Genomic DNA, 85700 nt, shown 5'->3' on the forward strand with positions numbered 1-85700 from the left:
AAAACAACATTCAGTCCGCAGACCGTGAAGGTATTGGTTTGGGGAGGGATCCGGGGCGGAGTTTCCATTGCATTAGCCTTATCCATTCCAAAAAATGAGTATAGTACTATTGTTTTAAGTATTACTTATTGTGTGGTTGTGTTTTCAATTATTGTTCAGGGACTTACCATTGGAAAGGTTGCCAACCCGAATAAGATTGCAAAAGAAGATGAGGAGCAGGAAAGTGTGGCATTAGAACAGCCCCATTAACACTATATAATCAATTACAAATGAAGAAATCTATTGTTTTATTAGTTTTTATGATTTCCGGGCTTTATTTTTCTCAAGTTAATATTGAAGAAATAAAAAAGAATGTCACGGAGAATCCTCAAAAATATTATTATGAATATCTTAAAATTTTCAAGACTAATCCCAAAACACTAAGTCAGGATCAACTTAATTATATTTATTATGGAAATAATTATGTTAATTATGGCTATAAAAGAAGTGAATTTAATGATGAATTAAATGAAATTACAAAATTTTCAAACAGGAAAATATCTTCAAAAAAAGTTTCTGACCTTTTAGACAAGGCTAAAATTCTTTATGAAAAAAATCCTTTAAATAAAGAGCTTATTCAGGATCTATCCATATTATACAGTAAGACCGGAAATATTAAAGAAAGTGAATTATACACTTCTCGATATGAGCTTTTGTACGAAACGATAAAAAACAGCGGAACCGGAAAATTGGATAATTCTCCGATAATTGTTACGAGTTTTTCTGATAAGTTTTATGCAGTAGAACATTTTTCAGGCATATTCAGCCGGGGTATTGAGTTCAGTACAAAAGTTTTGCCCGATGGCTCTTGGCTTGATGTTTTTAAAAACGGAACCCATTTATTTTTCGTTAAAACTGTTCATCATAAAGATATGTATAGAGATGACAAATAATATGCTTAAAGAAATCGAAGAAGTATTAGCTTTCCTCTCAATTCCCGAAAAAGCAGCATTTTTTCCAAAATTTTTCAAAACCGGAAAAGGAGAATACGGTGAAGGAGATCTTTTTTTAGGGGTAACCGTTCCGGATCAGAGGTCGGTAGCGAAAGAATATTATGCTAAAATTTCTTTAGAAGATCTAAGCAGGCTCCTTTCATCGAAATACCACGAACATCGTCTGACAGCTTTGTTTATGCTCATTTCAAAGTTTGAAAAGACAAAAGATCAGTCGGTAAAAGACGAAATAGTTGAGTTTTATTTGAATCATTTACAATATGTCAATAACTGGGATCTTGTAGATTCAAGCTGCTACAAGATTTTGGGGAGGTATTCATTTGAAAATCGGAAAGAAGACCTGTTGAGAAAACTTTCCGCTTCTGAAGAAATGTGGCATAAGAGAATCGCCGTGGTGGGAACGATGTTTTATGTAAAAAAAGGGTCCTTTGATTTATTGAAAGAGTTTGTTACTCAGAATCTTAAGCATCCTCATGACCTGATGCATAAAGCAAACGGCTGGCTGCTGAGGGAGATGGGGCAGAAAAATGAGCCGGAGCTCATCAGTTATTTAAACAAATACTACAAAGAAATGCCAAGGACGTGCCTACGATATGCCATTGAAAAGCTGGATGAGGAAATAAGGCAGGAATATCTGAAAGGAAGAATTTAAAAATAAGATTGTATTTTGCTGCCAAAAGTGATGAAAACCGGTCCGGCGGCCTTCCATGTTGAATGAAAATTATATTTTTGTCAGAAATAAAAGTTTGTTGTCAACGTCTTTATAAGACTTTAATGGGCACAGAAAAGAAATAATCTCCAGTAATTGATTATATATTCTATGGAAATAAAAATGAAATTATTTTTTAAAATAAGGGATAAAAAGAATGATCTGCCTTTAATTTTAAGGAGGTAAACTAACTGTATAAGCATGACCAATGATGGATCAACACGAAATTCTTTTAATAAAAACGGTCACCCATTATTTTTTACATTTCATTTTTCCGGTTTTTATTGCTTTAATTTTTTACCGCGAAAATTGGAAAAAGATATATTTAATTCTTCTGGCAACAATGCTGGCAGACCTGGATCATCTGTTTGCCAATCCTGTTTTTGATCCGAACAGGGGCAGTATTGGTTTTCATTTTTTACATTCTTATTATGCAATTGCGGTGTATTTTTTGATGCTTTTCTTTAAAGGAAATATCAGGATTATAGGAATAGGTCTTTTGCTTCATATGCTGACGGATTTCCAGGATTTTTATTTTTGGAAACTTTTCGGCTGAAAAAGCATGGGTACTTAAGGTTTTTAATTAGCAACGCTAAGTTTTAATTAAAATAACATTAATACTTTCTTTTAATATTTCAAAAGTAATAGATTTTTTGTATTTTGTAAACGTTCAATGAAAATAAAGGAACTTTTACATTATACTTATATTTTTCCTGTGCTGGCAATGGGATATTATTTTTCCGGACTTATGGGAACGGGGGTAGTATTTAATGTAATTGCCGGAATTTTACTGACCGGAAGCGTTTTATCTGCCGTGCATCACGCTGAAGTGGTGGCTCACAAGGTAGGAGAGCCCTTCGGGACGATTATTCTGGCGTTGTGTATCACCATTATTGAAGTGGCCTTAATCATCTCACTGATGGTTGCCGGCGGAGATCAGGCGATCACGCTGGCCAGAGATACTGTTTTTGCTGCAGTTATGCTTATTCTCAATGGGATTTTAGGGATTTGTATTTTGGTAGGCGGAGTGAAGTATTACGAATAGTTTTTCGCGAGAACATCGGCTACAACCTATTTGATTTGTATCGTTTCTATTTTAGTGCTTACTTTGGTTCTTCCTAACTTTACTTCAAGCGTCAACGGGCCATTTTATAATCAGGCACAATTGATCTTTGTTTGTATAGCATGCCTGGTGATCTACGGAGTATTTTTAATGGTTCAGACAGTAAGGCACAGAAACTATTTCATCGTTCCGGACGAGCATCCGGATGAACATTATATTCCATCAATATCAAAAACGATCATTAGCTTTGTATACCTTGTGATTTGTCTGGCAATTGTTGTAATGATGGTGAAAGGCCTCTCAGGAACCATTGAAGATATGGTGAGAAGTTTAGGGGCTCCCAAATCATTGGTGGGGGTGATTATTGCTGCAGTGGTGCTTCTGCCGGAAGGTCTTGCTGCAATCAGGGCGGCCCGCCGCAATCAAATTCAGTCGAGTCTTAATCTGGCTTTAGGATCGGCTTTGGCGAGTATTGGGCTTACAATTCCTGCAGTTTCCGTGGTTTGCATTATATATGATATTCCGCTGGTATTAGGCTTGGATAAAAAGGATATTATTCTTCTGTCTTTATCTGTTTTTATCGTAATGCTTTCTTTAAGCCGAGGAAAAACAAATATCCTTTACGGAACGGTCTTGCTGGTCAATCTCGCAGCTTATATTTTTACGGTCATTGTTCCATAAACACAACCATAAACTCAAAGCCTTTGACTTAAAGCTTCCTTGCCGTTTCCATTTTATAAGCCATTAATTTTGCTATATTTTCAGATTTGTAAATAGCCATATCTGCATTTTCGCCTGCAAAGTTTTCTTCAATAGTCATTCTCCAAAGCTCCAGCCAGCGGTTGAAATGTTTTTGTTCCATCGCCTGAATTTCATTAACGGGAAAATGAACGGCCATAGGATTTCCTTTGTAATTCATCTGTCCAAAAAGAATAGTTTCCCAAAACGAATACATTTTCGGCAGGTGCTTGTCCCAGTCAACTTTTGCAATATCATTAAAAAAGAATCCAATCACTTCATCCTTAATGACTTTACTGTAAAATGAGTTGACAAGATGCTCTATATCTTCTCTTGATTCCAACTTTTTCATTCGTCAAAGTTAGCTCAAAATCAATTGAGAAATTCAATCATCGAGTTGATAAATTTCATGAAAACAATATTTTATCTTTGTATATTATTTAAAGGCAAATGGACAAATGGGTTAAAGATCAAATGCAAATTAACTCTTTTTCAATTTTCCAATAATAAGTATTAAAAACAAATGATATAAAAAATGGCAAAAGGATTCAGACAGAAAATTCGTCAGAAAAATACCGAAAACAGCGGTTTTGGGGATAATGCTTCCGGGAGGTTTATCAATAAAGATGGCCTTCCTAATGTAAGAAAAAAAGGGGTTGATATTTTCAAAAGGTTCAGCTGGTATCATACAATGCTTGATTTGTCTACATTTCAGTTTCTTTCATATTTGGTGGTGGCTTATATTATAGTGAATATTTTCTTTGCTCTAATTTATTTTTTAATTGGAGTGGAGCATTTAACAGGTATTGATAAAAGCAACGATGTCAATGAATTTATTGATGTGTTTTTCTTCAGTTCCCAGACCTTTACAACGGTGGGATATGGAAGAATTGCCCCCGTAGGCTTTACGGCGAGTCTGGTGGCAACTTTTGAAGCTTTTCTGGGATTGCTTACCTTTGCCATCGCAACAGGGCTTTTTTATGGAAGATTTTCTAGGCCGAGAGCGTATCTGAAGTTTTCTGATATTATGGTAATTGCTCCGTTTAAGGAAGGTTTAGCTTTGATGTTCAGGTTGGCACCTTATAAAAATAATGCGCTTACTGATGCGGAAGTGATCGTTTCTACGGCAATTCAGGTGGTGGAAAAAAATGTTCCAAAGACTAATTTTTACACTTTAAAAACCCAATTAAGCAAGATTAATTCATTGGCCCTGAATTGGACGATCGTTCATAAAATAGATGAAGATTCACCGTTTTACGGCTTTTCTGAAGAAGATTTTAAAAATACAGATATCGAAATCATTGTACATCTACGTGCCTTCGATGAAGTATTTTCAAATACGGTAGTTCAACGATCTTCGTACGTGTCTAAAGAGATTATCTACGGGGCAAAGTTTATTCCAATGTATTATCCGGACAAAGAAAATCTTTCTACGGTTTTAGATTTAAGTAAAATTAATGATTATCAAAAAGCAGATCTTCCTGTTTTTGAGGAAGAACAAAAATAAATGGATTTAGAGGGGTACAAAAAACAGGCTTTACAAAAACAAAAAGAGCATAAGAAATTTCTAGACGGATTGAAAAAAAAGCCGCCCAAAAATCTCGATTATATTGTCCAGGAAAGCCATGATGAAGTTTTTGAGAAGATAGATTGTCTACACTGTGCCAATTGCTGCAAGACGACCGGGCCGCTTTACACTGAAAAAGATATTGAAAGGATAGCTAAGCATCTTCGCGTAAAACCAGCAGATTTTGAAGCAAAATTTCTTCGTGTGGATGAAGATAATGATAAGGTTCTGCAGAATCTTCCCTGTTTTTTCTTAAACGCAGATAATACATGTTCTATCTATGATGTACGCCCGAAAGCCTGCAGAGAATATCCTCACACAGATCGCAAAAAGATTTACCAGATCAATCATCTGATGATTAAAAACACAGTCATTTGCCCTGCTGCATACGAATTTGTGGAAAAGATTATGAAAAAATTAGGAAAATAAAGTATAATCCAAAATCGTCTTAAATAATTATAAAGTACGTTAAATAAAGCCTTTGCATATACTATTCAATCTAAGTGTGTCGTTTTAAAAACATTAAACAACCATTTAAAATATTAGTGTTATGAAAAAGTTAGTTTTAACAGCAGCGTTTACATTAGTCGGCGTAATCGCAGTATCGGCACAGACGGGTACTCCTCAGAACTCGTCTCAAAATCCTAATAACCAAGCGACTACTCAAGTACAACAGGACACACAGGCAACTTTGGGAATTCAAAACCAAAATACCACAGCAACAGCGGCTGCCGTGGATGTAGCTCCGGCTACTGCAACTGATGCCTCAGCAAGCGTAAGTGCAGATACAAGTCTGGAAGCAACAAAACCGGCAGATGCTACAAAAGAAGAAAAGAAATCTAAAAAGAAAAAGTCAAAGTAAGTATTTAAAAAAAGTAGAAATGAAGATCCTGAGACATAAGGTCTCGGGATTTTTTATCCTTTTACAATGTAATTTGTCTTAAATAGGTACAAATAAAATTAAAAAAAATAATTTTATTTGTTTTTAATGTGAAAATTATACTATCCTAAACACGCCAAAATTCACTAAATATTATTTATTATGAAAAAGTTAATCTTAGCAACAGTATTTGCAGTAACCATGACGGTATCGGCGCAAACAACACCAAAACAAAGAGTAGACACTACCATACCCGACACCACAAGGAATAATGATATACGGAATGATAACATGAACAACAACACTAATAACAGGGATCAGTCAAAAACAACAGACACTACCGGAAATTGGAAGAACAAAAATGCCGTAAAAGGCGAAAAAAATCTAAAAAGAAAAGTAAATAGATAAAATTAAAAAAGTCCTGAAGCACAATGTTTCAGGTTTTTTTTTGATCAATTTCTTTCATCCGGAAGTTCACAATTCTTATAATTAAATCTGAAGGTAAATCTTCATTTATGGGAAACTGCACGGCACCCTTCGAAAATTTGTAGTTATTTTCCTCAAAATCTTTTTCGAAATTCTTTATTCCTTCTGCTCCCGGATATAGTCCGATGTGTTTTTTATATCCTGCAAAATAGATCAGCGGCATATTTTTATATTTAAAAGCGGGCATCTGATAACCGATATATTCTGTAATATTCTTGTGTTGGGACTGGATTAATTTTCTTAATTCTTTCAGCTTTCCTCCTATTTCAGGAAAAAGAAGAATATAGTCATCAATATTTTCAAAAGTATTTTTCATATCTTAAATGTAATAAATTACTTAATATGTGATTTATAAAACCTGTTAGGTTGTGAATAGAATTTTCCAACAAAAGTTCAAATAATTTTAATGAAAACAAAAAAGCGTTGAACAAATCAACGCTTTCTCCTTTCACTTTTTACTTTTATCCCATTTATAATCCCGGGAACAGGTTATAATTAAAAAGGTCGGGAATATTCCCAACCTTCAATTTTTATACTACTCCTTGAGCTAACATTGCTTCTGCAACTTTCACGAATCCAGCGATATTAGCACCTTTTACGTAGTTTACATAGCCATCTTCCTCTTTACCGTAGTCTCTGCATGCTTTATGAATCCCGATCATGATCTCCTTTAATCTTGCATCAACCTCTTCAGAAGTCCAGTTCAGACGGATTGAGTTTTGAGTCATTTCTAATCCGGAAGTGGCAACACCTCCAGCATTAGAAGCTTTACCCGGAGAGAATAATACTTTATTATCAAGGAAATAATTGATTGCATCAAGTGTTGAAGGCATATTTGCGGCCTCAGTTACACAAACGCAACCGTTCCCAACCAATACTTTAGCATCTTCAAGATCAAGCTCATTCTGAGTTGCAGAAGGGATCGCAACATCACATTTCACTTCCCAAGGACGCTTTCCTACATAGAATTCTGCAGAAGGGTATTTTTTAGCATAATCTTCAGCTCTGTTATTACCCGAAGCTCTTAACTCTAATAAATAATCGATTTTTTCTCCATCGATCCCGTCCTTGTCATAAATATATCCGTCTGGTCCGGAAATAGTTACTACTTTTCCACCAAGCTCGTTTACTTTTTTGATAACTCCCCAAGCTACGTTTCCAAAACCTGAAACTGATACTACTTTATCTTTAAATGTTTGCCCAATAGTCTTAAGCATTTGCTCTGCGAAGTAAACTACCCCGTAGCCAGTAGCTTCAGGACGTATTAATGAACCTCCGTAAGCAAGACCTTTTCCTGTAAGAACTCCTGTAAACTCGTTTCTGATCTTCTTGTACTGTCCGAATAAATATCCGATTTCTCTTGCTCCTACACCGATATCTCCTGCAGGAACGTCCGTCTCAGGGCCGATGTGCTTACACATTTCTGTCATGAAAGCCTGGCAGAAACGCATCACTTCCATATCAGATTTTCCTTGTGGATCGAAATCTGAACCTCCTTTACCACCACCCATCGGAAGGGTAGTCAAAGAGTTTTTAAATACCTGCTCGAAAGCTAAAAATTTAAGAACAGAAAGGTTTACTGTAGGGTGAAAACGGATTCCTCCTTTATATGGCCCGATTGCAGAATTCATCTGGATTCTGAAACCTCTATTTACCTGGATTTCTCCTTTATCATCAACCCATGGAACTCTGAAAATGATTATTCTTTCAGCCTCTGCCATTCTTTCAAGAAGCTTCATTCCCGTGTATTCCTTTTTTGTCATAATAAATGGGATTACTGTAACGGCAACTTCTTTTACGGCTTGTAAAAATTCTGGCTCATTAGGGTTTTTGGCCTCAATTTTTGCTATAAACTCTTGTATTTTCTGGTCAATATTATATTGTTCCATATATTAGGGTTGAATATTATTGCCAACAAATTTAATTTTTTTTTCAAAATTCACAACACCTGAATGAATAATTGTTTAAAATTTAATAATATAATGAGTTAATATTATTAAATTGATAATTAATATACATATTTTGATAATAATTAAATTTTATCTCTAAAACAATGCAATATTAAAAAATCATTAAATCTCAAATTGCGGCAAATTGCCTCCCGGAAAATGATTTTACTTTCCCCAAAAGCTCCAATTCCAAAATTATGGACAGAATTTTGTGTGAAGAAAGGTCGGATTTTTCCACAAGATCATCTAAAGAAATTTGAGGATTATCATAAATTGTTTTGAATATTAATCGTTGGTTTTCAGGTAATTGTATATCTATCTCACGGGGTGAAAATAGTTCTTCGGTTTTATGTCTCGGCTGATTAAATCCTAAATAATCCACAAGGTTTTTTATCGTAGAAATAGCCGTTGCTTTATGCTGAAATATCAGATGATTACAGCCCTGGCTCTGCTTATCTGTAATCTTCCCAGGCAACGCAAAAACCTCACGGTTATAGTGATTTGCGAAAGTTATTGTGCTTATTGATCCTCCTCCAAAAGCTGTTTCTGCAACAATGGTGGCAGGAGAAATCCCGGCAACGATTCTGTTTCTCTGGATAAAGTTTTCCCGATCGGGTTTTCTGGAAGAATTGAATTCTGTGAACAAAGCTCCTCCTTCTTCAAGGATTTTCTCTGACAGCTTTTTGTTTTTAGCGGGGTATAAAAGATGAAATCCATGAGCCAAAACGGCAGCTGTAGGTATTTGAAAATGAAGAGATTGCTCGTGAACCTCTTTGTCGATCCCTAAAGCCAGCCCGCTTATTGAAATATAATCGCAGGACTGTGTTTCTTCAAAGAAATCATGGATGAACTGTTTTCCATAGGAGGTCATATTGCGGGTTCCTACAATGCTTAGCTTTTGTCTTGAATCGTCAAAAGTTCCTTTCTCGTAAAGGATTGCAGGCGCATCATCGCATTCGTTCAGTAATTTCGGAAAGTTGGGAAGATGCCTTAAATTAATTTTAATATTATTTTTTTCGCAAAACGAAAGCTCTTTTTCTGCAAATTTCAAATGTTCAGCATTCCCGATATCTGAAATCATTTTTTTGCCGATGCCGTCAAGTTTTTTATATTCTTTTGGGGTCATTTCCCAGGCTTCTTTTGCACTTCCGAATATGCGGACAAGCTTATGGAAATTAATATCACCAATTAAATAACATTCGCGCAGGGCGATGGAGTAGAGATGTTCTTCAGAATACATTTGTGTTGTTTTGACAAATCTAGAGAATTTAATTTTTTTAATGCAAGAATTGCAGGATTTTTAGTTTAAAATTAAAGTATCATTGTATAATTTTTAAATGATTTGAGACAAGATTCCTATGGAATAAAAGACTTTATGTTTTTGAGATTCAGAACTACTTATTTTCCTCTCAACTCATCCAGACACTCCCAGATGTCGTCTTTTTTTTTGTAAGGTAATTCCATAAAATCTTCCGGATGATTTTCTTTGTATTCCTGCCAAAGCTTATCATCTTTTTCATTATAATAATTAGGAAATTCCCAAATGAATTTTTTCTTTTTTTCGCCTACTTTTTTAAATGAGAAGGCAAGAATGCTTCCTACAATTGCACCCGCAAGGTGAGCCTGCCAGGAAATTTTACTGGGTTCCTCAAGATTTGAAAATAATTCTTCAGGCAGCATTCCCCAAACCAAACTTCCGTAATATAAAACAACGAGCAAAGAAATAGTAAGCAGTTTCATATTCCATTTAAAAACCCCGCTGAAAAAGAGGAAAAACGCAAGGACATACACTACACCACTCGCGCCAATAGTACAGGTATACAGATAATCACCGGTCATTATGTCAATCGGAGGAAGAAGCCAGACCAAAAACCCTGTAGCCAGCCAGCCAATGATAAAAACTTTATTGGCAACCAAAGGATAAAACTGATAGAGTAAAAACATCAGAAAAGTAATAGGGATTGAGTTTCCTATAATATGGTCTATATTTCCATGTAAAAGAGGAGAAGTGATGATTCCTAAAAGACCTTCCGGCAATAATGGAATAATCGCCCCAAAGCAACTTTCAAAAAAACCGTGTAACTGCAGGAAATAGCCAAGCCACATGGCGGCAAGCATCAGCAAAGGGTATATAATAGCTTTTTTGGAAATTACATTATTTTTAAACATGAAGATTTTACGTCAAATGGAAAGCCAATGATAAATTTCGGAAAATTTGGCGATGAATTTTTGTAGGTTTTAATTTATTTAAGACAAAAAGTAATGATTTTGATCACCAGCGAAGATAATTATCATTTTCTGTCATTTTGAAACTGTGAAAGAAACTTGTTTTTAATGAATTATATGATAAATCTGGTTAAAATTTTTATTTTCAAAGATCTTTCCTCTTGCTTAAATAGGCAACAATAACCATAGCCCCATTGTAATGGTAACGAAGCGAAACAAAAGATATAGTGGAAAGCAGGAAATTGCTCCTAAAAAGGTTAAATAAGTTTGATATAAAATGTTTCTAAGTTGCCGTTTATTTTAGAAAAATTAAATTTAATATTTTTGTACAGAATTTTGTAAAAGAAAATTTTGAACCCCATGAAGAAGTTTTTGTTAATTCTCCCCCTTTTCTTAGGGATTTTCACCAATGCGCAAGTCGTAATCATCGATACCGGAGCTGTAAAAATAGACACAATCAAACACTGGTCAGTTGTAGGAAAGCAATCTCTAATGTTTAACCAGGCAGCCTTTTCAAACTGGGTTGGCGGTGGAGCTAACAACGTAGGATGGCTTGCGGGGGTAGATTATAATATTACTTACGAAAATGATAAAGATCTTTGGGAAAATATCATCCTTCTGAATTATGGGCAAAATGATACAAAAGGAGTTGGGGTAAGAAAAACCCAGGATGTCATTAATGTTTCTACCAACTATGGAAGGAGGGTATCAAAAAGTTGGTATCTTTCTGTAGGAGCGGGCTTTCAGTCACAGTTTTCCGCAGGTTACGAAGATGGAAATAATCCCGAAGCTAAAAAAATATCCAATTTTATGGCTCCCGGCTACCTAAATTTCGGTATGGGTATCACATACAGACCTAATGATAATATTAATGTCACCTTAAGGCCTACCAACGCGAGATGGACTTTTGTGCTGGATAAGGAGCTCCAAACAGCCGGAATCTACGGTTTAAAAGATGATGGAGATACGTCACTATTGCAATTCGGTTTCCTGGGAACGGCTTATTATAAGATCAAATTAATGGAAAATGTTTCTATGACCAATACAGCCTCCGTTTTCTCTAATTATCTGGATCATCCAGACAGATTCGTTTTAGCCTACGGAATGGTGCTTAATTTAAAGGTTAATAAATTTATTTCTTCAAATATAACGGTTGATGTCTTATATGATCATAACCAGATTCAAAAAACACAGCTGAAGCAGACCTTAGGAATTGGTTTAGCATACACTTTAAATAATGGAGTAAAGCGTTCTGACAGAAAAGACAGTCAATGGTGGTTGAAAAAATAATCATTATTAATTTTAACTAAATATTTATAAATATCAATACGAGTGGGCTTTAGCCCACTTTTTTGATAAATACAGTCAAGATTGGCTTTAGCCAAAATTTAAACACAAATACCACAAATATTTTTCACAAATTTCACAATCCTCTATCATGCTTCTATAAGTGAAACGGCTTTGTGAAGCTTAAAACATTGCTATCATTCCCTGAGTGAAAACGCTCTCGCAAACGAAAAATTGGCAGAATAAACTAAACCAAAACCTCACGGCTTAACGATAAAAAAGAAAATCAAAAAACAAAAGCACCCCAAAATTGGAGAGCTTCATATTTATCAATTATATATTGTTAAAACTCTATATCCACTTCAAGTTTCTCGGCCAAAAGCTTTGAAACTTTTTCTTTTAAAGGCTCAATATCAATGTTTTGCATCGCGTCATTTGCAAATGCATATAAAAGCAATGCCTGAGCTTCTTTTTTAGAGATTCCTCTTGCTCTTAAATAGAACAATGCATCTTCATTCAATTGTCCAACCGTACAACCGTGAGAACACTTCACATCATCTGCAAAAATCTCCAACTGAGGTTTTGTATCGATTTTAGCGCCTTCGCTTAATAAAACATTGTTATTTTGCTGATAAGCATTCGTTTTCTGAGCAATTTTATCTACAAAAACTTTTCCGTTGAAAACTCCATGAGAATTTCCGTTGAAAATACCTTTGTAATTCTGATAACTTTCACAGTTAGGCTGATTGTGGTGAACCGCCGTGTGGTGATCTACCAACTGATCTTTCCCGATAATTGTGATTCCGTTCATGAATGAATTGATATTCGATCCATTTTGAATAAAATCTAAGTTATTTCTTACTAATTTACCTCCGAAAGAGAAAGTATTCACAGTCGTTAAACTGTCTTTTTCCTGTTTTGCGAAAGTATTGTCAATTAAGTAAGAAGTATCATTATCGTTTTGTAATTTATGCCAATCCGCTTTTGCATTCGGATACGTGAAAATTTCTGTCACGGAATTTGTCAGAACATAAGTACTATCAAAATTGTGGTGACTTTCAATAATTTCCACTTTTGCACCTTCTTCTACGATTAATAAATTTCTCGTGTTGTAGAACGTGTTTTCTTCCTGATTCTGAGAAATATAGAAAATATGAATTGGTTTTTCAATCACAACATTTTTAGGAACTTTCAGAAAGAAACCATACTTACAGTAAGCCTGATTCAAATTCGTGAAAGCTGATTGATCTGCAGCAATTGTATTAAAATATTTCTCGAAAACATCTCTGTGCTTCTCATCATTCAAAGCATAATTAAATGAAAGAAACTCAACATTTTCAATCGAAACTTTTGATAATTCTTTATGAAGCTTACCGTTCACGAAAGTGATCCAGTCAAAATTTTCTTCACCCAAATGCAGTTCGTCCAATTGTTCTTTGGTGATATTATGACTTTCCTTCGGGAAAAAGTTGTAACCTTTTTCAGTAATCTCCTTTAGGTTGGTATATTTGTATTCTTCGTCTTTTTTCGTAGGAAAACCAGCTTTTTCGAACCTCTGAAGAGCAGCTTTTCGATCTTCATCCAGAAATCTGTGACGAAGACTTTCCAAAAATTCATTATGGTTTTCTATAATCTGTTCTTTTAATGCCATTACTGGTATATCTGTGGTTTGCACCATTTTTTCTTTTTTTGTTTGGCTGAAATTGTTAAACTAAGAGATTTCTGAATCTCTGAATTTCTTAATCTTTTAATTAATTTAAAAGCCAGTCGTACCCCTTTTCTTCAAGTTCTAAAGCAAGAGATTTGTCACCGGTTTTGATGATTTTTCCGTTTGCCAAAACGTGAACGAAGTCAGGTTGAATATAATTAAGCAATCTCTGATAGTGGGTAATCAAAAGAACTGCATTTCCTTCATTTTTGAAAGCATTTACACCGTCTGCGACGATTCTCAATGCATCAATATCCAATCCTGAATCTGTTTCATCAAGAATAGCCAATTTCGGATCCAGCATCATCATTTGGAAAATTTCATTTCTTTTCTTTTCACCTCCCGAAAAACCTTCGTTCAATGATCTTGAAAGGAAATCTTTTTTAATACCCAATTGCTCAGATTTTTCACGGATTAAAGCCAGCATTTCTTTTGCAGGCATATCTTCCAAGCCGTTTGCTTTTCTGTTTTCGTTCATCGCAGCTTTGATGAAGTTTGTCACAGAAACCCCCGGAATTTCTACAGGATATTGAAAAGAAAGGAAAATCCCTTTGTGTGCTCTTTCTTCAGGAGCATCTTCGATGATATCTTCGCCTCTGAAAATGATTTCTCCATCAGTAATTTCATAATCTTCTTTTCCTGCGATAACAGAAGAAAGAGTAGATTTACCGGCTCCGTTCGGCCCCATGATAGCGTGAACTTCTCCCGGCTTTATTTCAAGATTGATACCTTTTAAAATTTCTGCGCCGTCTTCAATTTTGGCGTGCAAGTTTTTTATATTTAACATACATTCAAATTTATCGCAAGGTCAAACTTTGAGTATATCCTTTGTAACACTAAACCACAATTAACAAAGGCATCAACGCTAGCGAATGAAATATTATTTTTTAATTTTTATTTTAAACATTAAGAATTTAAGTTAATTCTAATGTATAATTTCTTTTTAAGCAAATCAATAAATTGATTTTAATTAAGATATTTAAGGTCTTTGTAATTCTTAATTCCTGAATATTTAAAAGTCATTCAGGAAGTTTTGCAAAATATTCATTTATTAAAGGAACTGTCGATTTTGTGATATTATCCGTGTAAAAATTAATTAAAAGACCTTGAGGCTTTTTCAAAATTTTCATATATGTCATCAATTGAGCCTGATGAACCGGCAATAAACTTTCAACAGTTTTGATCTCTATAACAATTGTTTTATTCACTAATAAATCAACTTTTAACGGAGTTTCAATCTCAATTTTTCCATAATTGATTTTGGTGCTAATTTGTTGATCAACTAAAAATCCCTTTTCTCTTAATTCATATGCTAAACACATTTCATAAACACTTTCCAGCAAGCCAGGCCCTAGTTCTTTGTGAACTCTAATGGCGCATCCTACAATATCATAGGAAAGTTGTGTTACTTGTGCTTTTGTCATCTTAATTTTCTTAAAAAGAATTGATTCATCAATTCCTTAATATTAAACATGTAAGAATTTAAGAGAATAAAAACTTAATTCCTTAATGTTTAAAATATATTAACCCACAGAACCTTCTAATGAAATTTCAAGTAATTTCTGAGCTTCAATAGCAAACTCCATTGGTAATTTATTCAAAACTTCTTTACTGAAACCGTTTACGATCAAAGCGATTGCTCTTTCCGTATCGATTCCTCTTTGGTTGCAGTAGAAAATCTGATCTTCCCCGATTTTTGAAGTCGTAGCCTCGTGCTCCAATTGTGCAGAAGGATCTTTGATTTCAATGTAAGGGAAAGTATGTGCTCCACATTCATTACCCATTAGCAAAGAGTCACACTGAGAGAAGTTTCTCGCTCCTTTTGCAGTCGGCATTACTTTTACCAGACCTCTGTATGAATTCTGAGATTTTCCTGCAGAAATACCTTTAGAAATAATCGTAGATTTCGTATTCTTTCCGATGTGGATCATTTTTGTTCCTGTATCTGCATATTGGTGATTGTTCGTTACAGCGATAGAGTAGAACTCACCGATTGAGTTATCACCTTTTAAGATACAAGACGGATATTTCCAAGTTACAGCAGAGCCTGTTTCGACTTGTGTCCAGGAGATTTTTGCATTTCTTTCGCAAAGTCCTCTTTTCGTTACGAAATTGAAAACTCCACCTTTTCCTTCCTCATTTCCCGGATACCAGTTTTGTACGGTTGAATATTTAATTTCAGCATTATCCATTGCGATCAGCTCAACAACCGCAGCGTGAAGCTGGTTTTCATCTCTCGACGGTGCTGTACAGCCTTCAAGATAAGAAACATAACTTCCTTCGTCTGCAATAACAAGCGTTCTTTCAAACTGACCTGTTCCTGCCTGGTTGATACGGAAATAAGTAGACAATTCCATCGGGCATCTTACACCTTTTGGAATGTAGCAGAAACTTCCGTCAGAAAACACTGCGGAATTCAAAGCTGCATAGAAATTATCCCCTCTGGGAACTACTTTCCCAATATATTTTCTTACTAAATCCGGGTGGTTTTTAATGGCCTCAGAAATGGAGCAGAAAATAATCCCTTTTTCCGCCAATGTATCCTGGAATGTGGTTTTTACTGAAACAGAGTCCATTACAATATCCACCGCTACTCCAGAAAGTCTTTTCTGCTCTTCGATATTGATCCCTAATTTTTCAAAAGTTTTGATTAGTTCAGGATCAACTTCGTCCAGACTGGCCAGCTCAGGCTTTACTTTCGGTGCTGCATAATATCTGATGGCTTGAAAATCCGGTTTTTCATATTTAATGTTTGCCCATTCCGGTTCTACCATTTTCAACCAGATTCTGAAAGATTCCAAGCGCCATTCTGTCATCCATTCAGGCTCTTCTTTTTTAGCAGAAATCGCACGGATAACATCTTCATTTAAACCCGTCGGGAAATCTTCGTAATCTATTTTAGTTTCCCAGCCGAATTCATATTTTTTATTTTCTAGATCGACTCTTAGATCGTCTTCAGTATATTTACTCATTTTATTAGATTTTAGATATTAGATTTTAGATGTTAGTTTTGTCATATGCTGATTTCCAACCTCTAGGCTCTAATTTCTAATTATAAAGAAAAACTCTCACCACAACCACACGTTCTGGATGCGTTTGGATTGTTGAAAACAAATCCTTTTCCGTTTAAACCTCCTGAATATTCAAGAGTCGTTCCCGCTAAATAGAGAATTGATTTTTTATCTACAACAATTTTAATATTATTGTCTTCAAAAATTTGATCTGTGTCTGCTTTTTGGTTATCAAACTTCAAAACATATTCTAAACCAGAGCACCCTCCGCTTTTTACCCCCACTCTTATATAATCTTCAGCAGGGTTGAAGCCTTCCTCCGTCATCAGCAGGATGGCTTTTGCCTTTGCTTGATCTGATACTTTTATCATTGTATTTATTTAGAATGATTTAATAGTGCAAAAATACGAACAATAATTAGGAAATAAAAATCAGCAATTTTATTTTATCGATTTTTATCATTGATGGCTTTAACTTTGCTAATATTTTGAAATCCAAATAATAAATTAAACCGATAATGAAAAAAATTGGCATCATTGCTTTAGGGCTGTTCATGCAGGCTATTTTTGCACAAACCAACCGCTTTGTGTATCAGGTGACCATGAAGCCGGACGCATCAAATAAAAATGATATTAAAACTGAAAACGCCTATTTGGATATTTCCCCGGAAAAATCAGTTTTCTACTCTGAAAACAGGATCAAAAGGGATTCTATCATACAGAATGCTTTTCAGGGAGGCGGCGGAAGAGGAAGCATCAATAGGGAACAGATGGAAGGTTTAAGATCGGTCATCAATTATTCTATCGAAAAAGATAAAAAAAATCAGAAAATATTTTATAAGGACAGGATTGGAAGGGATGTTTATACTTACGAGGAAGACCGCCCGATCGACTGGAAAATTTCTTCTGAAACAATGAAAATCGGGGAATATAAAGTTCAGAAGGCTGAAACGGATTTTGGAGGAAGAAAATGGACGGCTTGGTTTACCACCGATCTTCCTTATCAGGACGGACCGTATAAATTCGGAGGGCTTCCGGGTCTTATTGTAAAAGTGGAAGATGATAAAGGAGAATATTCTTTTGATTTAATGAAAAATTATAAGATTGCTGATTTTCCTACTTTGAATCAATTGGGAAATACAATTAAAGTAAAAAGAGCTGATTTTATAAAACAACAGAAAAAATTCATCGAAGATCCAATGTCTTTCATGACCCAGGGCGGTGGCTTTATGCAAACAAGAGTAGGCCGCGCTGGCGGCGGAGGGATCACTGCTGAAAGAATTGGCAATGGAAACCAAAATCCTGCAGATATGAGAAAAAGAATGGAGGAAAGAGTTAAAGATGAAGCAAAAAGAAATAGTAATCCAATCGAACTGCAATAAAACAAAACCCTGAGGAATTTCTTCAGGGTAAATTTTTTAATAATGTTTTACATTATTTTAAAAGCTGATTAAAAGTATCGCCTTCTCTGATGTCTCCGGTATTATAGCCTTTCATGAACCATTCTTTACGCTGTGCGGAGGATCCATGGGTGAAGCTTTCCTGATTGACATACCCCTGCGATCTTCTTTGGATGTTATCGTCTCCAACAGCTTCGGCAGCTTCTATGGCAGACTGGATATCTCCGGGTTCTAAAATGTGTTTTTCCGAATCTGTTCTTTTAGCCCAGACTCCGGCATAAAAATCTGCCTGGAGTTCCGTTGCTACAGAAACCCTATTCATTTCGGCTTCAGAATATCTTCCGCTTCTTCTCAACTGATCTACTTTTTGCGTTGTTCCTAAAAGAGTTTGTACGTGATGTCCTACTTCATGAGCTAAAACATAAGCTACGGTGAATTCTGTAACCTGAGCTCCAAATCTTTGTTGTAGCTCATTAAAAAAACTCATATCCATATAAACGGATTGATCTGCCGGGCAATAAAAAGGCCCCATTGCAGATTGTGCTGTTCCACACCCTGATTGTGTAGTTTCAGAGAAAAGAATAATTTTTGGAGGAGTGTAAGACATTCCGTTTTCTTTGAAAATCTGATTCCAGGTAATAATGTTCCATTTTCCCATCATGTCAACCATTTCGCCGATTTTCTTATCACTTTCCGTCATTTCTCTCTGTTCCGTTCTTGGTGAGCCAGAATCTGCCCCGGATGAAAGAATTGCGGAGGGATCACCTCCCAGAAAAAATATGATTGCAGCAATAATGATTGTTCCCAATCCGCCCCCTACAACGGCTCCACCGCCTAGTCCGCGTCTGTCTTCCACATTACCGCCTCTGTCGTCAGTCCATTTCATAGTTTGTATTTATTTTATATGTAAATTTAGAAATTTAATGAATACATTCTGTGAAAGGAGAAAATATTTTATAATTAATTATCTATTAAGCTGATTTTTTTTCAACCAGTATGAAGTAGATTGGTAGGCTGAAATAGTTTGATCAACAAGGTTTTTATTTTGGTCTTGAGTTTTTAAATATTTTTCATCATAATAAATATTAAACTCAGATGTTAAGCTGCTTTTTTGTTGGGTTAAAGCATATTGTTTTACTTTTCTCAAAGGTGAAATTACAGTTAAATAATTATCTTTTACAAACCCCAAATCCTGATAGGTTGCAATGTAAGCTTTTGGTTGAAATCCTTTTTCAAAAACATCCTGGCCTAAAAATTTTGACTGATAATTAAAATTTAAAAGTCCGAAAAGAGTAGGCATTACATCAATCTGCGAGATGGTTTCGGAGAATTTTTGCGGCTGAATAAAACCTTCCGAGAAAATCATGGCTGGAATTCTGTATTTATCCATCGGAAGCTCTGTATCTCCAGCACTTGAAGCGCAGTGGTCTGCGATGATTACAAAAACAGTATTTTTATACCAGTCCTGTTTTTTTGCCATTTCGAAGAACTTGCGGAGAGAATAATCGGTATATTTTACGCCACCTTCACGGGATTTTGCATTTCCAGGAATATCAATTCTTCCATCCGGATACGTAAAAGGCCTATGATTGGAAACTGTCATCCAGTGATTGAAAAAAGGTTTTCCGGATTTTGCTTCGATATTCATGGTCTGGATTGCTTTCTTAGCCATATCTTCATCGGCAACGCCCCAAACATTGGCAAAGGTAATTTCTTCGGGCTTGAAATTATTCCTATCAACAATTCCGTAGCCATTTCCGACAAAGAAATCCTGCATATTATCGAAATAGCTATATCCACCGTATAAAAATTTTACATCATAACCTTTTGATTTGAATACACTTCCCGTCGTAAATTTATTTTTATTATTTTCTCTTTTAATAATGCTTTCTCCTGCAGTCGGAGGTATGCAAAGTGTTAATGCTTCCAAACCGCGGACGGTTCTGTTTCCTGTCGCATAAAGATTGGTAAACATTAGAGAACGATCTGCAAGGCTGTCTAAAAATGGTGTTATCTTTTCCTTATTTCCATAATGTTCCAGAAAATCTGCGGATAAACTTTCGATAGAAATCAATACCACATTTTTCTTTAATTCTGACTTGTTGGAAATGATATTTCTCGTTAAGACTGGCTGTGAAAACTGGCTTAAAAATATTTTTTCTGCTTTTTCCTGATTGATTTCGGGGTAAAATTGGAAATAATCCAGTTCGTTGTGGGTAAATGCCCAATAGAATTTCGGAAGTCCATTCGCTTGTATTTCTTGTGCAAAAACGCTTCTTCCTTTAATTTTTGTTGTGAAATTAAGCCCCACAAAACTTATTCCTACCAAAACCAGAAAGCTTCCAAGCAGGATGAATTTTTGTTTCAGATTTGGGAGATTCTGAAGCTCTTTTTTTGTTTTTTTAAAAATGAAGAAAGTGATTGAGCCTGCAACAGCGAAAATAACCAGAAATAAAGGAATTACAGGGTAACTTTCTATAATATTTCCGATCACCTCATTGGTATAAATAAGGTAATCAACAGCAATAAAATTATATCTTAAACCAAATTCATTATAAAAGAAATATTCGCTTACCGCATTGAAAACTATGATTAAAATATATAAAAATATAGTAATGAAGTACAATATATTCCTTATTTTATTTCTCTTTTCAGGCAAGAAAAACATTAATGAAAAGAAAACTACTTTTATCCCAATAAAAGCTAACGCGATTTCTGCTACAGAACCTCCGTATTGTTTAAAAATATTGTTCGGAATCAGAAGAATGTATAAAAATAACAGAAGTAAAGCTCCTAAAATAATCTGTCCATAAGGCTTCTGATATTTTGAGTTTGATAAAAATAAAAAATAGAGCGCAAGAAACGGACATGTTAAAATAAAAACAAAAACATCATTCAGTACCCCGACGAGTAAGATTTTCAACGTTTCAAAAACGCCAAAACTAACGGTAGTAATGGGGTGAAAAAAGAATATCATCCTCACAATTAAAGAAATGATAAGATAAAATCCCGCCAGGTACAGGAAGGGTTTTATTTTTTGAGATAACATGACCTAAATTTTTAATTTATACAAATATAGTTTTTAAACCTATTTGTTTGGGATAAAAAGTTAAAACTTGCCGTTAATTAGAATTTTATAAATATTTAAAATAAAATTAAAATATTCATATTTATAAAAAATGATCTGTATTAACAATCTCTTAAGGTATATTTTATATAAAATCTGGTAAAATTACGAATGTCCAAATCCGATATTTCCTTTTTTCCCGGAAAGATTTTTCCTGAAATCTATCATTCTTAAAGCTGTTACTGCTGCTTCAACTCCTTTATTTCCTAAGTCGCCGCCGCTTCTTGCTATAGACTGTTCTTTGGTATCATCTGTTAATACACAGAAAATGGTAGGAGTATCTGTCATGATGTTGCAGTCTTTTATTCCCTGCGCTACAGCAGAGCAGACATAGTCGAAATGCGGTGTTTCTCCTCTTATCACACATCCGATGGATATTACTGCGTCATATTTACGCTCTTTACAAAGCTGCATGCTTGCATAGTTTAATTCAAAAGCTCCCGGAACAGGAAAAAGTTTAATATTTTCAGATTTTACACCTTCTTTTTGAAGGATTTCCAGCGCTGCATCACGAAGATTGTAGGTTACAAAATCATTCCACTCAGAAAAAACAATGCCGATAGAAAATTCATCGGCATTGGTTATATTAAGTGGCTTGTAATCAGAAAGATTAACTGTTGCCATTGTTTGTTTAGTAATATTTAGTCATTTCAATATAAGAATCAGACATTCCGTTGTCGTAGTCCTGATATTTTTCGTCAATTGTAGCAAAATACTTTTTAGCTTCAGCTTTTTTGTTTAATCCTAAGGCTAAAATACCGGCTTTCCTTGTAAAATAATAAGTAATGTAAGGATTTTCAGTTGCAGAGGCTGCTTTGTCTAATAATTGTAAAGCTTCATCGTTCTTATTAAGGCCAGATTTTGCATCAGCCATTGCTCCGTACTTCATCGCCATCAAAGTTTTATTATCAGATGAAAAACCGTCTAAAAGATCATAAGCCTCCTGGAATTTTCCTTCTTTGAACTTTAGCATACCTGCATTATAAGCGGAAAGCTTACCAATATTCGTTCCGGAATATTCATTATAAGTTCCTAGAAAACCGGGGTTTGCGGCAGATTTCCCTCCCAAAGCTTCTTTATCTTTACCATCAGTAAGGTTTTTTTGTGCAGCAAGGAAGCTTTTTACAGCTTCAGCATTTTTCGGAGTTACAACGAATTGTCTGTAACCGAAGAAACCAAGAACGGCCAAAATAAGAATACCAAAAACAATACCTATCTGTTTTGAATATTTTTCAAGAAATCTTTCTGTGTTTAGAGCTTCTCTGTCAAGATCTTTGAAAAACTCTACTGTTTCTTTACCTTCTTGCTCGTTTGTAAGTTTTGCCATAAATTATTAAAAATTGAAATGCAAATTTAATTGTTTCTGAATGATTTACAAAATACTTTGTGTTTATTATTGATTTTATTTGAAGAATTGAAGTGAATTGTTAATTGTGAGTAAGTGAATTTTCAATTTTCAATTGGAAAAAATGTTTCGACAAGCTCATCATGGCAATGCAAATAATTTACCTTTATATTAATACATATAGTATTAGAGATGCCATGCTGAGCCTGCCGAAGCATCCATATTTTTAGTTAATATTCTAAAATATGATAAACTTCTGCATTGAATTTCTTTAATTTCTCCTCGCCGTTCAAATCTTTCAAACTAATCAGAAAGCTGAATTGTGAGACTGTTGCCCCTTGCTTTTCAACCAATTTTGCAGCGGCCTCTGTAGTTCCTCCTGTTGCGAGAAGATCATCGTGTATCAGAACCCGTTGTCCTTGCTTTATTTGTCCTTCGCGGGTTTCAATTATCGCGCTGCCATATTCTAGATAGTATTTTTCTGAAACCACCGGAGGTGGAAGTTTTCCTGCTTTTCTGATTAAGATAAATGGTACTTCCAGAGCTACCGCAATGGCAATTCCGAAAAGATAGCCTCGGCTTTCGATACCGCAAACTGCATCTACTTTTCCTTTGCTGAAGGTTATTAAGTCTGCGATAACATCTTCATAAAGCTTTGGATCTAAAAAAATAGGGGAAATGTCTTTAAACTGAATTCCCGGAATCGGAAAATCAGGAATATTTTCTATTGTTTCCTCTAATTTTTTTATTAATTCCTGCGATGCCATCTTATGGATTGATTTTGTAACTGGAAATTTTCCAGTCTCCGTTTACATTTTTAAGACCGAAAGTTACTTTCAGGGAAGTTGTTTTTCCATTTTTATCGGTTACATCATAGGTTGCATTTACGCTGGCTATATTGGCATTCGTTGCATTGGCTGTAATGTTTTTTACGCTTACATTTTTCACTGAACCGAATCCTGAGGTAGGGTTGGCAAAAGATTCATAGCTTCCCCAGCTTGGGTTGCTTGATGAGCTGTATGCTGCTTTTAGGTTTTGAGAGCTTACATTATTCAGAAATCCTGATACGACATTTTTAGGGTCTGCGGTAGGCTGTTTTGGTGTGGCTGGTGTTGTTGTAGGTGTTGCATTAGGATCTGCGGATGAAGGTGTTGTTGTTCCTGTATTATTTGGTTCAATTATGGAAGGGTCTTGTTTTACCGCTGTTGAGTCTACTTTTGGTGCAGTAGGGATTTTTAACAATGAAGAGTTTACATCCAGACCGATTTTTGTCATTTTAAAAGTTTTCGTCGTCGTTTTTACCGAAACAGTAATGTCGATCTTATTGTCAAGAACTTTTGCTGCAGGAATTGAAGAAAATTTTAAGTTAAATCCTTTAAAATTATTATCCTGCATCAGGTTTTTTGCGGTAGAAAGCTTTACTCCGTTACTAAAAACTTCAAGAGTTGCTTCAAGGCCGGCTCCTGTAAAGGCTATTGGGTTACCTGCATTGTCCACCAATCTCGGAATAATCTGTATGGCAGTAGGTGCTCCTGAACCATCATCTCCGGTAGGTTTTGTTATAATGCTTAATGAGTTTGCTTTTACGTCATTCGGATCGCTTTCTTTTGCTTTGTCATCTCCGAAGATATTCATCTCTCCTAATGAAGGAGGGGCTGTACTTGCCCATTCGATGCCGTTTTTCTGAGCCACCTGATCTGCCATAGTCATGATTTCAGGAACTTTCTTCCCGTTAATCAGTTGTCCGAGAGCTTTTAGCTCTGCAATATCTCCTTCAGCTTCTACTCCAAAAGTTTTTAGGATATATAGGGCTTCATTAAATTTAATTTGCTTGATGGTAGGAAGACTTGCTGTCATATCGTTAATACTCGACTGTAATGTTTTTGTATTGCTAGCATCTACATGATCCTTCTTACATGCCATGAAGGGCAATAAGCTGAGAATGAGTATAAAAGAAAACTTTTTCATTTTAGTTCGGTTTAGCACAAAAATAATAAAACCTTTAATAATAGAAGGTTTTATTTTTCATTTTGTTGTTCTTTTAAATCAGTTCCGAAGTATGAACTGAAAATATTCTGCATATTCTGAAATTCAGGGTCTTTCCAATATTCTGTAATATAATGGCTTGAATAGGTGTCAAATTTTATTTTCTCTAAATTATTCTCATTACGAAAGCTGATTTCCGTAGGGTAAAAATTTTCATAAACAATAATTGTATTATAATTCGGCTCAGTTTTATGTTTAAGATGAAGGAAAAGTATTTTATTATATTCCAAAAGGTCTTTAATAGTTTTCGGAGAATTTTTCTCATAAGCTATATTCAGGATGCTTTTAAAATCAAAAAACCGGTATCCAAATAATGCAAATTCCTTTTTTTGAAGAGCTTCTCCTGTGATTTCTATTTCATCTTTTCGATCTCCCTTTAACTGTGTGAATTTAGTTTTTTTATTTTCTTTGTAGTCATCTATATTTGCAACATCTTCTATTTCTGGAATTTTTAAGAAGGTATTGTAGTCCCAAGAATCTGTTTTCTTTCTGTCTTCTAAAAGATTTTGCAACCTGAAAACCCTATACTGTTCAATGCGTGAGCTTTTTAGCTTTTTTGTTTTATTATCAAAAATATATGTGACAATCCCATCTGTAAAACTGCTCAATCTGTTATTTACAGTGACATAAGAATTAAAATTACCCTTTACAAAAATATATTTTGAAGGTTTGCTGTTTTTAATTACAACGGTTTCAATATCTTTAACATTATCAATAATTTTAATGACATGCTGATTGAAATCCGCATAAGAAAGTGTGGCCACCGGAAAGTTGTTGTATATCAGCTGGAATTTCTCCTGTTCCGGTTTTAAGGATTGCTTATCAATTTTACCATCAATATCTGAATAAGCCAGAATATTTCCATCTTTTCCAAAAACTGAAACCTTTGGAAGGGGTTTATTAGTTCTTTCGGAAATGAAGGTGATAGTTTGAGCATTGAAAAAGCTTATCAATAAAATGAATAAAAATGAAATTTTTTTTTCCATTACAATTTGTTTTATTTACTTGATTAAAATTAGACCTTAATTGTAAGACGAGCAAAAAGAATAAGGTTGCCTGGAAATTTTTTCCCTGCACAGCACAAAAAAAGACCGATTATTACAATCAGTCTTTTTTGTTTATTTATTGTTACAAGTCCTTAGAAAGGATACTCATAAATTTCAGATTCGTGTAAGAATGGGTTTCCTGTAGGAATAAGCTTAAGTTTGGATAAAGCTGTAAGTACAGTAAACATGAATAATCCAGCTACGAATAATATTGCTCCGGCTACCAACAAGAATACTTCCGGAGTGTTCCAGTATGGCCCTACTGTTCCCGGCATTACCATGTTGAAGTAATCTAGGATATGACCGCAGATAACTACTATCGCCATTGTTGTAACAACTTTATAGTTTCTTTTGATGCTGCTGCTTACTAATACTAATAGTGGTAACAAAAAGTTAACGATAAGCATTGGTAAGAAAGTAGGTGAGTAGTGCTGGAATCTTCCAAAGAAATAGTTTACCTCTTCCGGAACGTTTGCATACCAATAAAGCATGAACTGAGCGAACCATGTATACGTCCAAAGCATACTGGTAGCGAAAAGGAATACTCCCAAATCGTGCAAGTGATTATCATTGAACTGAGGTAAGAAACCATTTTTCTTTAAATAAACACTTAGTAAGATGATTACTGCGATACCACTTGACAGGCAACTAACCATTGAATACCAGATATACATTGTAGAATACCAGTGAGGGTCAATAGACATCAACCAGTCCCAAGCCCAAGCTGCAGAAGCAAATCCGAAGAATGCGATATATCCTACTGCCCATCTGTAAAGCATTTGATACTCAACTTTAGATTTAGTCTCATCCACTTTTTTAGATTGAGCTTTTAATTTCCAAGAGAAGAAAGAAGCACCTAAAACATAGATGAAAGTTCTTATTGCATAGAAAGGTATATTTAAGAATCTTTTCTTTTCAAATAAGATCACGTCGAAATGAGCAGAATTTGGGTCTGTCAAATCAGGATCCATCCAATGGAATAAGTGAGCGTTGTGAGTAATGTTCAGAATCATCAAGATGATCAAGATAGCACCTCCGTAAGGGATGTAAGAAGCAATAGCTTCCATTACTCTTGTAATGATGATCGGCCATCCTGCGTGAGCAGCATGCTGAATACAGTAGAAAAACAGTACAGCACAGCTAACTCCGAAGAAAAATACAGCTACAAAATGTATTGCCGCTAAAGGCTGGTTGTGTACCTGAAGTTCAGCATGCTCTAGGTGAGCTGCATGATCTTGAGGACCTACCATTTCACTTGAATGTGTAGGAGCAGTATGACCAGAAGCATGAACAGCCTCCATCATTTGTTCTATTTTTTCAGTAGAAATTCCTTTGTTCATAAAGAAACCAATACCGAATAAAACTAAACCTACAACAAGAAGGATTATAGAAGTTGATTTTAATTTTGGTGAAAAACTATACATTTCTTTTCTTATTTTTTAGTTTCGGTAGTAGTAGTTTCAGGTTTTGCTTCCGCCGTTGTTGTCGCTGTAGCTGCTGCCGGTGCTGCTGCTCCTTTTTTGAAGGCGCTTATCACATACATTGCTACTCTCCATCTGTCTCCTGCGTTCAATTGTCCCGCATAAGAACCCATTGCGTTTCTACCGTTTGTTAATACATAATGAACAGATCCTACAGTAATTTCTCTGTCTGCATAGTTTGGTACACCAGAGAATGCTCCAGATTGAACAATTGGTCCCTGTCCATCTCCACCTATACCATGACAAGCCGAACACGTTTTTTCGAATAGTAATTTTCCTCTTTCGATATCTTTAGCTGCATTAGCAGAATTCAAAGGAGAAGCAGTTATTGTTTTTGAAGCATTATAACCTGCGTTATACTCATCAACATTTTTCGGAAGTAATCCTTCTTCAAAAACGCCGTCTTTGTTTTGTGGAACTGATCCTTCTACCGGAGAAAGACCTGTTGCAAAATTATTTTTAACAAAAGCAGGGATTTCGTTTTCATGATCTGAGTATGCATCCTGAGCTTTCATCAATGGATCGTAAGCTACAGGGAAGTACATATCAGGAAAATATACTAATGGTACGTTTTCTTTTGGTCCGCAAGAATTAAGTAAAACTGTTGTTAAACCTAAAATTGCTGTAATTCTTAATACATTCTTTTTCATTTTAAGCGTCTTTAACAGTTATTTCTTCAACTCCAGTTTCAATTAGTAACTGTTTTACAGATTCTACATCCTCAGTTACGAATTCCATCATGAATTTATCGTCCGTTGTTCTCGGGTCTGGGTTTTGTGCAGGAGCTCCAGGATACATTTTGTTTCTTACCAAGAAAGTTAATGACATCATGTGAGCAGCACAGAATACCATAAGCTCGAACATTGGTACTACGAATGCAGGCATGTTGTGTCCCCAGTCGAAAGCTGGTTTACCCCCAATGTTTTGAGGCCAGTCGTGATTCATCACATACCAAGTAAGAGTAGCACCGATAGTAACCCCATAACAAGCATAGATGAAAGCGGCATCAGAAATTCTAGTTTTCTTTAAACCTAAAGCTTTGTCTAGCCCGTGAACCGGAAACGGAGTATAAACTTCGTTGATTGCGATTCCTTTATCATTGAATGCTTTAACGCCGTTCATTAAATCGTCGTCGTCAGCATAAAGTCCGTATACAATTTTAGTGGTGCTCATCTCCTTCTTTTGCTTTATAAGTTTCACCTGAGATTTTCAAAATCGATTTTAATTCAGCCTGTGCAATTACAGGGAATGTTCTTGCGTATAATAAGAATAATACAGAGAAGAATCCGATAGTTCCTAAGTATACACCCACATCAATGATCGTTGGCTTAAACATAGTCCAAGATCCTGGTAAGTAATCTCTGGAAAGGTTGATAACGATGATATCAAAACGCTCAAACCACATACCGATATTGATGATCAATGCAACGATAAATGTCCAGATAATGTTCGTTCTAAGTCTCTTGAACCAGAAAGAAGCCGGAACAACAAGGTTACAGATAATTAATGACCAGAAAGCCCACCAATAAGGTCCTGTTGCAGCACCTGGAGATAGATATGTAAAGTCTTCGAATCTGGATCCAGAATACCATCCGATGAAATATTCAGTTGCATAAGCTACAGTAACCATACCACCAGTAAGGATGATTACGATGTTCATAATTTCGATATGATACATTGTAATATATTCTTCCAAGTGACAAACTTTTCTTGCAACTAACAATAGAGTCTGTACCATTGCAAATCCTGAGAAGATCGCACCAGCTACGAAGTAAGGAGGGTAGATTGTAGAGTGCCATCCTTTAATAACCGAAGTTGCGAAGTCAAAAGATACGGTAGTGTGTACTGAGAATACAAGTGGAGTTGCCAAACCTGCAAGAACTAAAGAAAGTTCTTCGAATCTTTGCCAATGTTTTGCTTTACCACCCCAACCGAATGCAAGGAATGTATAAATTTTCTTAGTCCAAGGAGTTTTAGCTCTGTCTCTGATCATTGCAAAGTCAGGGATCAATCCCATGAACCAGAATACTGTTGATACTGAGAAATACGTAGAGATTGCAAATACGTCCCAAAGTAGAGGAGAGTTGAAGTTCCCCCAAAGAGAACCGAATTGGTTTGGTAAAGGGAATACCCAATATCCTACCCAAACTCTACCCATGTGGATTACAGGGAAGATTGCTGCCTGTACAACCGCAAAGATCGTCATCGCCTCTGCAGATCTGTTTACAGACATTCTCCATCTCTGTCTAAATAATAATAATACTGCGGAGATAAGTGTTCCGGCGTGACCGATACCTACCCACCATACGAAGTTGGTGATATCCCAACCCCAGTTAATAGTTCTGTTAAGTCCCCATGCTCCAATACCTGTTCCGATAGTATAAGCGATACAACCGAACCCATATAAGAATAGAACTAAGGCAGCATACAATGAAATCCACCATAATTTACCTGCTCTTTCTTCGATAGGTCGTGCAATATCCTCTGTGATATCGTGATAAGTTTTGTGACCAATAATTAGAGGTTCCCTTATCGGAGCTTCGTAATGTCCTGACATTTTTTACCTATTTATTATTTAAACTTTATTTTTCTACTCTGTTTCTTACTTTAGTGTGATAGAACACATTTGGTTTTGTTCCGATCTCTTCTAGTAAATAATATCTTCTGTTGTCAGCATATTGCTTTCTAACCTCAGATTCTTTGTCATTCATGTCTCCAAACTTGATAGAACCTGTAGAACAAGCTTTAGAACAAGCTGTCTGGAACTCTCCGTCTTTCACGATTCTATTCTCTTTTTTAGCTTCAAGAATAGTAGTCTGAGTCATTTGGATACACATTGAACATTTCTCCATAACCCCTCTCGTTCTTACCACTACGTCTGGGTTTAGAACCATTCTTCCAAGATCGTTATTCATGTTGAAATCGAACTTGTCGTTCAGATTATAAGTAAACCAGTTGAAACGTCTTACTTTGTAAGGACAGTTGTTTGCACAATATCTAGTACCGATACATCTGTTGTAAGCCATGTGGTTTTGACCTTGCTTACCGTGTGAAGTAGCCGCTACAGGACATACAGTTTCACAAGGTGCGTGGTTACAGTGCTGACACATTACCGGCTGGAAGATTACATCTGGATTATCAGCAGGGTGGTTCAATGCACCCCCTTCTTTGTTGAATGCTGTTCCGTATAATTCAGGAACTGCCATTCCTTCTTTTAATCCTTCATATACTTCGACTTTTTGTCTTGAAGAATAGTAACGGTCGATTCTTAACCAGTACATATCTCTCGACATTCTAATCTCGTCTTTACCTACAACAGGAACGTTGTTTTCTGCCTGGCAAGCAATAATACATGCTCCACAACCAGTACAAGAGTTCAGGTCGATTGATAGGTTGAAATGAGGTCCGTCCGTATCATCAAAAGCATCCCAAAGATCAATTTTTCTTGCAGGAAGAGCTCCACTGATCGTATGATATTCCAAAGGCTTATTCCATCCGTTGTGCTCATCATCAAATGCTACGTTTAAGAAATCAGCCAAAGGAACTTCTTTAGCAATTTCGTAACGTCCCATTAATGTATTTTGAAGCTGGATACCCGCAAATTCGTGGTCTTCTCCTGTTTTCTCGATTTTAACATTAGAAACAACTAAGTTAGAACCATCGAATAACGGATAAGCATTTACCCCTGTATCAGCTGTTGCTCCTGAGTTTTTCTTACCATAACCAAGTGCAAGACCTACAGATCCGTCCGCTTGTCCCGGCTGTACAAATACAGGAACATCTTTTATTGTAACTCCGTTTACAGTAAGGTTTACGATAGAACCGTCCAACTGCATTCTCGCGTTAAGATCGTTATCAATACCTAATCTTTCTGCGTCTTTCGGAGACATTGTCAAGTAGTTATCCCAAGACATTCTTGTGATCGGATCAGGTAATTCCTGCAACCAAGGGTTGTTTGCCTGAGTTCCGTCTCCCATTGCTGTCTTAGTATATAATACCAATTCTAGATCTGAAGGTTTGAAACCACTTACTTCAGCAACTGCCTGAGCACCGTTTCCTCCTACATACGATAATGTTGTAGCATTTGAAGAAACATTGATGCCGTTATATAAGGCTTTGTTGAAAGAAGTTCCTCCTAAAATAGAAGAAGCATTCGCTTTTAAATAATCATAGTAGTTATTAGCAGCATTATTTTTACCATTTTTCCAAACCAATAGAGATTCTTCGATCTGTCTTGATTTGTAGATTTTCTGGATCGTAGGCTGCATTAATGAATATACTCCTGTTTGGGGCTCAATATCACCCCAAGACTCCAACCAGTTGGCTACAGGAATTACAGCTTTCGCTGCTTTGTACATTTCATTTTTCTTATCAGCAACTGCGATTACGTAAGGAACTTTTGATAAAGATTTTTTAAAATCTTCACCTTTGTTGTAAGAGTAAATTGGATCTACATTGTTAGCGATCAATACACCAACCTGTCCTCCGTTTACCCATCCAATGAATTCCTCGAATCTTGCTTTATCGAAATCTTTTAGGAAGTTTGCTTTACCAGTGAAAGCTACTGAACCTAATTTTTGGTTAATTAAATGAGCTAAAACCTGAGCACCTTTAGAACCATCTGCGAAAACAACAGCTTTGCTGCCTTTTGCCTGTAATTCTTTAGCAATTTCGTTAGCCATTTTATCTGATGAACCACCACCAACGATTGCATTGTAAACTTCAACCAATGTTTTGTTTACTGCACTTGGCTTTAATCTGATTCTTTCGTCAGCATTAGCTCCTGTTAAAGACATATTGGATTCAACCTGAACGTGTCTCAACATATTTTTTCCCGGAGTTCTTGCCACTGCGTAAGAAGATTCTAGCCCTCCCGCATTGTAGTCTCCTAAGAAATCAGCCTGGAATGCAACCACCAATTCAGTTCCCTTAAGATCATAAACCGGTAATGCTCTTGTTCCGAAAACTTCCTGAGCTGCGTCTAATGCAGCAGCATAAGGATAAGCATCATAAGTTACTAATTCTGCCGTAGGATATTTAGCTTTAAAATCAGCAAATAATTTTTTGAAAGTAGGAGATGCAAAAGAATGTGATAATAATACGATTCTTTTACCTGCAGCTTTGGCTTCTTCCAATCCTTTGATCACAAAACTATCTACTTTATCGAAAGTTTCGTCTTTACCTTCAAGTTTAGGCTGCTTTACTTTATCGTTATCATAAAGAGAAAGGACACTTGCCTGAGCTCTTGCGTTAGTTTTACCTAAATCGCCGGCTGCCGGGTTTGGTTCAATTTTGATAGGTCTTCCTTCTCTTGTCTTTACTAAAACGCTTGCAAAATCGAAACCGTCGAAATAAGTTGAAGCGTAATAGTTCGGAATCCCCGGAATGATGTCATGCGGCTTTACCACATAAGGAATCGTTTTGATTACCGGAGCTTCACAGGCAGCTAATGTTACGGCTGCAGTAGAGAAACCTAATAGTTTTAAGAAATCTCTTCTTGAAGTGGCAGAACCGTTCTTTTCCGCATCTTCAAGGAAATCTTCTACCGGAATTTCTTCCTGGAACTCTTTCTGAGCCAGCTTATTGTTCAAAGCCGGATCTTTAAGTTCATGAATACTTCTGAATTGTATTTTGTTTGAAGCCATTTATACTTCTAATTTTTAGTTATTAATAATGACATTTACCACACTCAAGACCTCCAATAGCATCTACCGTAATCTTACCACCATCTTTAGGGTATTGTTTTTTCAACTTGTCGTGTAGATTTTTGAAGTATTCTTTATTATAACCGTTGTTCATGTCAACTTCTGTAGTTCTGTGACACTCGATACACCATCCCATTGTGAAGTCATTCGCCATTTGTACAACATTCATTGTGTCGATTTTACCGTGACAAGCTTTACAAACAACATCGATTTTGTTGTTAGGATTCTTTTTGTTGAAAGAATTGATAATTGCCTGCTCACCTGCTACTACGTGCTGAGAATGGTTGAAGTATACGAAGTCTGGCATGTTGTGGATTCTTGTCCATTCAACCGGCTCAGTTTTTCCTGTGTATTGTTGTTTTGCAGGATCCCAGCCTGTATGTTTGTATATTTCCTGAATCTGACTGTCATAAAATGCCTTATCTTTCCCAGGCTCCATATAATGTGCTGCGTTGTATTCGGAAATCGTTCTGTGGCAGTTCATACAAACGTTCATAGAAGGGATTTCGGATACTTTTCCGTATTTAGCACTAGAGTGACAAAGCTGACAGTCAATTTTTTGTTCTCCAGCGTGGATTTTGTGAGAGAAATAGATAGGTTGTTCTGGCTTATATCCTTTGTAAACCCCGATCCACATGATCCAGTTCCAAATTCCATAAGTGGCTAACAGTGCAAGGATTGCGATTAATCCTTTACCTACATAGTGATATTTTTGATAGATTTCACTGAAAGATTTTACCCTTGTTTCGTTAAGCCCTGCTAAGTCTTCAGATTGCCCTAATTTTACTAGTTGTCTCAGTTTAATTAAGATCCAGACTAATAAAGCTGCAATGGCTAAAAGTGAAATGATTACTACGTTTGTAGTCGTGTTGTTTGCCGGTGCAGCAGCTGCTGTATCCGTTGCTGTTGCATCTTTTTTTGCATCTGCAGCAGGTTCCGGAGCCGGAGGATTAGTTGTGTAAGCTAAGATGTCGTCGATATCCTTATCTGAAAGATTTGGAAAAAGTTGCATCTCAGTCTTATTGAATTTTGCAAAGATCTCATTGGCGTACTTGTCGCCAGATTCTCTGACTTCTTTGTTGTTTTTGATCCACTTATGAAGCCACGCTGTATCTTTGCCGCCTTCTGTCTTAACTCGTTCTACCACACCTTTTAAAGGAGGTCCTACAACTTGTTTGTCTAGTGCGTGACATGCAGTACAATTCGCTTTGAAAAGTTTCTCACCATTCTTAGGATCGCCGTCTTGCCCGTAAATTGAAGCACTGGTTGATAACAATAAGCCTATTGCGATCAACGTTTGTCTATAATGCTTTCTCCAACTAATCATTTAAATTATCTTATGTTAGTAAAATATTGAACATTCAATCAATTCGGCAAAAATAATATTTTTAACAGGAATTTAACGGTATATCTAAAGGGGAAAATGTCATTTACGTATAATTTGTACTGATTCTAAATAACCATGTTTGGTATAATTTTTTAATTTATATAAATTTGCGGAAACAAGTTTAAATGAGAAATTTGATCAAAATATTTTCGGTAGTATCATTATTGAGCTTTTATAGCATTGGTGCTCAGCAGGTTGTAAAGAAAGATACCCTCTCCGGAACCGAACTCGTAATGACGATGGATTCTAAAGTGAGTAGCGCTTTGGAAAATCTTGAGGAAAAATGCTCCAAAGTGGCTTCCACAAAAGGGCCAAGAGATAGTGATGGGGATTATACTCCTTTCAAACCAACCAAAATTTATGTTCCGAACAGGGAACTTACCAATGCGGAAATCTGTAAAAAAAATCCCAGGATTTTAGGCTATAAAATCCAGATCACTACAGTGAAAAGCAATGATGAAGCGAATGAGGTAAAATCTTATTTCCGAAAAAGATTTCCGAATTTAAAGGTTGAAACAGATGCTTCTTTAAGGCCGAATTATAAAATCCTTGCCGGAAGCTATTTTACAAAACAAAGTGCGGCCTCTGATCTTGCAAAAGTGCGTGAATATTTCAAATCGGCAATTGCCGTACAGTATAGGATTTTCTGTGCAGAAGCGAAATAAAAACAGATTAAAATGTTACAAAAAATCAAAGTCGGGAAATATTTCTCGACTTTTTTATTAATTTGAATTTATATCATATGAGCGGACTTTAGTCCGCTTTAAAATTAAAATGATCAATGTGGCTTTAGCCAAAACTTAAATTCTTTAGTAGTATTGGTTTAAAAACCAGAAAAATTCTGTCATTCTTAAATAATTATTCGTTACGAGGTATGTGAATAATATGCAGAAAATTGCAGTGAAAAAAGATAGCATTTTTGGAGAATCTTTATAAGCACAAAACAGCCAGCCCAAGAGTAGAGGATAGGCAAAAACAAAGTGCCCGCCGTAGATATAAGCCGTGTGAAGACCAAATTTCATTATGCAGTGAATGATGATGTCAACCAAAAATGAAATCATGACCACCTGAACCAGCTTATTCTTAAAATTCGTAAAATAACTCCAACAAACTAAAGCTAACAAAATGATGATAAAAATATAAGAAATCCACGATGAATAGACATCCATTACGATTCCTTTAAATTCAAAACCATCTGCTTTTTTATCCCGGATTATAAAATTTGAAAACAGGATATTTCCTCCAAAGAAATAGGAAAGTATCATATCCCAGATAGGAATAGTTTTTACATTAGAAAATTTTTCGTACTGTTGGCTGGTTTTGTTAAAAATCTGTTTGTATTTAAAATCAATTCTGTTGAGATATAGTAAAATAAAACAAATGATAGTTAAAGCAATTCTAAAAAAAAGATTCCCAAAATTTTTCCAATTTTTAAAAATTCCTTTTTCAAAAGCAACCGGGATAAAAATTTTGGACATATTCGTAATGGTCACCCCGCCGATAGAAATACCCGAAAATGCCAATGCCAGCACCGGAATTTTTTGTTCTTTTTTTAATTTTATTGCAGAGTAATGATGAAATAAAGCCAATAAAAACAAGGTATAAGTGAAATTTTCCGGGGTGAAGGAAAGTAAAAGCGTAGTTGAAAACGATCCGAAAAACAAAACCAGTAAAATACTGATGAGTAACGGAAGCTGAATAATATTTTTTAAGTATTTGAAAACCTGAAGAACGCTTAAGCTTATCGCAAGATTGCTAAACCAGGCTAGTGCAAAACGAAAATTGGCATCCATTTTTCCATCTGAAAAAAATAAAGCTGATTCTCTGATCCAGTTAAAAAAATAATATGAAAATGGGTGCCTTTCAAAACTTCCTCCAGAGAGTACAATTGCCCTGTTGTCAAAGCTGAAGTACGCATCATAAGGTATTCTGTTATCAAAAATTATCTTATAATGGATCGCAATGTAAGAACCCAGACATCCGTAACAAACCAGGAAAACCAAAAAAATCACCAACTCAATACCTGTCGATGGGAAGATTAGCGTAAAGAAATCAATGAATTTTTTTTTGAATTTTGACACGGATTAAGGTTTCTGCAAAAATAAAATAAAAAACCCACCTTTGAGGTGAGTTTAGTGTAAATATATTTTGTAATTATTATTCTTTGATAACTTTTTCGGAAGATGAAGTTCCGTCTGTGAATTCCACCTGCATCAGATATGTTCCTTTTGGAAGCGAAGATATGTTGATTTTACTTCCAGAAGATCTTGAAATAGATTTACCTGTGAGGTCTGTAATGCTTGAAGATTTAATTTTTTTATCTGTTTTAATATTGATTTCTCCTTTTGTAGGATTAGGATAAATATTTATCGATTTTGCTTTTGTTCCAACATCGTTTGTTCCCAATGTAGAAGCCGAAACCAGTACATCATCTATTATGGCCACATCCGCATCATTTCCTACATATCGGAACCTAATCTGAACATTAGCCTGCCCTGCATACGCCGATAAGCCTCTTTGAACAGTAACAATATTATCATTATATAAATCAGTATCCGGGTCGCCATCACCATCATCAATAAATCCTGTTTCTGCATCATCATTCCATAATGTGGTCCAGGTAGTTCCTCCGTTTGTGGAAATCTCGGCAAACAAATCTCCTGCATCATTAACAATCATATAAGAATATCCTAGGACAACCTTAAAACTTAGAACAGGAGATGTTGTTCCAACTAAGCTAAAGGATGGGGTTACTAAATTTGCTGTATTTGGAGATGCTATCCAATTAATTGAAGCAGATTTAAGACCGGATATGGTATACTCAGCCTGTCCCGCGGCATTAAAATTGACAGTAGTAAAATCCCATGCTCTACTCGCATTAGTATTTGTTCTTGTCCATCCTGTAGGAGGAAAAACTGAACCCTCAAAATTTTCTGATAATAAGGTCTGGGCTTGCACTAAAACTAGAGTTGATAATAACCCTAAAGAAAGTAATAGTTTTTTCATATTTTTTTCTAATTTTATATAAAAATATGAAAAAATATGATTTCTTGATTTTGAATTTTGTTAAAAATATAAATTTTATTATGAACTACAAGAGAGCATTGAACATCCCGAAATATCATCATAATTGGAAGGCCTTTTTGCTGAAAATTCTGGATAAATTGTATGGTACGGATTTTCTAATGCGTGCGTTAATCTTTGCAGCATTTCGGTTTTTCCTTCGTTAATTTCTTCGATGCATTGATATAAAAGATAATTTCTTAATATGAATTTCGGGTTTGTCTTGTGCATAAGGTCTAAAGACTGTTTACTTGAAATAATATTTTTTTCTAATCTAGACATGTATTTTTTAATAAAATCTTCTAGTTTGGAAATCTTTTCATCATTTAAAAAAATGTAAGAAACATTTTCAAACTGAACCCTTAAGTCTTTTTGATCATCATATTTTTCAAGTTCATTAAAAAATAAGGTATAGTCAAGCTGGAGTTCCTGCATGAGCCCCTGCCAAGCAGTGAAAAAATGTTCATCACTTTTTAAAAGCTGATCAAACCCGAATTTTTTGCACAGCATTTTATCATGAGACTCCCAGAAATAACTTCCATAATCATTTAAAATATCTTCCAGAAATTTTTCATCCTGAATCAGCGGATGAAGGACATTAGCTAATTGCCAAAGGTTCCATTGAGAAATTTGTCCCTGTTTTCCGAAGGCATATCTCCTTCCGGGAAGATCAGTGGTATTAGGTGTAAAACTTAAATCATATTCATCCATCATTGAGTAGGGGCCGTAATCAATCGTTAAGCCCAAAATCGACATATTATCGGTATTCATTACTCCATGCACAAAACCGACTCTGTACCATTCGACCATTAAATCAGCTGTTCTTTTGGAAACATTTTCGAAAAAATCTTTATATTTCTGAACACCTTCTGAAGTGATTTCCGGATAATAATTTTTGATGGTAAAATCTACAAGATCCTGTAATGTTTTGTACTCTCTTTGGGCAGACATTAATTCAAAATGCCCAAAACGCAAAAAACTTTCTGCGGTTCTGATCACTACAGCACCTTTTTCATCCTGAGGATTCCCGTTATACATTATATCCCTTACTACATCCTCACCAGTGAAGGCTAAACTTAAGGCTCGGGTGGTAGGTACTCCCAAATGAAACATGGCTTCACTCATAAGATATTCACGAACAGAAGACCTCAGCACAGCTCTTCCGTCTGCATGTCTGGAGTAAGGGGTTGCACCTGCACCTTTCCATTGAATTTCGGTTTTTTGTCCGGATTTATTTGTGATCTCCCCGGCGAGGATTGCTCTTCCGTCTCCCAATTGCCCTGCCCAGTTTCCGAATTGATGGCCTGCGTAGGCTGTGGAATAGGCTTTGATATTTTCGGGAAGGTTATTGCCGACTAAGAGATCCAGATCTTTTTCTTCAAATTTTCCAAGCCCAATCTCTTCGGAAAGCTTTTCATTGAAAATAATTAATTGAGGCTGATTAAACCCAGCGGGTTTTATGGTAGCAAATAAAACTTTTGGAGTATTTCTCTGCATCGGGTTGCCGGAAAAATCTCCAGGAAATATTTTTATAAAGGGTTGTTCTATCTTGTCAATATTCATACTTCAAAGGTATTAATTATAAAAGAAAGACCTTCCAAATAATTGAAAGGTCTTGTGTATTTCTAAAAGAGAGGTTATTTATTATTAAAATCTATATCTTCTCCTGTATTCAGATTTTCGTTGATATTTTCTTCTTTTTTACCGGAATTGTTCCTAGGTACTGTTGGTTCTACGCGTTTTGGATTTTTAATTTCATCGATTGTTTGTAAACCTCCATCATCTCCGTAGCCTGATCCAATTCCTTTAAGATCCGAGCATCCGTCTTTCCATCCTGATGGTTTTACAAATTTATCATCAGGTGATATTCCTAGCGTTTTATCTGCCCATACCTTTTTCATAAAGATTGCCCAGATTGGTAATGCCATTTTTGCCCCCTGGCCTTCACCGGTTCCGAAGAAGTGGGTAGCTCTGTCTTCCCATCCAACCCAGGCTCCAGTTGCCAGTTTTGGAGTGATTCCCATAAACCAACCATCCGAGTTGTTCTGGGTAGTACCTGTTTTTCCAGCAATTTCCACATCTTTAGAAATTCCTTTTCTGCCTAATTCCCCGGATGCGGTACCATATTGTGCAACACCTTTCATTAATTCGATCATGGTGTAGGCATAGATTGGGTTCATTACTTCTTTTGGTTCTACATTTACCTCTTTGATAACTCTACCGTTGGCATCTTCAATTCTCCAGATCATTTCAGGCTTATTGTAGTTACCATAGTTAGCAAAAGTACTGTATGCTCCCAACATCTCATAGATAGTAATGTCTGATGAACCTAGAGCAATCGTATTATTTCTCGGAATATCTTCTGTAACTCCAAGATCTCTTGCTGTCTGGATAACGGCATCCACACCAGTCATTTCTATAAGCCTTGCTGCAACAGGGTTTTGAGAGTGTGCTAAAGCATCTTTTAAAGTAAGCATTCCTCCTCTTCCGGGAACATGCCATCCTTTATGATCATAAGTTCCGTTTGAAACGGCAGAACAAGGGGTCATTCCTAATTTCATAATTGCAGTAGCATATACGAAAGGTTTGAAGGTTGAGCCTACCTGCCTTTTTCCTTGTTTAATATGGTCGTATTGGAAGTGCTGCCAGTCGATACCGCCGACCCATGCTTTAATTTCACCCGTTCCCGGAACCATAGACATTAAACCTGCCTGTGCAATTTGTTTGTGATATCTTATAGAATCCCAGGGAGACATTTCTACTTCCTCTTCTCCAGCCCAGGTAAAACGGGATGTCTTAGTAGGCTTTTTGAATTCCAACATAATAGAATCTTCAGAAACTCCAGCCCTTTTCAATTGTTTGTAACGGCCGGTTCTCTTCATGGCCTGAACCATTACGCTATTAATTTGTTTATCGGTTAAGTAATAGAAGGGTCTGTTTTTTCTGCCTCTTTGCTCGGCATCAAATCTTTTTTGCAGATCTGTCAAGTGTTCTCTTATTGCTTCTTCTGCATATTTCTGCATTTTGGAATCAAGAGTGACATATATTTTTAAACCGTCCTTGTAAAGGTTTAATTTTTTACCGTTTTCTTTTTCGTAATCTTTAAGATAATTATCGATTTCCTTTTTTAGATAGAACTTATAATATGCAGAATAATCATCATTAATATTCTTAATTGGGTGATAATCCAAAGTAATAGGTGTTTCTGCAGCTTTATCAAAAGTAGCCTGATCAATGTATCCTGTCTTAAGCATTTGATCCAACACAACGTTCCTTCTTGCTTTTGCTTTTTCAGGGTTTCTCATTGGATTATTCTTTACCGGATTTTCCAGCATTGCAACAAACATTGCCGCTTCAGGTAGGGTAAGCTCAGAAGTTTTTTTGTTAAAATAAACCCTTGAGGCCATTTCAATACCGTTAGCATTATATAAGAAGTCAAATTTGTTGAAATATAAAGTAACTATCTCTTCTTTCGTATATCTTTTTTCAAGACTTACGGCTACGACCCATTCTTTTAGTTTTTGAAATGCTCTCTGTAATTTATTTTGAGATGCTCCTCCTGTGAAAAGTAATTTTGCAAGCTGCTGAGTGATTGTAGAACCACCCCCTCGTCCTCCTCCGTAAACAACTGCTCTGGCAACGGATTGTAAATCGATCCCAGAATGCTCTTTAAAGCGTTCATCTTCTTTAGCCTGCAAAGCGTAAACAAGATAAGGAGGAAGGTCTTTATAGATAACCGGCTGTGTTTTTTCTTTTTCAAACTTACCTAATAGGACGCCGTCTGAAGAGTAGATTTCAGAGGCGACATAAATATCCGGATTTTCAAGCTCTTTCACATCAGGCATTTCTCCAAGAAAACCTTGAGAAACAGCAAAGAAAAGCCCTGAAATTCCTAAGATAATAGCAATAAGACCAATCCAGATGAAACTTATCCATTTTTTCCAAGCGGTATTTTTCTTTTTGGGAGGAAGAGGAAAAGTTTTCCCTTTATTTCCTGTGTTTTGTTTGTTTTCTTCCATTTATGATTACGGTTTAGCCGTTTCAATTTTTACTCCAATGTCCTCAATTCCCGGAAGGTTGTCGTTTCTCATCGCCTGTTTTACACCGATTTCGTATTTACCTTTTGCCAGAAATCTATAGTTCAGCTTATACTGAAATAAAGTTTCCTTCGTGTCACCAAATCCTGTACCAAGCCATTCACCGTTGGGTTTTGCCAGTACGTAGTTTAACGTATCCGTTTGCTTTTTCTTACTTTGAAGGTTGGTAAAACTTACAATAAACCTTATATTACTATAAGGATATTCATTGTTATTTCTTACAACAAATATAATATTTTTAGGATTTTGCGAATCTGAAATTTCAAGATTAAATTTTTGTTCACTTTTCTTATTCCATTTATTATCAACGGAATTCATGATAACTTCTCCTTCTGAAGAAGAGTTGCAGCTTAAGAAAAGGATAAGACTAAATAATCCTAAAATTTTACGCATTGTTGTCTTTTTTTGGAGGAAATTTTTTTTTGAATTTTTTCTTGTTCGGGATAGGTTTTTTTTCAGCGGCAGGACCTGTTGCAGCGTCTACTTTTTCCAGCTGGGGCTTTTGAGGCTTTTGCTGCCTGTCCTGTTTCTGAGGTATTTCATTTTTTTCGGAATGGTCTTGTCTTTCAGGCCTGTTGTAGTTTTTCTTCTGGCCTTGCTGATTTTGATTGTTATTAGACCTGTTTTGATTTTTATTCTTGTTATTTCCTCTGTTTTTCTTCTCGAAACGGTCTACATTATTTTCTTGAATAAGGTCAATACTTGTAAACGGAGCATCCGGCTGTTTCAGATCTTCAAGGGGAAGGGTTTTTTCGCCGCGTTTGTTTTTTGAGATTAATTTTTTAACCAGATCAATATCAAAATCGTACCATGCGATAGAATTTTCTACATAGGCAAACCACATTTTCTTTTTGAAAACGTCGATTTTAATGCAGAAGGCTTTTCCTTTTTCCGTATCTAATGTTGTTGAAGAAGAAGGGAAATGGCTTAATGTATCAAGATAACTGTCTAATTCATAATTAAGACAACATTTAAGCTTACCGCACTGTCCTGCCAGCTTTTGAGGGTTGATGCTCAATTGCTGATATCTTGCGACATTGGTATTTACAGACCTGAAATCTGTCAGCCATGTCGAACAGCATAGTTCTCTTCCACAAGACCCGATTCCACCTACTTTTGCGGCTTCCTGTCTGAAACCAATTTGTTTCATATCGATTTTTGTACGGAAAGCACCAGCATAATCTTTAATTAACTGCCGGAAATCTATACGGTTATCTGCGGTATAATAAAACGTAACTTTTGAAGCATCTCCCTGATATTCTACATCTGTGATCTTCATCTCAAGACCCAGCCTGTGAGCTATTTTTCGAGCTTCTATCTTTACGCCGTCTTCTTTTTTTCTTGCTTCCTGCCATACTTCCAGATCTTTCTGGTTGGCTTGTCTGTATATTTTAAGGGCAGATTCTTCAGAAAATTTTTTCTTTTTCATCTGAATTTTTACCAATTCTCCGGTGAGACTTACCACACCTACATCGTGTCCGGGACTTGATTCTACAGTGACTACACTACCTATGTGTAATGGAATATTATTTATATTCTTATAAAACGATTTTCTGTCATTTTTAAATCTAACTTCTACATAATCACACCTGTTCGGTGTGGGGTTGTTGATGTTAGAAAGCCAGTCAAAAACACTTAATTTATAACTATTACCACAGGTATTTACATTTTCACAGCCATTCGCGGTCTTCTTTGGTCCGCAGGAATGTGTAGAATCGCCGGATGTTTTACATCCACAACTCATATATTATATATTTAATCTTGCAAATTTATGATTTTTATCTTTAAGTGGTCTAAAATAATCAAATAATAAGAAATTGAGATGTTTAAGGTTAAACAAATTTTAATATTTAATCATTTAAACTTCTTAAAGACTTAATAGACATTATTTTAAGGTTTTTTCTTGGGCAAATGTTATTTCAAACATAGTTTTCTTTGTTTATATTGTTTAAAAATTTATGATTTATTAACAGGTATAACCAAAATAATTTTATATTTGATACTATAATAATAGTCTATGAAAAAAATTTTAGTATCAACTGCATTATTGACAGGGGTTTTATCTTACGCAGGAGGCTTCAGAGTATCTCTCCAAGGGGTGAAACAATTGGCAATGGCTCACACGAGTGCACATGCTGAAGATGCAAGTGTGGCTTTCTTTAACCCTGCAGGTATGTCATTTATTCCTTCGAAACTAAGCGTCGTTGCAGGAGGATTTGGAGCAAGTAACAAAATTACTTTTCAAAATTTGAATACTTTACAGAGTACAGAAACTGATAATCCGGTGGGAACTCCTATTTATGCAGCCATTGCTTACAAAGCGACAGATAAATTGTCGGTAGGATTCAGCTTTTCAACACCTTTCGGAAGTACTATTGAATGGCCAAACGATTGGGAAGGAAAAGAAATGGTTCAAAAACTTGAGCTGAAAAGCTACTATTTCCAGCCTATGGTTTCCTATAAATTTAATGACTGGTTTGCTTTTGGGGCAAGCTATATCTATGCAAGAGGAAAAGTAAACTGGGACAAAGCTATTACTCAATTCGGAGGGCAGCTTAATCTTGATAGCAAGGCGAGCGGGCATGGTTACGGCTTCGGTTTTTATTTCAGACCTGACCCAAAACTGGATGTGAGTATCGCTTACCGTTCTCCTATTGATATGAAAGCTAAAGACGGAAAAGCTACCTTCCAGTTCCCTTCAGCCTCTATTTATCCTTTGTTGGGGCTAGATACAAGCGGGAAAGACGGTTTTTCCGCAACTTTACCTTTGGTTGAAGAATATACAATCGGTTTAACGTATAAAATAACTCCAAAATGGTTGGTTTCAGCTGACTTCAACTATCACGGATGGGAAAGGTACAGTAAGCTGACCCTTGATTTTGCTAATGCTCCTGTTGGAAATCAACCATCAGATCCTACAATTTCTGTTTCTCCTAAAAATTTCAGAAACTCCAAAACATTCAGATTGGGAACTCAATATGCTTTCTCTAATATGATCTACGGACGTTTAGGGGCTTATTATGATGAATCCCCATATTCTGATGAAAACTTTATTCCTGAGACCCCTTCATTCAATACATACGTCGTAACCGGCGGGGTTGGATTTAAATTAAAACAATTCGGAGTGGACGTTGCAGGAGGATATGCAATGCCTCAGGCCAGAGATGTGAAGAATGCAGGGCTTGGTTTCTATGGGCAGGCTAAGGCAACAGCATTCTATCTAGGTTTAGGATTATCTTATAACCCTTTTTAATTGACAGACTATGAAAAAAATTATAATTTCTACATTCGCTATTTCCGCACTACTTTTTACCACGAGCTGCGAGGATGATTTTGATACAGATGTGAAAGATATTGTCGTGACTTCAGGGGAAGCGAACTTTTCCAAATATGTTGCGTTAGGAAATTCTCTTACTTCAGGGTATAGAGACGGTGCTTTATATTCTGACGGACAAAATGAATCTTATCCTTCAATGATTGCTAATCAAATGAAGCTTGCAGGAGGTGGAGATTTTAAGCAACCTTTAATGCCGAACAATATCGGAGGGTTCAACAATCTTCCTGGTTTTGCTGGAAAACTTACTCTCCAAGTGGTTAATGGATCATTAACTCCCGTTCCAAGCACGCCGGGAGGTGCTTTGGATAATGTGTCCGCAGGAAGGCCTTATCAGAATATGGGTGTGCCGGGAGCAAAATCTTATCATTTGGTAGCTCCAGGATATGGAAACATGGCTGGGCTTGCAACAGGAACTGCGAATCCTTATTTTGTAAGGTTTGCTTCATCCGCAACTACTTCTGTTCTGGCTGATGCAATGTCTCAGACTCCTACATTTTTCTCTCTTTGGATAGGTAGCAATGATGTATTATTATATGCAACAAGCGGAGGAACAAACTCTACAACTGTAGGGGGCGTTACAACTTATACGGCAGCAACAGTTCAAACAGGAAATACAAACCCAGCAACCTATAAATCAAATGATATTTCTGATCCAAATGTTGTAGCAGGTTCTGTAAAAGCTGTTTTAGATGGACTTAAAAGTGTAGGGACAACCAAAGGTGTTATTGCAAACGTACCATATGTTACTTCAATTCCTTACTTTACAACGGTTCCTTATAATCCTCTTACTCCTGCGGCATTGGGAGCAAATCTTACAACACTTAATCAAAGTTTATACGGGCCTTTGAAGCAGGCACTTACTGCTTTTGGAGCTGGAGACAGAATTAATCTGCTTTCTGCAACCTCTAATAATCCTGTTTTAATTAAAGACGAATCTCTTACAAATCTTTCAGCACAGCTTACTGCTGCATTGACACCTTCTTTAGGATTGCCTACAGCTACAGCTTTCGGACAGATTTTCGGACAGGCAAGACAGGCTACCTCGGAGGATTATATCCTTCTTACGTCAAGCTCGGTGATTGCGAGTACGGCTCCGGGAGCACCTGTTCCAGTGAATGTTTACGGAATTTCTTATCCGTTACAAAATCAGCATGTCTTAACAAAAACCGAAGCAGCTTATGTAAAAACTGCTATCGATGCTTACAACGGCTCGATAAAAACACTTGCAGATACATACGGGCTGGCTTTTGTGGATGCTAATGCTAAAATGGTTGAGCTGAACAGTACATCAGGGATCACTTTTGACGGTGTAAAATACACTGCTAAGTTCGTAAGCGGTGGTGCTTTCTCTCTTGATGGGGTTCACCTTACCGGAAGAGGCTACGCTATTGTTGCTAATGAATTTATTAAAGCAATTAATATGAAATATAAGTCTACACTTCCACAGGTAGACGCCAATAAATATTCCGGGGTAAAATTCCCTTAATATTTAGATAAATAAAAACTTACAGGCCACAAGACTAATTCTTGTGGTTTTTTTTTAAATTTGCACAATCTTTAAAAAGTTAAAATGGCCGATCAATTAAGTTATCTATTTTGTACAAGGACGAGTAAGGACTTGGCAGAGAAAATTGCCCAGTATTATGGGAAAGAATTAGGAAAAATCAACTTTCAGGAGTTCAGCGATGGCGAATTTGAGCCAGTTCTTGATGAGTCTGTAAGGGGAGGAAGAGTTTTCCTGATTGGATCTACATTCCCTCCGGCAGACAATCTTTTAGAGCTTCTGTTAATGATTGATGCTGCGAAAAGAGCTTCTGCTAAAAGCATTACAGTAGTACTTCCTTATTTCGGGCTTGCAAGACAAGACAGAAAAGACAAGCCAAGAGCACCAATCGGTGCCAAATTGGTTGCCAATCTTTTAACGGCAGCGGGAGCGACAAGAATCATGACCATGGACCTTCATGCAGACCAGATTCAGGGATTCTTTGAAATCCCGGTAGACCATTTGTATGCTTCTTCCATCTTCGTTGATTATATCAGAAATCTTAATCTGGACAATCTTACCATTGCCTCTCCGGACATGGGAGGTGCAAAAAGAGCAAAAAACTATGCAGGACATCTTGGTGCAGAAGTTGTAATTGCCTATAAAGAAAGAAAAAAAGCAAACGTAGTAGAAGAAATGTTCCTTATTGGAGATGTAGAAGGTAAAAACGTTATCCTTATTGATGACATGATTGATACGGCAGGGACTCTTTGCAAAGCTGCAGATATCTTAATGGAAAAAGGAGCTATGACGGTAAGAGCAATGGCAACCCACGGGGTGCTTTCAGGGAAGGCTTATGAGAATATTGAAAACTCAAAATTATTGGAAGTTATTGTAACTGACTCAATCCCTGTAAAAAATAATTTGTCATCTAAAATAAAAGTGCTATCTTGCGCCCCATTATTTGCAGACGTTATGAAGATGGTTCACGAGCATCAGTCAATTAGTAGCAAGTTTGTTATTTAATTGATATTCAAAAGTTTGCGGGTTTAATTTGAAACAAAATTTTAAATTTTTATAAATGAAATCTATTACAATTCAAGGTACAAAAAGAGAAAGCGTGGGCAAAAAGTCTACAAAAGCTTTACGTGATGCTGAATTAGTTCCTTGTGTTGTTTACGGAGGTGGCGAACCATTGAACTTCTCTGCAGAAGAGAAAGCATTCAAAGGGTTGGTATACACTCCTGAAGCACACACGGTATCTATTGAGGTTGAGGGTCAAACAATTCCGGCTGTTCTTCAGGATATTCAGTTTCACCCGATTACAGACAAAATTCTTCACGTTGATTTCTATCAGTTAGCTGACGATAAGCCAGTTATCATGGAAGTTCCTGTAAGAATCACTGGTCGTTCTAAAGGGGTTGTTGCTGGTGGTGTTTTACGTCAGTCTTTCAGAAAATTGAAAGTAAAAGCTATCCCGGCTAATTTACCAGACGAGATCGTTGTAGATGTTACTCCATTAAGAATCGGTAACAAACTTTACATTGGTGCTATCAAAACTGAAGGATATTCTTTTATGCACCCTGACAACGCAGTAGTAGTTGCTGTTAAGATGTCTAGAAATGCAATGAAAGGGGGTGCAGCAGCTCAGGATGATGAGGATGAAGAAGAAGTTGCAACTGAAGGAACAGCTCCTGAAGCAGCAGAAACTGCAGCAGAATAAGAATTACGTATTTAAAAATACCGAAACCTGTCAATTTTTGGCAGGTTTTTTCTGTTTAAAAATAGAAAAAGAATTAAAATCTTCGTGATCGTTTATAAATAAAACGGCTTTGTGAGGCTAAAAACATAAAGTAATCAAAAAAACTTCGTGATCATTGTGTTCAAATTTTTTTAAATTATAAAAGGTTTCGACAAACTCAACCTGACACCGTCAAATCATACATTTAGTATTAGATTTGTCAGTCTGAGCCTGTCGAAGACTGCATTAAAATTATCCATTCCTAACGATCTTTTAACATCAAACGCATAAAAGTATATTTCACATCGAATCTTTCTATCAACCAACAACAATCAACTCTCGATCACAATCCGAAAAAAAGCTGTAAATTTGAAGAGTTCTAAATAAGAACGTTTAATTTTAAAATTTAATAAATGTTTGACATTCAGGAAATAAGAAGTCAGTTTACTATATTAGGCAGGGAAGTGAACGGTAAACCATTGGTTTACTTAGACAATGCAGCGACATCTCAAAAGCCGGACTCTGTTTTAGAAGTTTGGAATAATTATTATACAGATTTAAATGCTAATGTTCACAGGGGAATCCATACCCTGAGCCAATTGGCAACTGAAGAAATGGAGCTTTCAAGGATAAAAATCCAGAAATTCATTAATGCAAAACATGATTTTGAAGTAATTTTTACAAAAGGAACAACGGAAGGACTGAATCTCATATCTTATATTTTAACACAAAAATTAAAAAAAGACGATGAGATCATTATTTCTTATCTTGAGCACCATTCAAATATCGTTCCCTGGCAGCTGCTTTGTGAGCGAACCGGGGCTAAATTAAAAGTAATTCCAATCGATGAAAACGGGATTCTCCAGCTTGATATATTCGATCAATTATTAAGCGAAAAGACAAAGGTTGTTTCTGTAAATCAGGTCTCCAACGCATTGGGAATTGTAAACCCCATTGAAGAGATCATTTTAAAAACCAGGAAGAATTCTGGTGCTTATATTGTAATAGATGGCGCCCAGTCTGCCCCGCATTTTACGATTGATGTTCAGAAAATGGACTGTGATTTCTTCGTATTCTCCGGTCATAAGATGTATGCCCCAATGGGAACCGGGGTTTTATATGGAAAGCACGCTGTCCTTGAAGATTTACCTCCTTTTCATGGGGGTGGGGAGATGATTGCAACCTGCTCTTTTGACGGGACAACTTACGCAGGATTACCTTTCAAATATGAAGCAGGAACACCAAATGTAGGAGGAAATATCGCTTTGGGATCGGCTATTGATTTTATTCAAAAAATAGGACAGGAAAATATTCAGCATCATGAGAACGCTTTACTGGAATATGCTCAGAAAAAGCTTTTAGAGCTTGAGGGGATTAAGATTTATGGTGAAAAAGCCAACAGAACGGGTGTTGTTTCTTTCAACCTTAAGGAAATCGGGATTGCTTCGGATGTTGGCATGATACTCGATAAATTAGGCGTTGCCGTAAGAACCGGACATCACTGTACACAACCAATCATGGAGTTTTTCCATATTGCAGGAACGGTGAGAGCAAGTTTTGCGATTTACAATACTTTTGAAGAAATTGATGTTTTGGTGGAGGGCGTGAAAAAAGCACAACGTATGTTGAGTTAAAAGATTTAAAATAAATAAATTATAAATCACCTCTGAAAACTCGGAGGTGATTTTTATTTGAAACTTTATCCTACATTCTGCACTCTTTATTTATGAGATTCTACGTATTGGAAGAACTTGATCAAATTTTAACTTAAAAAAGATCTGAAAAGCATGCTTCTATTTCCAATCGGTTATAGAGATACTAATAACGACTGGTTGGTAAACCTTACCAATGTAAGAACGTTAAAAGAAGATTTCGTTACAGAAGAAATCATCTAATTATTTTACTTATAGAAAACACCCCTCAGGAATTGAAAAGGTGTTTTAATTATCGTAACTAAACCTTTAGAGTCTCAATAGTATAAAAATTAAAAGGTCGGTTTCCAATCAACAACCGCCCTGATAAACGCTTCCGCATTTTCAATAGGAATATTTGGCAAAATTCCGTGTCCTAAATTCGCGATATATCTATCCTTTCCAAAACGGTTGATCATTTCTGTTACCATTTTTTTTATCGCTTCAGGGGTCGAATGCAGTCTTGCAGGATCAAAATTCCCTTGAAGGGTCATGGTATGATTAGTCAATGTTCTTGCGAACTCCGGAGTGATCGTCCAGTCAACACCTAAAGCTGAAATCGGAGACTGTATCATATCTTCCAAAGCAAACCAGCATCCTTTTCCAAAAACAACGACATGAGTAAGCGGACTTAATGCTTCAACAATCTGATTGATGTATTTCAATGAAAACTCCTTATAATCCTCAGGAGAAAGCATTCCCCCCCAAGAATCAAATACCTGAACTGCAGAAACACCTTTTTCAACTTTTCTCTTCAAATAAGCAATGGTAGTATCTGTAATTTTTTGAAGTAGCAAATGAGCTGCTTCAGGCTGTTTGAAGCAGAACGATTTAGCAATATCAAAAGCTTTGCTTCCTTTTCCTTCTACACAGTAGCAAAGGATCGTCCAAGGAGAACCCGCAAATCCGATTAACGGAATTTCTTTGTCTAATTTTTGCAATGTTAATTCAATGGCATCAAAAACATATCCCAATGTGTCATTCACGTCAGGAACTACAACATTCTGAACCTGTTTCAGCGTTCTAATAGGGGTGTCCAGCCATGGTCCGACAGATTCTTTCATCTTAAAATCAATGCCCATCGCCTGTGGAACTACCAGAATATCAGAGAATAAAATAGCAGCATCCAAGGGAAATCTCCTGATAGGCTGTATTGTGATTTCAGAGGCTAGCTCAGGAGTCTGGCATCTTGTGAAAAAATCATATTTGTCACGAAGAGCAATAAATTCCGGCAGATATCTTCCGGCTTGTCTCATCATCCAAACGGGCGGTCTTTCAACGGTTTCTCCGCGAAGAGCTTTCAAATATAGGTCGTTCTTAATCATAATAAATAGAGGGCTTGTCAAGAAAATATGACAATTAAAATTTTAAATTTTGGTTACAATTTTCTTTTAATTAAGTCTAGAATAGAAATTAGATTATTTCCTTCTGAAGTAAAAATAGAATTTGAAGTATATTTTTTCAATTCGTTGGAAGTTGTTTTTCCTATAGAAAAAAGTATCATCCTATCAAAAGAATTTTGTTTTGCAAAACTACGAACTCCACTCGGACTAAAAAATACAGCAGCATGATATTTTTCAGTTATTAAAGGATTGAGTTCTTCCGTATGATAAGCTATAACTTTTTTATAATTAATGTTTTGCAGGGGTAGGTTTTGGTCAAGAACGTCTAATGCTATATTTCCGCAGAAATGTAGGAAATTTTCATGCTGGCAATGTCTGGTAATAAATTTGGAAAGTGTCTCCGCATTTCTCAAAATTTTAAAGGTTCCGAAACCGTGCTTTCTTAATTCGCGTTTTGTTTTTTCTCCGACACAATAGATTTTATTAAAATTTTTTGCCGTGAAATCTTCGTTCGGTTTAAAACCATTTTTAAAAAAAGAAGAAACACCATTCACGCTGGTAAAAATCAGGGAATAATTTTTAAGATCAAATGGCTTTACTTTTATAGAAGTTATATTAATTACCTCAACACAATCAGTCAAAATATTCTCCCCTAATTCTCTGGATATTATAGAACGGTCTATATTTTTAGTAAATAAGATTTTCATGTTTTGAGGCTAGAAACTGGATAAAGTTTTTTTAAATCTGATTTTTAATTTCAGCCATCAATTCTTTTCCACCGTTTTCCAGGACTGCTTTTGCAAATTTCTTTCCGTAATTTTCTTCATCATTATAAATGAAGTTTTCGTCTGTAGCAATGCAGTTTTTGCCATCCAATGAACAAAGTGCCGCCTTGAAGCGGATCTGATTATCAAAAAGCTCCGCAAAAGCTCCGATTGGTGCAGTACAGCCTCCCTCAAGGGTATTCAGAAAGTTTCTTTCTATTTCTACGCAGATCTGGGTTTTTTTATGATTGATCTGTTTTACGATATTGTTGATTTCTTCCTTTTCAGAATGTCCGGCAATGGTTATTACACCTTGTGACGCAGCGGGGATTAAAAATGGCAGCATCTCGTATTCAATGTCCATTTTCATTCTTTTAATTCCGGCTAAAGATAATATAGTGGCATCAAAATCTCCTTCTTCCAATTTCTGAAGACGGGTCTGAATATTTCCACGAATGTCTGAAAATTCGGCATTAGGGAAGTTTTTTAGCCAGAAAGCTCTTCGTCTTAAGCTGCTTGTGGCCAATTTAAGCTCATGGAATTCCTTATTTCTCGCAGATTCTTTTCTGATCAGGACATCCTGAGGGAAATCTCTCTCCAGATGAGCTATCAGTTCTATTTTTTCAGGAAGAACTGTAGGAACGTCTTTCAATGAATGTACGGCAATATCAATCTGATCATTGAGCAAAGCAATGTCCAGATCTCTGGTAAAAATACCTGTAATTCCTAAAGAATAAAGCGGCTGATTAAGATTCTTGTCGCCGGAAGATATGATAGGAACAATTTCCGTAAGATAATTATTGTTTTGAAGATGCCTAGCAACTTCTCTCGCTTGCCAAAGTGCAAGTGCGGAATTTCTGGTTCCGATTCTAATGCTTTTCATTGAATTCGTTGTTTGGTTGTTCAACTAATATTTCGTGCATTAATTTACTAATTTCTTCGGCTTTTAACGGATTATCTATTATATATTTTGCAAAACGGTTGGTAATTTTCTGAATCATTTTATCGGAAAGTTCCATGTCCGTGATGTTTATGTATTTATTTTTTTTGTAAAAATTATGCATTTCGTTGCGTTCCATATTCTTCAGAACCGCTTTGAAATGATGGATATTTGGGGCAAGTTTTCGTTTTTTTTCCCACTCAAGAAAGTCTCTTGTCAATTCCTTGATAATTTTTTCTGCTTTTGGTATTTCTTTTTCTCTCTGCTGAATGGTCTCCTGGATTTGTTTTGAAAGCTCATCAATATCAACTAACGTCACATTTTCGTTTTCCAGGATATTTTTATCAACGTTATTCGGAATTGAAAGATCAATTACCAGAGTTTCCTTTCCGTTCGGGAAATGAGATTTGTTGACAATCGGGTGTTTTGCTCCTGTAGCTACGATAAGGATGTCCGTACTTTTCAGCTCGTGGTCAAAATCAGCGTAATTGATATGAGGAATATTATATTTCTCCGAAATTTTTGCAGCTGTTTCCTGAGTCCGGTTGGCAATTTTAATTTTAGGCTGATAAACATGCTTTACAAGATTCTCAACCGTATTTTGCCCAATTTCTCCAACGCCAAGCAAAAGAATATTTTTTTCAGTGATTCTCTTTTGATTGTTTAAAATATAATGAACCGCAGCATAAGAAACCGAAGCTGCTCCATTGGAAATTCCTGTTTCGTTTTTAATTCTTTTTGAAATCTGAATGGCGGAATTAATGGCCCTTTCCAGATAAGGATTAGAATTTTGTCTCTCTTTCTTAAAACGGTTGTAAGCTTTTTTGATTTGGCCAATGATTTCAAAATCACCGATGATCTGGCTTTCCAAACCTGCAGCTACTCTGAACAGATGGGTTAACGCTTCTTCTTTAGTGAGAATATTGGCAAACTGTAAAAAATCCATCAGATTGACCCCGATTGTTTTGCAATATTCTTCGGCGACCAAAAGATAATTGGGAGATGTGGTGTAGATCTCGGTTCTGTTACAGGTAGAAACTACAAACGCGTCTCCCAGGTCTTCTTCATGAATTCGGGTGACAAAATTTTTAATATTTTCATCAAAAAATGCAAACTTTCCTCTTGTCTCAACATCAGCCTTTTCGAAGCTGACAGAAAGTACGGCAAAATTCGACGTTTGATGTATGTTTGAATACTGTAACATAAGCTATGCAAATTTACATTTTTTTAGTTAATCGTTTTCTGATATTGTATATGATAATTATCGTAAAAAACTATTTTGAGTTGGTTCTAAATAAAGAGAGCGAGTTTAGTTTTAAAATTTTGGGTTAAATGTTTTGGATCTGTTGTCTTTGGTGAAAGTTGATAAAATTGTTGTATTTGCGATATTAAAATACAATTTATTATTTAAATTTTTAATATTTATCAATTAATAGAGAATTATTGTTTAGCTGTATCAAAGCTTTTGGCTTTTTGCATCCCGCTTCACGATTGAGCTTATCTTAATTCTAATTGAGATCAATTTTCGTAAATATCTAAAGTAAAAGTTAATAAGGGCTTTAAAATTTTAATAAAATTTTAACCAAATTATATGCTTGAGGAATTTCTTTGGTCGTCTTAAATTTATATCTTTGTAAATCTTTAAAAAATCAGAAGGAAAATATGAGTTTATTCGATATGTTTACGCAAGAGATTGCGATAGACCTTGGTACTGCCAACACCCTTATCATCCATAATAATAAAATTGTTATTGATCAGCCGTCAATTGTTGCAATTGAGCGTTCTACAGGGAGACCAATTGCCGTCGGTGAGCAGGCGAAACATATGCAGGGTAAAACTCACGAGGATATTAAAACAATTCGTCCTTTGAAGGATGGGGTAATTGCTGACTTCCACGCTTCTGAACACATGATCAAAGAATTTATCAAGAAAATTCCGGGAATTAAAGGTAAATTCATTCAGCCTGCGTTAAAAATCGTGATCTGTATTCCTTCCGGTATTACTGAAGTTGAAAAAAGAGCGGTAAGAGATTCTGCTCAGAAAGTAAATGCTAAAGAAGTTCGTTTGATTTACGAGCCAATGGCTGCCGCTATCGGGGTTGGAATTGATGTACAAAAACCTGAAGGCAACATGATCATCGATATAGGAGGTGGTACTACAGAAATTGCCGTAGTTGCTTTGGGAGGTATAGTTTGTGATAAATCTGTGAAAATTGCAGGGGATGTATTTACAAACGACATCGCTTATTACCTGAGAACTCACCACAACCTTTACATTGGTGAAAGAACTGCTGAGAGAATCAAAATTGAAGTTGGTTCTGCTGTGGAAGATCTTGATGTTGATATTGAAGATATACCGGTACAAGGTAGAGACCTTATCACGGGTAAGCCGAAAGAAATTATGGTTGGGTATAAAGAGATTGCAAGAGCTTTGGACAAATCTATCATCAGAATTGAAGATGCAGTAATGGAAACCCTTTCTCTTACTCCTCCGGAATTAGCTGCCGATATTTACAAAACAGGTATTTATCTTGCAGGTGGAGGGGCTTTATTGAGAGGTCTTGCCGACAGATTACACAAAAAAACTGGCCTTCCTGTATTTGTTGCAGAAGACCCGTTGAGGGCTGTAGTTCGCGGAACAGGTATTGCGCTTAAGAATATGGATAAATTCAATTTCTTAATTAAATAATTCTATAACCTTTTACGAACACATCTGAATGGGATTTTTGCTGAGATTATTTTCGAAGAACGCGCTTTTTGTCTTCTTTATATTTCTGCAAATTATTGCTCTGGTTCTGATATTCTCTAAAAATGCCATGCAAAGATCCTGGATCGCAGGCCAGTCGGCCGCACTTAATTCATGGGTTTCGGGTTATATTGATGAAGGGGTGTCTTATCTAAAATTAAAGCAGATCAATGAAGATCTTGTGGCTCAGAATAAAGCTTTGATGGTAGAACTCTACGGAAAACAAGGAGCGGCGAATCCTCAATTCAGAAAAGTTCATGATACTTTGGGGGGGGGGCAGATCTATACTTTTGTTGATGGTGAGATCGTTTTTAATAGTATCAATAGAAGAAACAACTATTTTACGATAAATAGGGGTAGAAGAGACGGCGTTTTTCCTCAGATGGGAGTAATGGCACCAAAAGGTATTGCAGGAATAGTAATCAATTCTACAGATAGTTACGCGTTGGTTCAATCAATTTTAAGTGTTAATAAAATCAGGATTAATGCATCTTTAAAAAATTCCGGTTATTTCGGAACATTGACATGGGGTGGTGATAACTCCAGGGTAATGCACTTGGCCGATATTCCTAAGTATGTTGCTTTAAAAGTAGGAGATACCATTGTAACAGATGGTAAGTCTGCGATATTCCCGAAGGGGGTAATGATTGGTACAATAGCGGGTTATTCCGTGGATAATAAAACAGGATTTTGGGATATTTCAGTTGAATTAAGTGAAAAAATGGGAGCTTTGAACAAAGTTTACGTCGTAAAAAATCTTAAAAAAGCTGAGGTGCAAAAAATTCAGGATACAATGCAAGCTGTAATAAAAAAGGAAAATGATTAGCAGGACTTTATTTACGGACATCTTAATCATGATTTTTCTGGTTGCATTACAAATTTTTGTATTGAACAGGATTACCTTTTTCGGGAAATATACCCCAGTGCTGTATCCTGTGTTTGTCATGTTTTATCCTTTTTTCAGAAATAAATTTCAGTTTTTGGCTTTAAGTTTTCTGATCGGATTGTCGGTAGACGCGTTCCTCTATTCATGGGGAATCAATGCATTTGCAACGACTTTGATTGCTTATTTCAGAACCTTGATTTTCAGAACATCTACAGATACTTCCACAGACTTTTTCTCTTTCCAGTCTCTGCAATGGGGACAATTTTTACTGTTTTTATTCTCCAGTATCTTTTTACATCAGCTTTTAGTACAATATATAGAGTTCTTTAAGTTTAGTAGGTTTTTTGAAATATTATTTAATGTATTGGTAACTAGTGTAATTTCGTTTATATTTATAGTTATTTACGCATTAATATTTAAAATCAAACAAAAAGTTTGAATACACGATACTTTAAAATCTTTTCCGTCCTTGTCACAATTGCCTTGATTTTCGTGGCAAGACTGGCTTATTTGCAGTTATTTACAGACCGTTATGCTTTAAATGCGGCCAATACTTCCATTAAAATTGAATACGTTATTCCGCAGAGAGGAGTAATTTTTGACAGAAATGGAAAAATCATGGTAGGAAACCAACCCGCCTATGAAATATCATTCACACAAGCTTTAATGAAACCCGATTTTGATACCATTGGTTTTTGTAATTTAATGAAAATCCCAAAAACTGATTTTATTAATAAGATAAAGACAATCAAAAAAGAAAAATATTATTCCAAACTGAATCCCATGACCTTCATGAAAGACCTTAGCAGGGAAGATATTGCAAGGGTTCAAGAAATTATATTTAAATATCCCGCTTTCAGTATTGTACAAAGACCTCAGAGACAATATGAAGTCTCTACTTCCGGAAACCTTCTAGGATATACAAGTGAAGTAAATGAAAGGGAAATTAAAAAAGATTCAATCTATTATCTACCGGGAGATTTCATCGGAAAATCAGGGGTTGAGAAATCTTATGAAAAAGAGCTTCGAGGTGTAAAAGGAATGAAATATATCCAGAAAGACATCAAGCTTCGAAATATTGGTTCTTATAAAAATGGAACATTGGATAAAGATGTAATCACGGGAAAGGATATTACATTAACGATCGACTATGACTTACAAAGAATGGCCGAAGAAATGCTCGTTAACAAGCACGGAGCAATTGTTGCCATTGACCCAAATAATGGTGAAGTTCTGGTAGCTGCAACCGGACCAGATATTGACCCAAATCTTTTCACAGGCCCTAATAAGTCTAAAAACCTGTATGCTCTTTCAAAAGATACAATTTATGAAAATAAGCCGACGTTTGACAGGTCGCTTCAGGCAGCTTATCCTCCGGGGTCAACTTTCAAGTTATTAACAGCTTTATCTGCACTGCAGATGGGCGTAATGGATGAAAAAACTATTTTTCCTTGTGGAGGAGGGTTTTATTATAGAGGACTGAGAATTAAAGGACATGGCGGGGCAGATCCACTGATTCCGGCCATCCAGGTTTCCAGTAACTGCTATTTTTCGTATGCTTATTTAGCAATTTTAAATAAATATCCGGGAAATCCTTCAAAAGGTGTAGATGAATGGAAAAAAATCATGAGTAGCTTCGGTGTAGGCGAATTTTTAAATAATGACTTTGCGGTTGGAGCTAAAGGCAGAATCCCTTCCGGAGAGTTCTACGAAAAAAGAATGGCTACAATTCTTAAGGCAAGCGGTTCCACCAAAGATCCTAAAAACTGGGATCCTCTGGCTACCGGAGCCGTTTTCAACGGAATGGGGCAGGGCGATGTATTGGTAACACCTCTTCAATTGGCCAACTATGTTGCAGCTATTGCAAACAAAGGCTGGTATTATACTCCACACATCGTAAAATCCATTGACGGAAAACCGAATCCTGATCCAAAATTTAAAAAGAAACACCAGACTTTAGTTGATAAAAAACATTTTGAACCTGTATTAAAAGGAATGGAAGCCGTAGTTTTAAGAGGTACGGCGCACGGTTTGAAATCAAATGACTTTACTCAATTAGCGAAAACAGGTACAGCACAGGTTCCGCAAGGAAAAGATAATTCTATTTTTGTGTTAATTGCTCCGGCAGATAAACCTAAGATTGTTGTGGCGGCCGTAATGGAGCACGCGGGATTCGGAGCTACATGGGCCGGGCCTGCGGCAACGGTAATTGCAGAAAAATATATTACTGGAGATTTAAAGCGTGAGAATCTTTACAAAAAAATGACATCAGCCAGCTTTATGCCGGAATATAAAAGGCAATGGGTTGTCGATTTGAAACGTAAAGGATTGTACAAAGATCCAGCTTTGGATTCCGTAAAACAAAAAAAAATTCAGGATAGTCTTAATTTTATTAAAGAACAAAAAGTAAAGCTGCAGAAACAGATAGACCTCGAAACAAAGAATAAAAATACAAAACCTGCTAAGCCATGAAATGGACAGAAGGAATAGATAAATTAGGTCTTGGACTGTATTTCCTGCTTTGCGTTTTTGCTATAGCAAACATCTACAGTGTGGATCAGAAATTAGGAGAAAAGCAATTGATTTTCTTCTGTATTTCTTTGTTTGTAGGATTGGTCATTTTTGTGGGGCGAAGCAAGTTCTTCGAGAATATGGCGGGTATTATTTATATCGGAGGTGTATTGCTTCTGATTGGGCTTTTTCCTTTTGGTAAAGAAATCCTCGGGCAGAAAAACTGGTACAAATTCGGAAGCTTTACCATGCAGCCGGTGGAATTTGCAAAGATCGGAACTGCTTTGATGCTGGCCAATTACGTTTCGGGACCTGAATTTAATTTAAGCAACAGAAAATCGCTTTTAACAACATTAGCTATTGTCGGAATTCCGGCAGTGGTTGTCCTTGCTATTCCGGATGTAGGCTCCATGTTGGTTTTCATAGCGTTTTTTATTGCATTATACCGTGAGGGACTAAGTGGAATTCTTTTCGGTATCGGATTCCTTTTTGCCGGCGTTTTCCTAATTTCTCTGGCGATAAATCCAATTTATGTGTCTGGAACCATTATCCTGATTATCGGCGGCTGGATTGCCCTGAATTATTATAAAATGTCTTGGAATGTCATTTCAATTTCGGGAATTGTAGGCTCGATTATACTTTTGTGCGGATTGGCTTTTGGTTCGCCATATATTTTAACCAAACTACCGAAGCACCAAAGAGAACGGATTGAGGTGTTATATAAAGGTGAGAAAGCTTTTAGAGATACTTCCGGTTATAATTTACTTTATTCAAAAACGGCAATCGGTTCTGGCGGTCTTTTAGGAAAGGGTTATCGTGAAGGATCGGTGACTCAGGGGAAATTTGTTCCAGAGCAGGAAACCGATTATATTTTCTGTACGGTAGGCGAAGAATGGGGCTTTGCAGGAAGTGCAATTCTCATTCTTTGTTATATGATTTATATCGGGAGGGTTTACTATCTCGCGGAACAGCAGAAATCTACTTTTAATCGTGTTTTCGGATATTGCTTTGCTTCCATTCTGTTAATGCACTTTACGATCAATTTAGGAATGGTTATGGGGCTTTTTCCTACGGTTGGGATTCCATTGCCTTACTTCAGTTATGGGGGGAGTTCATTGCTTGCCTTTTCGATCATGACTTTTATTTTCTTTAAATTAAATTATTCGGATAAGAATAGTTTGGTATAGAAAGTTGGAAGTTGGGGAGTGGAAGTTTATATTATTCTACTTTAGTTTATATCTAAATAAATCTACGTAATCTGCAAAATCAGCGAGAGATATACTTTTAATTTAAATCATAAAGTCTTATGAAAGAATCATATATTCTAGATCAAACTTTCGAAAATGCAGACTTTTCCCAAATTCAAAAAGGCGAATACGAAAACTGTACCTTCACAAATTGCAATTTTGAATATTCAGATCTTTCCGGATATAATTTTAATGATTGTGAATTTATCGGTTGTAATCTGAGCATGGCAAAACTGTTTTCGACGGCATTCCGAGATGTGAATTTTAAGGAATGTAAAATGCTTGGATTGCAGTTTAATGATTGTAATGAATTCGGATTGTCATTTAAGCTTGAAGGCTGCGCTTTGAATAATTCTATTTTTTATAAGACTTCAATGAAGAAAACTATTTTTAAAAATTCAAGATTAATAGAAGCTGATTTCACAGAATGCGACTTATCTAATGCTGTCTTCACTAGCTGTGATCTTTCCGGAGCTGTTTTCGATAATACAAACCTTGAAAAAACAGATTTCAGGACTTCTTTCAACTATTCAATAGCCCCTTCAAAAAACCGGCTTAGAAAGGCTAAATTTTCGCTTTCAGAAGTCTACGGTCTTCTCCATACTTTCGATATTGAGATTGATAAGAATGGATGAATTTGAGACTGGGAGGTTTTAACCGATCTTGGCTGATGTTCCCAAAATCAGCACTTCAAAATGCAAACAATAAAAAAACCATCAAAAATCTTGATGGTTTCATTATTTAAATCTATTATTAAAATTAAAAATTTGTTCCGTTGGATATACTTGTAGAAGCAAAATTATTGTAAGTCTCTCCGTTTTCGTTAATCATTCTTTTTCCGAACCTGTATTTAGGACCCCAGTAAGAGTCATTAAGCGAAGAAATCATTACTCCTCTTGAAGTTGCTGCGTGAATAAACTTCACCTCACCATCTTCTGTTACACTTTCTACAATACCAACGTGAGAAATTCTTCTTCCATGAGAAAAGAAAATCAAATCTCCTTTCTTAAGGTTATCTTTTTCAATTCTTTCACCTTCCTGAGCCTGAGACGCTGCTACTCTTGGTAAACTAAGGCCTGCCGCTGCCCCAAAAACTGAAAGAACAAAAGCTGAACAGTCGATACCGTTTCTTGTCATCCCCCCATATCTGTAAGGTGTTCCAAGATAAGTTTCTGCTTCTGTAAGGATATTGTCAATGGTTTTATTATATCTGATTGCTTTTGCAACCTCAGAATTTTTGATTGTATTTTTTGCGTTGGCAATAGAAGCTGCTTTTTCAGCAAGGAATGAATTGATCAGCTGCTGCTTATCTATCTCCATTTTCTTTGTATCTATAGAAGCTAGTTTGGCATCTGTTTTGTATCCTTTAATGTAAGTTGCTGGTTTTGAAACTACATAGTTTGTAACGCATGATTGTAACGACATTGTAGATACGAAAGCAACTAAATAAAACAAAACTCTTTTCTTCATATATATTTGATTATCCGTGTTAAAAAAAGGAATACTTATTTTCAAAAGCACTACAAAAATATGTATTCCAAATAAAAGGGCTTTGATTATGATTATTATCAGGTTCTGTTTTTAACACATTTTAACATATTGTTTAAGTATGTTAAAAAAAAACAAACCGCAACGGCCTATTTTTGGTGAGTGTGCGGTTTTTTTTATTAAGATTTTTTAACAAAATACTTCGATTTTCTTCTATAAATGAGAGTTTCAGATTTGAGCTCTAATTTTTTCAAACTGTTAATAAATCAAAAAAACTCCCCGGAAATACCGAAGAGTTTCACTAATATGGAACTTTACAACTGTTATTTTGTAAACAGCATTTCTCTGTATTTTGTCATTGGCCAAAGCTCATCATCTACCATCATCTCAAGATCATCCGAAGCTTCCCTGATGGAATCAAATAATGGTTTAACCTTATTACAGTAATCTTCTGCCTGCTTCTGGCTATCAGAAACCGCTTTTGCTGCTTCTCTGGCTTTAATTAGGTCTTCAACACCTAATTTGATCTTAGATACATTTTCAGAGATGCTTGCAATTAAGCTCATCTGTTCTTTTGCTAAAGATTTGAATTCTTTATCTCCGAAAATTTCTTTAAGACCTTTTACGTTTTCGATCAGTCTGTTTTGATAGTTTAAAGCTGAAGGAATGATGTGGTTTCTTGCAATATCACTTAACACTCTTGCTTCAATATCGATCACAGTAGAATATTTTTCTAATTTGATTTCATTTCTAGCCTCAACTTCTCTGTGTGTGAAAATTCCCATTTCTTCGTAAAGAGCCAAGAATTTTTTATCCATTTCTTGTTTAAGAGCTTCAGGAGTAGTTTTCAAGTTGTTCAAACTTCTCTTTTTGGCTTCTTTTGCCCAATCATCAGAATATCCATCACCTTCAAACATGATATTTTTACACTGCTTGATGTACTCTCTCAATACGTTGAAGATTGCTTCGTCTTTTTTAAGACCAGTTTCAATTAATGCATCAACTTCTTTTTTGAAATCGTTTAATTGTTTAGCGGCGATGGTATTCATTACCGTCATCGATTCTGCGCAGTTTGCTGAGGAGCCTACTGCTCTGATCTCGAATTTATTTCCAGTAAATGCAAATGGAGAAGTTCTGTTTCTGTCGGTATTATCCAACAAGATTTCAGGAATTTTTCCAACAACATTCAATTTTAATTCAGTTTTTTCTTCAGGAGAAAGTTTTCCGTTGGTTACTTTTTCAAGTTCTTCCAACACGCTGAACAATTGGCTTCCAATGAATACAGAAATAATTGCTGGTGGAGCTTCGTTTGCACCCAATCTGTGGTCATTGCTTGCAGATGCGATACTTGCTCTTAAAAGATCAGCGTATTCGTGAACTGCTTTAATTGTATTAACGAAGAACGTTAAGAACTGTAAGTTTTTCTTAGGATTTTTTCCCGGGCTTAAAAGGTTTTCACCGGTATCAGTTGCCAAAGACCAGTTGTTATGCTTTCCACTTCCGTTTACTCCTGCGAATGGTTTTTCGTGGAATAAAATATGGAAGTGATGTCTGTGAGCGATTCTTGCCATAATGTCCATCAACAAAGAGTTGTGGTCTACAGCAACGTTTACTTCTTCAAACATTGGAGCCAGCTCGAATTGGTTTGGTGCAACCTCGTTGTGTCTTGTCGTTACAGGAATACCTAATTTCATACATTCGATTTCCAACTCTTTCATGAAGTTCATTACCCTTGTAGGAATTGAACCGAAATAATGGTCATCCAATTGCTGTCCTTTTGCAGGAGAATGTCCTAGCAAAGTTTTCCCAGTTAATACAAGGTCTGGACGAGATTGATATAATGCTGAATCTACCAAGAAATATTCTTGCTCCCAACCTAAAGTAGGAGTTACTTTCGTTACGTTTTTGTCGAAATACTGCATTACGTTGGTTGCAGCTTCGTCTACCGCGTTCAATGCTCTTAAAAGAGGCGCTTTATAATCTAAAGTTTCTCCGGTATAAGAGATGAAAATGGAAGGAATACAAAGTGTAGTTCCCATAATAAATGCCGGAGATGTAGGATCCCAGGCTGTATAACCTCTCGCTTCGAAAGTGTTTCTGATACCTCCATTCGGGAAAGAAGATGCATCTGGCTCCTGCTGAATCAATAAGTTTCCGCTGAATCTTTCAATTGCTCTTCCTCCTTCTATCGGAGTGAAGAATGAATCATGCTTTTCTGCAGTACTTCCTGTTAATGGCTGAAACCAGTGAGTGTAGTGAGTTACCCCTTTGCTCATTGCCCAGTCTTTCATTGCTACCGCTACTTGGTCTGCAATGTGTCTTTGGATTTTAGTTCCTTTTTTCATTGCATCCAAAATAGATTGGAATGCTTCTTTTGTTAAATATTCTCTCATTGTTTCTTCTGAGAAAACATTCTGACAGAATAATTCTGACAATTTTACAGGAACTTCAACGGAATTATCTCTTCTAAAGTCCTTGAATGGTAAAGTTTCTAACGCTTTGAATCTTAAAGTTGACATATTAGATTAATTTTTACTAGACAAATTTACAAAAAAAATGAATTGAAAAATTTTTTACCCCAAAAATTTAAGGGGTGTTTTGAAATTTAACTAGATTATTAACGTTGATTTGAATTTTGATAGGGGTGAAATGGGTTTCAATACTTAATTTTGAATTTTTCGTTAATTAAAAACGATTCTCTGAAAAAATATACTATATAATTAGGATAGAATTTATGAAATTAGAACGGATGTACTCTAATTTTCTTCCACTGTTATTCTGAACAAAGTGAAGAATCTCTTAATTACAATAATTCCATACAGTGTCATTCCGGTAGGAATCTAAATATAGTATTAGGAAGAATACGGAAAGATTCGAGCCTGGATGCTTTCAGCACGACAAACTTTGTGGAAATGCGTTTTAAGATTGCTTCTTTACTTCGTTCAGCGCAATAATATTAATGAATGTAAAGATTATGTTAAATTGCTTATTAAAAATAAATTGAGCGGAGATTTTGTATATTTGTGTGAAATTTATTTTATGACAAATTCTAGAGCAAGAGAAACAACGGAAGCAATTGAAAGATTGTATATTTCTATGAGACACCTCTTTTACAGAGGTTTTTTTAAACCCAGCGGTGTTTCAGGAGAGAGCATAAGAAGTTTGTTAAAAACCATTAATCCTGAGATTTACGGAAGCATGAATATTCCGAGCAAACTGGAGCTGGATGGTTTGATGTATGTGTTGGACAGGCTTCCGGAGGGAATTGAAGAATGCGCTTTTATTCATCTGACATCGGATGAGGGGTTTGATAAAGGAAGTTTCGAACCTATTGTTCCTAAAAAGAGAAGAAGAAATTGTTACAGAATCGACGAACACCAAATGAATATTGAAGTTCTTTTGGGTCGTTCAGAGATTTATGATATTCTTACACACCTTACATTTTTATTTATAGAAGCAGACAAAGTGAGAAATCTGGCTTTCATCCAAGATGAAAACTGGAAACCGACACGTGCTTTTAAAATTATCGAAGAGGTGGTAAAAGGCGAAAAGAAATTCAGCAGAAAGGAAAAAGAGGTAGCTTTAATTCATTTGTCTTCATTAATAGGAAGAACTTTTGAAGAAACATTAAATGCTTACAATACTTTCGGAGACGACAATAATCCGGATCGTTTATTTAAAATCATCTACAACTTAGGAAAAGTAAGTCTGGAAGATGCAAAACAGACGAGAGAAAGAGAAATTCATTTCAGTTCTATCTTAAAGGAAAGAGTCGGACACCATTATTTTGGAGAAAAATGGGCGAATAAAGTGAAAGATGTTTTATTTGAAAACAATCTTCACATGCGTCCTTTACACATTATTTCTGCAAATATGCACTCAGTGAAAAATATGCTGTATGCAAATGATGCTTTAAAGAAAAAAGATAACAACGAAGTAGATTACAAACTGTACGGAGAAATTTCTGATAAAAAAGAACTTCGTGATAAAGTTTCTAAATATGCATTGGAAGAAGGTTTAATTTATATTAATGACAAGAGCGGAAGTAATATTGATGTTCAGATCATTGATTTAAGCAAAACCAATCTTAAAAATACCCCCTTCCACAGTATTAAGTTTGGCGGAGATGATGTAATTATGGTTTTCGATTACGCTTTCGGTGAACAGGCTTATGAGGTAATGGACGAATTATTAAGACCTTACGAACATAAAGGAGAAGTTTACATGATGAAAGTAAAATCTGTTTCCATTATGGGTAAAGCGGGAATTTTGGCAGGTGGAAAAGGTGATATTATGATCCCGACTTCGCATATTTTTGAAGGAACGGCAGATAATTACCCTTTTGAAAATGCTTTAAAAATGGCAGATTTCCACGACGATGAATTAAAGGCTTTCGAAGGTCCGATGATTACGGTTTTAGGAACATCGCTTCAAAACAGAGATATCCTTTCTTATTTTATGAATACTTCTTGGAAAGCTATTGGTCTTGAAATGGAAGGGGCTCATTACCAAAAAGCAATTCAGGTGGCGTCTAAAATCAGACATCATATTTCACCGGATCTGTTTGTGATGTATGCGTATTATGCTTCGGATAATCCTTTGGAAACGGGAAGTACACTTTCTTCAGGCGGTTTAGGTTTAACAGGTGTAAAACCAACGTATCTTATTACTTTAAGAATCTTAGAAAAGATTTTACAAAGCGGAAAGAAAGAAGTTTCTGCTAAAAAATAAATTGATTATTTCAATTAATAATTTAATCCTTCAAGGTTTCAAAACTTTGAAGGATTTTTGTTTGTGTTTAAGAAAACTTATCTTTAAGAAAATTAAAAGAAAATGAACACAACATCACAATTAGCCAAAAGATTTCGGGAAGTTATGTTGGATGGTTTATGGATTGCGAATACCAATTTTAAAGATCAGCTTAAAGATGTGACTTGGGAGCAGGCAACCACAAAAGTTGGTTCTTTAAACACCATTGCCATGCTTACTTTTCATATTGATTATTATATTGTTGGATTAATTAATGTTTTTGAAGGAGGTGAATTAGAAATCAGAGATCAATATAGTTTTGATCTTACTCTGATTGAATCTCAGAAGCAGTGGGAGAGTCTTTTAGGTAAACTTTGGAATGATTCTGAAAATTTCGCAAAAATACTAGAACAAATGTCTGATTCTAAAATGAATGATGTTTTTGTCGATGAAAAGTACGGAACATATTTAAGGAATATCGATGGCATGATTGAACATGCATATTATCATTTAGGACAAATTACTTTGATTAAAAAATTTTTGGTATAAACAACAAATTAGACTAATTTTTTTCACGAATCATACGAATTTATTTATGTTTAAATTGTGTAAAGATTTGTGATATTCGTGCTAAATTTTAATCTCTCGCAGATTGAGCAAATCTCGCAGATGTTTGAGTAAAATAAATTCTGCGTAATCTGCAAAATCAATGAGAGAAATTTAATAATCAAATAGGTTAATCTAACCCAAAACTTCAATAATAACTCCACATTTGAGGTTCTTATTTAAATTACATACCTTTAGAAAAAATAAAAAAGGTCAAATGAAAAAATCGACAGCAATCCTGTTTGCGTTTATCATTTCTCAGTTTCAGGCTCAGCAAGGGGCTTATTATCAGCAGAGTGCGAAGTACAAGATGGACATAGATGTAAACGCTGAAAAATTTACTTACGAAGGAAAACAAACATTAGAATACACCAATAATTCACCCGACGAGCTTAATGTTGTTTATTTCCATTTGTATTGGAATGCCTTTAAGCCCAATTCCATGATGGATCAAAGAGTGGCTTCTAAAGGAAAAAATGGAGATTCAAGATTGCAGAAAGACGGCGTTTCAAGATTAGCTTCCATTCCGAAAGATCAGGAAGGCGCACAAAATATTCACTGGATCAGACAGAACGGAAAAGATTTAAAGTTTGAAGTTCAGGAAACAATCATGAAAGTGTATCTGGCAGAACCGATTAAGCCCAATTCCACGGCAATTTTCACAATGGATTGGGATGCTGTAATTCCTCAACAAATCAGAAGAAGCGGAAGAAATAACAAAGAAGGTGTTGATATGACAATGACGCAATGGTATCCGAAAATCGCAGAATATGACTACGACGGATGGGCAACTTTCGATTATATCGGAAGAGAATTTCATGAGCCGTTTTCAGATTTTGATGTGACCATTAAAATCAACAAAGACTATGTAGTAGGAGCAGGAGGAATTCTTGAAAACTCGACAGAAGTAAAAGGCTACGATACAAATGCAAAAATCAAGGCTGATAAAAATAAATCAATATGGCGATGGACGGCGAAAAATATGCTTGATTTTGCCTGGAGTGCAGATAAAGATTATGTTGTGAAAAGCTTTGATGTTCCGCAAGGCCCGAAAGTTTTCATGGTATATCAAAATAATGATAAAACAAAGGTTTGGGAGCAGGCTCAGCCATACATAACGAAATATTTCCAGCTGATGAACTCTCATTTCGGAAAATATATCTATCCGACTTACGCATTCATTCAAGGTGGAGATGGTGGAATGGAATACGGGATGTGTACGATGATTTTAGGTGAAGCAAAAGACATTAAAGACTTGATGGGCTTAATGGCTCACGAAGGAGCACACTCCTGGTATCAGCAGATGCTGGCGACAAACGAATCGATGCGCCCGTGGATGGATGAAGGGTTTACAAGCTATGCAGAATCATATGTCATGTCTCAATTGTTTCCAAAAGATCTTCCCAATCCGTTTATGGAAAAGCTAAATGCATACAGAGATTTCATTAAAAAAGGAATCGAAGAACCTGCAGTCTGGCTGGGCGATCACCATGATAATGGAACTTCCTATACTTATGCTTCTTATGTGAAAGGAGAGCTGTATTTGGTACAGCTGGGGTATATCATGGGCGAGCAGAATTTAGCCGAAACATTAAAGCAGTATTATGATCAATGGGCAATGAAACATCCGTCTGATAGAGATTTCCTGCATATCGCACAGAAAGTTTCGGGAATGGATCTGAAATGGTTCCAGAATTATTGGATCAATACCACAAAAACCATCAATTACGGAATCAAAGAAGTAAAATACGATGCAAAATCCACAACCATCACATTAGTAAATAATGGAGGAGTTCCGATGCCGATTGATTTTAGTGTGATGACCACGGATAAGAAAATCGTAACCTACCAGATTCCTTTAAATATGACGCATACATGGAAAGAAAAAGATGCCTACGGAGAGTTTAAAACAATGCCTTACTGGCCTTGGACACAGAAGGAATACATGATTACGATTCCTTATACAAAATCACAATTGTCCGTTCTGGGAATTGATTTCAGCCAGAGAATTGCTGATGTGAATATGGAAGATAATTTTGTTGAAGTGAAATAATTATACTTGAATAGTGAAATAAAATCCCGCAGATAAACTACGGGATTTTTTATCAGGTTATTTATTTAAAACCCGGCTATCAGTTGGGAACAAACCTTGTGTTCGTCGCGTCAAAATTTAATTTTTAATAAGAAACTAATTCGCAATTCTTCTTAAAATCCTTAATTTTAATCCCTAAAACTAAATAGGCTTAATATGTTAATAAAAAGCTCTATTCGAAAAACAAATAAATGAATTCAATTGTAATAAACATAGGAAACAGCAATATCAGATTCGGGCTTTTTGATGATGACAATTGTGATATTTCGTGGATAATCAATACGAAACCTTACAGAACGGCGGACGAATTGTATGTCCAGATGCTTATGCTGTACCAGACTTATAAGGTTGAACCTAAAGAAATCAACAAAGTAATTATCGGATCAGTTGTTCCCCAGCTTACCAAAGTAATGAGCTCCGCAATCAAGAAAATCCATGGGATACTTCCTGTCATTGTTGATAGAAACACTCCTTCCGGAGTACAGGCAAAGTCTAAGCAGATGGGAACGGATATCTATGCAAATCTCGTTGCTGCCCATAATATGTATCCGGACAGAAAAAAAATTGTGCTTGATTTTGGTACCGCTCTTACAGCAAGCTGTGTTGCTGAAAACGGGGAAACATTGGGGGTAATTATTGCTCCAGGGATTGTAACAGCTTTAAATTCATTGATCAGTCAAACCGCACAGCTTCCGGAAATCGAGCTGAAAAAACCCAAAACGGTTTTAGGCCTGGATACGGTAACCTGTATGCAAAGCGGTATGGTATACGGATTTCTTGGTATGGTGGAAGGATTTATTGACAGAATTAATAATGAGGTGAATGATGGCTGTTTTGTAGTTGCCACCGGGGGAGTTTCTCATGTGTATAAGCCTTTAACGGACAAAATCCATGTCATGGACAGGCTTCATACCCTGAAAGGACTTTATTTTTTGGGAAAAGATATCTGAAAAATTTATTTAATTAAAAGCTAAAGTTTGTCATAGAAATCGGAATGACAAACTGAAAAAGAAGCAAATATCTTGATATGTCTATATTCTATTGTAAAAAATGAATATTAACGTTTAGACTTAAAAAATTCCTTAACAATTGAAGAACATTCGTTTTCCATAATGCCGGTAACGATTTCTGTTTTGGGATGAAGGGAAAGTTTTTTATTGATAAAGCCTCTCTGCTCGTCTCTGGCACCAATAACCACTTTCGAAATCTGCGCCCAGGAAAGTGCTCCTGAACACATTACACAGGGTTCTAAAGTTACATACAAGGTGCAGTCTTTTAAATATTTTCCTCCCAAAAAATTAGCTGCAGAAGTAATTGCCTGCATTTCCGCATGAGCGGTAACGTCATTCAACGTTTCGGTGAGGTTGTGGGCTCTTGCAATAACACGGTTGTTTGAAACTACTACACATCCTATGGGAACCTCCTCTTTTTCTAGTGCAGTTTCGGCTTCACTTAGAGCCATTTTCATGAAATATTCGTCGGTAAACATTTATTCAAAATTCATGGTTAGGGGCAGCGTGTAACGATATCTTACTGCATTCCCTTTAAAAATGGCGGGGGAAAATTTTTCTGAAATGGAATATAATGCAATTTCTGCCTGTCTGTTGAATGTAAAATTGTCTCCCAATGCATGAACATTGCTGATGGAACCATCTTTTTCCACGATAAAAGCCACATCTGTTTTTACAGTTTTTGTTTCAGAATATACCCCGTCTGTATAAAAAATATTGGTAACTTCTTGTCTGAGGGCATTCAGACCACCGGGATAGTCGGCGGATTTATCTGTTACCGGTACAAAATCGGATATATTTCCTGATTTCAGTGCCTTGCTGTGAATGTTATTAAGGTCTTCAAGATTTTTTATTTTTACCAAAGCCCCGATAAGGGCTACGTTTTCTATGCTGTCCATCTTTTTCATGAAAAACATAAAATCATTCTTTACAGCATCTTTGGAAAGAAGGTCCTTTTCTGCCAGGTACTTTTTCTGGAACTCATTATTAAGCAAAACTCTGTGGTGATTATAATAATTCTTTACATTCTTAAACTCTTCCTGCTGAGAAAAACAGAGGAAAGAAATAAGAAAAAAAAGTAAAAGAAATAGCGATCTCAATATGATATATTTATGTAAATGTAATCAAAAAATCTTAAACTATTCAGTTTTCAGATAATTGTTCAGCGACTCCTGGAGATGGGTCCGGATTTCTTCAACTAACCCTTTTGGTTCCAATACCTGAACTTCTTTTCCGTACGAAAGGATCTCCTGCATGAAGTCGTAAGTGGGATGTAGGAAAAATTCGAAAAATATCTCGTCCGGCGTTTCTTTTGCTTCTTTCTGGGACTGATGAAGCGGAAAGCTTTTAATATACTCTCCCTGATGGCGGCTGCATTTCAACACAATTTTCTGAGGATGCTGCTCGGCAAGATTCATAACCCCGAAGGCATTTTTAAAATGCTCCCTGAAATTGTATTTGTATTTTTCTCTAAACTGTTTGTCGTTTACATCGAGATAATTAATCCTGTCTAATCCGAATGATTTTAAAATTTTATCTTTCGTGTCAATAGCGATGAGGTACCATCTGCCTTTGGATTCTTTCAAGGCTAAAGGATGAACTTTTCGGGAAGTCATCAGCTTGTTTTTGTAATTGTAATGCTCGAAAGAGATAATTCTTTTGTTCCTGATAGCGAAGAAAAGATCGTAGAAATGTTCTACTCCGGTAGGTTTTCTGCTTTCAAAAAAGATAAAGTCTGAAAAATTGGGATGAAGGTTAAGCGCATTGCTTACCTGGAAAGATTCGAGTAATTTCTGATTGTATTCATCTACTTCCATAATGGGGCGGCTTTCGATATAATACCGGTTATCACCTTTCTTTTTATTGTGAATGGAAAGATTAAAAAGGTCAGAAATCTCACGGATATCCCTCTGCAAGGTACGAATGGAATAGCTGGTGATCCCTGCATCCTGAAATTCGAAAGAGTTGAGTAGATAGTCCTCCAGCTGCGAATAGGTAGCCGGAGAACTTTCTAATCTTTTTATAATTAAGGCATATCTTGTCAGGTAAAAATCTTTTTTCATTACTAAAGTTTCTACTGCAAATATATGGGCTTAATGCGACAAACAGTGTCGTGTTTTATTTTTGTGAATAAGTTTATTAAAGGGGGATTAATAAGTTATTGTACGAATATCATTTGTTTTCACTATTTCTCCTTCTTTAAGGAAAATTTTAACTTTACCTGCATAATCCGAATTCGTTTCCAAATAAAAATAGCCACTTTCAATTTCTACTAAAAGGCTATTTATTTTTACATTTTCATTAGATAATGGCCACTTCCATTTAATAAATCTTTTCTTCAATGATCTCGTTGCCGGAATCATCTTTGAAAAAATTTTCAATGTCATTGAGATAGTTTTCGTAGTCCATCTCGGCATTTTCGATGTCGCTCCAGTCAATAATATAAAGGTCTTCATCGAACATAATATCTGAATTGTGATTTGGTGTTTCCATGTTTTTTGTAATTGATTTGGTGGTAAAATTTGAATAGAGTTCAGGCTGTTCAACATTTTATCAATGATGAAATTCAAGGTTGTTTTTTTAAGTTTTAATTATTGTTTTGTGCTTGGCTTTTATTCCAAAGATAGAAGTGGGAAACGACAAAACTTGACGTGTATGAGAATTTTCTTTAATTTTAAAATATAATTAAAAAAACTTATATCTGTCGATTATAAGTTGAAAAGCTTATATTTTATTTTTAATTAATTTCTGAACAATTTGATTTAAGATTTCTCTGTTATCATCAATATAACTCAATCCTGCCTGTATCAGATTTTCAATATTTGCTCTTCTTACGTTGTCCATCGCGGGTGAAGCGTTCTTCAACGAAGGATTTAGTCGATAATAATTCTTCTGGTTTCTCAATCCCAATGTCTGGAACATCTGGCAAAGCTGATAATTCACTATTTCCGCATTAGCAGACATTAAAATATCTACAATGGGACTTACCCAGCCAATTTTTCCAGCTTTTTGCAGCTTTCGGAAAGGATAAGGCTTTGATTCAATTCCTGTTCCGATGGAAACAACGATCATGTCGTTCACATTCGGATGGTTGGCCTTTTGGTGATTCTTAAAAACCTCTGCAAAAGGAATTTTTCTGGCTTCGGCATAAGCGCAAAGGGCCGGATTATTGGCAAACATTCCGCCGTCAATAAGGCTAAAAATCTGTCCGTATTCCGATTTGATCTGCACCGGACTAAAGTACGTCGGCGCTGCAGAAGTTGCCCTGCAGACATCTTTTACATAGAAATTGTCTGTGCTTAAACTTGCTTTCCATGAGTTGAAAATTTTCGCTCTTCTGTTTTCAATATCATAGCTTGTTATTAAACATGGTTTTATTAATTCTTTTAATTCTAAATTTCCAAAAAAATCATTCAAATTTTTTTCAAGCTCATCCTGGGAGATTTTTTCATTGATCAATCCGAACGGATTTACCAAACGTTCCCAAAAAGAAACTTGGAATATGTCGCCACCTTTTTCAGCGTACAATTCTAGCCCTTTCTGGATAGAATATTTTGCCTTCCGGTGTTCATTGGGACATAGAATAATAGATGCAATAAGACCGCCTGTGCTGCTTCCCGCAACAAGGTCGAAATAATCCCCAAGCTTTGCGCCCGGATGATCATAAACTTGCAGTTGTTCTTCTATGTAGCGCAGAATAATGCAGGTGATAATTCCCCTGATTCCGCCCCCGTCTAAAGAAAGAATGGATGTCTTTTTCATGTGATTTTACTTTATCTTAAGAAAATTACCAGACAACTTTAGACAACTAAAAACCAATAGATTTCCGAAAAAAGACTATTGGTTATAGCTTTTATGAGAGCTGCTTTTGGTGATTTCCTGTAAAGCAAAGATAGGCCGGGGAAGCGACAGAAGTTGGCGTATAAAAAATAAATTCAAATAAGTGAGAATTAAAGTATCGCATAGTTTTCCTTGTCTCGAGGCATCTTAGAGAGTATTCTCCAGCTTACCTTTCGTGATTCTTCCGATGGTATAAAGTTTTTCCTGCTCTTCAAAGCTTTGCAGCCCTGCGTAATTCTTATTTTTGCTTTTCCGGTGAGTGCTTCGTCGTATGCTTTAATAATCTGCTTTATCTCTTCTCTTACGGAAGGATGTAGTTTCTCGATTCTTTGTAATGTTACTTTATCCATATTAATATTTTTAGTGTTTTGGAAAGCGAAGTTATAGTAGCAATACGACAAAACTTGACGTAATATTTAGTAATTTAATATATTGATAATAAGGTGATTAATTGTAGTGTTAAAATTCAAATTAAACATAATAATCTACTTTAAAAGTTATAATTTTGTGTATTGAATATTCAATTTTTCGTCATGTATGCTTTAGTGGATTGTAACAATTTTTTCGTTTCCTGTGAACGTACGCTGGATCCGGAACTCAAGAGCAGGCCCGTTGTGGTACTTTCCAATAACGACGGATGTGTTGTGTCCAGAAGTAAAGAAGCGAAGGATTTGGGAATCCCAATGGCAGCTCCCGCTTTTAAATATAAAGAGATATTTAAGAAATATGATGTAAAATGTTTTTCTGCAAAATTTGAATTATATAACCATAAAAGCCAACAAGTTATAGATATTTCAACGGCTTATGTTGATAAAGACTATGAAGTATATTCAATTGATGAGTTATTCCTTGATTTTAAAACTTTTAAATACATCAATATTTATGAGTATTGTACTAAAATTAAAGATGAAATTTTGGAAAAAGAAAATATTCCTGTAAGTATCGGCATCGCTCCAACAAAAACACTTTGTAAAGTAGCTAATAGGATTGTAAAGGATTTCCCTGAAAAGTTCAATGGTGTGTATATTTTAGACACTCCCGAAAAAATTGAAAAAGCATTAAAATGGCTGAATATCGGGGATGTTTGGGGAATCGGAAGACGTTTAGCTGTAAAAATGGACGAAAATGGGGTTTATAAAGCTTGGGATCTTTTACAAAAACCTGAAATGTGGGTTCGCAAGATCATGGGGATTCACGGGGTAAGAATGGTTAATGAACTGAAAGGAATCCGTCAGCTAGAGTTGGATGCTCCGTCACCGAAAAAGTCCATTGCTGTTACCAGGAGCTTTATGGAGATGCTAACTAAAAAAGAAGATGTCCGCGAACGTGTCGAAACCTTCGGAATGTATTGTTCCGAAAGGCTAAGAAGGCAAAATACCTGCTGCAAAATGGTCACTGTTTTTGTACAGACCAACCGTTTCCGAAAGGATTTGCCGGAATATAGAAATGCAGTCACGAAAATTCTTCCCAACCCCACCAATTCATCAATTTTAATAGGCCGTGTGGTCAATGAACTTTTTGATCAAATCTTTAAAGAAGGCTTTCATTACAAAAAAGCCGGAGTCATCGTTAATGACTTTGTTCCGGAAGATCAGCGGTTGATTAATCTTTTTGAGGAAGATATTCAAAATCTGCATTTACCGGTTATGAAAGCGATGGATGCAATGAATAAAAAGTTTGGAAAAGACAAAGTCCGCCTCGGAAGCATGAGCGGAGAAAATACTTTTGGACGAAAACGATTATCCCCCGAATACGAAGCTTTTCTAAAAAAGAATACGCTTAAGGAAGCGAATTTCAGATTCCACTAAAATTTTAGTTTAAAACTATGGAAGCTGATATCTTTATGTATCTGTACTTCGGTATTATTGAAATGCTTTTACCGTTTCATTTACCAAAAATTTCACCTGATCTGGTCTTCCTCTGTCATTTTTAGGCAAATTATTATAGCTTCCGGTCCTTACAATGACCATATTATGTTCAGGAATCATGATGATGTATTGACCCTGAAGTCCTAAAAAATAATAATGTTTGATAGGATTATCATTATTGATCCAGAACCCCATTCCGTAAACTTCATCAGATTTTTCTGTAGGAGTCCGCATTTGATTAATAAAATCGAGATTTAGAATTTGTTTGTCTCCAACCTTCCCATTATCCAGAAAAAATTGTCCTAATTTGGCAAAATCCCTCGCATTGGAGTGGATACAGCAGTATGTTTTTTCCATTCCGCTTTCATCGGTGCTCCATTCTGCGTTTTGTTCCATACCCAGTGGGATCCAAAATTTTTCGGATAAATAGCTTGCAAGAGACTGATTGATTGCTTTTTTTACCGCAAAACCTAAAAGCTGTGTGGAACCACTTTGATATTCAAAGTTTTCCCCTGGGTTTTGTTTAAATTTGCTTGAAAAAGTAGCTTTAATAAGACTTTTTCCATAATATGCTTGGGCATTCGGCAAAAAAGGGTTTCTGTAATCTTCATCCCAGTTCAGGCCAGATTCCATTTGTGACAAATTTTTTAAAGTCAAGTTTCTGGCAAACTCTTTATTTTTAAACTCTTCAAAATAATCAGAGAATTTATCATCAATATTTTTAATTTTTCCCTCTTCCAGAGCTTTTCCGAAAAGCATTACAGTAATAGCTTTTGCCATAGAAAAAGAATTGGTTTTAGAAAGCTGATGGTAGCCCTTCCAATATTGCTCATGTATCAGTTTGCTATCTTTTACCACAATAAAAGATGCGGTATTGGAACGGGATAAATCTTCAACTATATTTTCCGGTAATTCTTTTTTGTTGTAGTCTGAAGCTTCCTCCCAAGGCTTTGGAGCTTCCGTATGGATGATATTGCTGGCGAAGAACTTTCCGTCATCAATATTAGCACTGACCTTTCCTTTTAAATAGGTTTTTGAAATCCCGTTAAAAAGATAACCATATCCTAAGACGTAGATTAGGACGATAGCAATGATGAGAATAATAATGAAAGTTTGTAAAATAATCAGCCACATAAGTTTTGGGAATAGTTTAAAACAAATCTATTCAAAAAAAGAATACAAAAAAAGCCCTGATTTCTCAAGGCTTTCTGCTTATATTTTAGAGAGTAAATTTCTGAAATTTGTCTTCTCATCGATAATTCTTCTCAATTCAGAAACCGGAACTCTTTCTTGTTCCATTGTGTCTCTATCTCTGATGGTCACCGTATGATCAGTAAGAGATTCATGATCGATTGTGATACAGTAAGGTGTACCGATCGCGTCCTGCCTTCTGTAACGTTTTCCGATGGCATCTTTCTCTTCGTAGAACAAGTTGAAATCGTACTTCAAATCGTTGAAAATTTCTTCTGCGTATTCTGCCAAACCGTCTTTCTTCATTAATGGAAGAATCGCAGCCTTAATTGGCGCTAAAGCCGGTGGTAAAGATAAAACTGTTCTTTCTGAACCGTCCTCCAACGTTTCGTCTTTTAAGCAATGAGCGAAAAGAGATAGGAATAATCTGTCTAAACCTACAGAAGTTTCAACTACGTAAGGGACATAATTTTCATTTCTTTCCGGATCGAAGAACTGAAGCTTTCTTCCTGAATGCTTTTCGTGAGCCTTTAAATCGAAATCTGTTCTTGAATGAATACCTTCCAGTTCTTTGAAGCCGAATGGGAAATTAAATTCAATATCAGCCGCAGCATTTGCATAATGCGCCAATTTCTCATGATCATGGAATCTGTAATTTTCATCACCTAAGCCTAAAGCTAAATGCCAGTTCAGACGTTTTTGCTTCCATTTCTCGTAGAATTCGAGCTCTGTTCCCGGAGCAACGAAAAACTGCATTTCCATTTGTTCAAATTCACGCATTCTGAAGATAAACTGTCTCGCAACAATTTCATTCCTAAATGCTTTTCCAATCTGTGCAATACCAAAAGGAAGTCTGTGACGAGAAGTTTTCTGAACATTCAAAAAGTTAACAAAAATACCCTGAGCTGTTTCCGGTCTTAAATAAAGATCCATCGCAGAATCTGCAGAAGCACCTAATTTAGTCCCGAACATCAGGTTGAATTGTCTTACTTCCGTCCAGTTTTTAGAACCAGTATCGGGATCAGCAATTTCCAATTCTTCAATTAGGGCTTTTACATCAGCAAGGTCTTCATTTTCCAGAGATTTTGCCAGTCTTGAAAGGATTTGTTCTCTTTTTGCTCTGTATTCTAAAATTTTAGGATTTGTCTCTTCAAATTGTGCTTTATCGAAAGATTCACCGAATCTTTTTGCTGCTTTTTCGATTTCTTTATTCTCTTTTTCTTCAATTTTAAGGCAGTAATCTTCCACTAAAACGTCTGCTCTGAAACGTTTTTTAGAATCTTTATTGTCAATCAATGGATCGTTGAAAGCGTCTACGTGACCCGATGCCTTCCAAGTTGTTGGGTGCATCAAAATTGCTGAATCAATGCCGACAATATTTTCATTAAGCTGTACCATCGCTTTCCACCAATATTGTTTGATATTATTTTTTAGTTCAGCCCCATTCTGTCCATAATCATAAACAGCGGATAAACCATCGTAGATCTCACTAGAAGGGAAAATAAAACCATATTCTTTAGCGTGAGAAATCACTTTCTTGAAAACATCTTCTTGTTTTGCCATAATTTTTTAACGTCTGAAGTGCAAAAATAGTGAAAAAGCGGGAAGTGAGAAGTGGGAATACGGAAGTTTTTATATTCGTGTAGATTAGGAGCCGGGAACCTGCTGTTCACCGTATCTTTTTTGTAACGGGCTCCACTGTGTTCCGTCCGCCCCAAAAAAGGATGCCGTTTCCATCAGGGCTATTAAAAAAAGTCGTTTTTAATTAGGGAGAAATTCCTGAAAGCAAACCTCATAGGTTTCAAAAACCTATGAGGTTTAGACATTTCATTAAATGTTCAATATTTGTAAAAAATCTATCGGAAATTTCTACTTTTGCCCTATGTTAGAAATTCTTTATCGTGACGAACATCTTATTGCCATTAACAAACCCAGCGGATTATTAGTTCACAAATCCTTTTATTCAGGAGAAGCAGATACTTATGCGATTCAGGAATTGAGAAAGCAGATCGGGCAAAAAGTTTATCCGGTACATCGCTTGGATCGAAAAACTTCTGGCGTTTTGCTTTTCACTTTAGATAAAGAAACACTGAGAAAGATGAGCACTCAATTTGAAGAAAAAATGGTTGAAAAGAAATACATCGCTATTCTTCGTGGCTGGGCAAAGGAAGAAGAAACGATTGATTATGATTTAATCAATGAAAATGAGGTTAAGCAAAATGCAATTACCTATTATCGCCGTTTGCAGACTTCGGAAATCGATTTACCTTTTTTAAAACATCAGACTTCGAGATATTGTTTGGTAGAAGCCATTCCTGAAACGGGAAGATTTCATCAATTGAGAAAACATTTTAAACATATTTTACATCCTATTTTAGGTTGTAGAAAACACGGTTGCAACAAACAGAATAAATTGTGGCTTCAGACATTTGGAATCAACAAAATGACGCTTCACGCCCATCAATTGATTTTTAATCATCCTATTTTAAAGAAAAGAATTACGGTAAATGCCACTATAGATGATGAATTCAAAAGAATAGGGGATATTTTGAAATTAGATTTGAGTATGTATTCTTAAATCTTTCTGATTTACTTATCATAGACTCAAGCTATTTCAATATTTTCCATAAAATATCATACATTACAAAACATTAATTTTAAAAAGAGTATTTTTGTAAAACTTTTTTTCAATGTACAAATCGCTCATTCGTCCGATTCTTTTTAAATTCGATCCTGAAGAAGTGCATCACTTTACTTTTTCAATGCTAAAGAATTTTGGATTTCTTACCAAATTATTTTTCCCAAAACCAATTGAAGACAAACGTCTGGAAAGAGAACTTTTCGGATTGAAATTTAAAAATCCTGTAGGATTGGCTGCCGGTTTTGATAAAAATGCGATTTTATTTAACGAATTAGGAGACTTAGGATTCGGATTTGTGGAAATTGGAACGGTAACTCCGAGAGCGCAAGCAGGAAATCCTAAAAAAAGATTATTCAGACTGATTGAAGATGGTGGAATCATTAACAGAATGGGGTTCAATAATGAAGGCCTTCAAGCAGCTATTGAAAAACTGAAAGGAAACAAGGGAAAAATCATCATCGGTGGAAACATCGGGAAAAATACTGACACAGCGCCGGAAAATTACACTCAGGATTATTTGGATTGTTTTGAAGGACTGCATCCTTACGTAGATTATTTTGTGCTGAATGTGAGCTGTCCAAACGTCGGAAGCCACGCAAAACTGGAAGATGTTGAGTATCTTCGAGAATTAATTACAGAAGTTAAAAAAATCAACCAATCAAAATCTGTACAAAAACCAATTTTGTTGAAAATTGCTCCAGATTTGAATAACAATCAATTAGATGAAATTATCGAACTGATTGCAGAAACAAAAATCGACGGAATCGTAGTTTCAAATACATCTGTGAATAGAGAAGGATTGAAAACTTCCCCTGAAATTTTAGCAGAAATCGGAAACGGTGGTTTAAGTGGAAAACCAATTCGTGAGAGAAGTACAAAAATGATCAAATATCTTTCGGATAAAAGCAACAGAGCTTTCCCAATCATTGGAGTTGGTGGAATTCACACGGCAAAAGATGCGTTGGAAAAGTTGGATGCGGGAGCAACCTTGGTTCAGTTGTACACAGGATTCATTTATGAAGGCCCGAAATTAATTAATGATATCAATAAAGAGGTTTTAAAAAGAGAAAGTCGTTTACCAAAATAATTTTCAAGAAATCAATATTAATATATGGTTGCCTCATAACTACTCCCTTTCCTAGGATCTCGTGTTGACAACTTTTGTCATTCATGGGATTCTCAGAACATCATTTTACATTTTGAGACAGGCTCTTTTTATTGCGAGATTTTGAAAGCTTGTCATTTCGACGAAAGGAGAAGTCTAAATTCGTTATTAAGAGATTCTTCATTACTCTTCGTTTCATTCAAAATGACAGTAAATTGTTTAAAAAGAGACATTTTTTAAAGAAAAAAATGAGAAATGGTATAAATAATCAATCCTACCAACCCACCGACCAAAGTTCCGTTGACCCGGATGAATTGAAGGTCTTTTCCTACCTCCAGCTCCAGTTTTTCGCTTAATTCTTTTCCCTGCCAATTTCCAACCGTCGAACTGATGAGGTTTCCGAACTGATGGGTGTTTTTCAGAATATATTTGTAAGCCGTAACACGAACCCAATGATCGATTTTATTTTGAAGATTTTCGTCGGTTTTCAGATTTTGAGAAAATTCATTCAGATTTTTAGACAAATAATTTTTTAAAGAAGATTCGTCTTCTTGAAGTTCTTTCGTCAAAGTATTTTTAATGGAAATCCAGATGTCGTTGGAATATTCATTGAGTTTGTCATTCTTCAAAAGGTCATTTTTGATGTTTTTAAATTCATCTTCCCATTTCGGATCTTGTTTTAATTCATTGGAAAAATCATAAATCTTTTTGGTTACTAAATTTCTGATTTCATGGTTAGGATCTTCTTCAATTTCTTTGAAAAAATCTGAAAGTCCGGTCGCAATTTTATCGGCAATTTTATTATCAACAAAAGCCGGAATAAAGGTGTAGCTTCCCTTTTTTACACGATCTTTTATCATTTCTTCGTTTTCAAGAATATAACTTTTAATCTGTGAAGAAAGGTTTGTAATAATTCTCTGATGATCGTTTTTGTCTAAAAGATAATTGATTCCGTTTCCAAGAATAGCGTTCAATTTAATATTATCCGTCATTTCCGAAACTTTTTTACTGATGAAATGGCTCACTTCCGAATCATCGAGTTTATTTAAAATATCTAAAACAATATCCGAAAGATTTTTAAGCAAGGCTTCTTGATTTTTCTCCTTTCCAAGCCATTCTCCGACGAAATTTGAAATCTTTAATTTTTGAATATAGGGACGGATATTTTGAGGTGAGAGGAAATTATTCACAACAAAACTTCCCAGATTATCGCCTAAACTTTGCTTACTGCTTTCAATCAAATTCGTGTGCGGGATAGGCAAACCAAGAGGGTGACGAAAAAGGGCTGTCACCGCAAACCAATCCGCCAAAGCTCCTACCATCGCCGCTTCGGAAAAAGCACGAACGTAGCCCAACCAATGAGAATCATTTGTCTTTTGTAAAATTGTAGTTGCCACAAAAACCACTGCCATCAGAAGAAATAATCCGGTGGCGAATGCTTTGTATTTTCTCAGCTGTTTTCTTTTTGCTTCATCATTCATATTCTCAAATTTAGTAAATTTGATTATGAGATTTATCTTATTAAAGCTCTAATCTATAAGACGGTATGTTATTTAAAAAATTTTAAATTAAAGGAATTAAACTTAAAAACAATAAAGCTGTAAAAACTTTTTCGTTTTAATTTAAATATTTAAAATAATTCTATGGAAAACCAAGCAAAAAATAATCCATACTATTCTCGAACAGATACTACGAAACTTAATATTTACAATGATGAATAGAAAAAAATTCTCGCTCAGGATTTGTACTTGATTTCAAGAGAAGCCGTAGCTGAAAGAGCTTTTACAGGGGAGTATAATGAATTTGATGAAGTTGGCGAATATTATTGTACCGTTTGTGGAAATCATTTGTTCCGTTCCACATCAAAATTTTCCAGCAGCTGTGGTTGGCCAAGTTTCTTTGAGGCTGATAAAGAAGGAATTTACTATAAAAGAGATTTAACATACGGAATGGATCGGATAGAGGTTCTCTGCAAAACGCACCTGGGACACGTTTTCTATGATGGTCCAAAACCCACAGGAATGCGTTATTGCATGAATTCAATAAGCCTTGAGTTTGTCCCGGATTCAGAAAAATGATTCTTTAATTCACTAAATCAGAAAGTTAAAGTTTCTTAAATTGAGTTAAACTTAAATGCAAAATTCAGTATAAAAAAATTATGTTTTATACATTTGCTGACTGAATTGGATTTAACATAATATTGAATGAAAGGATTTTATAGCTTAGTAGGTATTGTTTACATGGTAACTACTTCATTCTATCTGTCTCCGAAAAAGGCAATTACAAAGAATGAAATCAGTACAAAAAAGATTGAAAGATTAGCGAACGTCAAGTCTGAAAAAGGGACAGCCAATGGATCTGCGGCCGAAGCATTGTACAAATCTATTACATTTGAAGAAGGGCATGAACTTAACGAAGAAGTTTTCTTTAAAGCCTTAACAGGTTTTGAAAATTTGAAGAAAGCTGGTTTGCTTAACGAAAATGCTCATTTATTGACTATATGCGATTTTTCAATGTCTTCAAACACAAAGAGACTTTGGGTTATTGACACCGAAGAAAAGAAAGTATTATTCAATTCTTTGGTTGCCCACGGAAAAAATACGGGTGAAGAATTTGCAACGAACTTTTCAAATACTGAAAGTTCACTTCAAAGCAGCTTGGGTTTTTACATTACCGATGCAACATACAACGGAGACAATGGCTATTCTCTGAGATTGTTGGGAATGGATAAAGGCTTTAATGATGCGGCATACAAAAGAGCAATTGTAATGCACGGTGCAGATTATGTAAGTGAAGAATTTGCTGCAATGCACAAAAGGATCGGAAGAAGCTGGGGCTGCCCTGCGGTTCCAAGAGATCTTACGCAACCGATCATTAATACAATAAAAGGAAGAAATTGCCTTTTTATTTATTATCCTGATCAGAATTACCTTTCCAAATCGGAATGGTTGAAAGCATAAAAACAAAAGCAGTCAAAAAAATGACTGCTTTTTTTATTTGTATTAATTTAATAATTTATTTTTTTCTCTCGCAGAATTTAGCAGATGTTTGCGTATAAAAATAAATCTGCCAAATCTGTGAGGGTATCTTTAAGAAAACTTCTTAAAAATCAAAGTCGCATTATGTCCTCCGAATCCAAAGGCATTACTCAAAGCAAAATTGATATTCTTTTCTTTAGCTTCTCCAAAAACAATATTAATATCTTTCGGAATATTCGCATCAATGTTATGAAGATTAATCGTCGGTGGAATGATTCCATTTTCAATGGCTTTAATTGAAAGAATAGCTTCCGCTGCTCCGGCTGCCCCCAACAAATGACCTGTCATTGATTTTGTAGCACTGATATCAAGGTTTTTACTTCCTTTAAATAATTTATTAATACCATTCAATTCAACTAAATCTCCCATTGGAGTAGAAGTTGCGTGAGGATTAATATAATCAATATCATCAACGTTAATTTCTGCCTCTTTCAATGCCAATTGCATCGCTTTGATTGCGCCAACTCCGTCAGGATGAGGTGCTGTCATGTGATAGGCATCAGCAGTCATTGCAGCTCCGACTAATTCTGCATAGATTTTTGCACCTCTCGCTTTTGCGTGTTCGTATTCTTCCAAAATCAAAGCTCCTGCACCTTCACCCATTACAAAACCGTCTCTGTCTGCATCGTAAGGACGACTTGCGGTTGCAAAGTCATCATTTCTTGTAGACATGGCTTTCATAATTGAGAAACCACCGATTGAAGCCGGAGAAATTGCCGCTTCAGAACCACCGCTCACAATCACTTTTGCTTTTCCTAAACGGATATAATTGAACGCATCCATCAATGCTGTATTTCCCGTTGCACAAGCTGAAATTGTAGTATAATTGATTCCCTGAAGTCCAAATTTCATAGAAATCATACCCGAAGCCATGTTGGCAATAAATTTGGGAACGAAAAATGGGTTGAATCTCGGTGTTCCGTCTCCGGCTGCGAAATTCATTACTTCGCTTTCAAAAGTCCACATTCCGCCTTGTCCGGTTCCCCAGATTACGCCGGTGTCGAACGGATCCATATTTTCCAATTCCAATCCGGAATCTTTCAATGCTTCCGCTGTGGAATACATTGCATATTGTGAAAAAAGATCACTTCTTTTGATTTCATTGTGCGTTAAATGAACTTTTGGATCAAAATTTTTAACCTCACAAGCAAAATGTACTTTAAATTTTTCTGTATCGAAATGCGTGATTGTATTGGCTCCGCTTACTCCATTGATGCTGTTTTTCCAGAATTCTTCAACATTATTTCCCAAAGGCGTCACTGCGCCAAGACCAGTAATAACAACTCTTTTCATTTAATTATTGATTTTGAATAAATTAGAGGTTCCTCGTGCAATTAGGCGTGTTTTGTTTGCATTCCATATTTCGCACTGCGCGTTTACAAATTGCTTCCCTCTTTTGATGATTTTAGTTTCAGCTACAATATTATCATTTTCTTTTGCAGTTGAAAAATAATCGATGGTATTATTTACGGTTACGATGAATGTTTTTTCATTTAAAGAAAACATGGTTGCTCCAATCACATCGTCAAAAATCGCTGCAGTAACTCCACCATGAAGATTTCCCATTGGGTTCAGCCATTCAGGTCTTACCGTATATTGAAATTCCAACTGTCCTTCTTCTACAGATAAAATAATGGGATTCAGCCATTTCATAAATGGGGAAGGTGACGCTGTAAATTCTTTTCCGATAAATTGTTTTAATTGTGCTAATCTATCCATATTTTCAATTTTATTTTTTTAAAATCATCGTTACCCCTTGTCCACGAGCGGCACAGATGGAAATAAATCCTTTTCCGCTTCCTTTTTCGTTTAAAATTTTCGCTAAAGTTCCTATGATTCTTCCTCCAGTTGCTGCAAAAGGGTGGGCTACTGCAAGACTTCCGCCTTTTACATTTAGTTTATTTCGATCGACTTTTCCTAATGCTTTTTCCAGCCCGAATTTTTTGGCCAAATCATCATTTTCCCAGATTTTTAATGTAGAAGTTGTTTAAACTTTTAATTTTTTGATTAATCTTAAAGAAAATGCTAAAAAATGCAGATTCTTCCAAGTAATATCCAACGTTTCAAATCTT

76 protein-coding genes and 3 pseudogenes (1 of these 79 running past the window's edge) are annotated in these 85700 nt (G+C 35.8%); 32 read left to right on the plus strand and 47 right to left on the minus strand.

Annotated features, from left to right (window positions below; all coding sequences use genetic code 11):
* The 5 genes and pseudogenes from BW926_RS04435 to BW926_RS04455 all read left to right on the plus strand — a co-directional run.
* On the plus strand, nt 1–249 hold the 3' portion of the coding sequence (locus BW926_RS04435) for a cation:proton antiporter (protein ID WP_076444570.1). It extends 1038 nt beyond the left edge of the window; only the last 249 of its 1287 coding nucleotides appear in the window; its start codon lies off the left edge, out of view; it ends in the stop codon at nt 247–249.
* A 20-nt stretch (nt 250–269) separates the two neighbouring features.
* The gene (locus BW926_RS04440) at nt 270–932 is read left to right on the plus strand and encodes a DUF4919 domain-containing protein (protein ID WP_076444572.1); all 663 of its coding nucleotides are present in this window, start codon (nt 270–272) and stop codon (nt 930–932) included.
* Between the two features lies 1 nt (nt 933).
* Nucleotides 934–1644, plus strand: coding sequence for a DNA alkylation repair protein (locus BW926_RS04445; protein ID WP_410493242.1), 711 nt, complete (start codon nt 934–936; stop codon nt 1642–1644).
* A 265-nt stretch (nt 1645–1909) separates the two neighbouring features.
* Nucleotides 1910–2257: a DUF6122 family protein gene (locus BW926_RS04450; RefSeq protein ID WP_410493243.1), complete on the plus strand. Its 348-nt coding sequence runs from the start codon at nt 1910–1912 to the stop codon at nt 2255–2257.
* A gap of 117 nt (nt 2258–2374) precedes the next feature.
* Nucleotides 2375–3445, plus strand: a pseudogene (locus BW926_RS04455) (calcium:proton antiporter).
* 28 nt (nt 3446–3473) lie between these two features.
* Here BW926_RS04455 and BW926_RS04460 read toward each other — a convergent pair.
* On the minus strand, nt 3474–3854 hold the full coding sequence (locus tag BW926_RS04460; RefSeq protein WP_076444578.1) for a group III truncated hemoglobin: 381 nt from the start codon (nt 3852–3854) through the stop codon (nt 3474–3476).
* 183 nt (nt 3855–4037) lie between these two features.
* On the opposite strand from BW926_RS04460, the gene BW926_RS04465 reads away from it, so the two are divergent.
* The 4 genes from BW926_RS04465 to BW926_RS04480 all read left to right on the plus strand — a co-directional run bounded on the left by BW926_RS04465 (nt 4038) and on the right by BW926_RS04480 (nt 6357).
* Nucleotides 4038–5009 carry an ion channel gene (locus BW926_RS04465; RefSeq protein WP_076444580.1) on the plus strand — a complete coding sequence of 324 codons (972 nt, stop codon included), beginning with the start codon at nt 4038–4040 and terminating at the stop codon, nt 5007–5009.
* Complete coding sequence (locus BW926_RS04470; RefSeq protein WP_076444582.1) at nt 5010–5498, plus strand: YkgJ family cysteine cluster protein; 489 nt, start codon at nt 5010–5012, stop codon at nt 5496–5498.
* A 121-nt stretch (nt 5499–5619) separates the two neighbouring features.
* Complete coding sequence (locus tag BW926_RS04475) at nt 5620–5931, plus strand: hypothetical protein (protein WP_076444584.1); 312 nt, start codon at nt 5620–5622, stop codon at nt 5929–5931.
* A 180-nt stretch (nt 5932–6111) separates the two neighbouring features.
* The gene (locus BW926_RS04480) at nt 6112–6357 is read left to right on the plus strand and encodes a hypothetical protein (protein ID WP_143756499.1); all 246 of its coding nucleotides are present in this window, start codon (nt 6112–6114) and stop codon (nt 6355–6357) included.
* A 28-nt stretch (nt 6358–6385) separates the two neighbouring features.
* Here BW926_RS04480 and BW926_RS04485 read toward each other — a convergent pair whose 3' ends face one another.
* From BW926_RS04485 to BW926_RS04500, 4 genes are all read right to left on the minus strand, one after another.
* The gene (locus BW926_RS04485; protein ID WP_076444588.1) at nt 6386–6751 is read right to left on the minus strand and encodes an iron chaperone; all 366 of its coding nucleotides are present in this window, start codon (nt 6749–6751) and stop codon (nt 6386–6388) included.
* Nucleotides 6752–6965: 214 nt separating this feature from the next.
* The gene (gdhA, locus tag BW926_RS04490) at nt 6966–8324 is read right to left on the minus strand and encodes an NADP-specific glutamate dehydrogenase (RefSeq protein WP_076444590.1); all 1359 of its coding nucleotides are present in this window, start codon (nt 8322–8324) and stop codon (nt 6966–6968) included.
* A gap of 190 nt (nt 8325–8514) precedes the next feature.
* On the minus strand, nt 8515–9624 hold the full coding sequence (dprA, locus tag BW926_RS04495; RefSeq protein ID WP_076444592.1) for a DNA-processing protein DprA: 1110 nt from the start codon (nt 9622–9624) through the stop codon (nt 8515–8517).
* Between the two features lie 158 nt (nt 9625–9782).
* Nucleotides 9783–10553, minus strand: coding sequence for a rhomboid family intramembrane serine protease (locus BW926_RS04500; protein WP_076444594.1), 771 nt, complete (start codon nt 10551–10553; stop codon nt 9783–9785).
* 417 nt (nt 10554–10970) lie between these two features.
* Here BW926_RS04500 and BW926_RS04505 point away from each other — a divergent pair, with 417 nt between their 5' ends.
* Complete coding sequence (locus BW926_RS04505) at nt 10971–11900, plus strand: DUF3078 domain-containing protein (RefSeq protein ID WP_076444596.1); 930 nt, start codon at nt 10971–10973, stop codon at nt 11898–11900.
* 340 nt (nt 11901–12240) lie between these two features.
* On the opposite strand, the gene sufD is transcribed toward BW926_RS04505, so the two are convergent.
* The 5 genes from sufD to BW926_RS04530 all read right to left on the minus strand — a co-directional run bounded on the left by sufD (nt 12241) and on the right by BW926_RS04530 (nt 16987).
* A complete protein-coding gene (gene sufD / locus BW926_RS04510; protein ID WP_076444718.1) occupies nt 12241–13548 on the minus strand; it encodes a Fe-S cluster assembly protein SufD in 1308 nt (435 codons plus the stop codon).
* 100 nt (nt 13549–13648) lie between these two features.
* A complete protein-coding gene (gene sufC / locus BW926_RS04515) occupies nt 13649–14392 on the minus strand; it encodes a Fe-S cluster assembly ATPase SufC (RefSeq protein WP_076444597.1) in 744 nt (247 codons plus the stop codon).
* A gap of 232 nt (nt 14393–14624) precedes the next feature.
* Nucleotides 14625–15029 (minus strand): GxxExxY protein, encoded by a 405-nt coding sequence (locus BW926_RS04520; protein ID WP_083672258.1) that lies wholly within the window; start codon nt 15027–15029, stop codon nt 14625–14627.
* A gap of 99 nt (nt 15030–15128) precedes the next feature.
* Nucleotides 15129–16577: a Fe-S cluster assembly protein SufB gene (sufB, locus tag BW926_RS04525; RefSeq protein ID WP_076444601.1), complete on the minus strand. Its 1449-nt coding sequence runs from the start codon at nt 16575–16577 to the stop codon at nt 15129–15131.
* A gap of 80 nt (nt 16578–16657) precedes the next feature.
* A complete protein-coding gene (locus BW926_RS04530; protein WP_076444603.1) occupies nt 16658–16987 on the minus strand; it encodes a HesB/IscA family protein in 330 nt (109 codons plus the stop codon).
* Nucleotides 16988–17133: 146 nt separating this feature from the next.
* Here BW926_RS04530 and BW926_RS04535 point away from each other — a divergent pair, with 146 nt between their 5' ends.
* Nucleotides 17134–17997 carry a GLPGLI family protein gene (locus tag BW926_RS04535; RefSeq protein ID WP_076444605.1) on the plus strand — a complete coding sequence of 288 codons (864 nt, stop codon included), beginning with the start codon at nt 17134–17136 and terminating at the stop codon, nt 17995–17997.
* Between the two features lie 52 nt (nt 17998–18049).
* On the opposite strand, the gene BW926_RS04540 is transcribed toward BW926_RS04535, so the two are convergent.
* From BW926_RS04540 to BW926_RS04600, 13 genes are all read right to left on the minus strand, one after another.
* A complete protein-coding gene (locus BW926_RS04540) occupies nt 18050–18901 on the minus strand; it encodes a KPN_02809 family neutral zinc metallopeptidase (protein WP_076444607.1) in 852 nt (283 codons plus the stop codon).
* Nucleotides 18902–18979: 78 nt separating this feature from the next.
* Nucleotides 18980–21064, minus strand: coding sequence for an LTA synthase family protein (locus BW926_RS04545; RefSeq protein WP_076444609.1), 2085 nt, complete (start codon nt 21062–21064; stop codon nt 18980–18982).
* A gap of 183 nt (nt 21065–21247) precedes the next feature.
* Nucleotides 21248–21766, minus strand: coding sequence for a 6,7-dimethyl-8-ribityllumazine synthase (gene ribH / locus BW926_RS04550; RefSeq protein WP_076444611.1), 519 nt, complete (start codon nt 21764–21766; stop codon nt 21248–21250).
* 7 nt (nt 21767–21773) lie between these two features.
* Nucleotides 21774–22469 (minus strand): YfgM family protein, encoded by a 696-nt coding sequence (locus BW926_RS04555; RefSeq protein ID WP_076444613.1) that lies wholly within the window; start codon nt 22467–22469, stop codon nt 21774–21776.
* 248 nt (nt 22470–22717) lie between these two features.
* Complete coding sequence (locus tag BW926_RS04560) at nt 22718–23254, minus strand: adenine phosphoribosyltransferase (RefSeq protein ID WP_076444615.1); 537 nt, start codon at nt 23252–23254, stop codon at nt 22718–22720.
* A gap of 1 nt (nt 23255) precedes the next feature.
* Nucleotides 23256–24455 carry an NTF2-like N-terminal transpeptidase gene (locus BW926_RS04565; RefSeq protein ID WP_076444617.1) on the minus strand — a complete coding sequence of 400 codons (1200 nt, stop codon included), beginning with the start codon at nt 24453–24455 and terminating at the stop codon, nt 23256–23258.
* Between the two features lie 50 nt (nt 24456–24505).
* Nucleotides 24506–25519, minus strand: coding sequence for a hypothetical protein (locus BW926_RS04570; protein ID WP_076444619.1), 1014 nt, complete (start codon nt 25517–25519; stop codon nt 24506–24508).
* Between the two features lie 152 nt (nt 25520–25671).
* A complete protein-coding gene (locus tag BW926_RS04575) occupies nt 25672–27003 on the minus strand; it encodes a quinol:cytochrome C oxidoreductase (protein ID WP_076444621.1) in 1332 nt (443 codons plus the stop codon).
* A gap of 8 nt (nt 27004–27011) precedes the next feature.
* Complete coding sequence (locus BW926_RS04580) at nt 27012–27710, minus strand: c-type cytochrome (protein WP_076444623.1); 699 nt, start codon at nt 27708–27710, stop codon at nt 27012–27014.
* A gap of 1 nt (nt 27711) precedes the next feature.
* Nucleotides 27712–28233: a DUF3341 domain-containing protein gene (locus BW926_RS04585; RefSeq protein WP_027371993.1), complete on the minus strand. Its 522-nt coding sequence runs from the start codon at nt 28231–28233 to the stop codon at nt 27712–27714.
* Nucleotides 28220–29617 (minus strand): NrfD/PsrC family molybdoenzyme membrane anchor subunit, encoded by a 1398-nt coding sequence (gene nrfD, locus BW926_RS04590; protein WP_076444625.1) that lies wholly within the window; start codon nt 29615–29617, stop codon nt 28220–28222. The genes BW926_RS04585 and nrfD overlap by 14 nt, the downstream gene beginning before the upstream one ends.
* A gap of 25 nt (nt 29618–29642) precedes the next feature.
* The gene (locus BW926_RS04595) at nt 29643–32705 is read right to left on the minus strand and encodes a TAT-variant-translocated molybdopterin oxidoreductase (protein WP_076444627.1); all 3063 of its coding nucleotides are present in this window, start codon (nt 32703–32705) and stop codon (nt 29643–29645) included.
* A gap of 22 nt (nt 32706–32727) precedes the next feature.
* Nucleotides 32728–34092, minus strand: coding sequence for a c-type cytochrome (locus BW926_RS04600; protein WP_076444629.1), 1365 nt, complete (start codon nt 34090–34092; stop codon nt 32728–32730).
* Nucleotides 34093–34277: 185 nt separating this feature from the next.
* On the opposite strand from BW926_RS04600, the gene BW926_RS04605 reads away from it, so the two are divergent.
* Entirely contained in the window at nt 34278–34817 is a 540-nt protein-coding gene (locus BW926_RS04605; RefSeq protein WP_076444631.1) for a sporulation protein, read from the plus strand.
* Between the two features lie 144 nt (nt 34818–34961).
* On the opposite strand, the gene BW926_RS04610 is transcribed toward BW926_RS04605, so the two are convergent.
* The 6 genes from BW926_RS04610 to BW926_RS04635 all read right to left on the minus strand — a co-directional run bounded on the left by BW926_RS04610 (nt 34962) and on the right by BW926_RS04635 (nt 43056).
* Nucleotides 34962–36233, minus strand: a complete 1272-nt coding sequence (locus BW926_RS04610; RefSeq protein WP_083672259.1) for a DUF6080 domain-containing protein — start codon at nt 36231–36233, stop codon at nt 34962–34964.
* 76 nt (nt 36234–36309) lie between these two features.
* On the minus strand, nt 36310–37158 hold the full coding sequence (locus tag BW926_RS04615) for a T9SS-dependent choice-of-anchor J family protein (protein ID WP_076444633.1): 849 nt from the start codon (nt 37156–37158) through the stop codon (nt 36310–36312).
* A gap of 78 nt (nt 37159–37236) precedes the next feature.
* Nucleotides 37237–38778 (minus strand): protein adenylyltransferase SelO, encoded by a 1542-nt coding sequence (locus tag BW926_RS04620; protein ID WP_076444635.1) that lies wholly within the window; start codon nt 38776–38778, stop codon nt 37237–37239.
* Nucleotides 38779–38852: 74 nt separating this feature from the next.
* Nucleotides 38853–41234 (minus strand): transglycosylase domain-containing protein, encoded by a 2382-nt coding sequence (locus tag BW926_RS04625; protein ID WP_076444637.1) that lies wholly within the window; start codon nt 41232–41234, stop codon nt 38853–38855.
* A 6-nt stretch (nt 41235–41240) separates the two neighbouring features.
* Nucleotides 41241–41705, minus strand: a complete 465-nt coding sequence (locus BW926_RS04630; RefSeq protein WP_076444639.1) for a gliding motility lipoprotein GldH — start codon at nt 41703–41705, stop codon at nt 41241–41243.
* A complete protein-coding gene (locus BW926_RS04635; RefSeq protein ID WP_076444641.1) occupies nt 41698–43056 on the minus strand; it encodes a PSP1 domain-containing protein in 1359 nt (452 codons plus the stop codon). Before BW926_RS04635 ends, BW926_RS04630 begins: the two co-directional genes overlap by 8 nt.
* Before the next feature lie 273 nt (nt 43057–43329).
* On the opposite strand from BW926_RS04635, the gene BW926_RS04640 reads away from it, so the two are divergent.
* From BW926_RS04640 to BW926_RS04660, 5 genes are all read left to right on the plus strand, one after another.
* Nucleotides 43330–44565: an OmpP1/FadL family transporter gene (locus tag BW926_RS04640; protein WP_076444643.1), complete on the plus strand. Its 1236-nt coding sequence runs from the start codon at nt 43330–43332 to the stop codon at nt 44563–44565.
* Nucleotides 44566–44575: 10 nt separating this feature from the next.
* The gene (locus BW926_RS04645; protein WP_076444645.1) at nt 44576–46135 is read left to right on the plus strand and encodes an SGNH/GDSL hydrolase family protein; all 1560 of its coding nucleotides are present in this window, start codon (nt 44576–44578) and stop codon (nt 46133–46135) included.
* 84 nt (nt 46136–46219) lie between these two features.
* The gene (locus tag BW926_RS04650) at nt 46220–47158 is read left to right on the plus strand and encodes a ribose-phosphate pyrophosphokinase (RefSeq protein WP_076444647.1); all 939 of its coding nucleotides are present in this window, start codon (nt 46220–46222) and stop codon (nt 47156–47158) included.
* 55 nt (nt 47159–47213) lie between these two features.
* Nucleotides 47214–47855, plus strand: coding sequence for a 50S ribosomal protein L25/general stress protein Ctc (locus BW926_RS04655; protein WP_076444649.1), 642 nt, complete (start codon nt 47214–47216; stop codon nt 47853–47855).
* A 431-nt stretch (nt 47856–48286) separates the two neighbouring features.
* Nucleotides 48287–49507, plus strand: coding sequence for an aminotransferase class V-fold PLP-dependent enzyme (locus BW926_RS04660; RefSeq protein ID WP_076444651.1), 1221 nt, complete (start codon nt 48287–48289; stop codon nt 49505–49507).
* 350 nt (nt 49508–49857) lie between these two features.
* On the opposite strand, the gene hemE is transcribed toward BW926_RS04660, so the two are convergent.
* Genes hemE through hemA form a run of 4 tightly spaced genes read right to left on the minus strand, consistent with a single transcriptional unit; the run spans nt 49858 to nt 53815 of the window.
* Nucleotides 49858–50889, minus strand: coding sequence for a uroporphyrinogen decarboxylase (gene hemE / locus BW926_RS04665; RefSeq protein ID WP_076444653.1), 1032 nt, complete (start codon nt 50887–50889; stop codon nt 49858–49860).
* A gap of 53 nt (nt 50890–50942) precedes the next feature.
* Nucleotides 50943–51614 (minus strand): uroporphyrinogen-III synthase, encoded by a 672-nt coding sequence (locus tag BW926_RS04670; RefSeq protein ID WP_076444655.1) that lies wholly within the window; start codon nt 51612–51614, stop codon nt 50943–50945.
* A gap of 31 nt (nt 51615–51645) precedes the next feature.
* Nucleotides 51646–52554: a hydroxymethylbilane synthase gene (gene hemC / locus BW926_RS04675; RefSeq protein ID WP_076444657.1), complete on the minus strand. Its 909-nt coding sequence runs from the start codon at nt 52552–52554 to the stop codon at nt 51646–51648.
* Entirely contained in the window at nt 52541–53815 is a 1275-nt protein-coding gene (gene hemA / locus BW926_RS04680) for a glutamyl-tRNA reductase (protein WP_076444659.1), read from the minus strand. The genes hemC and hemA overlap by 14 nt, the downstream gene beginning before the upstream one ends.
* Nucleotides 53816–54273: 458 nt before the next feature.
* Between hemA and BW926_RS04685 the strand changes: the two genes are divergently transcribed.
* The 6 genes from BW926_RS04685 (at nt 54274) to BW926_RS04710 (ending at nt 60635) form a co-directional block, all read left to right on the plus strand.
* The gene (locus BW926_RS04685) at nt 54274–55299 is read left to right on the plus strand and encodes a rod shape-determining protein (RefSeq protein WP_076444661.1); all 1026 of its coding nucleotides are present in this window, start codon (nt 54274–54276) and stop codon (nt 55297–55299) included.
* Nucleotides 55300–55327: 28 nt separating this feature from the next.
* Nucleotides 55328–56182: a rod shape-determining protein MreC gene (mreC, locus tag BW926_RS04690; protein ID WP_076444663.1), complete on the plus strand. Its 855-nt coding sequence runs from the start codon at nt 55328–55330 to the stop codon at nt 56180–56182.
* On the plus strand, nt 56175–56681 hold the full coding sequence (locus tag BW926_RS04695) for a rod shape-determining protein MreD (RefSeq protein ID WP_076444665.1): 507 nt from the start codon (nt 56175–56177) through the stop codon (nt 56679–56681). The genes mreC and BW926_RS04695 overlap by 8 nt, the downstream gene beginning before the upstream one ends.
* Entirely contained in the window at nt 56678–58714 is a 2037-nt protein-coding gene (locus BW926_RS04700) for a peptidoglycan D,D-transpeptidase FtsI family protein (protein WP_076444667.1), read from the plus strand. The genes BW926_RS04695 and BW926_RS04700 overlap by 4 nt, the downstream gene beginning before the upstream one ends.
* Nucleotides 58711–59940, plus strand: coding sequence for a rod shape-determining protein RodA (rodA, locus tag BW926_RS04705; RefSeq protein WP_076444669.1), 1230 nt, complete (start codon nt 58711–58713; stop codon nt 59938–59940). Before BW926_RS04700 ends, rodA begins: the two co-directional genes overlap by 4 nt.
* Nucleotides 59941–60059: 119 nt before the next feature.
* Nucleotides 60060–60635: a pentapeptide repeat-containing protein gene (locus BW926_RS04710; protein WP_076444671.1), complete on the plus strand. Its 576-nt coding sequence runs from the start codon at nt 60060–60062 to the stop codon at nt 60633–60635.
* Between the two features lie 124 nt (nt 60636–60759).
* On the opposite strand, the gene BW926_RS04715 is transcribed toward BW926_RS04710, so the two are convergent.
* Both BW926_RS04715 and BW926_RS04720 read right to left on the minus strand, forming a co-directional pair.
* A complete protein-coding gene (locus BW926_RS04715; RefSeq protein ID WP_076444673.1) occupies nt 60760–61470 on the minus strand; it encodes a C40 family peptidase in 711 nt (236 codons plus the stop codon).
* 341 nt (nt 61471–61811) lie between these two features.
* Nucleotides 61812–64007, minus strand: coding sequence for a glutamine synthetase III family protein (locus tag BW926_RS04720; RefSeq protein WP_076444675.1), 2196 nt, complete (start codon nt 64005–64007; stop codon nt 61812–61814).
* Nucleotides 64008–64527: 520 nt separating this feature from the next.
* Between BW926_RS04720 and BW926_RS04725 the strand changes: the two genes are divergently transcribed.
* From BW926_RS04725 to BW926_RS04740, 4 genes are all read left to right on the plus strand, one after another.
* Nucleotides 64528–66219 carry a DUF6909 family protein gene (locus tag BW926_RS04725; RefSeq protein ID WP_076444722.1) on the plus strand — a complete coding sequence of 564 codons (1692 nt, stop codon included), beginning with the start codon at nt 64528–64530 and terminating at the stop codon, nt 66217–66219.
* Nucleotides 66220–66321: 102 nt separating this feature from the next.
* On the plus strand, nt 66322–66786 hold the full coding sequence (locus tag BW926_RS04730; RefSeq protein WP_076444677.1) for a DUF1572 domain-containing protein: 465 nt from the start codon (nt 66322–66324) through the stop codon (nt 66784–66786).
* Between the two features lie 274 nt (nt 66787–67060).
* Entirely contained in the window at nt 67061–68896 is a 1836-nt protein-coding gene (locus tag BW926_RS04735; RefSeq protein WP_076444679.1) for a M1 family metallopeptidase, read from the plus strand.
* A gap of 230 nt (nt 68897–69126) precedes the next feature.
* Nucleotides 69127–69885, plus strand: a complete 759-nt coding sequence (locus BW926_RS04740) for a type III pantothenate kinase (RefSeq protein WP_076444681.1) — start codon at nt 69127–69129, stop codon at nt 69883–69885.
* A gap of 107 nt (nt 69886–69992) precedes the next feature.
* Here BW926_RS04740 and BW926_RS04745 read toward each other — a convergent pair whose 3' ends face one another.
* From BW926_RS04745 to BW926_RS04770, 6 genes are all read right to left on the minus strand, one after another.
* Nucleotides 69993–70424, minus strand: coding sequence for a nucleoside deaminase (locus tag BW926_RS04745; RefSeq protein ID WP_076444684.1), 432 nt, complete (start codon nt 70422–70424; stop codon nt 69993–69995).
* Complete coding sequence (locus BW926_RS04750) at nt 70425–71045, minus strand: energy transducer TonB (RefSeq protein ID WP_228403396.1); 621 nt, start codon at nt 71043–71045, stop codon at nt 70425–70427.
* Nucleotides 71046–71084: 39 nt separating this feature from the next.
* Entirely contained in the window at nt 71085–72008 is a 924-nt protein-coding gene (locus BW926_RS04755) for a helix-turn-helix transcriptional regulator (protein WP_076444688.1), read from the minus strand.
* 259 nt (nt 72009–72267) lie between these two features.
* Nucleotides 72268–72438: a hypothetical protein gene (locus tag BW926_RS14330; protein ID WP_179077979.1), complete on the minus strand. Its 171-nt coding sequence runs from the start codon at nt 72436–72438 to the stop codon at nt 72268–72270.
* A 231-nt stretch (nt 72439–72669) separates the two neighbouring features.
* Nucleotides 72670–73707 carry a patatin-like phospholipase family protein gene (locus BW926_RS04765; protein ID WP_076444692.1) on the minus strand — a complete coding sequence of 346 codons (1038 nt, stop codon included), beginning with the start codon at nt 73705–73707 and terminating at the stop codon, nt 72670–72672.
* A gap of 188 nt (nt 73708–73895) precedes the next feature.
* Nucleotides 73896–74135, minus strand: coding sequence for a M15 family metallopeptidase domain-containing protein (locus BW926_RS04770; RefSeq protein ID WP_228403397.1), 240 nt, complete (start codon nt 74133–74135; stop codon nt 73896–73898).
* A gap of 162 nt (nt 74136–74297) precedes the next feature.
* Here BW926_RS04770 and BW926_RS04775 point away from each other — a divergent pair, with 162 nt between their 5' ends.
* Entirely contained in the window at nt 74298–75593 is a 1296-nt protein-coding gene (locus BW926_RS04775; RefSeq protein WP_228403398.1) for a Y-family DNA polymerase, read from the plus strand.
* A gap of 54 nt (nt 75594–75647) precedes the next feature.
* Here the strand turns inward: BW926_RS04775 and BW926_RS04780 are convergent, their stop codons facing one another.
* The gene (locus BW926_RS04780) at nt 75648–76787 is read right to left on the minus strand and encodes a serine hydrolase domain-containing protein (protein WP_083672260.1); all 1140 of its coding nucleotides are present in this window, start codon (nt 76785–76787) and stop codon (nt 75648–75650) included.
* 78 nt (nt 76788–76865) lie between these two features.
* Nucleotides 76866–78407 (minus strand): glycine--tRNA ligase, encoded by a 1542-nt coding sequence (locus tag BW926_RS04785; RefSeq protein ID WP_076444696.1) that lies wholly within the window; start codon nt 78405–78407, stop codon nt 76866–76868.
* Between the two features lie 319 nt (nt 78408–78726).
* Between BW926_RS04785 and BW926_RS04790 the strand changes: the two genes are divergently transcribed.
* Nucleotides 78727–79422, plus strand: coding sequence for a pseudouridine synthase (locus BW926_RS04790; RefSeq protein ID WP_076444698.1), 696 nt, complete (start codon nt 78727–78729; stop codon nt 79420–79422).
* A gap of 112 nt (nt 79423–79534) precedes the next feature.
* Nucleotides 79535–80572, plus strand: coding sequence for a quinone-dependent dihydroorotate dehydrogenase (locus BW926_RS04795; RefSeq protein WP_076444700.1), 1038 nt, complete (start codon nt 79535–79537; stop codon nt 80570–80572).
* Between the two features lie 254 nt (nt 80573–80826).
* Here BW926_RS04795 and BW926_RS04800 read toward each other — a convergent pair whose 3' ends face one another.
* The gene (locus BW926_RS04800) at nt 80827–82071 is read right to left on the minus strand and encodes a DUF445 domain-containing protein (RefSeq protein ID WP_076444702.1); all 1245 of its coding nucleotides are present in this window, start codon (nt 82069–82071) and stop codon (nt 80827–80829) included.
* Nucleotides 82072–82233: 162 nt separating this feature from the next.
* On the opposite strand from BW926_RS04800, the pseudogene msrB reads away from it, so the two are divergent.
* Together msrB and BW926_RS04810 are read left to right on the plus strand one after the other, a co-directional pair.
* Nucleotides 82234–82668, plus strand: a pseudogene (gene msrB, locus BW926_RS04805) (peptide-methionine (R)-S-oxide reductase MsrB).
* Nucleotides 82669–82794: 126 nt separating this feature from the next.
* Nucleotides 82795–83550, plus strand: a complete 756-nt coding sequence (locus BW926_RS04810) for a murein L,D-transpeptidase catalytic domain family protein (RefSeq protein WP_076444704.1) — start codon at nt 82795–82797, stop codon at nt 83548–83550.
* Nucleotides 83551–83679: 129 nt separating this feature from the next.
* On the opposite strand, the gene fabF is transcribed toward BW926_RS04810, so the two are convergent.
* The 3 genes and pseudogenes from fabF to BW926_RS04825 all read right to left on the minus strand — a co-directional run.
* Complete coding sequence (fabF, locus tag BW926_RS04815; RefSeq protein WP_076444706.1) at nt 83680–84921, minus strand: beta-ketoacyl-ACP synthase II; 1242 nt, start codon at nt 84919–84921, stop codon at nt 83680–83682.
* Complete coding sequence (locus BW926_RS04820; RefSeq protein ID WP_076444708.1) at nt 84922–85347, minus strand: PaaI family thioesterase; 426 nt, start codon at nt 85345–85347, stop codon at nt 84922–84924.
* 10 nt (nt 85348–85357) lie between these two features.
* A pseudogene (locus BW926_RS04825) lies at nt 85358–85609 on the minus strand (acetyl-CoA C-acyltransferase); the annotation flags it as partial.
* Between the last annotated feature and the right edge of the window lie 91 nt (nt 85610–85700).

The sequence above is a fragment of the Chryseobacterium sp. RU37D genome (genome assembly GCF_900156075.1).
GTDB lineage: Bacteria > Bacteroidota > Bacteroidia > Flavobacteriales > Weeksellaceae > Chryseobacterium.

Coding starts and splice junctions, on each gene's coding strand:
- BW926_RS04440 (WP_076444572.1), top strand. CDS start 270: ATGAAGAAATCTATTGTTTTATTAGTTTTTATGATTTCCGGGCTTTAT.
- BW926_RS04445 (WP_410493242.1), top strand. CDS start 934: ATGCTTAAAGAAATCGAAGAAGTATTAGCTTTCCTCTCAATTCCCGAA.
- BW926_RS04450 (WP_410493243.1), top strand. CDS start 1,910: ATGATGGATCAACACGAAATTCTTTTAATAAAAACGGTCACCCATTAT.
- BW926_RS04460 (WP_076444578.1), bottom strand. CDS start 3,854: ATGAAAAAGTTGGAATCAAGAGAAGATATAGAGCATCTTGTCAACTCA.
- BW926_RS04465 (WP_076444580.1), top strand. CDS start 4,038: ATGGCAAAAGGATTCAGACAGAAAATTCGTCAGAAAAATACCGAAAAC.
- BW926_RS04470 (WP_076444582.1), top strand. CDS start 5,010: ATGGATTTAGAGGGGTACAAAAAACAGGCTTTACAAAAACAAAAAGAG.
- BW926_RS04475 (WP_076444584.1), top strand. CDS start 5,620: ATGAAAAAGTTAGTTTTAACAGCAGCGTTTACATTAGTCGGCGTAATC.
- BW926_RS04480 (WP_143756499.1), top strand. CDS start 6,112: ATGAAAAAGTTAATCTTAGCAACAGTATTTGCAGTAACCATGACGGTA.
- BW926_RS04485 (WP_076444588.1), bottom strand. CDS start 6,751: ATGAAAAATACTTTTGAAAATATTGATGACTATATTCTTCTTTTTCCT.
- gdhA (WP_076444590.1), bottom strand. CDS start 8,324: ATGGAACAATATAATATTGACCAGAAAATACAAGAGTTTATAGCAAAA.
- dprA (WP_076444592.1), bottom strand. CDS start 9,624: ATGTATTCTGAAGAACATCTCTACTCCATCGCCCTGCGCGAATGTTAT.
- BW926_RS04500 (WP_076444594.1), bottom strand. CDS start 10,553: ATGTTTAAAAATAATGTAATTTCCAAAAAAGCTATTATATACCCTTTG.
- BW926_RS04505 (WP_076444596.1), top strand. CDS start 10,971: ATGAAGAAGTTTTTGTTAATTCTCCCCCTTTTCTTAGGGATTTTCACC.
- sufD (WP_076444718.1), bottom strand. CDS start 13,548: ATGGCATTAAAAGAACAGATTATAGAAAACCATAATGAATTTTTGGAA.
- sufC (WP_076444597.1), bottom strand. CDS start 14,392: ATGTTAAATATAAAAAACTTGCACGCCAAAATTGAAGACGGCGCAGAA.
- BW926_RS04520 (WP_083672258.1), bottom strand. CDS start 15,029: ATGACAAAAGCACAAGTAACACAACTTTCCTATGATATTGTAGGATGC.
- sufB (WP_076444601.1), bottom strand. CDS start 16,577: ATGAGTAAATATACTGAAGACGATCTAAGAGTCGATCTAGAAAATAAA.
- BW926_RS04530 (WP_076444603.1), bottom strand. CDS start 16,987: ATGATAAAAGTATCAGATCAAGCAAAGGCAAAAGCCATCCTGCTGATG.
- BW926_RS04535 (WP_076444605.1), top strand. CDS start 17,134: ATGAAAAAAATTGGCATCATTGCTTTAGGGCTGTTCATGCAGGCTATT.
- BW926_RS04540 (WP_076444607.1), bottom strand. CDS start 18,901: ATGAAATGGACTGACGACAGAGGCGGTAATGTGGAAGACAGACGCGGA.
- BW926_RS04545 (WP_076444609.1), bottom strand. CDS start 21,064: ATGTTATCTCAAAAAATAAAACCCTTCCTGTACCTGGCGGGATTTTAT.
- ribH (WP_076444611.1), bottom strand. CDS start 21,766: ATGGCAACAGTTAATCTTTCTGATTACAAGCCACTTAATATAACCAAT.
- BW926_RS04555 (WP_076444613.1), bottom strand. CDS start 22,469: ATGGCAAAACTTACAAACGAGCAAGAAGGTAAAGAAACAGTAGAGTTT.
- BW926_RS04560 (WP_076444615.1), bottom strand. CDS start 23,254: ATGGCATCGCAGGAATTAATAAAAAAATTAGAGGAAACAATAGAAAAT.
- BW926_RS04565 (WP_076444617.1), bottom strand. CDS start 24,455: ATGAAAAAGTTTTCTTTTATACTCATTCTCAGCTTATTGCCCTTCATG.
- BW926_RS04570 (WP_076444619.1), bottom strand. CDS start 25,519: ATGGAAAAAAAAATTTCATTTTTATTCATTTTATTGATAAGCTTTTTC.
- BW926_RS04575 (WP_076444621.1), bottom strand. CDS start 27,003: ATGTATAGTTTTTCACCAAAATTAAAATCAACTTCTATAATCCTTCTT.
- BW926_RS04580 (WP_076444623.1), bottom strand. CDS start 27,710: ATGAAAAAGAATGTATTAAGAATTACAGCAATTTTAGGTTTAACAACA.
- BW926_RS04585 (WP_027371993.1), bottom strand. CDS start 28,233: ATGAGCACCACTAAAATTGTATACGGACTTTATGCTGACGACGACGAT.
- nrfD (WP_076444625.1), bottom strand. CDS start 29,617: ATGTCAGGACATTACGAAGCTCCGATAAGGGAACCTCTAATTATTGGT.
- BW926_RS04595 (WP_076444627.1), bottom strand. CDS start 32,705: ATGGCTTCAAACAAAATACAATTCAGAAGTATTCATGAACTTAAAGAT.
- BW926_RS04600 (WP_076444629.1), bottom strand. CDS start 34,092: ATGATTAGTTGGAGAAAGCATTATAGACAAACGTTGATCGCAATAGGC.
- BW926_RS04605 (WP_076444631.1), top strand. CDS start 34,278: ATGAGAAATTTGATCAAAATATTTTCGGTAGTATCATTATTGAGCTTT.
- BW926_RS04615 (WP_076444633.1), bottom strand. CDS start 37,158: ATGAAAAAACTATTACTTTCTTTAGGGTTATTATCAACTCTAGTTTTA.
- BW926_RS04620 (WP_076444635.1), bottom strand. CDS start 38,778: ATGAATATTGACAAGATAGAACAACCCTTTATAAAAATATTTCCTGGA.
- BW926_RS04625 (WP_076444637.1), bottom strand. CDS start 41,234: ATGGAAGAAAACAAACAAAACACAGGAAATAAAGGGAAAACTTTTCCT.
- BW926_RS04630 (WP_076444639.1), bottom strand. CDS start 41,705: ATGCGTAAAATTTTAGGATTATTTAGTCTTATCCTTTTCTTAAGCTGC.
- BW926_RS04635 (WP_076444641.1), bottom strand. CDS start 43,056: ATGAGTTGTGGATGTAAAACATCCGGCGATTCTACACATTCCTGCGGA.
- BW926_RS04640 (WP_076444643.1), top strand. CDS start 43,330: ATGAAAAAAATTTTAGTATCAACTGCATTATTGACAGGGGTTTTATCT.
- BW926_RS04645 (WP_076444645.1), top strand. CDS start 44,576: ATGAAAAAAATTATAATTTCTACATTCGCTATTTCCGCACTACTTTTT.
- BW926_RS04650 (WP_076444647.1), top strand. CDS start 46,220: ATGGCCGATCAATTAAGTTATCTATTTTGTACAAGGACGAGTAAGGAC.
- BW926_RS04655 (WP_076444649.1), top strand. CDS start 47,214: ATGAAATCTATTACAATTCAAGGTACAAAAAGAGAAAGCGTGGGCAAA.
- BW926_RS04660 (WP_076444651.1), top strand. CDS start 48,287: ATGTTTGACATTCAGGAAATAAGAAGTCAGTTTACTATATTAGGCAGG.
- hemE (WP_076444653.1), bottom strand. CDS start 50,889: ATGATTAAGAACGACCTATATTTGAAAGCTCTTCGCGGAGAAACCGTT.
- BW926_RS04670 (WP_076444655.1), bottom strand. CDS start 51,614: ATGAAAATCTTATTTACTAAAAATATAGACCGTTCTATAATATCCAGA.
- hemC (WP_076444657.1), bottom strand. CDS start 52,554: ATGAAAAGCATTAGAATCGGAACCAGAAATTCCGCACTTGCACTTTGG.
- hemA (WP_076444659.1), bottom strand. CDS start 53,815: ATGTTACAGTATTCAAACATACATCAAACGTCGAATTTTGCCGTACTT.
- BW926_RS04685 (WP_076444661.1), top strand. CDS start 54,274: ATGAGTTTATTCGATATGTTTACGCAAGAGATTGCGATAGACCTTGGT.
- mreC (WP_076444663.1), top strand. CDS start 55,328: ATGGGATTTTTGCTGAGATTATTTTCGAAGAACGCGCTTTTTGTCTTC.
- BW926_RS04695 (WP_076444665.1), top strand. CDS start 56,175: ATGATTAGCAGGACTTTATTTACGGACATCTTAATCATGATTTTTCTG.
- rodA (WP_076444669.1), top strand. CDS start 58,711: ATGAAATGGACAGAAGGAATAGATAAATTAGGTCTTGGACTGTATTTC.
- BW926_RS04710 (WP_076444671.1), top strand. CDS start 60,060: ATGAAAGAATCATATATTCTAGATCAAACTTTCGAAAATGCAGACTTT.
- BW926_RS04715 (WP_076444673.1), bottom strand. CDS start 61,470: ATGAAGAAAAGAGTTTTGTTTTATTTAGTTGCTTTCGTATCTACAATG.
- BW926_RS04720 (WP_076444675.1), bottom strand. CDS start 64,007: ATGTCAACTTTAAGATTCAAAGCGTTAGAAACTTTACCATTCAAGGAC.
- BW926_RS04725 (WP_076444722.1), top strand. CDS start 64,528: ATGACAAATTCTAGAGCAAGAGAAACAACGGAAGCAATTGAAAGATTG.
- BW926_RS04730 (WP_076444677.1), top strand. CDS start 66,322: ATGAACACAACATCACAATTAGCCAAAAGATTTCGGGAAGTTATGTTG.
- BW926_RS04735 (WP_076444679.1), top strand. CDS start 67,061: ATGAAAAAATCGACAGCAATCCTGTTTGCGTTTATCATTTCTCAGTTT.
- BW926_RS04740 (WP_076444681.1), top strand. CDS start 69,127: ATGAATTCAATTGTAATAAACATAGGAAACAGCAATATCAGATTCGGG.
- BW926_RS04745 (WP_076444684.1), bottom strand. CDS start 70,424: ATGTTTACCGACGAATATTTCATGAAAATGGCTCTAAGTGAAGCCGAA.
- BW926_RS04755 (WP_076444688.1), bottom strand. CDS start 72,008: ATGAAAAAAGATTTTTACCTGACAAGATATGCCTTAATTATAAAAAGA.
- BW926_RS14330 (WP_179077979.1), bottom strand. CDS start 72,438: ATGGAAACACCAAATCACAATTCAGATATTATGTTCGATGAAGACCTT.
- BW926_RS04765 (WP_076444692.1), bottom strand. CDS start 73,707: ATGAAAAAGACATCCATTCTTTCTTTAGACGGGGGCGGAATCAGGGGA.
- BW926_RS04770 (WP_228403397.1), bottom strand. CDS start 74,135: ATGGATAAAGTAACATTACAAAGAATCGAGAAACTACATCCTTCCGTA.
- BW926_RS04780 (WP_083672260.1), bottom strand. CDS start 76,787: ATGTGGCTGATTATTTTACAAACTTTCATTATTATTCTCATCATTGCT.
- BW926_RS04785 (WP_076444696.1), bottom strand. CDS start 78,407: ATGGCAAAACAAGAAGATGTTTTCAAGAAAGTGATTTCTCACGCTAAA.
- BW926_RS04790 (WP_076444698.1), top strand. CDS start 78,727: ATGTTAGAAATTCTTTATCGTGACGAACATCTTATTGCCATTAACAAA.
- BW926_RS04795 (WP_076444700.1), top strand. CDS start 79,535: ATGTACAAATCGCTCATTCGTCCGATTCTTTTTAAATTCGATCCTGAA.
- BW926_RS04800 (WP_076444702.1), bottom strand. CDS start 82,071: ATGAATGATGAAGCAAAAAGAAAACAGCTGAGAAAATACAAAGCATTC.
- BW926_RS04810 (WP_076444704.1), top strand. CDS start 82,795: ATGAAAGGATTTTATAGCTTAGTAGGTATTGTTTACATGGTAACTACT.
- fabF (WP_076444706.1), bottom strand. CDS start 84,921: ATGAAAAGAGTTGTTATTACTGGTCTTGGCGCAGTGACGCCTTTGGGA.
- BW926_RS04820 (WP_076444708.1), bottom strand. CDS start 85,347: ATGGATAGATTAGCACAATTAAAACAATTTATCGGAAAAGAATTTACA.